Source organism: Micromonospora sp. NPDC049274 (genome assembly GCF_040678875.1).
In the GTDB taxonomy this organism is placed as follows: Bacteria; Actinomycetota; Actinomycetes; order Mycobacteriales; family Micromonosporaceae; genus Micromonospora.
Window position 1 is genome coordinate 56,014 of sequence record NZ_JBFAQS010000003.1, and the last position, 113,982, is coordinate 169,995.

108 protein-coding genes and 1 pseudogene (1 of these 109 only partly in view) are annotated in these 113,982 nt (G+C 71.6%); 71 read left to right on the forward strand and 38 right to left on the reverse strand.

The features are described from left to right. Nucleotides 1-405, forward strand: the 3' portion of a protein-coding gene (locus AB0K10_RS06645; protein WP_363680646.1) for a CDP-alcohol phosphatidyltransferase family protein. It extends 318 nt beyond the left edge of the window; only the last 405 of its 723 coding nucleotides appear in the window; its start codon lies off the left edge, out of view; its stop codon occupies nt 403-405. Between the two features lie 123 nt (nt 406-528). Here the strand turns inward: AB0K10_RS06645 and AB0K10_RS06650 are convergent, their stop codons facing one another. Continuing rightward, entirely contained in the window at nt 529-1,797 is a 1,269-nt protein-coding gene (locus AB0K10_RS06650; protein ID WP_363680648.1) for a glycosyltransferase, read from the reverse strand. 136 nt (nt 1,798-1,933) lie between these two features. Here AB0K10_RS06650 and AB0K10_RS06655 point away from each other — a divergent pair, with 136 nt between their 5' ends. The 5 genes from AB0K10_RS06655 to AB0K10_RS06675 all read left to right on the forward strand — a co-directional run bounded on the left by AB0K10_RS06655 (nt 1,934) and on the right by AB0K10_RS06675 (nt 7,372). After that, a complete protein-coding gene (locus AB0K10_RS06655; RefSeq protein ID WP_363680650.1) occupies nt 1,934-2,794 on the forward strand; it encodes a DNA-formamidopyrimidine glycosylase family protein in 861 nt (286 codons plus the stop codon). Between the two features lie 264 nt (nt 2,795-3,058). Then, nucleotides 3,059-4,630, forward strand: coding sequence for a sugar transferase (locus AB0K10_RS06660; protein WP_363681395.1), 1,572 nt, complete (start codon nt 3,059-3,061; stop codon nt 4,628-4,630). Nucleotides 4,631-4,662: 32 nt separating this feature from the next. Continuing rightward, nucleotides 4,663-5,889, forward strand: coding sequence for a histidine kinase (locus AB0K10_RS06665; RefSeq protein ID WP_363680652.1), 1,227 nt, complete (start codon nt 4,663-4,665; stop codon nt 5,887-5,889). Beyond that, entirely contained in the window at nt 5,883-6,644 is a 762-nt protein-coding gene (locus tag AB0K10_RS06670; protein WP_363681397.1) for a LytTR family DNA-binding domain-containing protein, read from the forward strand. The genes AB0K10_RS06665 and AB0K10_RS06670 overlap by 7 nt, the downstream gene beginning before the upstream one ends. Before the next feature lie 65 nt (nt 6,645-6,709). Then, nucleotides 6,710-7,372 carry a DUF5701 family protein gene (locus AB0K10_RS06675; protein WP_363680654.1) on the forward strand — a complete coding sequence of 221 codons (663 nt, stop codon included), beginning with the start codon at nt 6,710-6,712 and terminating at the stop codon, nt 7,370-7,372. A gap of 320 nt (nt 7,373-7,692) precedes the next feature. Here AB0K10_RS06675 and AB0K10_RS06680 read toward each other — a convergent pair. Next, nucleotides 7,693-8,172: pseudogene (locus tag AB0K10_RS06680) on the reverse strand (Uma2 family endonuclease); the annotation flags it as partial. 177 nt (nt 8,173-8,349) lie between these two features. Between AB0K10_RS06680 and AB0K10_RS06685 the strand changes: the two are divergent. The 5 genes from AB0K10_RS06685 to AB0K10_RS06705 all read left to right on the forward strand — a co-directional run bounded on the left by AB0K10_RS06685 (nt 8,350) and on the right by AB0K10_RS06705 (nt 13,939). Then, nucleotides 8,350-9,027, forward strand: coding sequence for a response regulator transcription factor (locus AB0K10_RS06685; RefSeq protein WP_363680656.1), 678 nt, complete (start codon nt 8,350-8,352; stop codon nt 9,025-9,027). Continuing rightward, nucleotides 9,024-10,100, forward strand: a complete 1,077-nt coding sequence (locus tag AB0K10_RS06690; protein WP_363680658.1) for a HAMP domain-containing sensor histidine kinase — start codon at nt 9,024-9,026, stop codon at nt 10,098-10,100. The genes AB0K10_RS06685 and AB0K10_RS06690 overlap by 4 nt, the downstream gene beginning before the upstream one ends. Beyond that, nucleotides 10,097-11,839: a DUF4173 domain-containing protein gene (locus AB0K10_RS06695; protein WP_363680660.1), complete on the forward strand. Its 1,743-nt coding sequence runs from the start codon at nt 10,097-10,099 to the stop codon at nt 11,837-11,839. The genes AB0K10_RS06690 and AB0K10_RS06695 overlap by 4 nt, the downstream gene beginning before the upstream one ends. 83 nt (nt 11,840-11,922) lie before the next feature. Continuing rightward, nucleotides 11,923-12,297 carry a hypothetical protein gene (locus tag AB0K10_RS06700; RefSeq protein ID WP_363681398.1) on the forward strand — a complete coding sequence of 125 codons (375 nt, stop codon included), beginning with the start codon at nt 11,923-11,925 and terminating at the stop codon, nt 12,295-12,297. 1 nt (nt 12,298) lies between these two features. Next, nucleotides 12,299-13,939: a cation acetate symporter gene (locus AB0K10_RS06705; protein WP_363680662.1), complete on the forward strand. Its 1,641-nt coding sequence runs from the start codon at nt 12,299-12,301 to the stop codon at nt 13,937-13,939. A 46-nt stretch (nt 13,940-13,985) separates the two neighbouring features. Here AB0K10_RS06705 and AB0K10_RS06710 read toward each other — a convergent pair whose 3' ends face one another. Continuing rightward, entirely contained in the window at nt 13,986-14,339 is a 354-nt protein-coding gene (locus tag AB0K10_RS06710; protein WP_363680664.1) for a hypothetical protein, read from the reverse strand. Further along, nucleotides 14,336-14,797 carry a hypothetical protein gene (locus tag AB0K10_RS06715; RefSeq protein ID WP_363681400.1) on the reverse strand — a complete coding sequence of 154 codons (462 nt, stop codon included), beginning with the start codon at nt 14,795-14,797 and terminating at the stop codon, nt 14,336-14,338. The genes AB0K10_RS06710 and AB0K10_RS06715 overlap by 4 nt, the downstream gene beginning before the upstream one ends. A 122-nt stretch (nt 14,798-14,919) precedes the next feature. On the opposite strand from AB0K10_RS06715, the gene AB0K10_RS06720 reads away from it, so the two are divergent. Together AB0K10_RS06720 and AB0K10_RS06725 are read left to right on the forward strand one after the other, a co-directional pair. After that, nucleotides 14,920-15,684 (forward strand): ABC transporter ATP-binding protein, encoded by a 765-nt coding sequence (locus AB0K10_RS06720; RefSeq protein ID WP_363680666.1) that lies wholly within the window; start codon nt 14,920-14,922, stop codon nt 15,682-15,684. Beyond that, entirely contained in the window at nt 15,669-17,369 is a 1,701-nt protein-coding gene (locus AB0K10_RS06725; protein WP_363680668.1) for an ABC transporter permease, read from the forward strand. The genes AB0K10_RS06720 and AB0K10_RS06725 overlap by 16 nt, the downstream gene beginning before the upstream one ends. Here the strand turns inward: AB0K10_RS06725 and AB0K10_RS06730 are convergent. Both AB0K10_RS06730 and AB0K10_RS06735 read right to left on the reverse strand, forming a co-directional pair. Then, nucleotides 17,366-17,575: a DUF397 domain-containing protein gene (locus AB0K10_RS06730; RefSeq protein WP_363680670.1), complete on the reverse strand. Its 210-nt coding sequence runs from the start codon at nt 17,573-17,575 to the stop codon at nt 17,366-17,368. The genes AB0K10_RS06725 and AB0K10_RS06730 overlap by 4 nt on opposite strands. Continuing rightward, on the reverse strand, nt 17,572-18,357 hold the full coding sequence (locus AB0K10_RS06735) for a helix-turn-helix transcriptional regulator (protein WP_363680672.1): 786 nt from the start codon (nt 18,355-18,357) through the stop codon (nt 17,572-17,574). The genes AB0K10_RS06730 and AB0K10_RS06735 overlap by 4 nt, the downstream gene beginning before the upstream one ends. Nucleotides 18,358-19,001: 644 nt before the next feature. Here AB0K10_RS06735 and AB0K10_RS06740 point away from each other — a divergent pair. The 12 genes from AB0K10_RS06740 to AB0K10_RS06795 all read left to right on the forward strand — a co-directional run bounded on the left by AB0K10_RS06740 (nt 19,002) and on the right by AB0K10_RS06795 (nt 31,219). Then, entirely contained in the window at nt 19,002-19,754 is a 753-nt protein-coding gene (locus AB0K10_RS06740) for a flavin reductase family protein (RefSeq protein WP_363681402.1), read from the forward strand. A 192-nt stretch (nt 19,755-19,946) separates the two neighbouring features. Then, the gene (locus AB0K10_RS06745; protein WP_363680674.1) at nt 19,947-20,312 is read left to right on the forward strand and encodes a DUF485 domain-containing protein; all 366 of its coding nucleotides are present in this window, start codon (nt 19,947-19,949) and stop codon (nt 20,310-20,312) included. Beyond that, complete coding sequence (locus AB0K10_RS06750) at nt 20,290-21,963, forward strand: cation acetate symporter (protein WP_363680676.1); 1,674 nt, start codon at nt 20,290-20,292, stop codon at nt 21,961-21,963. Before AB0K10_RS06745 ends, AB0K10_RS06750 begins: the two co-directional genes overlap by 23 nt. 81 nt (nt 21,964-22,044) lie before the next feature. Beyond that, nucleotides 22,045-23,022 carry an NAD-dependent epimerase/dehydratase family protein gene (locus AB0K10_RS06755; protein ID WP_363680678.1) on the forward strand — a complete coding sequence of 326 codons (978 nt, stop codon included), beginning with the start codon at nt 22,045-22,047 and terminating at the stop codon, nt 23,020-23,022. Nucleotides 23,023-23,097: 75 nt separating this feature from the next. Beyond that, on the forward strand, nt 23,098-24,321 hold the full coding sequence (locus tag AB0K10_RS06760) for an LCP family protein (RefSeq protein WP_363680680.1): 1,224 nt from the start codon (nt 23,098-23,100) through the stop codon (nt 24,319-24,321). Nucleotides 24,322-24,516: 195 nt separating this feature from the next. Beyond that, nucleotides 24,517-25,776, forward strand: coding sequence for an LCP family protein (locus AB0K10_RS06765; protein WP_363680682.1), 1,260 nt, complete (start codon nt 24,517-24,519; stop codon nt 25,774-25,776). A 307-nt stretch (nt 25,777-26,083) separates the two neighbouring features. Continuing rightward, a complete protein-coding gene (locus AB0K10_RS06770; protein WP_363680684.1) occupies nt 26,084-26,959 on the forward strand; it encodes an LCP family protein in 876 nt (291 codons plus the stop codon). 58 nt (nt 26,960-27,017) lie between these two features. Then, complete coding sequence (locus AB0K10_RS06775; protein WP_039905019.1) at nt 27,018-27,353, forward strand: rhodanese-like domain-containing protein; 336 nt, start codon at nt 27,018-27,020, stop codon at nt 27,351-27,353. Between the two features lie 10 nt (nt 27,354-27,363). Next, nucleotides 27,364-28,152, forward strand: a complete 789-nt coding sequence (locus AB0K10_RS06780) for a glycerophosphodiester phosphodiesterase family protein (protein WP_363680686.1) — start codon at nt 27,364-27,366, stop codon at nt 28,150-28,152. A 116-nt stretch (nt 28,153-28,268) separates the two neighbouring features. After that, the gene (locus tag AB0K10_RS06785) at nt 28,269-29,723 is read left to right on the forward strand and encodes a PAS domain-containing sensor histidine kinase (RefSeq protein WP_363680688.1); all 1,455 of its coding nucleotides are present in this window, start codon (nt 28,269-28,271) and stop codon (nt 29,721-29,723) included. Nucleotides 29,724-29,784: 61 nt separating this feature from the next. Then, nucleotides 29,785-30,204 carry an ATP-binding protein gene (locus tag AB0K10_RS06790; RefSeq protein ID WP_363681404.1) on the forward strand — a complete coding sequence of 140 codons (420 nt, stop codon included), beginning with the start codon at nt 29,785-29,787 and terminating at the stop codon, nt 30,202-30,204. Between the two features lie 127 nt (nt 30,205-30,331). After that, complete coding sequence (locus tag AB0K10_RS06795) at nt 30,332-31,219, forward strand: DUF5926 family protein (RefSeq protein ID WP_363680690.1); 888 nt, start codon at nt 30,332-30,334, stop codon at nt 31,217-31,219. 15 nt (nt 31,220-31,234) lie between these two features. Here the strand turns inward: AB0K10_RS06795 and AB0K10_RS06800 are convergent, their stop codons facing one another. Next, nucleotides 31,235-32,452 carry an arginine deiminase gene (locus AB0K10_RS06800; protein WP_363680692.1) on the reverse strand — a complete coding sequence of 406 codons (1,218 nt, stop codon included), beginning with the start codon at nt 32,450-32,452 and terminating at the stop codon, nt 31,235-31,237. Nucleotides 32,453-32,619: 167 nt separating this feature from the next. Between AB0K10_RS06800 and AB0K10_RS06805 the strand changes: the two genes are divergently transcribed. The 5 genes from AB0K10_RS06805 (at nt 32,620) to pheA (ending at nt 36,107) form a co-directional block, all read left to right on the forward strand. Continuing rightward, nucleotides 32,620-33,360 carry a hypothetical protein gene (locus AB0K10_RS06805; protein ID WP_363680694.1) on the forward strand — a complete coding sequence of 247 codons (741 nt, stop codon included), beginning with the start codon at nt 32,620-32,622 and terminating at the stop codon, nt 33,358-33,360. A 167-nt stretch (nt 33,361-33,527) separates the two neighbouring features. Then, entirely contained in the window at nt 33,528-33,986 is a 459-nt protein-coding gene (locus AB0K10_RS06810; RefSeq protein ID WP_363680696.1) for a hypothetical protein, read from the forward strand. Nucleotides 33,987-34,061: 75 nt separating this feature from the next. Continuing rightward, on the forward strand, nt 34,062-34,451 hold the full coding sequence (locus AB0K10_RS06815; RefSeq protein WP_363680698.1) for an ACT domain-containing protein: 390 nt from the start codon (nt 34,062-34,064) through the stop codon (nt 34,449-34,451). Nucleotides 34,452-34,597: 146 nt separating this feature from the next. Then, nucleotides 34,598-35,140 carry a hypothetical protein gene (locus AB0K10_RS06820; protein WP_363680700.1) on the forward strand — a complete coding sequence of 181 codons (543 nt, stop codon included), beginning with the start codon at nt 34,598-34,600 and terminating at the stop codon, nt 35,138-35,140. A gap of 10 nt (nt 35,141-35,150) precedes the next feature. Then, a complete protein-coding gene (pheA, locus tag AB0K10_RS06825; protein ID WP_363680702.1) occupies nt 35,151-36,107 on the forward strand; it encodes a prephenate dehydratase in 957 nt (318 codons plus the stop codon). Nucleotides 36,108-36,152: 45 nt separating this feature from the next. On the opposite strand, the gene AB0K10_RS06830 is transcribed toward pheA, so the two are convergent. The 3 genes from AB0K10_RS06830 to AB0K10_RS06840 all read right to left on the reverse strand — a co-directional run bounded on the left by AB0K10_RS06830 (nt 36,153) and on the right by AB0K10_RS06840 (nt 37,939). Beyond that, complete coding sequence (locus tag AB0K10_RS06830) at nt 36,153-36,875, reverse strand: AIM24 family protein (protein WP_234582643.1); 723 nt, start codon at nt 36,873-36,875, stop codon at nt 36,153-36,155. 133 nt (nt 36,876-37,008) lie between these two features. After that, a complete protein-coding gene (locus AB0K10_RS06835) occupies nt 37,009-37,356 on the reverse strand; it encodes a metallopeptidase family protein (protein WP_363681406.1) in 348 nt (115 codons plus the stop codon). A gap of 151 nt (nt 37,357-37,507) precedes the next feature. Beyond that, nucleotides 37,508-37,939, reverse strand: a complete 432-nt coding sequence (locus AB0K10_RS06840) for an OsmC family protein (RefSeq protein WP_007453754.1) — start codon at nt 37,937-37,939, stop codon at nt 37,508-37,510. A gap of 172 nt (nt 37,940-38,111) precedes the next feature. Between AB0K10_RS06840 and AB0K10_RS06845 the strand changes: the two genes are divergently transcribed. From AB0K10_RS06845 to AB0K10_RS06855, 3 genes are all read left to right on the forward strand, one after another. Next, nucleotides 38,112-38,834: a hypothetical protein gene (locus AB0K10_RS06845; RefSeq protein WP_363680704.1), complete on the forward strand. Its 723-nt coding sequence runs from the start codon at nt 38,112-38,114 to the stop codon at nt 38,832-38,834. Nucleotides 38,835-38,964: 130 nt separating this feature from the next. Beyond that, a complete protein-coding gene (locus AB0K10_RS06850) occupies nt 38,965-39,786 on the forward strand; it encodes an HAD family hydrolase (RefSeq protein WP_363680706.1) in 822 nt (273 codons plus the stop codon). Next, nucleotides 39,786-40,598: an HAD family hydrolase gene (locus AB0K10_RS06855; protein WP_363680708.1), complete on the forward strand. Its 813-nt coding sequence runs from the start codon at nt 39,786-39,788 to the stop codon at nt 40,596-40,598. Before AB0K10_RS06850 ends, AB0K10_RS06855 begins: the two co-directional genes overlap by 1 nt. A gap of 9 nt (nt 40,599-40,607) precedes the next feature. Here AB0K10_RS06855 and AB0K10_RS06860 read toward each other — a convergent pair whose 3' ends face one another. Next, nucleotides 40,608-41,210: a bacterial proteasome activator family protein gene (locus AB0K10_RS06860; protein WP_039905022.1), complete on the reverse strand. Its 603-nt coding sequence runs from the start codon at nt 41,208-41,210 to the stop codon at nt 40,608-40,610. A gap of 84 nt (nt 41,211-41,294) precedes the next feature. Here AB0K10_RS06860 and AB0K10_RS06865 point away from each other — a divergent pair, with 84 nt between their 5' ends. Further along, on the forward strand, nt 41,295-42,092 hold the full coding sequence (locus AB0K10_RS06865; RefSeq protein WP_363680710.1) for an alpha/beta hydrolase: 798 nt from the start codon (nt 41,295-41,297) through the stop codon (nt 42,090-42,092). 78 nt (nt 42,093-42,170) lie between these two features. Further along, on the forward strand, nt 42,171-43,358 hold the full coding sequence (locus tag AB0K10_RS06870; protein WP_363680712.1) for an ABC transporter substrate-binding protein: 1,188 nt from the start codon (nt 42,171-42,173) through the stop codon (nt 43,356-43,358). 75 nt (nt 43,359-43,433) lie between these two features. Here the strand turns inward: AB0K10_RS06870 and ddaH are convergent, their stop codons facing one another. Beyond that, entirely contained in the window at nt 43,434-44,267 is an 834-nt protein-coding gene (ddaH, locus tag AB0K10_RS06875; RefSeq protein ID WP_363680714.1) for a dimethylargininase, read from the reverse strand. Between the two features lie 59 nt (nt 44,268-44,326). Here ddaH and AB0K10_RS06880 point away from each other — a divergent pair, with 59 nt between their 5' ends. Together AB0K10_RS06880 and AB0K10_RS06885 are read left to right on the forward strand one after the other, a co-directional pair. Then, complete coding sequence (locus AB0K10_RS06880; protein ID WP_354814963.1) at nt 44,327-44,788, forward strand: Lrp/AsnC family transcriptional regulator; 462 nt, start codon at nt 44,327-44,329, stop codon at nt 44,786-44,788. A 61-nt stretch (nt 44,789-44,849) separates the two neighbouring features. After that, nucleotides 44,850-45,806 (forward strand): zinc-binding dehydrogenase, encoded by a 957-nt coding sequence (locus AB0K10_RS06885; RefSeq protein WP_363681408.1) that lies wholly within the window; start codon nt 44,850-44,852, stop codon nt 45,804-45,806. Between the two features lie 4 nt (nt 45,807-45,810). Here AB0K10_RS06885 and AB0K10_RS06890 read toward each other — a convergent pair whose 3' ends face one another. The 3 genes from AB0K10_RS06890 to AB0K10_RS06900 all read right to left on the reverse strand — a co-directional run bounded on the left by AB0K10_RS06890 (nt 45,811) and on the right by AB0K10_RS06900 (nt 48,080). Next, a complete protein-coding gene (locus tag AB0K10_RS06890; RefSeq protein ID WP_363680716.1) occupies nt 45,811-46,914 on the reverse strand; it encodes a hypothetical protein in 1,104 nt (367 codons plus the stop codon). A gap of 165 nt (nt 46,915-47,079) precedes the next feature. After that, entirely contained in the window at nt 47,080-47,364 is a 285-nt protein-coding gene (locus AB0K10_RS06895; RefSeq protein ID WP_363680718.1) for a DUF6457 domain-containing protein, read from the reverse strand. Beyond that, nucleotides 47,361-48,080 (reverse strand): NTP transferase domain-containing protein, encoded by a 720-nt coding sequence (locus AB0K10_RS06900; protein WP_363680720.1) that lies wholly within the window; start codon nt 48,078-48,080, stop codon nt 47,361-47,363. The genes AB0K10_RS06895 and AB0K10_RS06900 overlap by 4 nt, the downstream gene beginning before the upstream one ends. A gap of 148 nt (nt 48,081-48,228) precedes the next feature. Here AB0K10_RS06900 and fdhD point away from each other — a divergent pair, with 148 nt between their 5' ends. Further along, nucleotides 48,229-49,095, forward strand: coding sequence for a formate dehydrogenase accessory sulfurtransferase FdhD (gene fdhD, locus AB0K10_RS06905; protein WP_363680722.1), 867 nt, complete (start codon nt 48,229-48,231; stop codon nt 49,093-49,095). A gap of 112 nt (nt 49,096-49,207) precedes the next feature. Here fdhD and AB0K10_RS06910 read toward each other — a convergent pair whose 3' ends face one another. Continuing rightward, nucleotides 49,208-50,254 (reverse strand): DUF4192 domain-containing protein, encoded by a 1,047-nt coding sequence (locus tag AB0K10_RS06910; protein WP_363680724.1) that lies wholly within the window; start codon nt 50,252-50,254, stop codon nt 49,208-49,210. 152 nt (nt 50,255-50,406) lie between these two features. Between AB0K10_RS06910 and AB0K10_RS06915 the strand changes: the two genes are divergently transcribed. The 5 genes from AB0K10_RS06915 (at nt 50,407) to AB0K10_RS06935 (ending at nt 57,103) form a co-directional block, all read left to right on the forward strand. Then, nucleotides 50,407-51,321: a fructosamine kinase family protein gene (locus AB0K10_RS06915; protein WP_363680726.1), complete on the forward strand. Its 915-nt coding sequence runs from the start codon at nt 50,407-50,409 to the stop codon at nt 51,319-51,321. After that, entirely contained in the window at nt 51,318-52,331 is a 1,014-nt protein-coding gene (gene moaA, locus AB0K10_RS06920) for a GTP 3',8-cyclase MoaA (protein WP_363680728.1), read from the forward strand. Before AB0K10_RS06915 ends, moaA begins: the two co-directional genes overlap by 4 nt. A gap of 3 nt (nt 52,332-52,334) precedes the next feature. Further along, on the forward strand, nt 52,335-52,589 hold the full coding sequence (locus AB0K10_RS06925; protein ID WP_363680730.1) for a MoaD/ThiS family protein: 255 nt from the start codon (nt 52,335-52,337) through the stop codon (nt 52,587-52,589). A gap of 13 nt (nt 52,590-52,602) precedes the next feature. Next, nucleotides 52,603-53,853 carry a metallophosphoesterase gene (locus AB0K10_RS06930; RefSeq protein ID WP_363680732.1) on the forward strand — a complete coding sequence of 417 codons (1,251 nt, stop codon included), beginning with the start codon at nt 52,603-52,605 and terminating at the stop codon, nt 53,851-53,853. Nucleotides 53,854-53,914: 61 nt separating this feature from the next. Further along, nucleotides 53,915-57,103 (forward strand): UvrD-helicase domain-containing protein, encoded by a 3,189-nt coding sequence (locus AB0K10_RS06935; protein ID WP_363680734.1) that lies wholly within the window; start codon nt 53,915-53,917, stop codon nt 57,101-57,103. Nucleotides 57,104-57,228: 125 nt separating this feature from the next. Here the strand turns inward: AB0K10_RS06935 and AB0K10_RS06940 are convergent, their stop codons facing one another. Both AB0K10_RS06940 and AB0K10_RS06945 read right to left on the reverse strand, forming a co-directional pair. After that, nucleotides 57,229-57,861 (reverse strand): prepilin peptidase, encoded by a 633-nt coding sequence (locus tag AB0K10_RS06940; protein WP_363680736.1) that lies wholly within the window; start codon nt 57,859-57,861, stop codon nt 57,229-57,231. A 10-nt stretch (nt 57,862-57,871) separates the two neighbouring features. Beyond that, a complete protein-coding gene (locus AB0K10_RS06945; RefSeq protein WP_363680738.1) occupies nt 57,872-58,876 on the reverse strand; it encodes an EamA family transporter in 1,005 nt (334 codons plus the stop codon). Between the two features lie 435 nt (nt 58,877-59,311). Between AB0K10_RS06945 and AB0K10_RS06950 the strand changes: the two genes are divergently transcribed. The 3 genes from AB0K10_RS06950 (at nt 59,312) to AB0K10_RS06960 (ending at nt 62,058) form a co-directional block, all read left to right on the forward strand. Further along, a complete protein-coding gene (locus AB0K10_RS06950; protein ID WP_363681410.1) occupies nt 59,312-59,845 on the forward strand; it encodes a hypothetical protein in 534 nt (177 codons plus the stop codon). Nucleotides 59,846-60,226: 381 nt separating this feature from the next. Then, complete coding sequence (locus AB0K10_RS06955) at nt 60,227-60,682, forward strand: hypothetical protein (protein ID WP_363681412.1); 456 nt, start codon at nt 60,227-60,229, stop codon at nt 60,680-60,682. Nucleotides 60,683-60,816: 134 nt separating this feature from the next. After that, nucleotides 60,817-62,058: an ATP-binding protein gene (locus AB0K10_RS06960; RefSeq protein ID WP_363680740.1), complete on the forward strand. Its 1,242-nt coding sequence runs from the start codon at nt 60,817-60,819 to the stop codon at nt 62,056-62,058. Nucleotides 62,059-62,077: 19 nt separating this feature from the next. On the opposite strand, the gene AB0K10_RS06965 is transcribed toward AB0K10_RS06960, so the two are convergent. After that, a complete protein-coding gene (locus AB0K10_RS06965) occupies nt 62,078-62,626 on the reverse strand; it encodes an N-acetyltransferase (RefSeq protein WP_363680742.1) in 549 nt (182 codons plus the stop codon). 134 nt (nt 62,627-62,760) lie between these two features. Between AB0K10_RS06965 and AB0K10_RS06970 the strand changes: the two genes are divergently transcribed. Both AB0K10_RS06970 and AB0K10_RS06975 read left to right on the forward strand, forming a co-directional pair. After that, nucleotides 62,761-63,306: a DoxX family protein gene (locus AB0K10_RS06970; protein ID WP_363680744.1), complete on the forward strand. Its 546-nt coding sequence runs from the start codon at nt 62,761-62,763 to the stop codon at nt 63,304-63,306. A gap of 215 nt (nt 63,307-63,521) precedes the next feature. Further along, complete coding sequence (locus AB0K10_RS06975; protein ID WP_363680746.1) at nt 63,522-64,967, forward strand: glycosyltransferase 87 family protein; 1,446 nt, start codon at nt 63,522-63,524, stop codon at nt 64,965-64,967. A 4-nt stretch (nt 64,968-64,971) separates the two neighbouring features. On the opposite strand, the gene AB0K10_RS06980 is transcribed toward AB0K10_RS06975, so the two are convergent. The 5 genes from AB0K10_RS06980 to AB0K10_RS07000 all read right to left on the reverse strand — a co-directional run bounded on the left by AB0K10_RS06980 (nt 64,972) and on the right by AB0K10_RS07000 (nt 71,104). Then, nucleotides 64,972-65,400: a molybdenum cofactor biosynthesis protein MoaE gene (locus AB0K10_RS06980; protein ID WP_358139013.1), complete on the reverse strand. Its 429-nt coding sequence runs from the start codon at nt 65,398-65,400 to the stop codon at nt 64,972-64,974. Further along, a complete protein-coding gene (locus AB0K10_RS06985) occupies nt 65,397-66,653 on the reverse strand; it encodes a molybdopterin molybdotransferase MoeA (RefSeq protein WP_363680748.1) in 1,257 nt (418 codons plus the stop codon). The genes AB0K10_RS06980 and AB0K10_RS06985 overlap by 4 nt, the downstream gene beginning before the upstream one ends. 121 nt (nt 66,654-66,774) lie before the next feature. Beyond that, nucleotides 66,775-67,245: a MogA/MoaB family molybdenum cofactor biosynthesis protein gene (locus tag AB0K10_RS06990; protein ID WP_363680750.1), complete on the reverse strand. Its 471-nt coding sequence runs from the start codon at nt 67,243-67,245 to the stop codon at nt 66,775-66,777. Then, nucleotides 67,242-67,733 carry a cyclic pyranopterin monophosphate synthase MoaC gene (gene moaC, locus AB0K10_RS06995; protein ID WP_363680752.1) on the reverse strand — a complete coding sequence of 164 codons (492 nt, stop codon included), beginning with the start codon at nt 67,731-67,733 and terminating at the stop codon, nt 67,242-67,244. The genes AB0K10_RS06990 and moaC overlap by 4 nt, the downstream gene beginning before the upstream one ends. A 275-nt stretch (nt 67,734-68,008) precedes the next feature. Next, a complete protein-coding gene (locus tag AB0K10_RS07000; RefSeq protein WP_363680754.1) occupies nt 68,009-71,104 on the reverse strand; it encodes a BTAD domain-containing putative transcriptional regulator in 3,096 nt (1,031 codons plus the stop codon). A 604-nt stretch (nt 71,105-71,708) separates the two neighbouring features. Here AB0K10_RS07000 and AB0K10_RS07005 point away from each other — a divergent pair. The 5 genes from AB0K10_RS07005 (at nt 71,709) to AB0K10_RS07025 (ending at nt 77,648) form a co-directional block, all read left to right on the forward strand. Further along, a complete protein-coding gene (locus AB0K10_RS07005) occupies nt 71,709-74,237 on the forward strand; it encodes a bifunctional diguanylate cyclase/phosphodiesterase (RefSeq protein ID WP_363680756.1) in 2,529 nt (842 codons plus the stop codon). 141 nt (nt 74,238-74,378) lie between these two features. Beyond that, nucleotides 74,379-75,713, forward strand: coding sequence for a glycosyltransferase 87 family protein (locus AB0K10_RS07010; protein ID WP_363680758.1), 1,335 nt, complete (start codon nt 74,379-74,381; stop codon nt 75,711-75,713). Between the two features lie 41 nt (nt 75,714-75,754). After that, complete coding sequence (locus AB0K10_RS07015) at nt 75,755-76,387, forward strand: phosphoribosyltransferase family protein (RefSeq protein ID WP_363680760.1); 633 nt, start codon at nt 75,755-75,757, stop codon at nt 76,385-76,387. Between the two features lie 22 nt (nt 76,388-76,409). After that, the gene (locus AB0K10_RS07020) at nt 76,410-76,814 is read left to right on the forward strand and encodes a zf-TFIIB domain-containing protein (RefSeq protein ID WP_363680762.1); all 405 of its coding nucleotides are present in this window, start codon (nt 76,410-76,412) and stop codon (nt 76,812-76,814) included. Nucleotides 76,815-76,970: 156 nt separating this feature from the next. After that, entirely contained in the window at nt 76,971-77,648 is a 678-nt protein-coding gene (locus tag AB0K10_RS07025; protein WP_363680764.1) for a maleylpyruvate isomerase N-terminal domain-containing protein, read from the forward strand. 16 nt (nt 77,649-77,664) lie between these two features. Here AB0K10_RS07025 and dnaB read toward each other — a convergent pair whose 3' ends face one another. Then, entirely contained in the window at nt 77,665-79,068 is a 1,404-nt protein-coding gene (gene dnaB, locus AB0K10_RS07030) for a replicative DNA helicase (protein WP_363680766.1), read from the reverse strand. Nucleotides 79,069-79,466: 398 nt separating this feature from the next. Here dnaB and AB0K10_RS07035 point away from each other — a divergent pair, with 398 nt between their 5' ends. Beyond that, nucleotides 79,467-81,011, forward strand: a complete 1,545-nt coding sequence (locus AB0K10_RS07035; RefSeq protein ID WP_363680768.1) for a hypothetical protein — start codon at nt 79,467-79,469, stop codon at nt 81,009-81,011. An 84-nt stretch (nt 81,012-81,095) separates the two neighbouring features. Here AB0K10_RS07035 and rplI read toward each other — a convergent pair whose 3' ends face one another. The 4 genes from rplI to rpsF all read right to left on the reverse strand — a co-directional run bounded on the left by rplI (nt 81,096) and on the right by rpsF (nt 82,755). Further along, complete coding sequence (rplI, locus tag AB0K10_RS07040; protein WP_007453817.1) at nt 81,096-81,542, reverse strand: 50S ribosomal protein L9; 447 nt, start codon at nt 81,540-81,542, stop codon at nt 81,096-81,098. Between the two features lie 14 nt (nt 81,543-81,556). After that, complete coding sequence (rpsR, locus tag AB0K10_RS07045; protein WP_007073789.1) at nt 81,557-81,796, reverse strand: 30S ribosomal protein S18; 240 nt, start codon at nt 81,794-81,796, stop codon at nt 81,557-81,559. A 41-nt stretch (nt 81,797-81,837) separates the two neighbouring features. Then, nucleotides 81,838-82,374: a single-stranded DNA-binding protein gene (locus AB0K10_RS07050; RefSeq protein ID WP_266247452.1), complete on the reverse strand. Its 537-nt coding sequence runs from the start codon at nt 82,372-82,374 to the stop codon at nt 81,838-81,840. 90 nt (nt 82,375-82,464) lie between these two features. Continuing rightward, on the reverse strand, nt 82,465-82,755 hold the full coding sequence (gene rpsF, locus AB0K10_RS07055) for a 30S ribosomal protein S6 (RefSeq protein WP_007453836.1): 291 nt from the start codon (nt 82,753-82,755) through the stop codon (nt 82,465-82,467). Nucleotides 82,756-83,395: 640 nt separating this feature from the next. Between rpsF and AB0K10_RS07060 the strand changes: the two genes are divergently transcribed. Together AB0K10_RS07060 and AB0K10_RS07065 are read left to right on the forward strand one after the other, a co-directional pair. Then, nucleotides 83,396-84,187, forward strand: coding sequence for a deoxyribonuclease IV (locus AB0K10_RS07060; RefSeq protein WP_363680770.1), 792 nt, complete (start codon nt 83,396-83,398; stop codon nt 84,185-84,187). Next, on the forward strand, nt 84,184-86,364 hold the full coding sequence (locus tag AB0K10_RS07065; protein WP_363680772.1) for a hypothetical protein: 2,181 nt from the start codon (nt 84,184-84,186) through the stop codon (nt 86,362-86,364). The genes AB0K10_RS07060 and AB0K10_RS07065 overlap by 4 nt, the downstream gene beginning before the upstream one ends. A gap of 9 nt (nt 86,365-86,373) precedes the next feature. On the opposite strand, the gene AB0K10_RS07070 is transcribed toward AB0K10_RS07065, so the two are convergent. The 3 genes from AB0K10_RS07070 to AB0K10_RS07080 form a co-directional block, all read right to left on the reverse strand. Continuing rightward, the gene (locus AB0K10_RS07070; protein ID WP_363680774.1) at nt 86,374-87,885 is read right to left on the reverse strand and encodes a glycosyltransferase 87 family protein; all 1,512 of its coding nucleotides are present in this window, start codon (nt 87,883-87,885) and stop codon (nt 86,374-86,376) included. A 125-nt stretch (nt 87,886-88,010) separates the two neighbouring features. Continuing rightward, a complete protein-coding gene (locus AB0K10_RS07075; protein ID WP_363680776.1) occupies nt 88,011-90,923 on the reverse strand; it encodes a transglycosylase domain-containing protein in 2,913 nt (970 codons plus the stop codon). A 197-nt stretch (nt 90,924-91,120) separates the two neighbouring features. Next, nucleotides 91,121-91,576: a DUF5318 domain-containing protein gene (locus AB0K10_RS07080; RefSeq protein ID WP_363680778.1), complete on the reverse strand. Its 456-nt coding sequence runs from the start codon at nt 91,574-91,576 to the stop codon at nt 91,121-91,123. Between the two features lie 175 nt (nt 91,577-91,751). Here AB0K10_RS07080 and AB0K10_RS07085 point away from each other — a divergent pair, with 175 nt between their 5' ends. Both AB0K10_RS07085 and AB0K10_RS07090 read left to right on the forward strand, forming a co-directional pair. Continuing rightward, on the forward strand, nt 91,752-92,390 hold the full coding sequence (locus tag AB0K10_RS07085) for a PadR family transcriptional regulator (protein WP_007453849.1): 639 nt from the start codon (nt 91,752-91,754) through the stop codon (nt 92,388-92,390). Nucleotides 92,391-92,413: 23 nt separating this feature from the next. Continuing rightward, nucleotides 92,414-93,493 carry an inositol-3-phosphate synthase gene (locus AB0K10_RS07090; protein ID WP_363680780.1) on the forward strand — a complete coding sequence of 360 codons (1,080 nt, stop codon included), beginning with the start codon at nt 92,414-92,416 and terminating at the stop codon, nt 93,491-93,493. A 62-nt stretch (nt 93,494-93,555) separates the two neighbouring features. On the opposite strand, the gene AB0K10_RS07095 is transcribed toward AB0K10_RS07090, so the two are convergent. The 3 genes from AB0K10_RS07095 to AB0K10_RS07105 all read right to left on the reverse strand — a co-directional run bounded on the left by AB0K10_RS07095 (nt 93,556) and on the right by AB0K10_RS07105 (nt 94,802). Continuing rightward, nucleotides 93,556-93,942: a hypothetical protein gene (locus AB0K10_RS07095; RefSeq protein ID WP_363680782.1), complete on the reverse strand. Its 387-nt coding sequence runs from the start codon at nt 93,940-93,942 to the stop codon at nt 93,556-93,558. Further along, a complete protein-coding gene (locus AB0K10_RS07100; protein WP_363680784.1) occupies nt 93,939-94,145 on the reverse strand; it encodes a ribbon-helix-helix protein, CopG family in 207 nt (68 codons plus the stop codon). Before AB0K10_RS07100 ends, AB0K10_RS07095 begins: the two co-directional genes overlap by 4 nt. Nucleotides 94,146-94,322: 177 nt before the next feature. Continuing rightward, nucleotides 94,323-94,802, reverse strand: coding sequence for a methylated-DNA--[protein]-cysteine S-methyltransferase (locus AB0K10_RS07105; protein ID WP_363680786.1), 480 nt, complete (start codon nt 94,800-94,802; stop codon nt 94,323-94,325). 69 nt (nt 94,803-94,871) lie between these two features. Between AB0K10_RS07105 and AB0K10_RS07110 the strand changes: the two genes are divergently transcribed. From AB0K10_RS07110 to AB0K10_RS07125, 4 genes are read left to right on the forward strand one after another with little or no spacing between them, the layout of a single operon-like run. Continuing rightward, the gene (locus AB0K10_RS07110) at nt 94,872-95,390 is read left to right on the forward strand and encodes a SigE family RNA polymerase sigma factor (RefSeq protein WP_363680788.1); all 519 of its coding nucleotides are present in this window, start codon (nt 94,872-94,874) and stop codon (nt 95,388-95,390) included. After that, the gene (locus AB0K10_RS07115; RefSeq protein ID WP_363680790.1) at nt 95,387-96,484 is read left to right on the forward strand and encodes a hypothetical protein; all 1,098 of its coding nucleotides are present in this window, start codon (nt 95,387-95,389) and stop codon (nt 96,482-96,484) included. The genes AB0K10_RS07110 and AB0K10_RS07115 overlap by 4 nt, the downstream gene beginning before the upstream one ends. A 40-nt stretch (nt 96,485-96,524) precedes the next feature. Next, nucleotides 96,525-97,046, forward strand: a complete 522-nt coding sequence (locus AB0K10_RS07120; RefSeq protein ID WP_363680791.1) for a hypothetical protein — start codon at nt 96,525-96,527, stop codon at nt 97,044-97,046. Nucleotides 97,047-97,076: 30 nt separating this feature from the next. Next, the gene (locus AB0K10_RS07125; RefSeq protein ID WP_363680793.1) at nt 97,077-98,612 is read left to right on the forward strand and encodes an SPFH domain-containing protein; all 1,536 of its coding nucleotides are present in this window, start codon (nt 97,077-97,079) and stop codon (nt 98,610-98,612) included. 162 nt (nt 98,613-98,774) lie between these two features. Here the strand turns inward: AB0K10_RS07125 and AB0K10_RS07130 are convergent, their stop codons facing one another. Continuing rightward, nucleotides 98,775-100,235, reverse strand: a complete 1,461-nt coding sequence (locus tag AB0K10_RS07130; RefSeq protein WP_363680795.1) for a CCA tRNA nucleotidyltransferase — start codon at nt 100,233-100,235, stop codon at nt 98,775-98,777. 126 nt (nt 100,236-100,361) lie between these two features. Between AB0K10_RS07130 and murJ the strand changes: the two genes are divergently transcribed. The 7 genes from murJ (at nt 100,362) to AB0K10_RS07165 (ending at nt 108,724) form a co-directional block, all read left to right on the forward strand. Beyond that, complete coding sequence (murJ, locus tag AB0K10_RS07135; protein WP_363680797.1) at nt 100,362-102,119, forward strand: murein biosynthesis integral membrane protein MurJ; 1,758 nt, start codon at nt 100,362-100,364, stop codon at nt 102,117-102,119. 446 nt (nt 102,120-102,565) lie between these two features. After that, entirely contained in the window at nt 102,566-104,173 is a 1,608-nt protein-coding gene (locus tag AB0K10_RS07140) for a protein kinase family protein (RefSeq protein WP_363680799.1), read from the forward strand. A gap of 43 nt (nt 104,174-104,216) precedes the next feature. Then, on the forward strand, nt 104,217-104,921 hold the full coding sequence (gene sigM / locus AB0K10_RS07145; protein WP_363680801.1) for an RNA polymerase sigma factor SigM: 705 nt from the start codon (nt 104,217-104,219) through the stop codon (nt 104,919-104,921). Next, complete coding sequence (locus tag AB0K10_RS07150; RefSeq protein ID WP_363680803.1) at nt 104,918-105,901, forward strand: hypothetical protein; 984 nt, start codon at nt 104,918-104,920, stop codon at nt 105,899-105,901. The genes sigM and AB0K10_RS07150 overlap by 4 nt, the downstream gene beginning before the upstream one ends. A 182-nt stretch (nt 105,902-106,083) precedes the next feature. Next, complete coding sequence (trxB, locus tag AB0K10_RS07155) at nt 106,084-107,034, forward strand: thioredoxin-disulfide reductase (protein ID WP_363680805.1); 951 nt, start codon at nt 106,084-106,086, stop codon at nt 107,032-107,034. Between the two features lie 32 nt (nt 107,035-107,066). Next, a complete protein-coding gene (gene trxA / locus AB0K10_RS07160; protein ID WP_007453873.1) occupies nt 107,067-107,390 on the forward strand; it encodes a thioredoxin in 324 nt (107 codons plus the stop codon). Between the two features lie 170 nt (nt 107,391-107,560). After that, complete coding sequence (locus AB0K10_RS07165; protein WP_363680807.1) at nt 107,561-108,724, forward strand: N-acetylmuramoyl-L-alanine amidase; 1,164 nt, start codon at nt 107,561-107,563, stop codon at nt 108,722-108,724. 4 nt (nt 108,725-108,728) lie between these two features. Here AB0K10_RS07165 and AB0K10_RS07170 read toward each other — a convergent pair whose 3' ends face one another. After that, a complete protein-coding gene (locus AB0K10_RS07170) occupies nt 108,729-109,394 on the reverse strand; it encodes a hypothetical protein (protein WP_007453878.1) in 666 nt (221 codons plus the stop codon). A gap of 283 nt (nt 109,395-109,677) precedes the next feature. Here AB0K10_RS07170 and AB0K10_RS07175 point away from each other — a divergent pair, with 283 nt between their 5' ends. After that, entirely contained in the window at nt 109,678-110,991 is a 1,314-nt protein-coding gene (locus AB0K10_RS07175; protein ID WP_363680809.1) for a PLP-dependent aminotransferase family protein, read from the forward strand. 7 nt (nt 110,992-110,998) lie between these two features. Beyond that, nucleotides 110,999-112,000: a D-alanine--D-alanine ligase gene (locus AB0K10_RS07180; RefSeq protein ID WP_363680811.1), complete on the forward strand. Its 1,002-nt coding sequence runs from the start codon at nt 110,999-111,001 to the stop codon at nt 111,998-112,000. 159 nt (nt 112,001-112,159) lie between these two features. Here AB0K10_RS07180 and AB0K10_RS07185 read toward each other — a convergent pair whose 3' ends face one another. Further along, nucleotides 112,160-113,134 carry a hypothetical protein gene (locus tag AB0K10_RS07185; protein WP_363681414.1) on the reverse strand — a complete coding sequence of 325 codons (975 nt, stop codon included), beginning with the start codon at nt 113,132-113,134 and terminating at the stop codon, nt 112,160-112,162. Nucleotides 113,135-113,982 lie beyond the last annotated feature (848 nt).

Here is a 113,982-nt window from a genome sequence, read left to right on the forward strand (position 1 = left end):
GCCCGGGTGACCGGCCAGGGCAGCGCGGCCGGGGCCCGGATCGACATCCTCTGCGACGTGGCCGCCCAGATCGCCCTGGTGGCCGCCCTGGCCGCCACCGCCGTGGCGCAGGAGCCGTCCACGCCGACCTGGCTGGTGGCGACCTTCGCCGGCACCTGGATGGTCAACCTGGTGACGTCGGTGATGCAGGCCGGCCCGAACGCGGCCAGCATGGTCACCTCGACCTCGCTGCCGGTACGCCTCGTGAAGCTGGTCCGCGACTACGGCGCGGTGGTCTTCGTGGCCGCCCTGGTGCTGGCCGTGGCCCCCGCCCTGGTCCTCTGGGTGCTTGTCGCGTTCACAGTCGTCAACGGCGGCTTCCTGCTGGCGAGCATCGCCTTCTCCGCCCGCGCCTCCCTGCGCTGACGCCACGCGCCCGCGCCGGGCACCGCAAGATCCAGACAACTTCCCCGAAGTTGCTGCCTCCGCGGTGCCGGAGACACCAACATCGCCGATGTTGTGCGGATCTTGCGGGCGCGTCCGGGTGGATCAGGCGTGGTTGGGGGTGTGGGTCATGCCCGCGTAGATGTCGATGAGCTGCTTGGTGACCACGTCCGGGTGGAAGGTCCGCTCGTAGCGGGCGCGGGCGGCCAGGGTCAGCCCGGCCGCGCCGGCGCGGGCCACCGGCAGGGCTGCGGCCAGCGCGGCCGGCTCCGGCGCCACCACCCAGCCGGCCTCGCCGAGGCCGATTCCGGTCGGCATGACGGGCCCGCCACTCCCGGCGACCGCCGAGGCGGTCTCGGCCGGGCCGGTGCCGGCGGGCTCGTGCGGGGCGTCCGCTCCGACGAGGTACGGAATGCCGCCCAGCGCGGTGCCGAGCACCGGCCGGCCGCTGGCCAGCGCCTCGATGATCACCGTCGGCAGCACGTCGTGCCACATCGAGGCCGCGATCACCACGGCGCTCGCCTCGACCGCGGCGCGTACGCCGGCGCGGTCGAGCTGACCGAGGTAGACCACGTCGGGTCGCTCGGCGGCGGCGGCCTCCACCAGCGGGCGCAGCTCGCCGTCACCGGCCACACGCAGCGTGCCCAGGGTGCCCACCGGGTGCCGCCGCCAGGCGTCGAGCAGCAGGTCGACGCCCTTCTCGGGCGACAGCCGGGCCATGTAGAGGAAGCCGTCACCCAGCGGCGCCGGCCGACCCGGATCGGGTACGGCATTCGGCTTCACGACGATCCGATCGTCCGGAATGCCGTAGTCGCGCAGGTGATCGGCGATGGCCGTGGTGAGCGCGATGTAGCGGTCCACCGAGCGCCAGGTGCCGCGGTGCACGGCCAGGGTGGTCGCCATCAGCGCGCTCTGCGCCGCCGAGTCGCGGTAGCAGCGGTGCTTGATCGCCGGCACGCCCAGCGCCCGACCCTTGCAGTCCTGGCAGATCACCCCGTCGCGGAAGTAGATCCCCGACGAGCAGACCTGCCGGTAGTTGTGCACCGTCTGCACCACAGGCACGCCGTGCCGGTGCGCGGTCCGCACCACCCAGGGCGAAATCAGGGGGTACGGGTTGTGCAGGTGCAGGACGTCCGGTCGGTGCTCGGTGAGCAGCCGGCCCAGGTCCTGCTGAGCGCGTGGCGCCCAGATCGGCGAGATCGGCAGCAGCGCCTTGGCCGCCTTCGACATCGACGGGATCTCGTCCGAGCTGCGGATGAAGGGCAGCACGTCGACGCCGGCAGTGGTGAGCTGAGCGATCTCCGAGTCGACGATCGTGTTCTCGCCGGAGGGCTGAGCTTCCCGGTACCGATTGTGCGCCACCACGATTCTCAACGAGCTCGCCTTTCGTTCGCGGCTGTGCCGACTGTTGCTCGCGACTGCGGGGCTCGCAAGCTCACTCCTCGCGCTCGCGGCAGGGACTCGCAAGCTCATTCCTCGCGCTCACCGGAAAGAAGGCTACCGTTGACTGGTGCCCGAACTACCGGAGGTTGAGGCGCTCGCGGGTTACCTGCGGCAGCGCGCGGTGGGGCGGCGTGTCGACCGGCTGGAGATCGCCGCGATCAGCGCCCTGAAGACGTACGACCCGGCACCCGCCGCGGTCGCCGGCCGGGCGGTGGTCGACGCCCGGCGGCACGGGAAGTTCCTCGACGTGGTCGTCGAGGGTGATCTGCATCTCGTGGTGCACCTGGCCCGGGCGGGCTGGCTGCACTACCGGGAGGCGTTTGGATCCACGACGCCGCTGCGGCCCGGCAAGGGTCCGATCGCGGTACGCGTCCGCCTCGACGACGGCTCGGGCTTCGACCTCACCGAGGCCGGCACCCAGAAGAAGCTGGCCGCGTACCTGGTCGCCGACCCGGCGACGGTCCCCGGGGTGGCCAAGCTGGGCCCGGACGCATTCGCCGCCGACCTGCCCACCTTCGTCGAGCGTCTGCGCAGTCGGCGCGGGCAGGTCAAGGGGGTGTTGACCGACCAGTCGGTGCTGTCCGGGGTGGGCAACGCGTACTCCGACGAGATCCTGCACGCCGCGAAGCTGTCCCCGTTCGCGATCACCGATCGGCTCACGGACGCCCAGCTCGCCACCCTGCACGCGGCGACGCGGCAGGTGCTCGGTGACGCGGTCGAGCGGTCCCTCGGCCAGCGTGCCGCCGAGCTGAAGGGTGAGAAGCGGTCCGGGTTGAAGGTGCACGCCCGCACCGGGCTGCCCTGCCCGGTCTGCGGGGACACCGTGCGCGAGGTGTCGTTCGCCGATTCGAGCCTTCAGTACTGCGCGACGTGCCAGACGGGCGGCAAGCCGCTCGCTGACCGACGGTTGTCACGACTTGTACGGTGAGTAATTGCACTCGGCGACTACGGAGCGGAATCAGCCAGAGTAAGCCGAAGCTCCCGTCCACCGTTCTCGCCACACGCGCATCCATCGGTATAGTGGCCCGGTCCCCGGCTTCTGAAATGGTGCGGAGCCGGCCAGATCCCTCCGGCACCATCGGTCGCCAATCTCCTTCGGGGCGACGACCGGTCGGAGCCCGCGTGGGAGACTGGGACGGTGGGCGACCCGGGCCCTCACTCCGAGTGAGCGGCCCGTGTCATGCGGGAGGACATGGGTGAGGTGACGGCAAGCCTCCAGCGCCCGGTATCCAACGAAGGCCGGAGCAGACTCGTGCGGCACGTCGACAGCTTCGAGATCCAGCCGCCGACGCCGCCGTCGCACAACGGCGTCCCTCGGTCGGCGTGGGCCAGGGCGCGACGCCGTGTCTCCCGCTGGCACCGCCCCTATACGGCGATCCTGCTCGTGCTCGACTTCGGCGCGGCGGCGTTCGCCAGTTGGATCGCGATCCAACTGTTCGACCAGGCCACCTCGGGCTTCTCCGGCTCGCACACCGATCTCACCTGGTTCCACACGATCTCCTACCTGCTCCTCCCACTCGGCTGGGTGGTCATCCTCTGGAGCAACCGGGCGTACGACCGGCGCTACCTGGGGCTGGGGCCGGACGAGTTCAAGCGGGTGATCCGGGGCGCGGTGACAGTCACCGCCAGTGTCTCGTTCCTGGCCTTCTCCACCAAGACGGCGCCGTCGCGTTGGACTGTCGGCACGGCGCTGCTCGGGGGGCTGCTGCTGATCCTCTGGGGTCGGTTCGTGGCCCGTTGGGCGCTGCACTACATCCGCCGACGCGCCGGCCAGGCCGCGCACCGGATGGTGCTGGTGGGCACCCTGCCGGAGTGCCTGGAGGTCTACGCGGCGGTCACCCGCAGCCCGAATGCCGGGTTGATACCTGTCGCGATCCACATCACCGACGGGTACGCGGCGGCCCGTGGAGTGCCGACCCCGGTACCGGTGCACGCCGGCCGCGACGTCCTGGCGCTGGTCCGCGAGGTCGGTGGGGACACCATCGCGGTCTGCGGGTCGGCCAGCGCGGAGCCGGGCGAGTTGCGCCGGCTGGCCTGGCAGCTCGAAGGCTCCGGCGTCGACCTGGTGGTCGCCCCGCAGTTGACCGACATCGCCGGCCCCCGGGTGCACATCCGGCCGATCGAGGGCCTGCCGCTGCTGTACGTCGAGGAGCCCACCCTCTCCGGGCCGGCGCTGCTCGCCAAGAACCTGATGGACCGGGTCGCCGCCGGCCTCGGCCTCCTGCTGCTGGTCCCGCTCTTCCTCGCCATCGCTGTGGCGATCCGGATCTCCGACCCCGGGCCGGTCTTCTTCCGTCAGCCCCGGGTGGGCCACGAGGGGCGCACCTTCCGGGTGTGGAAGTTCCGGACCATGTACGTCGACGCCGAGGACCGGCTGGCCAGCCTCACCGACCAGAACGAGACCGACGGCATGCTGTTCAAGATGAAGGAGGACCCTCGGGTCTTCCCGGTGGGTCGCTTCCTGCGGGCCTCCTCGCTGGACGAGCTGCCACAGTTGATCAACGTGCTCTGGGGTGAGATGTCGCTGGTCGGGCCGCGCCCGCTGCCCGCCGACGACGGTGACTTCCTCGGTGACGTGCGCCGCCGACTGCTGGTCCGTCCCGGCATGACCGGTCTCTGGCAGGTCTCCGGCCGCTCCGACCTGTCCTGGGACGAGGCGGTCCGACTGGACCTCTACTACGTCGACAACTGGTCGCTGGCGTACGACCTGAGCATCCTCTGGCGCACCGTCGGGGTCGTGCTCGCCCGCAAGGGCGCGTACTAGCGCGGAGGGCCACGAGCCGTCAGGATCGCTGCGTGAGTGGCAACCTCTCCGCCGTCGTCGGCGTCGTCTCGCTGGTCACCGCGCTGACCGCGGCCCTGCTGGCGGTGCTGCGGCTGCGCGCCCGGCGCGGCATCGCCACCGCCACCCAACGGGCCACCTACGAGGTGCTGCACACCGCCGGGCTTGCCGCCGAGCCGCTGCGGGCGGGGCTGAGCGCGGCGGGCGCGGCGAAGGCCGTACGCCATCTGCGAGCCCTGGTGGGTGCGGCCGGACTGGCGCTCACCGACGCCGACCAGGTGCTCGCCCTGGACGGGCGTGGCACGCACCACGGCGAGCAACTGCTCGCGGCGGCCCAGCGGTCGGTGGCGACCGGGCGTTCGACTGTGCTCGGCGAGTCCGAGCTGCACTGCGACCGCGTCGACTGCCCGGTCCGGGGTGCGGTGGTCGCGCCACTGCACGGCGCGGACGCCCGGGTGGTCGGGGCACTGGTGGCGATCGCCGACAGCGCGCCGGCGCCCGGGCTGGTGCAGGCCACCCTGGAGACGGCGCACTGGGCGGGCAACCAGCTCGCCCTGGCCGAGCTGGACTCGTCGCGGGAGCGGCTGGCGCGGGCGGAGATCCGGGCGTTGCGGGCGCAGATCAGCCCGCACTTCATCTACAACGCGTTGACCGCGATCGGTTCGTTCGTCCGCACCGACCCGGAGCGGGCCCGGGAGTTGATCCTGGAGTTCGCGGAGTTCACCAGGTACTCCTTCCGGGCGCACGGGGAGTTCACCACGCTGGCCGAGGAGCTGCGGTCGATCGACAGGTACCTGACGATCGAGCGGGCCCGGTTCGGCGACCGGTTGCAGGTACGGCTGCAGATCGCCCCGGAGGTGCTGCCGGTGACGCTTCCCTTCCTCTGCCTTCAGCCGCTGGTGGAGAACGCGGTCCGCCACGGGTTGTCCCGCAAGCCGGGCACGGGCATGGTGAGCATCGAGGCCCGGGACGCGGGTGCCGAATGCCACATCACGGTGGAGGACGACGGGGTGGGAATGGATCCGACCACGCTGACCGCCGGCATCGCCGAGCTGGCCCGCAGCACCGGTGACCCGGGGGACGACCAGGGCCAGCACGTCGGCCTCTCCAACGTCGACGAGCGGCTGCGGTCGGTCTTCGGGGATCGCTTCGGCCTGGTCGTCGAGACCGGGCTCGGCTCGGGCACCAGGGTGAGCGTGCGGGTGCCGAAGTTCCACCCGGGCGTACGGGCCGGATCGTGACCACCGGTTTCCTCCGCGTACTGGCGGTGGACGACGAGCCGCCCGCGCTCGACGAGTTGGCGTACCACCTGCGGGCCGACCCCCGGGTGGCCCGCCTGCACACCGCCGGGGACGCCACCGAGGCGCTGCGGTTGCTGCGCGACGGCGACGTGGACGTCGTCTTCCTGGACATCCGGATGCCCGGCCTGGACGGCATGGAGCTGGCCCGGGTGCTGCGCCGGTTCGCCCGGCCGCCCGCGATCGTGTTCGTCACCGCGTACGACGACGGCGCGGTGGACGCGTTCGACCTGGGCGCCACGGACTACGTGCGCAAACCGGTACGTGCCGAACGGCTGGCCGAGTCGCTGCGGCGGGTGATCGGCTCGCGGGTGGTGCCGTCGCATCCGGCGGCGGTGGCCCGGGCGGAGGAGGACCCGACCATCCCGATCGAGTTGGCCGGTACGACGCGGATGCTGCCCCGCTCGGCGGTGCGCTGGGTGGAGGCGCAGGGGGACTACGCCCGGTTGCACACCGCCGAGGGGTCGCACCTGGTGCGGGTCTCGCTGGCCACGCTCGCCGAGCGGTGGGCGGATGCCGGTTTCGTGCGGGTGCACCGGTCGTACCTGGTGCAGTTGAAGTTGATCGCGGAGCTGCGCCTGGTGAACTCCGGGTACGTGGTGGTGGTCGACTCCACCGAGCTGCCGGTGAGCCGGCGGCACACCCGGGAGTTGAAGGACAAGCTGGTCCGGGCCGCGAAACAGGATTGGAGTCGCTGAGGCGGGAATGCCCTTCACCCTCCCGTACGTTGTACGATAGTCCATACGACTATCGGGAGGCTGCCGTGCACGAGACTCCGTTCGACGCCGGGACCGAGTTCGACCGCCAACTCGACCACCTGGTCCGACTGGGCTATCCGGCCCTGGCCGGGATGCCCGAGAGCACCTTCCGCGACCTGGTCGCCCCGCTGCGGGCCCGCGCGGTCGACGGCGCCGCCGGCCTGGCCGCACCCACCGACGCCCGCGTGCCGTTCCTGCTGGTCATCACGCGGGACCTCATCGGGGTGGAGCCCCGGCTCACACTCACCACCCTGGCCGGCAAGCGCAAGCCCGGCTTCCTCGACCGGCACTACGCCGAGGACGACCTGCCGCGCTTCGACCCGATCAAGGAACTGGAGGTGCCCGCCGGTCCGGCGTACCTCCTCTTCGACGTCGACCGCGGCGAGGAGTTCCGCAACCTCGCCCCCGCCGCGGCGATGGAGGGCATGACCGCCCAGGATCGGCTGCCGCTCACCATCGACGAGGGGCTCGCCCTCATCACGCTCCACCCGGCCGCGCTGGCCAGCAACAGGTGTTTCTCCCTGGTCGGCTCCCGCTGCGGTGACAAGCGGGTGCCGGCCCTGTGGATCAGCCAGGGCGCGCCGAAGTTGGGCTGGTGCTGGTACGGCAATCCGCACACCTGGCTCGGCTCCGCCTCGGCCCATCCGGTACGCGTGGGCCTGGACTGACCACTGCCGGTCCATCGGGGACAGTCGTCCGGTCAGGCAGTTCCACAGCCATCGTTGCTGAGTCGACGTCTCGGTGCTGACCGGTCACCCAGGCGTCGGAGTTCAGGGCGCCAGCACCGACGAGCACGGCGTCTACACCCTTGAGCGGCTCGGCCCGTACACCGTGCCGACCAGCTGACGGGTCGACGTAGCGGGGCCGGTGGCGCTGCCACCGGCCCCGTGCCACGCCCGCCGGTACCGGTCAGAAGATGTCGGCCAGCGGCAGGACCAGGGGGAACGGCTCGTCGGCGCGGTAGATCTCGCCGACCGGGAGGAGCGCCTGTTCGCGGTAGCCGCCCTGGGGTGTTCGCGAGCACCGTCAACGTCTGTTTTCGGGGCTCCACCAGCCAGTAGAGGCCGATGCCTGCGGCCGCGTACTCGTGGCGTTTGAGCACCAGGTCACGGCCGGCGTTGCTCGGCGAGATCACCTCGACGACGAGGAGCACATCGCGCGGGTCGAGCGCGGCGCCGCCGCTGGCCAGCGCCCTCTCCCGAGCGACGAAGAGATCCGGCACGAAGTACGAGGAGCGCTTGGCGCTCACCCCGATGTCCTGACCGACGAGCAGGCCGGCGGGGGCCTGCCGATCGAGGATCCGACGGAGGCGGTTCGCGACCGCGCCGTGGAAGACGTCCGCATGGGGGGACACGAGCAGGCTCCCGTCGAAGATCTCGTAAACCTGGTCGTCCTCGGGAAGATCCTGGAGGTCGTCCACCGTCCAGGCGTCGCCCCAGCCGGGCCGGGCAGGGTTGGTCACCGTCACACCTCCTCTCTACCGGACCACCCTGACAGCTTGCTCGGTCGTCCACAACGAGGCTCGGAGGTTCACCGAGGCCAGCAGCCGTGGCCGTCGGGTTATCCACAGGGGTGAACCGTTCTCCACAGGTTATTCACAATGCCACCCACTGATCTCCACGGTGGCTCCCTACAGTCAGACCCCATGAAGGAACGCCGGGTCCTGGTCGTCGAGGACGAACGCACCATCGCCGAGTCGGTCGCCGCCCGACTCCGCGCCGAAGGTTTCGCCGTGGAGATCGCCACGGACGGCCCCAGCGCGGTCGAGCGATTCCGGACCGGACAACCGGACCTCGTCGTCCTCGATGTGATGCTGCCCGGCTTCGACGGCCTGGAGGTGTGCCGGCGGATCCAGGCGGTCCGGCCGGTGCCGGTGCTGATGCTCACGGCCCGTGACGACGAGACCGATCTGCTGGTCGGGCTCGCCGTCGGCGCGGACGACTACCTCACCAAGCCCTTCTCGATGCGGGAGCTGGCCGCCCGCGTACACGTGCTGCTGCGCCGGATGGAACGGGCCCCGACCCCCGCGCCACCCGCCATCCGCCTCGGCGACATCGAGATCAACGAGGCCGAGCGGCGGGTTCGGCGCTCCGGCGCCGACGTGCACCTCACTCCTACCGAGTTCGACCTCCTGATCCACCTCGCCGGACGGCCCCGCACGGTGCTGCCCCGGGAGCGGCTGCTCGCCGACGTCTGGGGCTGGCCCGAGGGCACCGGCACCCGCACCGTGGACAGCCACGTCAAGGCCCTGCGACGCAAGCTCGGCGCCGATCTCATTCGGACCGTGCACGGCGTCGGGTACGCCCTGGAGGTATCCGCGTGACCACCCACCGACTGGTGGACTGGCTGGACCGGGTGCTGCCCCGCCCGCTGGACCCCGTTCGCTCGATCAAGATGAAGCTCGGCGTCCTGCTGGTCGCCTCCTGGGCCGTGGCCATCGGCTACTTCTGGTACGGCATCGGTTGGCTCCCGCCAGGCACGGCGATCACCGTCATCTGCATCGCGCTTGTCACCTCGCAGGTGCTCGCCCACGGGATGACCTCACCGCTGCGCGAGATGACGGCGGCCGCCGGGGCGATGGCCCGCGGCGACTACACCCGTCGGGTACGCGCCACCTCCCGCGACGAGGTGGGTGAGCTGGCCCAGGCGTTCAACAAGATGGCCGAGGATCTGCACGCGGCGGACCAGCGCCGACGCGAACTGATCGCCAACGTCTCCCACGAACTGCGGACGCCGATCACCGCGTTGCAGGGCGTACTGGAGAACATGGTGGACGGGGTGGCCGAGCCGGAGCCCGCGGCCCTGCGCGCGGCGCTGTCCCAGACCGAACGGCTCGGGCATCTCGTCGCCGACCTGCTCGACCTGTCCCGTCTCGACGCCGGGGTGGTGCCGCTGCGTCGGGTCCGCATCGACGTCGCGGACTTCCTGGACGAGGTGGTCGAGCATGCCACCGCCAGCGCCGCCGGGGCGGGGCTGGACGTGGACTTCCAGCTCCGTGACCTGGCGGCACCGCTGACCGTACGCGCGGACCCGTGGCGGCTGCACCAGGTGTTCGCGAACCTGCTGGACAACGCGGCGCGGCACAGTCCACCAGGCGGCACGGTCCGGCTGAGCGCCGAGGAACACGGCGGCGAACTCCGCTTCGAGGTGAGCGACGAGGGTCAGGGCATCCCGACTGCCGAGCGTTCCCGGGTGTTCGAGCGGTTCACCCGCGGCGAGCGGGCGGCCGGTGGTGGTACCGGCCTGGGCCTGGCCATCGCCCGCTGGGTCGTCGAACTCCACGGCGGTCGGATCGGGGTCCTCGACCCGGTCGCAGCTGCGAGGAACTCCCAGCCCGGTTGCCGTATCCGGGTCACCATCCCGAGTAACGGGCCACACCGAGAAGAGGCCGCATGACCAGCCCTGGCAGCATGTCCGCACCGGCGACGGGACCGGCCGGACCGCAGCCCACCCTGTCCGGCCAGGTCGGTCAGCCCCGGCCCGGTCCCGGCCCGACGCTCCCGCCGACGGCCGGCCAGCCGCACCCGTGGCCGTCCCAGTCCGTACCACCTCGGCCCCCGTCGCTACTTGCGCAGCGCTGGCCGGGGCCCACCGGCAGCCCTCATCCGCTGCTCCTGGGCGTGCTGAGCGCGGCGGCGGTCGTCGGCGCCTCGGCGCTGTCGGTGGTCCGTCCCGGACTGGGCTGGCTGGTCGCCGCGCTGGCGGCCACCGCAGCGCTCGCCACCGCCGGTGTCGTCCGGTCCGGCACGTCGTCCCCCGCGACTGACCTGACCGAACGCACCGCACCCGCCGCGCCGACCCCGACCGCTGCGCCGGCTCCGCCAGAGGCCGCGACCACCGTTCGTCCCGGTGCCACGGGGGCACCGGGGCGAGCGGCCCAGGTCGTCTGGGCTGCCGCTACCGTCGCGCTGGTCGCCGTCGGCACGGTCCGGGCCGCAGGGTGGCTCTTCGTCCTCTGCCTGCTCGCCGCCGCGGTCACCGCGACGCTCGCGGTGACCGGTGGGCGGACCCCGCTCGGGATGCTGCTGGCCGCGACGCTGCCGCCGGCCGCGACGGTCCGAGCGCTCCCCTGGGCGGTACGCGGGCTGCACCGCACCCGCTCGTCCGGTCCCCGGATCGGGCGGATCGTGACCAGCCTCGCGATCTCGGTCGGTCTGCTGACGCTGTTCGGCCTGCTGTTTGCCTCCGCCGACGCGGTCTTCGCCGACCTCCTGGCGGGTCTCCTGCCGGACATCTCGCCGAACGGTGTGGTCGGCTGGTCGACACGCCTGGGACTGATCGGTCTGGGCCTGCTCGGCGGCGCGTACCTGATCACCCGGCCGCCCGATCTGGACAGCCTGCGGGCGAAGCCGGGCCGACCGGTGCACCGGTTGGAGTGGGCCCTGCCGCTGGTGCTGCTCGACGCCCTGTTCGCCGCCTTCGTGCTGGTGCAGTTGACCGTGTTCTTCGGCGGCGCGGGGCACGTGTTGCGCACGGCCGGGCTCACCTACGCCGAGTACGCCCGGGGCGGGTTCTGGCAATTGCTCGCCGTCACCGCGCTCACTCTGCTGGTGATCGCGGTGGCGGCCCGCCGGGCGCCGAAGGCCACCCGGGCCGACCGGTTGCTGGTCCGGGCGCTGCTCGGTGTGCTCACGGCACTCAGCCTGGTCGTCGTCGCCTCCTCGCTGTACCGCATGCAGGTCTACGCCGACGCGTACGGGGCGACGCGCCTGCGGCTCTTCGTGGCGACCGTCGAGCTGTCGCTCGGAGTGCTCTTCGTCCTGGTCGGCGTGGCCGTGGCGCGGCTCCGGGCCGACTGGCTGCCCCGACTGGTGATCGGCACCGCGGTGCTGGCGCTGCTGGGGTTGGCAGTGGTCAACCCGGACCGGCTGATCGCGGACCGGAACGTCGACAGGTACCTCGACAGCGGCCGCCTCGACATCACCTACCTTTCCGGGCTGTCGGCCGACGCCGTACCGGCCCTGGCCCGGCTGCCCGAGCCCATGCGGACGTGCGCGCTACGGGAGATCGCCTTCGAGCTGCCCGAGGACGGCTTCTGGGCGATGAACCTGGGCCGGGAACGCGCCTGGTCGGTCCTGCGCGAGACCCGGGTGACCAGCAGCACGACGGACTGCGTCGCGCAGGTGCGCTGGTGAGCGGGAACGCTTGACAATCGCGCTGGGCGGGCAAGACTGCCGGGGTGGCCGAGCAACTGTCTGACGTGGGGTCGGGCGCTGCGGTGCCGCCGCCCCGGCGGGCCCGGATCGTGTTGGCCGACATCACCCGGCGGGACACCCGCTCCGAGCGGACCCGCGCCGAGCTGGCCCAGCAGACCCAGGTCGGCGAGGCGCTGGTCCGCGGCCTGGTCCGGGCGCAGCTCGCGTTGGCGTTGCGGCTGTCGCTGGTGGTCGTCATCGGGCTGGGCGGGCTGCCCTGGTTGTTCGCCATCGCACCGTCGCTCGGTCGGACCACAGTGGCCGGCGTCAACCTGCCCTGGCTGCTGCTCGGACTGGTCTCGTTCCCGTTCCTGATCGCGGTGGGCTGGGCGTACGTGCGGCTGGCCGAGCGCAACGAGCAGGACTTCACCGACCTGGTGCAGCGGCCGGAGCGCTGACGTGGGCAACGACTGGGTGGTTCCGGCCATCGTCGCGGTCACCCTGGTCACCGTCGGGATCGGCTTCTACGGACTGCGACTCGCCCGGACCACGTCCGACTTCCTGGTGGCGTCCCGGGCGATCAGTCCGACCTGGAACGCCGCGGCCATCGGCGGGGAGTACCTGTCGGCCGCGAGCTTCCTCGGCATCGCCGGCCTGGTCCTCAAGTACGGCGTGGACGTCCTCTGGTATCCGGTCGGATTCGCCGCCGGCTACCTGGCCCTGCTGCTGTTCGTGGCCGCGCCGCTGCGCCGGTCCGGCGCGTTCACGCTGCCCGACTTCTGCGAGCTGCGGCTGGGGTCCCGCCGCCTGCGCATCCTCGCCACGGCTTTTGTGATCTTCATCGGCTGGCTCTATCTGGTGCCGCAGTTGCAGGGCGCCGGGCTCACGCTGGCCACGGTGGCCGGCTCCCCGTACCCCGTGGGTGCCCTTCTGGTGGCGGCGGTGGTCACCGCGAACGTGGCGCTCGGCGGGATGCGGGCGATCACCTTCGTCCAGGCGTTCCAGTACTGGCTCAAGTTGACGGCTCTCGCCGTACCGGTGATCTTCCTGGCGTTGCAGTGGCAGGCCGACGGCCGCCCGGCGGTGACGCCGCCCGACGGGCCGACGTTCCGGGCCGCGACCACAGTCGTGGTCGAGCACCGCGCGACACTCACCCTGCCCGACGGCGACATCCGAGAGGTACGCCCCGGCGACGAGCTGTCCTTCGCGGCCGGTGACCCGGTGCCGGAAGTGTCCGGGGTGGCGACCGACGCGGGGGACTGGTTGCTGCCCAGCGCGGCCGGCGACGACGATCGGGGGCTGTTCGGGACGTACTCGCTGATCCTGGCCACGTTCCTCGGCACGATGGGCCTGCCGCACGTGCTGGTCCGCTTCTACACCAATCCCGACGGCGCGGCGGCGCGCCGGACGACACTTGTGGTGCTGGCCCTTGTCGGTGTCTTCTACCTGCTGCCCACCCTGTACGGGGTGTTGGGCCGGATCTACACACCGCAACTGCTCGTCAGCGGGCAGACCGACGCGGTGGTGGTGCTGCTGCCCGGTGCGGCCCTGGGTGACGGGCTGGTCGGGCGGCTGCTCGCCGCGCTTGTCGCGGCGGGAGCGTTCGCGGCCTTCCTCTCCACCTCGTCGGGGCTGCTGACCAGCGTCGCCGGGGTCATCTCGACGGATGTGCTCGGCCGGGGCTCGGTACGCGGCTTCCGGCTGGCCACCCTCATCGCCGGGGGTGTGCCGACGGTGCTGGCCCTGCACGTCTCCGGGTTGGACGTCTCACAGGTGGTCGGGTTGGCCTTCGCGGTCGCCGCGTCGAGCTTCTGCCCGCTGCTGGTGCTCGGCATCTGGTGGCGCGGGCTGACCGACCTGGGTGCCGCCGCCGGTGTGCTGGCCGGCGGCGGGGCGGCGATCGGCGCGGTGCTGGTGACGGTGCTCGGCCCTCCGCTGTCCGGCTGGCCGGCCACGCTCATCGCGCAGCCTGCCGCCTGGACGGTGCCCCTTGCCTTCACGGTGATGGTCGCCGTGTCCATGGCCACCCGTCGCCGGGCGCCGGCCGACGTCGCCGCCATCATGCTGCGCCTGCACACCCCCGAAGCGCTACGCCTCTGAGCCAGCGCCGTCCGGCACCCCTACCAGGGCTCTGACTGCTTGTGGATCAGTCGGTCGCCCGGGGGTGACCCGTGCCGGCGTGTTTGATCCAGCAGGTGCGGGTGTCGTGGTCGGGGAGATACCAGACGCGACCGCCTGCAGTGACCTCGTACTGCCACTGCGGCAGCGTCTTGCCGTTGTGCGCGGCGTTGGCGAGGGAACCTTTGAGGGGGTGTTGCCTGCTGGTCGGTGGGGAGGGGCAGGGGTCGGATTCGATGGCTTCGAACGCGGCGCGGGTGTTGGCCGCGGCCTGCCGGCACAGTTCCTCCCAGCCTTTGGCCGCATCGTTCGTCGCGAATCGGAGGATGTAGTTACCAGGGCGGGGTGGCGGCGCTGCCCGGTCGCCGCGCTTGGCGCTCACTCGGCGGTCGGGCGGGGCACCGCCCCGAAGTCGTCGGAACTGGGTGCGGCCAGGACCCGGTGCAGGTCGGGGTCGGCATGGATCTCGGCGGTGTGCCGCCACTCGGTGAGCAACTGCGACACCGCAGCGGTATTTCCGACCGCCGCAGCCGCCTCTGCCGTCGAAACGAATTCGTTGGCCATCTGCTCGCGGTCTTCGGGTGGCAGGAACCGCACCCACGGCAGCACGGTCGGTAGCGCCTCGCGCACCAGGGTCGGATCCCGGCGAACGACGCTGGCCAGCAGCCGTGCCGTCAGGTCCACCACCTCACCCTCGGCGGCCGCCCGGTCGGCAGACATCAGCACGAGATCAGCGGCGTCGCGGCGTCGTAGTCGCACCGCGCGAGCGCGGGAGAGCCGCTCGGCCGTCTCGGCGGGCTGACGCAGCAGCTCCGAGAACGGCACGGATTCCAGGGGCATCGACACGACATCAACACTACTTCAGAAGTCGCGGTAGTGCGACGAAGTACGACTTCAGGATGATCGCGCGTCCGTCCGTTGCCGGAGGGCGGAACTGGCGGGCGGCGGATAACGTTCGGTCCATGACTGGTGAGCACCCCGCGCTCGCGCTGCGTGGCCTCGCGAAGCGGTTCGACGGCACGATCGCGGTGGCCGGCGTCGATCTGGACGTACCTGCCGGCTCCTTCTACGGTCTGCTCGGCCCGAACGGCGCCGGCAAGACCACCACCCTGTCGATGGCGGTCGGGCTGTTGCGACCGGATGCCGGCTCGGCGTGGGTGCTCGGCCAGGACGTCTGGCGCGATCCGGTGGCGGCCAAACGGCTGCTCGGCGTGATGCCCGACGGGGTACGCCTGTTCGACCGGTTGACCGGCGCGGAGCTGCTGGCGTACCACGGGTTGTTGCGGGGCATGGACCCGGCGGTGGTCGACCAGCGGGCCGCGGAGCTGCTTGACGTGTTGGCGCTCGGCGACGCCGGCCGGACGCTCGTGGTGGACTACTCGGCGGGCATGAAGAAGAAGATCGGCCTGGCCTGCGCGTTGCTGCACGGCCCAAGGGTGCTGGTGCTGGACGAGCCGTTCGAGGCGGTCGACCCGGTGTCGGCGGCACTGATCCGCGACATCCTGACCCGGTACGCGGCCGGCGGCGGCACGGTGGTCTTCTCCAGTCACGTGATGGAGGTCGTGGAGCGCCTGTGCTCGCACGTGGCGATCCTCGCCCAGGGCGCCATCAAGCGGGTCGGCACGATCGCCGACGTCCGGGGCGGCCGTTCTCTGGAGCAGGTCTTCGTCGAGGTGGTCGGCGGGCGCACCGCGACCGGGGACGAGCTGTCATGGCTGTCCCGGTGAACGTCGCCGCCGCGCCCGCAGGCCCGGCGCGGACGGTCTCCGCCCGGCACTTCGTGCGGCTCAAGCTGCGGGTGATGGGCAACAACTTCCGGGGCCAGGGCTGGCGGATCGCGCTGTTCATCGGCGGCGCGCTGGTCGGCCTCTGGTTCGCGGCCAGCGGCTTCTTCCTCTTCGCCGCGCCCGGCATGTCGGGCAACGGCCGGTACGCGGTGCTGGTCGCGGCCGCCGGCGGTGGCCTGCTGGTGCTCGGCTGGCTGCTGCTGCCCCTGGTCTTCTTCGGCGTGGACGAGACACTGGACCCGGCCCGGTTCGCGCTGTTGCCGCTGCCGCGCCGCACGCTTGTCGTCGGCCTGTTCGCCGCCGCGCTGGTAAGCGTGCCGGTGCTCGCGGCGTCGCTCGCCGTGCTGGGCTTGGTGGTGACCGCCTGGTCGTTGGGCGGTTGGTCCGCCGGCCTGGTGGCAGTGGTCGGCGTACTCGCCGGGTTGTTGCTCTGCGTGGCCGCCAGCCGGGCCGTTACCAGCGCGTTCGCCAGCATGCTGCGGTCCCGCCGAGTGCGGGACCTGGCGGCCGTGCTGCTGGCGGTGGCCGCCGCGCTGCTCGGGCCGTTGCAGGTCTTCGGCCTGGCGGCGCTGCGCGAGACGGACTGGACCCGGCTGACCGGGGTCGCGACGGTGATCGGGTGGACGCCGTTCGGGGCACCGTGGACGGCAGGCATCGACGTGGCGCAGGGACGGGTGTGGGCCGCCCCGGTGAAGCTGCTGATCACGGTGGTGGCGGTCGTCGCCCTGCTGGCCTGGTGGTCCCGGTCGCTGGAATCGGCGATGGTGGGCACGGCCAGCAGGGGCAAGGCCCCCGCGCAGCGCGGCGTCACCGGCGGGGCCGTTGCCCAACTGTTTCCCCGGGCGGCCAACTGGGCCCGGCGGGACCGGTTCGGCGCGCTTGTCGCCCTGCAGGCCCGCTACTGGTGGCGGGACGCCCGCCGCCGCGCCAACCTGATCACGATCGCGGTGGTGGGCATCTTCATTCCGGTGCTGTTCAACGGCGGCTTGAGCTTCACATCGGGGGACGAGCAGGGCTTCAACATGGGTGCCGGCGACAGCTCACCGACGCTTGTCACCCTCTCCATGATCTTCGTCGGCGTGCTCGCCTCGGTCACGCTGGCCAACCAGTTCGGCTTCGACGGCAGCGCCTACGCCGCGAACGTCGTGGCCGGTGTTCCCGGGCGGGTCGAGCTGCGCGCACGGATGACAGCATTTTCGCTGTACGTCCTACCGATGCTTGCCTTCGTCGCGGTGCTGCTGTCGGTGCTGCTCGGTCGGCCGGGCTGGATCGGGTTGACCGCCGGCAGCCTGGCTGCCACCTACGGCGCCGGGCTGGCGGTGAACAGCTTCGTCTCGGTGCTCGCGGCGTACGCGCTGCCGGAGACGAGCAACCCGTTCGCCATGAACGGCGGCGCGGGCGTGGCGAAGGGCCTGCTCACCGTGCTGTCCATGGGCACCACGGCAGTCGCCGCGGTGCCGATGGTGCTGGCCGCCGCGCTGCTCGGTGACGCCTGGCTGTGGCTGGCGCTGCCGGTCGGTGTCGCGTACGGGCTGGGCGCGGCGTTGCTCGGCGCGTACCTGGCCGGCGACGTGCTCGACCGTCGTCAGCCGGAACTGCTGGCCACGGTCACCCCGCGTCGCTAACCGGCGTTTCGGCCCTGGGCGGTCTGGGCGGCCTCTGCGACGAAGTCACGCCAGGCGGCCGGAGCAAAGGTGAGCGTCGGACCGGAGCGATCCTTGCTGTCCCGCACCAGCACGACGCCGGGCAGATTGTCAGCCACCTCGACGCAGTTGCCGCCGGAGTCGGTCGACCGGGTGGACGTGCGCCAGCCTGGCTCGCTCATCGTCATTGCGTCACCTTCAGCTTCCGGATCAGATCCAGCGAGGCGCTGGTGGAGAGTGCTTCGCCGAGCAGGCTATCCCACTTGCGATCGATCAAGGCGATCATCTCGGGGTCGTCCATGACGTGTCCCCGAACGGCATTCTCCAGGTAAAGCGCCCTGTCCCTGTCCGGCAGATCGGCGAGCACGAAGCCACCGCCGAGGCCGACGTGCTCACCCACCGCAAGCGGAATGACGTGCAGCCGGACGAACGGCAGGGCCGCTACCTCCTGCAGTCGACCGAGTTGGGAATCGAGCACGGCGGGACCGCCCACGGGTCGACGAAGGCCCGTCTCGTCCAGCAGGAAGACGCAGTGCGGCGGGACCTCGCGGGCCAGCAGCTTCTGACGCTCCAGCCGGACCGCGACAAGCTCGTCGACCATGTTCGGCGCGTGCAGCCCTCCCGCCGAGATGACGGCACTGGCATACGCCTCGGTCTGGAGCAGCCCGGGGACCAGACACGCCTCGAAGGCGCGCAAGCGCAGGGCTCGCTGCTCGTATTCGCGCCACTGCGCGAACCAGGACGGGCCGTGTTCCTGGTCAGCCGCCCTGAGGAGTTCGGTGAGGAGGCCGCCGGTGGCGAGGGCTTCGTCCGCGGCGACGGCGAACTCCATGGTCGGCCGGCGTCGTCCGGTCTCGATGGCTGCCACCGTGGACGGACTCCACTTGATCACAGTCGCCAGTGCTTCCTGGGAGACCTCGGCACCGGCGCGGGCGGCCTTCAACGCCCGTACCCACATCTCGATGTTCATCCTTACCTTCCCGGTAAGTACGCGACTGCGCTGCGTAGTAAGCCCTGGAATCCTCCCCTGCCCAGGGCCGGGAGTCCAGGGTGGAGGACGCGCGGCCCGGCCGGTGGAGGCGACGTCCCGGCGGTCGGTCCTGCGTCGGGCCGCCCCGGTCATCCCCCGAGCGGGGCGGCCCTCGTCGACTGGGAGGGATCGCTCATGGTCGGGTTCGTCCGCGCCGGGATCGGGGCGCGGTGGTCGTACCGCAGGAGGAAGGCCGCGGTGCCGACGACCGTGCCGGGCGGGCCACCGACGTGGGCGAAGCGGCCCGCGGTGGCCGTGCCGCGACCAGGCCGGGCCGGTTCGACCCCCGGTGACGACCGGGCGTGCGGCGACCGGGCGGGCGCGCGGCGACCGGTGATGAGCGCGAGGCCGACGGACGGCGGCCGGACCCGCGCGGGCCGAGTCGCGGCGTGTCGCTCGCGAGAGCCGGACACCACAGCGAGCGGTATGACTCAGAGGTATAAATATGACTGGGAGTCATACCCCTCATCAGCGCATTGCCAGCCGGCCGAACCGCGCGAGGGCCAGCCGGCCGAACCGCGCGAGGGCCAGCCAGCCAGACCTGCGGCCGCCGGGGAGCGCTGGTGAGCCGGCCGCACGTGCCGATGCGGCCACTGTGGCGGTGTCGGGGCTGCGGCGCGCTCTGGCCGTGCCAACCGGCGCGGCTGGCGCTGCTCGCCGACTACCGGCACGACCGCACCGCGCTGCTGTTCTACCTGGGCACTCTGATGGCGGAGGCGGGCGACCAGCTTGCCCGGCTCAACGGGCGACCCGCCGACCTGCACGAGCGCTTCCTGGGTTGGGCGCGGGGTCGGGGCGGCACAATGTTTCACGTGAATCATGAGCCGGGTGCCGAGATCCACCACACCGATCCGTTCGCGGTGCCGACCGGGCAGCGGTCGCCGGTCCGCCGGCTGCGGGGTCGGCTCGCCGCGCCGGTGACCCTCTGGACGGCGCCCGGCCCGGCGGGCCTGACCGTGTCGTCCACCCTGATCGCCGAGGGCGAGCCGGACCGGCTGCTCGGGCTGATCGACGCGGAGTCCGATCTGTGGGGCGCCGTCGAGGAGGCGGGCCGGTTCGCGGTCGCGCCGCTCGGCCCGCCGCACCGCCAGCTCGCCGACCGGTTCGCCGGCCTCTTTCCCGCGCCGGGTGGGCTGTTCGCCAGCGGCACGTGGACCGAAACCCCCTACGGTCCGGTGCCGACCGATGCCGGCGGCTGGGTGGGCTGCCGGCTGGACACCGCCCGGGAGTACGGCTGGGGTCTGCTCGTGGAGGCCACCATCGAGGCGGTCGACCTGGCCGAGGAGGCCACGCCGCTGCTGCACTACCGGGGGCGTTACCACGAGCTGCCGGGCTGACGGGGCTGGCGGGCTGCGAAGCGGACTGACCGGCCCGACCGGTCACCGGGGTGACCTGGGTCACTCGGCGCAGCCAGTCAACCGCTCGGCGCACTCGACGACCGGCGTCGATCTCGGCCTTCCCCGTCGGGGAGCGTGCTCTCTACGGTGCGCGGAACTACCCCCGACGCCTGTGAAGGTGGTGATCCACAGATGTCCACGGACACACCCACGCCTACCGCTTCCCAGCCGGACAAGTACCTGGCCGTGCAACGGTCGGACGAGTTCGCCGGGCTACGGCGCGCGCTACGCGGCTTCGTCTTCCCGATGACCGTCGCGTTCTTCCTGTGGTACGCGCTCTACGTCATCCTCTGCGCCTACGCCCGGGACTTCATGGGCACGAAGCTGTTCGACAGCAACATCAATGTCGCGCTGGTCTTCGGCCTGCTCCAGTTCGTCTCCACGTTCCTGATCGCGTGGCTCTACGCCCGGTACGCGGACCGGAAGATCGACCCGGTCGCTGACCGGATCCGCGCCGAGATCGGGGAGGTGACCCATGAACACGGTCCTCGCGGCTGAAGCAGGCAACCACACCGCCCGCAACCTGACCATCACGCTGTTCCTGGTCTTCGTGGCGGTGACCCTGGCCATCACCATCTGGGCCAGCCGGCAGACCAAGACGGCCACCGACTTCTACGCGGGCGGTCGGTCCTTCTCCGGATTCCAGAACGGCATGGCGATCGGCGGCGACTACATGTCGGCCGCCTCGTTCCTCGGCATCGCCGGCATCATCGCCCTCTACGGCTACGACGGCTTCCTCTACTCGATCGGCTTCCTGGTCGCCTGGCTGGTGGCGCTGCTGCTCGTCGCGGAACTGCTGCGCAACTCCGGCCGGTACACGATGGCCGACGTGCTGGCCTTCCGGATGCGTCAGCGGCCGGTGCGGACGGCGGCGGCGGTCTCCACCATCACAGTGTCGATCTTCTACCTGCTGGCACAGATGGTGGGCGCCGGCGCGCTTGTCGCGCTGCTGCTCGGCATCAAGCCGGGGACGACCTTCCTCGGCATGGACGCGGGCACCGCCAAGGTGGCGACCATCATCATGGTCGGCGCCCTGATGATCATCTACGTGACCGTGGGTGGCATGAAGGGCACCACCTACGTGCAGATCGTCAAGGCGTTCCTGCTGATGACCGGCGCGCTGCTGATGACCATCCTGGTGCTGGCGAAGTTCCACTTCAACCTGTCGGAGCTGCTCGGCGCCGCTGCCGCCCGCTCCGGCAAGGGAGACGCCGTCCTGAGTCCGGGTCTGCGCTACGGCGTGGAGGTCGCCGGGAACGCCACGCAGACGTTCTACAACAAGATGGACCTGCTCTCGCTCGGCATCGCCCTGGTGCTCGGCACGGCGGGCCTGCCGCACATCCTGATCCGCTTCTACACGGTGCCGACCGCCAAGGCGGCCCGCAAGAGCGTGCTCTGGGCGATCGGCATCATCGGCACCTTCTACCTGCTCACCCTGGCCCTCGGCTTCGGTGCGGCGGCGCTGGTGGGCAGCGAGGCGATCACCGCGCAGGACAAGGCCGGCAACACCGCAGCACCACAGCTGGCCGAGGCGCTCGGCATCAGCTTCTTCGGCGGTGACCTCGGAGGCGCGGCCCTGCTGGCGGTCATCGCGGCGGTCGCCTTCGCCACCATCCTGGCGGTGGTCGCCGGGTTGACCCTGGCCTCCTCGTCCAGCCTGGCGCACGACTTCTACGCGAACGTCCTGAAGAGGGGGGAGACGTCGGAGCGCCAGGAGGTGCGGGTCGCCCGGATCTCCGCCCTGGTGATCGGCGCGATCTCGATCCTGTTGTCGATCTACGCGCAGAACCTCAACGTGGCGTTCCTCGTGGCGTTGGCCTTCGCGGTCGCCGCCTCGGGCAACCTGCCGGCGATCCTCTACAGCCTGTTCTGGCGGCGGTTCAACACCTCCGGCGCGGTGTGGGCGATCTACGGCGGTCTGCTCTCGGCCGTACTGCTGGTGTTCTTCTCGCCGGTGGTCTCGGGCGCGGCGACCTCGATGTTCCCGAAGCACGACTGGCAGTGGTTCCCGCTGTCCAACCCGGGCATCCTCTCCATCCCGTTCGGCTTCCTCTGCGGATGGATCGGAACGCTCATCTCCAAGGAGAACGACGAGGCGAAGTACGCCGAGCTGGAGGTGCGCGCCCTCACCGGTTCCGGCGCCCACTGACCCGCGGCACGGGCCCCCTGTCGACGCCACGCGCCGGCAGGGGGCCTCTTGCCGCAAACGGCTGTCGGTAGGCTGACCGCCATGAAGGTTGCTGAGCGCTTCGGTTCCGGTCACCGCGTACTTGTCACCGGCGGCGCCGGTTTCGTCCCCTCGCACCTGGTCGACTCCCTGGTCGCCCGGGGCTGCACGGTGGTGGCGCTAGACAACTTCGTCACCGGTTCCAAGGAGAACGTCGCCCACCTCCTGGACCGGCCGACCTTCACGCTTGTCGAGGCGGACATCTCCGACGGCCTGCCGACCCACCACCCGGCGCTGGCCGAGCGGTTCGACGCGATCCTGCACATGGCCTCGCCGGCCAGCCCCACCGACTTCGCGCAACTCCCGGTGGAGATCCTCCGGGTCGGCTCGGTGGGCACCCTGCACCTGCTGGAGCGCGCGGTCGCCGACGGCGCCCGGTTCCTGATGGCCTCGACCTCCGAGGCGTACGGGGACCCGAAGGAGCACCCGCAGCGCGAGACCTACTGGGGCAACGTCAACCCCATCGGCGTCCGCAGCGTCTACGACGAGGCGAAGCGCTTCTCCGAGGCCGCCACGATGGCGTACCACCGCTACCGCGGGCTGGACGCGGCGATCGTCCGGATCTTCAACACGTACGGCCCGCGGATGCGCCCGGACGACGGTCGGGCCATTCCCACCTTCATCTCCCAGGCGCTGCGCGGCGAGCCGATCACCGTGCACGGCACCGGCAACCAGACCCGGTCGATCTGCTTCGTCGAGGATCTGGTGCGCGGCATTCTGCTGCTGCTCGACTCGACCGAGACCGGCCCGATCAACTGCGGCACCGAGCACGAGCTGTCCATGCGTCAACTCGCCGAGTTGATCGTGTCACTCTCCGAGAGCAGCTCACAGGTGACGTACATCACCCGCAGCTCCGACGACCCGGAGATGCGCCGCCCCGATCTGACCCTCGCCCGTGAACTGCTCGGCTACGAGCCGACCGTGGCGCCCGAAGACGGCCTGCGACGCACGATCGAGTACTTCCGGGCGCGGCTAGGGTAACCGCTCGCGGCGGACCTCCGATCGCTGAGTGTCGCCTGAGGGCGGTAGTGGCTCCCGCTACGTACCCTGAGCTACATGTCAGCGACCTCTGCCGGCGTTCCTCACCCGCACCTGCACCGCAGCGCCGGGCGCGCCTCGGTGCCCGGCCCCGACCGGGGCGCCTCCGGACGCGCGCGTCCCGCCGAGGCGCGCTGGTACCCGTCGTACGACCAGCAGCAGCCCGGCCCGGGCGGCCCGGTGGGGCCGACGGGACCGGGCGGGCCGGGTGGCGCCGGTGGGCCGGGACGTCGTGGCCCCCGGCCGCGCTGGGGGCGGATCGGCCTGGTCGCCGGGGTCGCGGTGCTGGTGTTGGCGCTGCTCGGCGGCCTGGGCGCCTGGCTGTACGCGCGCAACCTCAACAACGACCTGGCCCGCACCGACCCGTTCGCGGAGATCACCGGCGGCCGGCCGGCGAAGACCGTCGACGGCGCGCTGAACATCCTGCTGGTCGGCAGCGACTCCCGGGACCCGGACGCGCCTGTCGACAGCAAGAGCCAGTGGCGGGCCGACACGATCATCGTGATGCACATCCCGGCCGACCACCAGTCCGCTTACCTGGTCTCCATCCCGCGTGACCTGTACGTGCCGATCCCACAGAGCGCCGGTGCGGACTGCGGCTCCGGCCAGCGCGCGAAGATCAACGCGGCGTTCGCGTTCGGTGGCCTGCCGCTTGCCGTCCGCACCGTGGAGTGCTTCACCGACGTCCGGATCGACCACGTGATGGCGATCGACTTCGGCGGTTTCAAGGAGGTCACCGACGCCCTCGGCGGGGTGGACCTGAAGGTGGAGCGGACGATCACCTCGATCCACAAGCCGTACCGGACGTTCACCAAGGGCACCAACCACATGGACGGCTCGGAGGCGCTGGACTGGATCCGGCAGCGCAAGCAGTTCCCCGAGGGCGACTTCGCCCGGATGCGGCACCAGCAGGAGTTCCTCCGCGCGCTGATGGACAAGGCGGCGAGCACCGGCACCCTCGCGAACCCGAAGAAACTCAACGACTTCCTCAAGTCGGTGACCGCGGCCGTCACCGTCGACCAGGGTTTCTCGGTAACCGATATGGCGGTGCAGTTCCGCAACCTGCGGGGGCAGAACCTCACGTTCCTGACCAGCCCGAACTCGGGTAGCGACACCATCAACGGTGAGTCGGTGGTGGTGTCGAACCGGGAGAAGGCGCTGGCGATGTACCAGGCCATGTCGGCCGACACCATGGCGGACTGGGTCAAGGCCAACCCGCCGAAGAACACCGACGGAGGCTGAGCGCAGGGGTGGGCCGCGTCGGCGGCGACGCGGCCCACCCGGAGCCGAGACGACCTCGTCTTTACGGTCACCACGCGGGGACGATCGCCCGGTTGACGACGCCTGGTGACCGAGTCGAGCCCGGATGAACTCGCAAAGTTGAATTGATGTACGTACAGTGGGGCCGCCCCCTCCTGATCACGAGCTGGAGCACGCATGCCGGTTCAGGCCAGCCGTCGCCCTTCGTCCAACGGATCCGCCGCCCCGAGCGGCCGGATCGCCGCGTCCATCCCCGTGCAGCCAGGCCCCTCAGGTGGGGGGCCGGGCGGTCGCCCGCCTGGCCGCGGCGACGGCCGGACGGGCGGTAAGGGGCCGGCGAAGAAGCGGCCCAAGCGCAAGGATCCGCTCTGGGCCCGCCTGACCGTGATCTTCGGTGCGGTGCTGATGCTCAGCAGCGGGGCGGCCATCGTCGGCGCCAAGGCGCTGATCGGCCAGGCGACCGGAGACATCGCCCAGCGCAACCTGCTCGGTGACGCCAGCAAGTCCGACGCCGAGGGTGGCGCGAGCCTGGACGGGCCCATCGACATGCTGCTGCTCGGCGTGGACGCGCGGGAGCGCTGGGCCGCCGACAACGTCCGGTCGGACAGCATCATCATCCTGCACATCCCGGCCTCGCACGACCAGGCGTACCTGATCTCGATCCCCCGCGACACCGAGGCGCAGATCCCGGCCTTCAAGAAGAGCGGCTTCACCGGCGGCACCGACAAGATCAATGCCGCGTTCCAGGCCGGCGCCAAAAACGGCGGCAACTGGGAGGGCGGTGCCCAGCTCATGGCCCAGACGATCAAGCGCCTCACCGGGGTCAGCTTCGACGGCGCGGCGATCATCAACTTCGGTGGGTTCAAGAACGTCATCGACACGCTGGGCACGGTGAAGATCTGCGTGAGCCACCAGGTCGAGTCGCACCACATGTCGTTCGTCGACGGCAAGCCGATGTGGAACGCCGACGCCAAGAAGACCGGCAAGAAGATGACCCCGGTGGTGCACAAGAAGGGCTGCCAGGAGATGGAGGGCTGGGCCGCCCTCGACTACGCGCGGCAGCGCTACGGGCTCCCCGGCGGCGACTACGACCGGCAGCAGAACCAGCAGCAACTGATCAAGGCGATGGCGCGCAAGGCCACCGACGGCGGCATGCTGACCAACCCGGCCAAGCTGAACCAGCTCATCAAGGCTGCCGGCAAGGCGTTCGTGCTGGACACCGGCGGCGCGCGGATCGAGGACTTCATCTTCACCATGCGTGGGGTCACCGCGAACGAGCTGACGATGTTGAAGACCAACAACGGCAGCTTCAACGGCAACGACAACAACCGTGAGGCGTTGAACGAGGAAACGATGCAGATGTTCGAGGCGGTCAAGAAGGACAAGCTCGCCGAGTTCGTCTTCAACCACCCCGAGGTGATCTCCGGCCGCAAGTGACGGCCGTCGCGTCGCGGCGTTGCCCGGGGCCGCGTCGCCTCAGCAGGTCGCGGCGCAGGAAGTCGGGGAAAGCCCGGCGACCGGTCCGTTGCCGCCCGTAACCTGACGTGAGCAGGTTTCACGTATTGGCTGCGGGGAGGCCGTCACGTCCAGGTGGGGCCGGAACGCAGCGGACCGGGCACGCCCGGCCGCGCCACGCCGCGCCCGCTGGTCACGCCTCCTGGTCGGCGTCGGCCTGGCCCTCGCCGTACTGGCCGGGCTCGCCCTGGTCGGGCTCAAGACGCTGAGCCACCGGTACGACCGTACGGTGACCAAGGAGCAACTGCTCGACGCGGACGCCCGCACCGACCGAACCGACCTGGACGGGCCGCTCAACTACCTGCTGGTCGGCACCGACCGACGCGCCGGCAGCAGCGAGCCGGACCAGCGCTCGGACACCATCCTCATCGTGCACGTACCCGCCGGGCGGCGGGAGGCGTACCTCGTCTCCATCCCGCGTGACCTGCTGGTCGCCATCCCACCCGCGAACGGATTCGGGGGCGGTCCGGACAAGATCAATGCGGCGTACGAGCACGGCGGCGGCGGCCAGGCCGGCACCCGACTGCTCTCCGTCACCCTGAACCGGCTCACCGGCATCCGCTTCGACGGCGCCGCGCTCATCGACTTCTCCGGCTTCCGGAAGGTGATCGACCTCCTCGGCGGGGTGCGGATGTGCGTGGACACCCCCGTCCGTTCGATCCACACCAACCGGGTCTTCCCCACCGGCTGCCAGCAAATGGACGGCGCGCAGGCGCTGGACTACGTACGGCAGCGCTACGACCTGCCGAACGGCGACTTCGACAGGCAGCACCACCAGCAGCAGCTCCTGCGGGCGATGCTGGACAGCGCCGGCCACGCCGACCTGCGCAGCAACCCCGTCAAACTGGACCAGGTGCTCCGCGCGGTCGGCGGCTCGTTGACCGTCGACACCAACGGCGTACCCCTGGAGGACCTGCTCCTCGCGCTCCGCGCGCTGCCGCCCGACGGTATGCACGGCGTCCAGGTGCCCTCGTCGCCGCAGACCATCGACCAGGTCTCGTACGTGGTGCTCGACAACGGCGGTAACGGGCTCTTCGAGGCCGTCCGAGGGACCCGCGTACCGGCCTGGGCGCAGGCCAATCCGCGCTGGGTGACCCGGTTGTGACCGTACCGACTGTCGAGTCGGTGCCGATCCGGCCCGCGAGGATCTAATGTTGCTTCCTGTGTTCGGACCCCAGGTTCCCACCGTGCCCGTGACCGAGATCGCCGACGACACCTACCTGCTCGACGTGCGGGAGGCCGACGAATGGGCGGCCGGCCACGCGCCCACCGCCCACCACCTGCCGATGATGGAGCTGCCGGCGCGGCTGGCCGAGGTGCCCACCGACCGGGACGTGGCAGTCATCTGCCGCTCCGGTGGCCGTTCCGCCCAGGTCGTCGCCTACCTGGTCAACAACGGCTGGGAGCAGGTGCGCAACGCCGACGGCGGGATGCGCCAGTGGGCAGCGGTCGGCCGTCCGGTGGTCGACGCGAACGGGCAGCCCGGCCAGGTCATCTGAGGCGGCCGGGATGGGCGGGCCTCTGGTCTTCGCGCACCGCGGCGCCTCGTACGACCTTCCGGAGCACACCCTCGCCGCGTACCTACGCGCCCTCGACGAGGGTGCCGACGGGCTGGAGTGCGACGTCCGGCTGACCCGGGACGGGCATCTGGTCTGCGTACACGACCGACGGCTGGACCGCACCAGCAACGGCCGCGGTCTGGTCAGCGCGCGTACGCTCGCCGAGCTGGACGCGCTGGACTTCGGGTCCTGGCATCCGGGCAGCGCGCCGAGCGGTGATTTGCCGCCGGACGAGTCGCACACCCGGCTGTTGACGCTGGCCCGGCTGCTCGACGCGGTGCTCGCCGCCGGGCGGCCGGTCCGGCTGCTGGTCGAGACGAAACACCCGTCCCGCTACGGCTCGACCGTGGAGCGGCGGCTGGTCGAGCTGCTGCGACGGTACGGGCTGGCCGACCCGGCGCCGGACGATCAGGTCCAGGTCACCGTCATGTCGTTCTCCCCGCTGGCGATACGACGGGTTCGCGAGCTGGCCCCCGCGCTGCCCACTGTGCTGCTGCTGGAGGTTCTCCCGCCCTGGCTGCGGCTGGGCCGGCTGCCGTTCGGCACCCGCATCGCCGGGCCGGGCATCGGCCTGGTCCGGGCCCGACCGCGCCTGCTGCCCGCGCTGCGCGCCGCCGGCAACCAGGTGTACGTCTGGACGGTCAACGAACCGGCCGACCTGGAGCTGGTGCTGGCCGAGGAGGTGGACGGGATCATCACCGACCGGCCCGCGCACGTCCTGGCTCACCGGGACCGCTGAACGGGCCTCGACGCCGAGCCGGCCGTCCAGCGTGCCGACCGCCGGCAGCGGCTGCACCTACGCCTGGGCGACAACCGGGGGTGCCGAAAGCCGGACCGGCGGGGCAGACTCGGCACATGCCGGAGCGAATCGATTTCCCCGCTCTCCTCGCCGGCCAGGCCGTCGTGATCGAGATGATCAATTCCGGGGACGCGGGTCTGCCGGTCCTCACCCAGCTCCTCCGGGTCACCCAACCGACGCTCGGCGCGACCGGGATGGCGTTCGTCGAGTTCGGCCCGACCGGCGGCCGGGTGATCGCTGCCACCGGCGCGGCGGAGTGGGCGCTCGGCCGACCGCTCGCGGTGGACGACCCGGACACCGTCTGCCTGCTCTCCGGGCCTCGCGTGAGCCAGGTCCGGGTGGCCGACCTCAGCGGCAAGCTCGCCGCCGAGCTGGCCGGCAGCGGGTTGCGCCGGATGGTGGTGTCCCGGGCCGAGATCGGCGGTCACACCGTCGGCAGCCTGCACGCCCTCTACCCGGGCGACGACGAGCCGGGCGCCGAGCAGCAGGGGGTGATCGCCTACCTCGCCTCGTGCATCGGGCACATGTACGGCGACCAGAGCGGATTGCCGGTGCACGGCGACGGGCCGGTGGTGGCGGCACTCGCCGACGGGCTGGCGGTGGTCGACCGGGACGGCCACGTCCGGCTGTGGAACCCGGCCGCCGCCCAGGTCACCGGCCGGACGGCCGAGCAGGCGTTGAACGGCGCACTGCCGTTCCCGTTGCCACCCTCCGGTCAGGTCCGCGACCACCGGCTGCCGGACGGGCGCTGGCTGCGCATCACCTCCGGCGACCTGCCCGGCCCGGGCGCCCTGCGGGTGGTCACCTTCCGCGACATCACCGACCAGCAGCGCCGCGATCACGACCGGGAGCTGTTCGTCGCCGTGACCAGCCACGAGCTGCGCACGCCGGTCACCGTCATCAAGGGGTACGCGGACACCCTCACCGACCACTGGGAGTCGCTGACCGAGGTCGACAGGCGACAGGCAGCACGGGTGATCGGGCAGCGCGCCAACGAGTTGGCCCGGCTTGTCGACCGGCTGCTCTCCTCGGCGGCCGAGGCGGGACCGGGGGACGACCCACCGACCCCTTTCGACCTCGGTGCGGCGCTGCGCGCCGCCATCGTGGACCTGCCGGCGGAGCTACGGCACCGGCTGACGCTGCGTCTCCCGGCCGACCTGCCCAAGGCGCTCGGCCACCGGCCCAGCCTCGCCACCGTGCTGACCGAACTGGCCACCAACGCCGGCAAGTACTCGCCGCCGGGCTCCCCCATCGAAATCACCGCCGGAGTGGACGGCCAGTTGGTCGCGTTCCGGGTCAGTGACCGGGGCATCGGCATCCGGCCGGAGCACGTCGAGCGGGCGTTCGACAGGTTCTGGCAGGGCGAGTCCGGCGACCGGCGCGGCTACCCGGGAGCGGGGCTCGGCCTCTATCTCGTCCGCCGGATCGTTGAACAGCAGAATGGATGGGTATCCCTACGTCCAAGGACCGACGGCGGTACGGTCGCAGAGGTGCGGCTACCGCGCGGTTGACCGGCGGTGGCGCGACGTGGAGGCGACAGTGGCAGCGGCAGCGAGGGACCGGGCGTGGTGCGTGGTGGTGCCCCACCATCCCGCCGGCGCACGACTGGCGCGACACCGGCTCGCCGACGACCTGGCTGACGTCGTGACGCCGACGCTCCTCGCGGATCTGATCGCGGTGCTCGCCGAGCTGGTGGGCAACTCGGTCCGGCACGCCCGGCCGCTGCCCGGCGGCGTGGTCCGGGTGGCGTGGCAACTGCGGTCCTCCGCCGACGGCCCGCGGATCCAGTTGCGGGTGACCGACGGCGGTGCCAACACCAGCCCGCGGATCCGCACGGCCAGCCCGGACGCGGCGGACGGGCGAGGTCTGCACATCGTGTCCGGCCTGGCGACCTGTTGGGGTGTCGAACGCGACGGCATGGGCCAGCGCGTCTGGGCGGATTTCGATCCGACCTCCCACCCCTCCCACCCCGGCCTGGTCCCGACCGGCTGACATCGTCGGTCATGAAGTTGTTGCCGCGACACACCGGACGCGGTGACAACAACTTCGTGATCGGCAAGCGATGGGGTGGGTGGGTCCGGCCCACGGGTCGCCGGTTGGGGCTCTAGGCTGTGACGCCGTGAGCAAGCGTCGAAAGAGCCAGCGAGCCGCCGCCGACACCGCGCCCCGGAAGGACAAGGTGCGCGACGTCTTCGTGCCGCGGCCGTTCGAGGGGCTGGCCGACGAGTCGGAGTGGATCGCCCTGCGCGAGCTGGTGCCCGCCGCGTCCGCGCCGCTGCGGCTGGCCCCCGCCCTCGTCGAGGAATTCGGGGACCGGTCGGTCACGCTGGCCACGGTGCTGCCGATGGCCGCTCCGGCGATCAGCAAGGCGGACGGGCGCGTGCTCATCGGCCTGCAACGCCACCAGCAGTCCGGCGACGTCTCCCGCGACCTGGCCGAGGCGCTGCTCTGCGCGCTGCGGGCCGAGCCGGGCGGCCAGGTGTCCGTACCGCCGCTGCCCGGTCCCGGGCCGCGACTGCAGGACATCCTGGTGGACGGCCCGCTGGACATCACCATGCACGACGGGTTCGAGTTCTGGCTCGACCCCGGCGCGGCCGACGACCCGAGTGTCCAGGCGTCGCTGGAGCGGGCGAACGCCGCCATCTACCCGACCGTGCGGATGACCGCTGCGACGGCCGCGTACTGGTGCCGGGTCCCGGAGAAGGCGCACGTGCGCTGGGTGCTGCCCGACGACGAGGACGCCGCCCTGGACGCGCTGGCCCGCCTGGGCGCGGCCGGAACGCTGACGCTCGGCGAGCAGACCAAGTTCGCCGGGATGTTCCGCGCGCACGGTCGGCTGGTGCCGGTGTGGGACCTGCCGGAGGAGACTCCGGCCGCCGACTGGGAGGACCCGGTCGCGCAGTTCGCCAAGCGGTACGCGGAGGCGCTTGCCACCGCCGAGCCGCTGGACGCCGCCGGCCGGCGGGCCCGGCAGGGGTTGCTCGGTCGCCAGCTCACCCTGCGCTGACGCCGGCCGCGATCTTCACCCGGCGACGGGCAGCGGGTCGCGGACGATCGGGCAGGACATGCAGCGCGGGCCTCCCCGGCCGGAGCCCAGTTCCGAGCCGGCGATCGGGATGACCTCGATGCCGGCCCGCTCCAACTGGGCGTTCGTCTCGGTGTTGCGCTCGTAGCCGACGCAGAGCCGGGGCGCCAGGGCGAGGGTGTTGTTGCCGTCGTCCCACTGCTCGCGTTCCGCGGTGACCGGGTCCAGGCCGGTGTCGATGACCCGGAGCTGGTCCAGGTCCATCGCGTCGGCGGCGGCCCGCAGGAAGGGCGCCGGGCCGTCCACGCGCGGGTCCTCGCCGTCCGCGCCGGCGATCACGGTGTACGCCGAGAGCGTGCTGGCGATGTTCGGGTACATCAGCACGGCGTCGACGTCGACCATCGTGCACACGGTGTCCAGGTGCATGGTGGCGCGCTTCTGGGCGATCGGCACCACCAGGATGGTGTGGGCCAGCCCGGCGGCGAAGACCTGCCGCCCGAGACGTTCCGCGCCGGCCGGGGTGGTCCGCTCGCCCACCCCGACCGCCAGGACGCCGGGTGCGAGCAGCAGGACGTCCCCGCCCTCCAGGTGCTCCAGGTGGGGGCGGTAGACGAACTCGGTGCCGGCGAAGCGTGGATGGTGGCGGTAGATGGCGTCGGTCAGGGTGGTCTCGCGGCGGCGGGCCGGCATGGCCAGGCTGGTGACGCCGACCCGGTCGCCGATCCACAGCGACGAGTCCCGGGTGAACAGCAGGTTCGGCAGCGGGTCGATGACGAAGTCGTGGCGGTCCATCAGGGTGTAGACCAGGCCGCCCGGCCGTTCCGAGCTGATCCGCAGCTCCTCGTGGGCGAGACCGGCGGTGAGTACGTCGGCCAGCGCGACCGGGTCCAGGTAGGCCAGGTGGTCGGCGACCCGGGCGCGGAGCGTGTCGCCGAGTCGACGGGACCGCAGCACCTCCTCGGTCAGCTCGGCGCGGGCGTCCTCGACGGCAAGCGTCTCGGCCAGCAGGGTGGCCAGGTAGAGCACCTCGACCCCGCGCTCGCGCAGCGCGGCGGCGAACGCGTCGTGCTCCTCCTGGGCGCGGCCGACCCAGGGGATCGCGTCGAACAGGAGTGAATCATTGTTGCGAGGGGTGAGCCGGGCCAGTTCCGGGCCGGGCCGGTGCAGCAGCACGGTGCCGAGCCGACCGACTTCACTGTCGACGTAGTGGGTCACCCCCGCAGCGTAGGGCAGGGTTTGGCGGCATCCGAGAAAAGAACAGCGGATGAATATGGCATTCATCCACAGTCACTCCGGCGCTCCGGCTTGCCGAACACCGGGAGTGGCAACGTAGGGTAGTGAGGACATAACTTCGAGGGACCTTTTGCCGGAGGTCGACGACGATGACTGTCTTTCCCGCACGACGAGCCGCACCGACCGCACGGGCACTGCCGCCCATCGCGGTGCCCCACCCCCGCGTCGAGGCGCCCGGGGCTCTCGAGCCGGTCCGTCCGACACCGCTCGAATGGGCCCGCCGCCGCCGTGCCGAGCGGGGTGCCCGTCGGCTGGAGGCTGCCGGAGCGCGGGCGCTCGGCCAGCTCGACCATCTCGGGCCGGCCTGGCACGTCATCGAGTGGCCCCGCACCGACGTCGCGGACGTCCTGCTCGACCGCACCCAGGACGACCGCGCCGGGTTCCTCGCCATCGGGCCGAGCGGCCTGTTCGCGGTGACCATCGCCGACCACGGCCGGGCCCGGGTGCTCGTCGCCGGGGACGTCGTGCAGATCAACGGCAAGCGGCCTCCGTACGTCACCGAGGCCCGCCGGGACGCCAGGCGGGCCAGCAAGGCCCTCTCCGACGCGGTGGGGCTGACCATCCCCGTCACGCCGGTGCTGACCTTCGTGGGGTCCGGCGTGATCAGCGTCTACGGGCTTCCGAAGGACTGTCTGATGGCCACTCACCGGGAACTGGATCGGCTCCTCGTGGCCGGTGGCAGCCGGATCAGCCCGGCCACGGCCGAGAAGCTGTCCCGGGTGGCACAGCACCCCAGCACCTGGCTGAACGGCACGTACCGTCCATCAGCCGACTACCGGTGGTACGAGGAGGGCCGAACGGCCGCTGACAAGCCGGCCCACCGCCGGTAACGTCACCAGCGACGCCACGCGGCCCCGGTCCCCCACCTACCCACCGGCTCCCGCGCCGTCGCCGGCCGCCCCGGTTCGTGCTGTGCGGCCCGGTGACCTGGTGCGCTCGGTGATTCCGTCGGCGACCGGCTAGCGTGGACAGTCCGTCGGTGGACATAGGAGGCGCGGTGGCCCACGTCGAACTCTCGCTCTCGGAAGTGTTCGTGCCGTCGGCGCGGGCCTCGACAGAGCTGGAGTCCGACAACGTCGGTCAGTGGTCGTCGACCGTCGACCGGGCCGATGAGCCCTGCCTGCTGATCGACGCCGACACCCGGGTGGTGGCCATCTCCACCGCCGGCTGTGAGCTGCTCTGCCTGGGCGAGCCGGCCGGCCTGATCGGGCGACCGCTCCTCGACGGCGGGCTGCGCCTACTGGACTTCACCGCCAACCGGGGTGTGCTGACCGAGGCCGAGATCGACAAGATCCCGCCTCTGCTGGCGCTCTCCTCCGGTCGACTCGCCCGTGGGCTGCTGCGGGTGCAGGCCGCCTCCGCGGACAGCTCCGACGCGACTGTCGACGCGATCTCCACCCCGGTGCTCACCGACGGTGCCGTGGCCGGCTCGCTCACCTTCTTCTCCGAGGTCTGACCTGCGGCGCAATGTGTCGTTCGCCGCACGCGGCAATGACGGGGTGGGCCCACACCCACGCCGTAAGGTGCCCTCATGCTCGATATCGCTCTGCTCCCGGGGGAGTACGCCGTGTGCCGGTTGCGAACCGACACCGCCCTGCCGGACGCACTGTCGAGTGGGCTGGGCCGCGCCGACGTGGTCACGGTCAGCTGGAGCGCCGACGGGATCTCGGTGATCTGCCCGACCGACCGGGTCCCCGCCCAGGCCGTGGTCGAGACCACGTGGCGCTGCCTGCGCGTCGTCGGACTGACGGGCGTGGACGGCACGGGGACGCTTGCGGCGCTCGTCGACCCGCTCGCCGCGGCCCGGGTCAGCGCTGTCACGTTCTCCACCTTCGACACCGACTACGTGCTGGTGCCGACCGTCCGTCTGACGGAGGGCACAGCCGCCCTGGAGCGCGCCGGACACCGCGTCCTCGGCTGAGCTTCACCCCGCCGACCGCTCGCCCTACGATGAGCTCGGCCACCCCGGCCGCGACGACGTTCCCATGTCCCGAGGATCGGCCCGTGCCGTTCACCACACCCCGCCCCCCGGGCCCCCCGCCCCGGGCGACAACCGCCATCCGACCCGTGGCGGTCCGTGCGCTGCCCGTGGTCGGTGCCCTGCTGGCGTTCCTCACCATCGGGGCGCTGGCCGGCTGCGACGCTCCTCCCGAGCTGCGCGACCCGCCCGCGGCGCCCAGCGGCACGACCACGCCGACGGCATCCGGCCCGACCGGCGTACCGACGGGCACGCCGTCCGGCACGCCCAGCGCCCCACCGGTCGCCACTCCGTCGGCCACCGGGGACCCGGGTCTGGTCGCGACGGCCTGCCGGAACGGCCCGACCGGGCAGCGCGTGGTGCAGTTGCTGCGCGGCCGGGCTTCGGTGCTCCCGGACAACGTCCGGGTCCGCGTCCGCACCGGGCCGCTGTGCGCCGGCGACTGGCAGTACACCGTGCTGGAGGTGACCGGGCACGAGGAGCTTCAGGTCGTCACCCGGGGTCGGCCCGCCACCCCGCAACTGGTCACCGCCGGCACCGACGTGTGCACGATCGAGGTCCGGGCCACCGGGCCCGCCGGGATCCGTACGCTCGCCTGCGATGCCTCTCCGGCCGTCGGGCCGGGTGCGTAGTCTGGTCGACATGCCCGGAACACCGCCTGCGCGCTTCGTCTACCTCGGCCCGGAGGGCACCTTCGCCGAGCAGGCCCTGCGCACCATTCCCGCCGCCGAGCACGGCACCCGGACGCCGGCCCGCAGTGTCGGGGAGGCTCTGGACAGCGTCCGGGCCGGGGATGCCGACGCGGCGCTGGTGCCACTGGAGAACTCGATCGGCGGGGCGGTGGGCGTCACCCTCGACGAGATGGCCGAGGGCGAGCCGCTGGTGATCACCCGAGAGGTGATCCTGCCTGTCGACTTCGTGCTCGCGGCGCGCACGGGCACCGGGCTGCCCGCGGTCCGCACGATCGCGGCGCATCCGCAGGCGTCCACCCAGTGCCGGGGCTGGCTGCGTGACCACGTTCCCGACGCGGTGGTTGTCGACGTGCTCTCCAACGGCGCGGCAGCCGCCGGCGCCGGGTCCGGTGAGTACGACGCGGCGATCTGCGCGCCGATCGGTGCTGCCCGACACCGACTCGCCCTGCTCGCCGACAAGATCGCCGACCATCCCGACGCGGTGACCCGTTTCGTCCTGGTCTCCCGCCCCGGGCCACCCCCACCGTCGACAGGCGACGACCTCACCTCGCTGGCCGTCTACATCGCCCACGACCGGGTCGGCGCGCTGCTGTCGGTGCTTATGGAACTGGCCGTGCGTGGCGTCAACCTGACCCGGATCGAATCCCGTCCGACCGGCGAGGCGCTGGGCCGGTACGTCTTCTTCCTCGACTGCACCGGGCACGTGGCCGACGTACGCCTGGGTGAGGCGTTGCAGGGGCTGCGCCGGGTGTGCGCCGACGTCCGCTTCCTGGGGTCGTACCCCCGACACCGCTGGGTCGAGGCGGCGGGCGAGCGGCCCGTGCCCGCGCCGGCCGGCCTCTCCGACGTCGACTACACCGACGCGGCGGCCTGGCTGGCGCGGCTACGCACCGGCGAGTTGAGCTGACCGGGCGGGGCTCTCCCGGATCAGGGAGCGCCCCGCCCGGCATGGTCAGCTCAGCAGACCGCCGAGCAGACCACCCTCCTGCTGCTGCTGACCGCTGCCCATGACCGGCGGCTCCTCGGACGGCTGCACCACCACGAAGCCCTGACCGGCGAAGCTCATCGTGAACGACTCGCCGGTGCGCCGGCCCAGCAGCGTGCCGAGGCCGAGCTGCTCGGCCCTGTGGTAGCCGGTCTGGAGGTTGGCCGACCAGCAGACGGCGGCCTGCGGGTCGACGTACGTCGGGGCGTCCACGTTGAGCACCACAGGGGTGCCCTTGGTCGTGATGGCGATCCGCCCGTAGCCGCTGAACACGCAGTTGAACAGGCCGGACGAGGAGGCCATCCCGGCGCCGCCGACCATCCTGATGTCGTACTGGAGGGTCGAGTCGAAGGCGAGCACGCTGGAACCGTTGATGGAGAGCGCGTCGCCCGGCTCCAGGTCGATGATGTGCACGTCCTTGGCCAGCTCGGCGAGGAAGACGTCACCCTGGCCGGTGACCTTCATCAGCGGGACGCCCTCGCCGGTGAGCTTCTGCTTGAGGAACTTGCCGAGCCCACCCGAGCCCAGCGCCTGGAACTGCACGTTGCCCTGGTAGGCGACCATCGACCCGACCCGGGCCATCGCCTCGCCGTTGAGCTCGATCTTCAACATCTTGGAGTTCTGTAGCCGCATGCCGGCCTGCGCGGACTCCTTCTCCAGATTTTCCGCCGAGAACAGCTCGCTGCGCATGAAAGGTGCCTCCTGAAACGGTCGCGGTCGCTGCACCGACGGTAGGCGACCACGGCAACCAGTGGCCATCGGCCAAGCGGCGAGCCGCGCGGGCATCGCGGTGAGAGCCGGGCATCGCGGTGAGCGGCCGGGATCAGCCCCAGCCCAGCGCGTGCAGCCGTGCGTCGTCGATGCCGAAGTGATGGGCGATCTCGTGCACCACTGTCACCGCGACCTCGTCGACGACGTCCTCGTCACTGTCGCAGATCCGCAGGATCGGACGGCGGTAGATGAAGATCCGGTCCGGCAGTACGCCGGAGTAGTCCCAACCACGACTGGTGAGCGCGTGCCCCTCGTACAGGCCGAGCAGGTCGGGTTCGGTGTGCGGTGGGTCGTCCTCGACCAGGATCACCACGTTGTTCATCAGACCGAGGAGTTCCTCGGGCACCTCGTCGAGGGCGTCGGCGACCAACTCCTCGAAGCGCTCGCGAGTCATGTCCACCGGCACGGCGTCCATTCTGCCCGACGCCGGACCGATCGGCCGGCTCACGCTCGGCCATTGGGCCGCTGTCCGCGCGTTCACGAAAGGGAGCGGCCACCCGGAACCGGGCGGAGGCTCCCTTTCGTGAACGTGCGGCGTGCGGGTCGCTGGGTCAGGAAGCCAGACGAGCGGTGAGGGTGATCTCGGCGCCCGGCGAGAGCAGGCGGGAGATCGGGCAGTTGGCCTTGGCGGCCTCGGCGAGCTTCTGGAACTCGGCCTCGTCGACCCCCGGCACCTGGCCGACGGTCTCCAGGTCGATGCGGGTGACGCTCATCCCGGCGTCGGTCTTGTCCAGGTGGACCTTGGCGGTGGTCTCGACCGAGGTGGGCGTCGAGCCGGCGTCGGCGAGGGCCTTCGAGAACGCCATCGAGAAGCAGCCGGCGTGCGCGGCGGCGATCAGCTCCTCGGGGTTGGTGCCCTCACCCTCCTCGAAGCGCGACTTGAAGGAGTAGTTGCCGGACAGGCCACCCTTACCGGTGCGGACGGTGCCGGACCCCTCGGTGAGATTGCCCTGCCATTGTGCGGAAGCGGTACGGATAGGCATGAGGAGAACGCTAGCGGAAAGGCGACTTCCGAGCGACCGACCGGCACCGACGCCTGCCGTGCGATTCCCGTCACCCCGGCGGAGGCGCGACGCGGCGGCTTCGGCGGCGACACCAGCGCGACGCTCTGTGCCATGATTCGACGCAGGCCCGTGACCGGCGGAAGGATGGCCGATGTCCGAGGAGCTGCCCATCCCACGGCAGGGCGACCCGTCCGACGGGCCGGCCGTGATCGAGTGGGGTACCGACGAGCCCGCCGCCGGCCGCCGCCGCCTCGGCTGGTCCCTGGCCGGCATCACCCGGGATCCCCGGCTGCCCGTGCTGGTCGCCGGTCTCGGTGCGGTGGCGGGGATGGCCTCGCTGCTCGGCGAGTGGCTGGTGATGACCCTGCCGAACGGTGGCCCGACCGGTTCCACCTCGACCGACGTGCCCGCCGGCGTGTCCGAGATCGGTGGCTTCGGCATCGGCTGGCTGGTCGGTCTGCTCGGCCTGGTCTGCATCGTGGCCCTGGCGCTGCGGGGCACGGCTGCCGTCCGGCCGAACGCCCGGCTGGTGGGGTTCACCCTGAGCGGGGCACTGCTGGCCCTGCTGGTGGCGGCGGCGGCGACACTCGACGACGCCGGTCAGCGCAACTACTTCTACGGGTCGGAGGACCGCCTCCAGGTCGAGTACGGTCGCGGCCTGGTGATGGCGTTCGTGGCCTGCGTGCTGTTCGCCGCGGCCCTGCGGCTGTCGTCGAACGCGCCGGTGGAGGACGACAGTTCCGAAGCCGCGACGGGTCAGGGCTGGCGCCGCCGGCACGCCGATCCGGTCGAGCAGGAGGGCGGCCCCTCGGCGCCGGCCGACCTGACCGTGACGGCTGCGGCCCCGTTCGCCCGCCCCGAACACCCCGCCTGAGCCCCCGCGAGTTGGTGTTCGGTTCGGCTGGAAGCCATGGTTGAGGGCTGTTTCCCGAGGTACGGTTGCTGCCCGCCGTCACGCCGGGACCGCACGGCTGGGTGCGACGGCGGCGGGCGAAGGAGGAACGATGACCCGCCCGGGCCTGCCCAAGCTGATCGCGACCGACCTCGACGGGACGCTCGTCCGCAGCGATGACACCGTCTCCGCGTACACCCATGGGGTGCTCGACCGGGTGCGCGCCGCCGGGATTCCGGTGGTCGGCGCGACCGGACGCGGCCCCCGACTGACCGAGCTGACCCGCAACGACATCCGGGCCGCCGACTTCCTGGTGATGGCGGGCGGTGGGCGCGTGGTCGACCAGAGCGACCCGAGCGGCCCGGTGGTCCTCCGCGACGAGCGGCTGCCCGCCGAGGTGCTGGCCCGGCTGCTCGCCGACCTGGAGGCCGAGGTCGGCCCGCTGACGGTGATGGTCGAGGCGTCCGACGAGCACGACGCCCCGCTCTGGGGTGACTACCACGAGAGCTGGCCCTACCACGACCGGTTCGAGGCGCGCAGCCGCGCCGAGTGCCTCTCCTGCGACGTGATCAAGGCGTTCGCCCGCACGGCCGACCACCACGTCGACGAACTGCTCGCGGTGGCCCGGCGGATCGTCCCGCCGCACGTCGCCACGCTCACCCAGGCCGGGCTCGGCTTCATCGAGATCTGCCCGCCGGGCGTGGACAAGGCGACCGGGCTGACGGTGGTGGCGCAGAGCCTCGGGGTCGACCCCGCCGACGTCCTGGTCTTCGGCGACATGCCCAACGACCTGCCGATGTTCGAGTGGGCCGGCTGGTCCCGGGTCGCGGTGGCCAACGCGCACCCCGAGCTGCGGGCCGCCGCCGACGAGGTGACCCTGCGCAACGACGACGACGGGGTGGCGGTGTACCTGGACCGGCTACTGTCCCGGTAATGGGAGACACCCCCGCGCTTGTCGCCACCGACATCGACGGCACGCTGATCCGCGACGACCGCACGCTCAGCCCGCGCACGGCCGACGTGCTCGCGCGGATAACCGCGCGCGGCACGCCTGTCGTCCTGGTCACCGGCCGTCCGGTCCGCTGGCTGAAGATGGTGTACGACCAGCTGGCCGAGCCGCTGCCGGCGGTCTGCGCGAACGGGGCCGTCGTCTACGACCCGGTGCGGGACGAGGTGCTGCGAGCCGACCCGCTCGCGCCGCAGCACCTGGCCGAGGTGGCCCGCAGGCTTCGCGCCGAGGTGCCCGACATCAGCTTCGCGGTGGAGGTCCTGGACAGCCGGGAGATGCGGCACGAGGCGCACTACCCGCTGCGGTGGGACGCCGACCACGACCGGATCCGCCCGGTCGAGACGCCTGAGGAACTGCTGTCGGTTCCGGCGGTGAAGCTGCTCGCCCGGGCCGGTGAGCAGGACCCGGACACGTTCGTCGAGCTGATCGGCGCGGCGGTGGCGGGGTTGGCCGAGGCCACGCACTCGTCGTACTCGGGTCTGGTGGAGATCTCCGCGGCCGGGGTGACCAAGGCGGCCGGGCTCGACTGGTACTGCGATCGGCTCGGGGTGGCCGCCGCGGACGTGCTGGCCTTCGGCGACATGCCCAACGACGTGCCGATGCTGAGTTGGGCCGGGCGCGGCGTGGCGGTGGCCAACGCGCACCCCGCCGTCCTCGCGGTCGCCGACGAGGTGACCGGGGCGAACTCCGAGGACGGCGTGGCGGCGTACCTGGAGAAGATCTTCGGGGTGGACTGACCGACCAGGTCAGAGGTACTGGCCGGTGTTGTGGCCCTCGCCACCGCCCGGTTGGCCCACACCCGGCATTCCGGGCACGACCCCGCCGGGGCCGCTGGGCAGCGCCTGCCGGCCGCCGCGCATCTGCTCCAGCTGCACCCGCGCGGCCATCTGCTGGGCGACCAGGGCCGCCTGGATGCCGTGGAACAGGCCCTCCAGCCAGCCGACGAGCTGGGCGTGCGCGATCCGCAGCTCGCCCTCGCTCGGGGCCTTGTCCTCCGTGAAGGGCAGCGAGATGCGCTCCAGCTCGTCGCGCAGCTCGGGGGCGAGGCCCTCCTTGAGCTCGACGATCGAGCGCTCGTGGATCTCCCGCATCCGGTTGCGGCTGGCGTCGTCCAGCGGGGCGGCCTTGACCTCCTCCAGCAACTGCTTGATCATGCTGCCGATCCGCATCACCTTGGCCGGCTGCTCGACCAGGCGGGTCGGGTCCTCACCCTGCCCCTCATCGGTCTGCATGGTGCCGATCGGCCGGCCGTCCGGACCGACCACCACCACAGTGCCGGAGTGGCCGGAGTCGTCGGGGCCGGGCTGATCGTTCTGCTCAGCGGAGCGCGCTTCGGTCATGGGGTCCATCTTTACCCAGTCGACCCGACCCATGCCGCCCGGGACCGACTCCCTGGGCCGAACCACCCGGGCGGGGCGCGCTACCGTCGCGCCATGCCTGCCGATCCCCGCGCCGTACTGACCCGGCCCGCGCCGGAGCCGGACGTGACGGTGGCCTACGGCGACCACCCGGACCAGGTCGCCGACCTGCGCCGCCCGACCGGTGCCGGCCCGGCCCGGCCGCTTGTCGTCGTGGTGCACGGTGGTTTCTGGCGGGCGGAGTACGACCGCCGGCACACCGGGCCGCTGGCCGCCGCGCTCGCGGCCGACGGCTATCCGGTGGCGCAGTTGGAGTACCGGCGTACCGGGCAGCCGGGCGGTGGCTGGCCAGGCACGTTCACCGACGCGCTGGCCGGGATCGCGGCGCTGCCGGAGCTGGCCGCCGAGGCGCTGCCCGGCCGGGTGCGCCGGACCGCGCCGATCCTCATCGGTCACTCCGCCGGCGGCCACCTGGCGTTGTACGCGGCGGCCACCGCGCCGTCGACGGTGGGTGGGGTGCTGGCGCTGGCCCCGGTGGCCGATCTTGCCGAGGCGTACCGACTCGATCTGGACTCCGGTGCGGTGGCCGCGCTGCTCGGCGGCGGCCCGGCGGACTTCCCGGACCGGTACGCGGCAACCGATCCACGATCATTGGTACCGATACGGACACGGACAGTAGTCGTGCACGGCTCGAGGGATCAACAGGTGCCGGTGGCGATGAGCCGGGACTTCGTCGTGGCAGGTCGTGCCACAGGATCCGATATCGCCCTTCTTGAGCTGCCCGGATGTGAGCATTTCGGGCTGATCGACCCCGAGTCTTCGGCATGGCCGCGGGTGCTCGATGTGTTGCGGTCCTTGCACGATGATCACTAGCCATTGACGCAGCGTCGCGGAGCAGGTAGAACGCCGGAGGGGCGTGTCCTGCCCTGCAACGCTCCTGGAAGGAACTCGGTGTCGCAGATGAATCGCAGGCGGGCGCTCCAACTGATGGCCGCGCTCGGTACGACCGGGTTCGCCGCCGCGTGCGGCTCCGACACCGAGGACAAGCCGACCGCCCCCAAGAGCTCGATCAAGATCGGTCTGATCGCGCCGAAGGCCGGCGGCTTCAAGTCCATCGGTGACGACATCACCAACGGCTTCCAGCTCTTCCTCGACCTGCACGGCCAGCAACTGGGCGGGCATCCCGTCGAGCTGCTGACCGCCGACGAGGGCGACAACGCCATCACCGGCAAGGCCGCCGTCGACAAGCTGCTCAAGCAGAACGTGCTGGCGCTGACCGGCGTGGTCAACTCGGCGGTCATGGTCAACATCCGCGACACCGTGGAGGAGGCCCGGGTCCCGCTCATCGGCTCGAACGCCTCGCCGAGCACCCTGCAGAGCGTCGTCTACATCTGGCGTACGTCGTACGTGCTGGACGAGGCCGGTCGGGCGCTGGGCCGGTACCTGCGCGACCAGCTACCGGCGAACGCCCGGGTCGCGATCATCGTGCCGGAGAACGTGGGCAGCCCGGACGTCGTGCGGGGCTTCAAGCAGGAGTTCCCCGTCGGCGACCCGCGCATCGCCAACCCGGTGACCACCACCAGCCCGACGCCGAACCCGGGCAAGGCCACCTACCAGGCGGACATCGAGAAGGCGCTGCGCAAGGACCCGACCGCCGTCTTCTGCTTCTTCGCGGGCGCGGCGGCCGTGGAGTTCATCAAGCAACTGCGCGACCAGTTCGACGGGCCCATCTACGCGCCGGGCTTCCTCACCGAGGGCAGCGTGCTGGAGAGCCTGGGCCGGGACGCGCTGGGCATCCAGACCGCGCTCAACTACTCGGCCGACCTCAACAGCACGTCGAACCGGGTCTTCGCCTCCGCCTACCGCAAGAAGCACCAGTCCACGCCGACGACGTATGCGATGGCGTCGTACGACGCGGCACAGGTCCTCGACCAGGCGATCCAGCTGACCGGTGGTTCGCCAACCCCACAGCAGGTCAACCTGGCGCTGGGCCGGATCGGCCAGATCGACAGTCCGCGCGGCATCTGGCAGTTCAACCAGCCGCGTACGCCGCAGCAGAAGTGGTACCTGCGGGAGGTCCAGCGCGACGGTCAGGTCATGTCGAACGTGCTGATCAACGAGCTGGCCACGCTGGGCTGAGCGCCCGCCGAGCAGCAACAGGGGCCGACCTCCCGCTTGGGAGGTCGGCCCCTGCCGTTCGCGGCAGTGTTCGGGTCAGTGCCGCAGTTCGGCGATGCAGCACTTCACGCTGCCGCCGCCCTTCTTCAGCTCGGCCAGCTCGACCGGCACCGGGGTGTAGCCGGCGGCCTTGAGCTTGCCGGCCAGCCGGGTGGCCTCGCTGTTGAGCACCACGTTCGCGCCGTCGCTGACCAGGTTCAGCCCGAAGGCCATCGCGTCCTCGTCGTCGGCGATCACCGCGTCCGGAAAGAGCTGGGTGAGCACCCGCTGGCTGGCCGCCGAGAACGCGCCCGGGAAGTAGACGACGTTCGCGTCGTCGAGCGCGGCGAGCGCCACGTCCAGGTGGTAGAAGCGGGGGTCGATCAGCCGCAGCGACACCACCGGCCGACCCAGCACCTCCTGCGCCTCGGCGTGCGCCGCGATCTCGGTACGGAAGCCGTGCCCGGCCAGGATGAGCCCGCCGTGCGCCTCCGGCACGTACGCGAAGTCACCCTCGCCCTCGTTGGTCTCGCTCGGCGCGACGAACCGCCAGCCCTGCTCCGCGTAGAACGCGTGGTGCGCGGCGGCCTCACCGGCCCGCTGCTCGTGCTTGAACCGGGCGCCGTAGACGCTGCCGTCGACCACGAAGGCACCGTTGGCGGCGTACACCATGTCGGGCAGTCCGGGCTCCGGCGTGAGCAGGTGCACCTCGTGGCCAAGGCCGACGAGCGTCTCGCGCAGGCGGTCCCACTGCTTGACGGCCAGTTCCCGGTCCACCGGGGTGGTGACGTCCATCCACGGATTGATCGCGTACTCGACCGCGAATTGCTCGGGCGAGCACATGAGATATGTCCGCTTTCGCGAGACTCGCTGCTGGTTCACGGTCACCAAGAGTAGGTACCGTTGAACTTTGGTAACAGCCACAACCATTGCTTCCCAGAGGCGGAACGTTGCAGATAGACGCCGTTGACCAGCGGATCATTGCGTTGCTCGTCGCCGACGCCCGCGCGTCGTACGCCGACATCGGCACCCGGGTGTCACTCTCCGCCCCGGCGGTCAAGCGCCGGGTGGACCGACTACGCGCCACCGGCGTGATCAGGGGATTCACCGCTGTCGTGGACCCGGCCGCCGTGGGCTGGACCACCGAGGCGTTCGTCGAGCTGTTCTGCGCCGGCCGGACCACCCCGGCGCAGATCGGCGTGGCCGCCCGCCGGCACCCGGAGGTGGTCGGCGCGTACACCGTCTCCGGCGAGGCGGACGCGCTTGTGCACCTGCGGGCCGCCGACATCGCCCACCTGGAGGCGGCGCTGGAACGGCTGCGCGCCGAGTCGTTCGTGACGTCCACCCGCAGCACCATCGTGCTGTCCCGGCTGGTCGAGTCCCCCGGCGTCGGGCCGTCCACCGGAGCTTGACCTCAAGCGCAGTTGAGGTGTTGGACTCGTGGCGGTCTGGTACGAGACGAGGGGGGACTTCATGCGGGCGATCTGGTTACGCGAGTTCGGCGGCCCCGAGGCGCTGGTGCCCGGACCGGCGCCCGACCCGGCGCCCGGCCCCGGCCAGGTGCTCATCGACGTCGCCCATGCCAACATCACCTTCGTCGAGACTCAGCAGCGCTCGGGACGTCCCGGACCGTTCCGGGTCACCCCACCGCTGATCCCCGGCAACGGCGTCGGCGGGGTCATCGCCGCCGTCGGGCCGGACGTCGACCCGGCCCGCATCGGGCAACGGGTGGTAAGCGCCACCGGTGGCTCCGGCGGGTACGCCGAACGGGTCGTGGTGGACGCGGCCGCGCCGATCGAGGTGCCGGCCGGGCTGGCCCTGGACGCCGCCGTGGCGCTGCTGGCCGACGGGCGTACCGCCGCGATGCTCGTCGACGCGGTAGGCGTCCGCCCCGGTGACCGCGTGCTGGTCGAGGCAGCCGCGGGCGGTGTGGGTAGCCTGCTCGTCCAACTCGCGGCGCGGGCTGGCGCACGGGTGATCGGCGCGGCCGGCGGGCCACGCAAGGTGGACCTGTTGCCCGACCTGGGCGCCGAGATGGCGGTCGACTACCTGCTGCCTGGCTGGGCCGACGGGATCCGGGACAGGCTGGGTGGGGTCGACGTCGTCCTCGACGGCGTCGGTGGGTCGATCGCCCGGACGGCGTTCGAGCTGCTCGACCCGGGCGGCCGCATGGTCAGCTTCGGGTTGGCCAGCGGCGAGTGGTCCCCGGTGCCACCGGAGGCAGCCGCCGAACGCCAGGTCACGCTGGTACGGCCGGACGTGCCGCCCGCGCGGCTGCGGGCGTACACCCTCCAGGCGCTGGCGGACGCGGCGGCCGGCCAGCTCCGGCCGCTGATCGGCCAGCGCTTCCCGCTGGAACGCGCCGCCGACGCGCACGCCGCCATCGAGGCGCGCGCGACGGTCGGCAAGACCCTGCTGGACGTGGCCTAGAGCCCTACAGGTACATGCCGGTCCGGGGCTCCGACTCGTCGCGCCGGACCGGCTTGTCACCCTCACCGAAGAACCGCTTGCCACCGAACTCGCCGTGCAGGCGGTCGTCCAGCTCGTCGGCGAGGCCGGTCATCACCTGCACCGCCAGCATGAGGTGGGTGGCCTGGAAGTTGCGGCCGAAGACCGGGATGGAGGCCCACACCGTGTCGTCCGCGCAGTAGAGGCGACCGATCGGCATCCGGTTGGTCAGCTCCGACAGCTTGACGTAGAGCCGTTCGGTCGGCTCCACCTCGGTGAGCACGGGCGAGAAGACGTCCACCAGGGGCGGATTGTCGCGCACCCGCACGAAGACCATCGCCGAGCCGGCCCGGATGGTGATGTCACCGTCCGAGTCGATCTGCAACCGCTCGGCGTCGGACTTCAGCATCGTGGACACCACCGTGCGGACGCGGTCCGCCAGATCGAGCACGTCGTCCCGCTCCGTCTGCGCGGCGGCCGCCTCGGCCAGCGCCTCCTCCAGGTCACCCTCGACGTCGGAGTCCGGCCCGAACTCGCTGCGCGCGGTGCCCAGCGGCTCCACCGTCAACGGCTCACCCTCGGCGTCGTTGACCACGTACACGAGGAAGGCCGGGTGCGGGGCGCCGTACACGTCGCGCAACGTGCGGGAGAGCAGCGGGGCGATCCGGGCGGCCTCCGCCGTCGTACCGTCCAGCCCGAACGAGCCGCCGGAGCCGGCCACCACACCGGGCGGTGACCAGCCCAGCGCCACCATGTCCGCCACCGCGGCACGGTCCAGCCGGTAGCCCTGCGGCAGGGCGGCGTTGCCGACGGCCCGGGCGGAGAGCCCGCCGTCGCCGTTCACCTCGACACTTATCGAGTAGACGGCATCCCCCGTGCCCGAGGCGGTGGGGTCGAGGGTCAGTTCGAGGTGCGCGCCGGCGGGCAGCTCCCGCAGCCGCAGGGCGAGCATCCGGGCGAACTCCCGCCACGCCTCCGTCACCTTGGCGCGCAGGTCGGTGGTGCTGGGCTCGTCGAGCAGGATCGACTCCGCCGGCTCGGATGCGCCGTCGGGCTCACCGTCCGGCGCCGAGGGGTGGTCAGCCGTCATGATCGCCTCCGTCCGTCACGATCACCCTACCCACGCCGTCCGGGCGTCGAATCAGCCCGGACCGGCATCGGACACCGGCCGGCCGGCAGCCGTCCGTCCGCTCGCCATTCCGACGGCCTGGTCGTGGGACTACCGCCGGGCCGGTCAGGTGGTGGGATTCTCGGGTCAGGTGGTGGGATCGTCGGACGGGGCGGTGGGATCGTCGGGGTCGGCGCCCAGCCGGACCGGCCAGTCGGCCGCGAGGGCGCTGAGCCGGGCCGCAGCGGCCGCCGGGTCGGCACCCCTGCCGACGGCCAGCCCGAGCAGGTACGCGGTGACCGGCGCCCCGGGCCGCAGCACCTGGTGGGCGACATCGCGGGCCAGGTCCAGCACGGCCGACACCGGCACCTCGGTCGGGTCCAGACCCACCTCGGCGCAGGCTGCCGTGACCCAGTCGTCAAGCACCGTCATCGCACCCACTCCTCAGCCCGGCGTACGTCCTCGTCAGTGTCGCAGTCGAACCAGGGCGGCGGACCGTCACCGGCCCACGGCACCTCCCGGACGACGAGACCGGCCAACAGCCCTCGTACCGGAGCACCGGCCAGGCTGCCGCCCCGCTCGGTGGCCAGCCGGGCCAGCCCGGCCCGCAGCGCGGCGACTCGCCACACTCCACACAGCGACTGCCGCCGACCGTCCGCGTCGACGAAGCACACCCCGTCGATTCGTCGCTCCGGGTCGGCGCAACCGGTGCCGGCCCGCGAGGGGCCGTTGCCCGGCGCCACGGGCGACGAACCGTCGGCGGCCAGCGCCGGGCTGCCGGCCGGGGTGATCAGCGCCGCGCTGTCAGCCGGAGCGAGGTGGGTGAGCAGGTCGCCGATCGCGGCGCGGGTGAGCAGTGGGAGGTCGGCGGCGAGCAACGCGACGAGCGTCGTGTCGGGGTCGAGCAGTGCAAGCCCTGCTGCCGTCGCGGCGACCGGCCCGCCGCCGGGAGGATCCTCGCGGGTGACCCGTACACCGTCCGGAACGTCGTCACCCGGCCCGACCAGCACACGTGGCGCGGCATCGCCCACGGCGGCCAGCACCCGGTCACGCATCGACAGGCCACCGACCGGAAGCGCGGGCTTGTCCACCCCGCCCATCCGTCGGGCGGCCCCACCCGCGAGCACCACGGCGGCGTACGTCCCCACCCGGTCACGGTAGCTGTAGCGACGGCCATGCGGCGCGCGCCGCCGGGGTGCCCCGAGCTACCTGATGACCCGGCGCCGGCTTGCGCCGGCGGGTGCCTGGTGACCGGCGGCCGTGCGAGCGTGCCGGGGTGGGGTGCAGGATGGCGGGATGGGACGGGCGACTGACCGACGGGGCGTACTGCGGATCGACCTGAACGCGACGGCCGACGGACGCGCAGCCGTCCGACGGCCGGACACCCTTGCGGTGGAGGAGCCGCTGGAGATCCGGGTCGGCGCGGCCGGTCCCGGCCGCCGGAAGCCCCTCGCGGTGACGATGCGTACCCCCGGTGACGATCTGGACCTTGCGATCGGGTTCCTGCTGACCGAGGGGCTGATCCGGTCGACCGACGATGTGCTGACCGCCCAGCTCTGCGCCGGCGCGGAGACTCCGAACACGTACAACGTGGTGGACGTGGTGCTCGCCCCCGGCGTGCCGGAACCGACCACGGACCCGTCCCGGAACTTCTACACCACCAGTTCCTGTGGGGTGTGCGGCAAGGCGAGCATCGACGCGATCCGGACGCGGTCGCTGTTCGACGTCACGGCTGACCCGCTCACCGTGCCGGCCGCCCTCCTCGCCGAACTGCCCGACCGGTTGCGCGCCGCCCAGCGCGCCTTCGACCGCACCGGCGGGCTGCACGCGGCGGGCCTGTTCAGCCCGGCCGGAGAGCTGGTGGTGCTGCGGGAGGACGTGGGCCGGCACAACGCCGTGGACAAGGTGATCGGCTGGGCGGTGCGGGAACGCCGGCTGCCGCTGACCGGGCACCTGCTGCTGGTGTCCGGCCGGGCCAGCTTCGAGCTGACCCAGAAGGCGTGGATGGCCGGCCTGCCGCTGCTGGCGGCGGTGTCCGCGCCGAGCACCCTCGCCGTCGAGCTGGCCGAGGAGGCGGGCATGACGCTTGTCGGCTTCCTGCGCGGCCCGACCATGAACGTCTACGCCGGCCCGCAGAGGATCACTGTCGACCAGCCGGCCTGATCGACTCGGGTTCGCTGAAATCGTGGTGTCCTGGTTGCGGGGATACCCCGAGTCCCATGAAGTGGAGTCGACCGCAGGGGTTGGCAGGCGGCGACGACCGGTGGCGGGCCCGTCAGCGCCGGCCACGTCGCCGCCGCTTCCGTGGCCGCACGACGCCGGGCATCCCGACCGACGGCCAGCCGTCCAGCTCGGACGGCGGTACACCGCGCCGGAGCAGGTCGTCCAGGAGCAGGGCCAGCGAGTAGTCGGGGTGCAGGCCCAGCGTGCGCTCCAGCGCGACCGCCGCCAGTGCCCCCTGCCCCGCGCGCCAAGCCGCGAACGCCAACAACGAGCCCGGGGCGGCGGTCAGCTCCGGCTCGGCCCGGCGCAGCACGTCGGTCCAGAGGGCGATGTCCCGGTCACGACCGTCGGTGCGCTCCCAGGCGTGGTCCCGCACCGGCAGGTGACTCAGCAGCAGGCTCAACCAGGCCACCTCGTCGTCGTCGAGCCGCTCACCGCGCCGCTGCCGGCGTTGCGCCTCGCGGACCGCCGCGACACCGGCGGAGCGCAGTGCCCGCCCGCCGAGCAGGTCGCTCGCGGGCGCCTGCTCGACCAGCTCGACCAGTCGCCGTTCGGCACGCACGGTGGCCGCGCGCAGCGCATCGCGGGCCGGGCCGTCCACCGGCGACACCTGCGCCGCGAGGGACGCCCGGTCGGGCAGCGCGACCTGACCGGCGAACACGGCAGACGCGGTCACCGGGTTGGCCGTCGGGTCGTAGCGCCGGCCCTCGGGTGGGCAGCAGTCCGCCTCGGTGCACAGGTAGGACCACCACCGGCCGTCGGTCACCCGCAGCGCGTCGAGCACCTCCAGGCCGAGGCCGGTCAGGGCGGCCCGCACCGCGTCCACGCTCGGAGTGACCCGGCCGGGCGGCCCGTAACCCACGACGGTGGCGGCCTCCGCGCCCTGTCGATGGATCACCCCGGCCAGGTGCCGGGCGCGGTCGGCCGGGTCCGTGGCAGGATCGGGCAGGTCGGCACGGGCGGCGAAGATGATCTGCCGGCCGCGCAGGGCCACCGCGACCACGCTGTCGGCGGGATGGAAGCCGAGCAGGTACGGCACGGCGGCGAGCAGGTCGGCGGGTGAGCGGACGGAGAGCTTCGCACGTTCGGTCGAGGTCATGCCGGCAGCCTGCGGCGGGCCCACCCGGCCGCGCGGCCCCTGTGGATGACACGCGGCTTATCCACAATTACTGAGCGTATTCATGCAGGTGGACGCGTTTCGATGTGCTCACACGGCGTCGCGGTGTCGTCGGCAGCGGCTACCGTGCGCTGATGGACCTGGCGTACCTGCGCGCGCACCCGGCACACCTGCCGACGTTCCGCACCCATCAGCGACTCCGCGAGACGCCTGTCGCCGGGGGAAACATCTGCGCCGCCGCCCGGCTCACCCTGGACGACGGTCACTCGGTCTTCGCCAAGTCCTGGCCGGAGCGGGCCGAGCGTCCGGTGCCCGAGGGCTTCTTCGCCGCCGAGGCCGCCGGGCTGCGCTGGCTGCGGGAGGCTGACGCGATCGGCGTACCCGAGGTGATCGTGGCGTTGCCCGACCTGCTGGCGCTCGACTGGGTGGAGCCCGGCGAGCCGACGCCGGAGGCGGCCGAACGCTTCGGTCGGGAGCTCGCCGGCCTGCACCGGGCCGGTGCACCGGCCTTCGGTGCGGCCTGGGCCGGCTTCATCGGCGCGATCGAGCAGGACAACACCGCTGACGACGGCCCCTGGTCGACGTGGTTCGCCAGGCGTCGACTCGCCCCCTACCTGCGGCTGTCTGTCGACGACGGCGCGCTCGGCAGCGCCGATGCCGCGCTTGTCGAGCAGGTCATCGATCGGGTCGGCGAGTTCGGCGGAGACGAGCCACCGGCGCGGGTCCACGGCGACCTGTGGCCGGGCAACGTGCTGTGGGGCGTCGACGAGCGGGCCTGGCTGGTCGACCCGGCGGCGCACGGCGGCCACCGCGAGACCGACCTCGCCCAACTGGCGCTCTTCGGCGGCGTCGCGCACCTGGATCGGGTGCTGGCCTCCTACCGGGAGAGTTGGCCGCTGTCCGACGGTTGGCGCGATCGGGTGCCGCTGCACCAGCTGCATCTGCTGCTCGTGCACACCGTGCTGTTCGGGGCGGGGTACCGCGATGCGGTCGTCGAACTCGCCCGAGCCGCCCTGGGCAACGTCGAGCGCGCTACGGTCGACCGGTGACTGTCGCCCCGCGGACCGACGGCGTCCTCGTCGACCGGTACGGCCGTGTCGCGCGGGACCTGCGCGTGTCCCTCACCGACAAGTGCAACCTGCGCTGCACGTACTGCATGCCGGCCGAGGGGCTGCCCTGGTTGGCCGGCCCCGAGCTGCTCACCGACGAGGAGATCGTCCGGCTGGTCCGGGTGGCCGTCGAACGGCTCGGCGTGACCGAGGTGCGGTTCACCGGCGGGGAGCCGCTGATCCGGCCCGGGCTGCTGGGCATCGTGACCGCGGTGGCCGCGCTCGACCCCCGCCCACGGATCTCGCTCACCACGAACGGCATCGGTCTGGACCGGCTGGCGCCCGCGCTGCGTACGGCCGGCCTGGACCGGGTGAACGTCTCGCTGGACACGCTGGACACGGCCCGGTTCACCCAACTCACCCGCCGTCCCCGCCTCGACGCGGTGCTGGCGGGGCTCGCCGGGGCGGCCGCCGCCGGGCTCCACCCCGTGAAGATCAACTCGGTGTTGATGCGCGGCGTCAACGAGGACGAGGCACCCGCGCTGCTCCGCTTCGCGCTCGACCACGGCTACCAACTGCGGATCATCGAGCAGATGCCGCTGGACGCGCAGCACGGCTGGGACCGGAGCACGATGGTCACCGCCGAGGAGATCTTGGCCTCCCTGCGTACCCAATTCGATCTCGGTCCCGATCCGACCGAGCGCGGCGCGGCGCCCGCCGAGACCTGGTTGGTCGACGGCGGCCCGGCCCGGGTCGGCGTGATCGCCAGCGTGACCAGGCCCTTCTGCGGCGACTGCGACCGCACACGGCTGACCGCCGACGGCCAGATCCGCGCCTGCCTGTTCGCCACCGAGGAGTCGGACCTGCGGGCGGCGCTGCGTGGCGGCGCGACCGACGACGAGGTGGCGCAGCGGTGGCGCACCGCGATGTGGGGCAAGCGCGCGGGGCACGGCATCGACGACCCCACCTTCCTTCAGCCGACCCGCCCGATGTCCGCGATCGGGGGTTGACCCGTGGAGCCGACACCGCTTACCGTCCGCTACTTCGCCGGTGCGCGCGCCGCCGCCGGCCGCGCCGAGGAGGTCACTCCCGCCGGCCGGTCGCTCGACGACCTCACCACCGAGTTGGCCCAGCGGCACGGCGACCGGCTCGCCGCCGTGCTGCGGGTGGCCAGTTTCCTCGTGGACGGCGTCGCCTGTCATGATCGTCGGGCACCCCTGCCGGGCGGGGCCACGATCGATGTCCTGCCCCCGTTCGCGGGCGGCTGAGGGGGGCACACACATGTTGGCGGTTCTGGGGTTCATGGGCGTCCTGGCGCTGGTCACCGGTCTCATCCACCTCTACCTGTGGAAGCGCCTCATCCGGGACACCACCACGCCGGGTCGCTGGCGACGGGCCGGCGGGATCGTCGCCCTGGTGCTGGCGGTGCTCGTACCGGCCACCCTCGTCGGCACGCAGGCCGGCCTCTACTGGCTCGCCTGGCCCGGCTACCTGTGGCTCGCGGTGATGTTCTACCTGCTGGTCACGCTCGTCGTGCTGGAAGTGCCGATGCTCGTCGCCCGGCTGGTGCTGCGCCGACGGGTGACCGCCGCCGAGCCGACCACCGCCGCACCCGAGCCGGCGTTGGTCGGGGCCGCCGGTCCCGCCGATCCGCCGGCCATCGGCGCCGTCACGGCGCCGGACCACGACCCGGCCCGCCGGCTGCTGCTGGCCCGCGGCGCCGCCATCTTCGCCGGCCTCACCGCGACCGGCATCACGGGGTACGGCGTCCGCACGGCACTCGGCCCGCCCCAACTCGACCGGGTGCAGATCCCGCTGAGCAAGCTCCCGCGCAGCATGGACGGCCTCCGCATCGCCACCGTCTCGGACATCCACCTCGGCCCCCTGCGCGGGCGTGCGCACACCGAGCGGATCGTCGCCGCGATCAACCGTCTCGACGCAGACCTGGTCGCGGTCGTCGGTGACCTCGTCGACGGCTCGGTCGCCGAGCTGGGCCCGGCCGCCGCGCCGCTGCGCGACCTGCGCTCCCGGTACGGCAACTTCTTCGTCACAGGCAACCACGAGTACTACTCCGGGGTGGAGGAGTGGGTCCAGGAGGTGGACCGTCTCGGCCTGCGGGTGCTGCAGAACCGTCGGCAGGAGATCCAGGCCCGGGGCGGTGTGCTCGACCTGGCCGGCGTGAACGACCTGGACGCGGACCCGGCGGGCACCGGCCTCGCCGCCGGGCCGGACTTCGCCGCCGCCCTCGGTGACCGCGACCCGAGCCGCCCGGTCGTCCTGCTCGCGCACCAGCCCCTCGCCGCGAAGCAGGCGGCCCGCTACGGCGTGGACCTGCAACTCTCCGGGCACACCCACGGTGGGCAGGTGGTGCCGTTCAACCTGGTCGTCGGCCTGGCACAGCCGGTGGTCAGCGGCCTTGGCGAGGTCGACGGCACGAAGGTCTACGTGACCAACGGCGCCGGTTTCTGGGGCCCGCCCGTGCGGGTGGGCGCCAAGCCGCAGATCAGCCTCGTCGAGTTGCGCTCGGCATAGCGGACGTCACGTCCGCGCGTGGCGGAAGGCGGCCCGCGCGGCGGGCGTGACAGGATGCGGCGTGCCCCCGTTCAGCGCCGTACCCCCCGGTGGCCTCCCGCCCTTCGTCGCGGACCTGCACATCCACTCGAAGTACTCGCGCGCGTGCAGCCGTGACCTGACGTTGCCGACCCTCGGGTGGTGGGCGCGACGCAAGGGCATCGCCCTGCTCGGCACCGGCGACTTCACCCACCCCGCCTGGTACGACCATCTCGCCGAGACGCTGCGGCCGGCCGAGCCGGGCCTCTACCGGCTCGACCCGGAGGCGGAGCGCGACATCGCCCGGCGACTGCCGCCGCGACTCGCCGGCACGACCGACGCGGACGCGGTCCGATTCATGCTGAGCGTGGAGATCTCCACCATCTACAAGCGGGACGACCGGACCCGCAAGGTCCACCACCTGATCTACCTGCCCGACCTGGAGTCGGTGGCCCGGTTCAACACCGCGCTCGGTCGGATCGGCAACCTCGGCTCCGACGGCCGTCCGATCCTCGGCCTGGACTCGCGGGACCTGCTGGAGATCACCCTGGAGGCGAGCCCGGACGGCTATCTCGTCCCGGCCCACATCTGGACGCCGTGGTTCTCCGCGCTGGGCTCGAAGTCCGGCTTCGACGCGATCGCCGACTGCTACGCCGACCTGGCCGAGCACATCTTCGCTGTGGAGACCGGCCTCTCGTCCGACCCGGCCATGAACTGGCGCGTCGGCAGCCTGGACGGCTACCAGCTCGTCTCGAACTCGGACGCGCACTCGCCACCGGCGCTGGGCCGGGAGGCGACAGTGCTGACCGCCGAGCGGAACTACTTCGCCGTCCGGGAGGCGCTGCGTACCGGCGACGGACTGGCCGGCACCATCGAGTTCTTCCCGGAGGAGGGCAAGTACCACGCGGACGGGCACCGGCTCTGCGGGGTCAACTGGACTCCGGAGCGCACCCGGGCGACCGGCGGGCGCTGCCCCGAGTGCGGCAAGCCCCTCACCGTGGGCGTTCTCAGCAGGATCGAGGAGCTGGCCGACCGCCCCGAGGGGCACCGGCCGGCGCACGCCCGGGACGTCACCCACCTGGTGCCGCTCGCCGAGATCCTTGGCGAGATCAACAAGGTGGGCGCCCGCTCGAAGAAGGTCGAGGGCCGACTCAACGAGCTGCTCGCCGCCCTCGGCCCCGAGTTGGAGATCCTGACCACGACGCCGTTGTCGGACATCGCGCAGGTCGGCGGCGAGCTGCTCGCGGAAGGCATCGGGCGGTTGCGCCGCGGCGACGTACGCCGGGTGCCGGGTTACGACGGCGAGTACGGGGTGATCACCCTGTTCGACACGGCGGAGCTGGGCACGGGCGCGGGCACGGCACAGGAGACGCTCTTCGACGTACCCGTGCCGGCGCAGCGGCGGCCCGCGGAGCCGGCGGCGAAGGCCACGGTCAAGCGCCCGGCGGCGGCCAAGGCGGAGCCGAAGCGCAAGCCGGCGCCCGCGCCGCCGATCGCGTCGCCGCCGTCACCGCACGAGCCGTTCGAGCCGATGCTCTCCGGGATGGAGGAGGTCGGCACCGGCCTGCTGGACCGCCTGGACGCCATGCAGCGGGTGGCGGCGTCGGCGCCCGGTGGGCCCCTGCTCATCGTGGCCGGTCCGGGCACCGGCAAGACCCGGACGCTCACCCACCGGATCGCGTACCTGTGCGCGGAGCTGAACGTCTTTCCCGAGCACTGCCTCGCGATCACCTTCACCCGGCGGGCGGCCGAGGAGCTGCGCCACCGCCTCGACGGTCTGCTCGGCCCGGTCGCCGAGGACGTCACGGTGGGCACGTTCCACGCGCTGGGGTTGACCATCCTTCGGGAGAACGCGGACGCGGCGGGCCTGCCGGCCGGGTTCCGGATCGCCGACGACGCCGAGCGGGCGGCGGCTCGCTCGGAGGCGGGCGACGATCTCGCCGCCTACACGGCGCTGCTGCGCAAGCAGGACCTGGTCGACCTGGACGAGCTGGTGAGCCTTCCGGTGGAGCTGCTGCGGGCCGACCGCAAGCTGGTCGAGCGGTACCGGGATCGTTGGCGGTGGATCTTCGTCGACGAGTACCAGGACGTCGACGCGGTGCAGTACGAGCTGCTGCGCCTGCTCAGCCCCGCCGACGGCAACCTCTGCGCGATCGGTGACCCGGACCAGGCGATCTACTCGTTCCGGGGCGCCGACGTCGGCTACTTCCTGCGTTTCTCGCAGGACTTCACGGACGCCCGGCTGGTCCGACTCAACCGCAACTACCGCTCGTCCGCCCCTATCCTGGCCGCCGCCGTGCAGGCCATCGCGCCGTCCTCGCTGGTCCGGGGCCGGCGGCTGGACCCGGCGCGACTCGATCCGGAAGCCCCGCTCGTCGGGCGGTACCCGGCGGCGTCCGTCGCCGAGGAGGCCGACTTCGTCGTCCGTACCGTCGACGAGCTGGTCGGCGGCCTGTCCCACCGTTCGCTGGACTCGGGCCGGATCGACGGCCGGTCCACCTCGCTGTCGTTCTCCGACATCGCCGTGCTGTACCGCACCGACGCGCAGGCCGCCCCGATCGTGGACACCCTGACCAGGGCCAACATCCCGGTGCAGAAGCGCTCGCACGACCGCCTGCGGGACCGGCCCGGCGTGGCGGCCATCGCCCGCGAGCTGCGGCACGCCGACGGGCTGGCCGGCTCGCTTGCCGCCCGGGTGCGCCTGGCCGGACAGGTGGTCGCCGAGCGGTTCGCGGTGCCCACCCTGGACGGCGCGGGCAGCACCGTCCGGCCCGACGACGTCCGCTCGGCGGTGGACCTGCTGACCCCGCTGGCCCGCCGCTGCGGCGACGACCTGGAGACCTTCCTGTCGCAGCTGGCCACCGGCGCGGAGGTGGACGCGCTCGACCCGCGCGCCGAGGCGGTCACCCTGCTCACCCTGCACGCCGCGAAGGGCCTCGAGTTCCCGGTGGTCTTCCTGGTCGGCGTCGAGGACGGGCTGCTGCCGCTGCGCTGGCCGGGCTCGACGCCCGACGAGGACGCGGTAGCCGAGGAACGCCGACTCTTCTTCGTCGGCCTGACCCGGGCCCAGGACCGGCTGTACGTCAGCCACGCCGCCCGCCGGACCCGGCACGGCGTGGAACGCGACTGCGCGCCGTCGCCGTTCCTCGCCACGATCGACCCGGGCCTGTTCGAACGGTTCGGCGAAACCGAACCGCGCCGCCCCAAGGACCGCCAACTCCGCCTGATCTAACCCCCACCCCCTCTCTGTTGATCATGAAGTTATTGCCGACCACATCGGCGTGTCGTGGCAATAACTTCATGATCGACGCGGTGGTCCGACGCCCACGCCCGGCGGTTTGGGGCGGCGAGGGGGGGTCAGGGCAGGAGGGTGGCTAGCCACGCTCCCGCCAGCAGGGCCGGGCCGACGGGCAGCAACGTGTCGCGGCGGACCTTTCGGGCTGCGAGCAGGCCGAGGACCAGGGCACCGTGCAGCAGATGCGGCAGGAGTAGCCCGGCCAGCAGGGCGTCGCGCCCCAGCCAGCCGAGGGGCAGCCCGAGGGCTGCGGCGAGTTTCACGTCCCCGAAGCCCAGCCGGGACCCCGGCAGCAGGGCCAGCAGCACGTGCGCCGCGCCGGAGACAGCCGCGCCCACAAGCGTGCCGACCAACCGCCCGGGGGTGCCGGACAGCAGCGCCGCACCGGTCAGGCCGCCGAGGGCCAGCAGGCCGGCGACCGCGACCAGCGGGTCGGGCAACCGCAGGCACGCCAGGTCGACCACGGCCAGCACCAGCCCCACCGCCGCCACCGCGAGGAGGACCGGCAACGCCGGGTCGTCACCGCGGGCGCCGACGAGCCCGGCGAACACCACGGCCGCGACCACCGGGCCGAGCCACCCGCCGCGTGGCACCGGCCGGCTCGGCGCACTGCCGAAGCGCCGGGCAATCCGGGGTACGGCGATTCCGACCACCGCCCCCAGCAGCGCGGCCGGCACCAGCGCAGCGGCCGACATGGGCCGGACGTTACCGCCGGTCCGCCGTCGACGCGGTCCCCGATCGTGGTCCCGCGCCTTTCCGGCGCGGGCGTTCCGTGCTCACCACCAGGGCCACCCCGGCGACGATGACCGCCCCGCCGAGCAGCACCTGCGGGGTGATCGGCTCGGACACCAGCAGCGCCCCGAGCGCCACCGCGACCGCCGGGTTCACGTACGCGTACGTCGAGACCAGCGAGATCGGCGCGTTCTGCAGCAGCCAGACGTACGCGGTGAAGGCCACCAGTGAGCCGGCCACCATGAGGTAGCCCAACGCCAGCCAGGACCGGGTGCTGACCGTCGTCGGGTGGAACTCCCGCAGCTCACCCCGGCCGGCGGCGACGACGGCCAGCGCGACCGCGCCGGCCACCATCTCGTACACCGTCGCGACGAACGGGTCGGCGGGCATCCCGATCCGTCCGGACAGGAACGACCCGACCGACCACGCGACGGCCCCCGCCACCACCGTCAGCGCGCCGACCAGCGGCACCGCGTCCGCGCTGCCGGCGGGCAGCACCAGCAGGACCAGCCCGACAAAGCCGAGCGTGACCCCGGCGAACGTCCAGACCCCGGGCCGGTCCCCGGTGGCGGAGCGCAGCAGGACCACGAGCAGCGGCACGGTCGCCACCAGCAGTGCCGCGATTCCGGACGGCAACGCCACCCCGGGCGGCCCGGATTCGGCGAGCACCACCAGGCCGTTGCCACCGGCGAGCAGGAGCACCCCGACCAGCGCGGCGGCGCCGAGCTGCCGACGCCGCACGCGGAGCGCGCCCGGCCCGCGGCGCAACCGCAGGACCACCGCCAGCACCAGACCGGCGACGGCGAACCGCAGGGCGGCCGACAGCAACGACGGCAGCGTCTCCACCGCGACCCGGATCGCCAGATAGGTGGAGCCCCACAGCAGGTAGACCACGATCAGCGCGGTCCAGACCAGAGTTGGGGCGGCGGCAGCGCGGCGGCCCGACAGGGCGGCGGCGCTCGGTGGGGATGAGCTCATCGGTTGACCACGCTACGGTGACCTCGGAGTCCGCGTCGCGCATTGGTGGCCGGCCTCTCACCACTTGTGCAGGAGGGCGGCATGACGAATTACGGACCACCCGGTGAGGGCTCCCGAGGCCCGTGGCGTGGGCAGCGGCCCGACGAGACGCCCGGCCGGCCGCCACAGCAGCCCTATCCGCCGGCCCCCGAGCCCTACCCGCCGACGGTGCACTCCTACCCGCCCGCACCCCAGGAGCGCCCCGGGTCCTACGGCGACTCTCCAGCGAGACCCTACGGCGGAGGGCCCTCGTACGACGGTGAGCGCGGGACACCCTATGGCGCTGGTCAGGCCGGTGCGCCCTATGGCGCTGAGCCCGTCGGTGCGCCCTACGGGGGCGGACGGTACGGCGGGGAGGCCGGAGCACCCTACGGTGGCGCGTACCGGCCGGCCGAGGTGAACCCGCCGTACGGCGGGGAGCCGTACCGACCCGACGGCGGCCCGTACGGCGGTGACCAGTCCCCGGCACCGAGCAGGCGCGGACGGGGTCCGCTGATCGCGGTGGTGGCCGTCGTGGTGCTGCTGGCGGTGGCGGGCGGCGCGTACTGGTTCCTCGCCCGCTCGGACGATCCGGCGACCCCGGTGGCCGCGCCGACCGGTTCGGCCGGTGTCGGGGAGCCCAGCGCGGACGTGACCGAGCCGGCCGGGCCGGCGCCGAGCGCCGCCGCGCCGGAGTCGTCGGCCGATCCACGGTTCGTCAAGGTCGGCCAGTGTGTGCGCAACGACGGGACGGCCGGCGGCAAGCCCAAGCTGCTGATCAGCGGCTGCGCACCGAAGTCGTACGAGGTGCTGCGCAGGATCGACGGCGCGACAAGCGGTGAACGCGACGCCGAGGCGAAATGCGCCAAGGTCGAGGGCTACACCAACTGGTACTTCTTCGACAGCGAGCTGGACACCCTCGACTTCGTCCTCTGCCTGAAGCAGCGCTGATGCCTGACGCAGCGCTGACCACCCACCCCTGGGGATGAGATGACGACCTACGGCCCATCGGGTTCCGGGCAGCCGGACGACCCGTACCAACGCCCGCCGACCGGCCCGGACGGCCCGTCACCTGTCGATGAGACGGCCCCCCAGTGGGGGCCGCCGCCTCCGCAGCCACCGCAGTGGGGTCCCCCGGCGCAGCCGGCGCAGTGGGGTCCCCCGGCGCAGCCCGAGCAGTGGGGTCCCCCGGCGCAGCCCGCGCAGTGGGATGCGCCGCCCGGGCCTTTCCCACCCGCCGGGCCCGCCCCCGGCCAGCCGGCGCCGTGGGCCCCGCCGCCCACCGGCGGGTACGGGATGCCACCCGCCCCACCGTCGCCCGGCGGGTACGGGATGCCACCGGCCCCGCCGGCGAAGAGGAGCGGCGGGAAGGTCGCCCTCATCGTCGTGCTGGTGGTCCTGCTCCTGGTCTGCCCCTGTCTCGGCCTCGCCGGCTGGGCGTTGTGGAGGGCCGCCGACAGCGACAGTGACTCCGCCGCACCCGCCCCGTCGGTGAGCGCACCCGTCGTCCCCCCGGTCCTGCCCAGCGACCTTCCGAGCCCCAACCTGCCGTCCCCGGACGAGGAGGAGTTCGCCAAGGGGGACTGCGTGGTCAACGACGGCAGCGAGGACAACGCGGCCCTGCGCAAGGTGCCGTGCGGCCCGAACACCTACCAGGTGCTGCTGCGCATCCCGGCGACCGCCGACGGGAACCGGTGCAAGACGCTCGCGCCGCAGGCGACAGCGAACTACGTGCACGACAACACGGTCGACGTGCTCGACTACGTGCTGTGCCTGAAGAAGCGGTAATCGCTTCCGCAAACTAGGGCTGTCTAGCGTGGACGCTAGACAGCCCTAGTTTTGTCTCGACGGCCTCGACACGCCGGTAGCCTCATCTATCCATGTCTAGCTTCGCAGCTAGAGGGCCCGATATTGTGCGATGCGTGGATCCGGTCCGCAATCCGTACGCCCCGGGCGCCGGCCAGCGCCCGCCCGAACTCGCGGGACGGGGGCGGGAGCTGGACGTCTTCGACATCGTGCTGGAGCGCATCGCCCGGGGGCGGCCCGAGCGCAGCCTGATGCTCACCGGCCTGCGCGGCGTCGGCAAGACCGTCCTGCTCAACACCCTGCGTTCCCAGGCCATCAATCGACTCTGGGGCAGCGGCAAGATCGAGGCCCGCCCGGACCAGTCACTGCGCCGCCCGGTCGCCGCCGCGTTGCACATGGCGGTCCGCGAACTCGCACCCCGGCACCGCGCCCCGGATCGGATCGACGCCTTCCTCGGGGTGCTCAAGGCGTTCGCCCAGCGATCCGCGCCGACCGGCCGCGCCGGGGGCCCGTCGAAGCTGCGCGACCGCTGGCAACCCGGCATCGACGTGCCCGCCGCCACCGGCCGCGCGGACTCCGGCGACATCGAGATCGACCTGGTCGAGCTGTTCAGCGATGCCGCCGCTGTGGCCAGCGACGTGGGCACCGGCATCGCGGTCTTCATCGACGAGATGCAGGACGTGGGGCCGGAGGACGTCTCGGCTCTCTGCGCCGCCTGCCACGAGCTGTCCCAGATCGGTGCGCCGCTGATCGTCGTCGGCGCCGGGCTGCCGCACCTACCGGCGGTGCTCAGCGCCGCCAAGTCGTACTCGGAGCGGCTCTTCCGTTACCAGCGCATCGACCGGCTGGACCGGATCGCCGCCGACCAGGCGCTCTGCGCGCCGGCCGAGCGCGAGGAGGTGGAGTACGAGCAGAAGGCACTCGACCTGCTCTACGAGAAGTCCGGAGGCTACCCCTACTTCGTCCAGGCGTACGGCAAGGCGACCTGGGATCACGCGCCACGGTCACCGATCACCGCCGCCGACGTCCGGGTCGCCGCCCCCGAGGCCGAGGCGGAGCTGGCGGTCGGCTTCTTCGGCTCCCGGTTCGAACGGGCCACCCCGGCCGAGCGCGAGTACATGCGGGTGATGGCCACGCTGTCGCTCGTGGAGGGCGACTCCGGCGCTGCGGTCCGCGACGACATGGATGCTGCGGTGCCCACCGCCGAGATCGCCCGCGCCCTTGGCCGGAAGCCGGCCAGCCTCTCCCCGGCCCGCGACGCGCTGATCAAAAAGGGGCTCATCTACTCGGGCGAGCGGGGCACGGTGGCCTTCACCGTTCCGCACTTCGGCAGGTACCTGCGTACCCAGCCAACCTGAGCGCCGCGCCCGCCGACGGTCAGACCCTGGACCAGGGTGCCGGGAAGACCACCTCGCCACGCGGCGGTGGCCCCTCCTCGCTGGTGGACGGCGGCAGCACCAGCCCCTGCCAGGGCTCCCCGAGCCCGGCCCACGGGCTGGTGAGACCCAGCTCGACGGCCGGCCCGAAGCCGAAGCGGCGATAGAAGGCCGGGTCACCGAGGACCACGACCAGCCGTTCGCCCAGCTCGGTGGCGGCGTCCAGAGCGGCCTGCACCACCGCGCTGCCGTGTCCGACCCGCTGTCGGTGCGGCGCGACAGCCACCGGCCCGAGCGCCAGGGCCGGCGCGACAGCACCGCGATCGGGTCGGACCCGCACCCGGGTGAGCAGCGCGTATCCGACGACCTCGCCGCCGTACTCGGCGACCATGGCCAGCTCGGGCAGCCAGGCGTCGGTGCCGCGCAGGTCGTCGACCAGCCCGACCTCCGGCGGCGTCTGCACGTCCGGGCGAGCGAACGCCGAGGCCATGACCCGACGCACCGACCCGGTGTCGGCCGGGCCTTCGGGGCGGAGCCGCAGCGTCGTCATCCGCGCGACGTTACCCGTGACGGCCCGTCCATCAGCGATGGTCGCTCGAATCGGCGTGGCGAACGTGCACACCGACCGATACGGATCCGACGGTTGCCGGGGTAGCAAACGCCGCGACGGGGTATGACTGATCCATGACGCCCGTACGCTCCCTTGCCCGCGCCATGCTGAGCGGCATCTTCGTGGTCAGCGGGTACCGCAACCTCCGCAACCCGCACCGTCTGGCCGAGGCCGCCAAACCGGTGACCGACAAGGTCGCGCCGATGCTCAAGAAGGCGCACCCGAGCTTTCCCACCGAGACCGAGACGTTGATCCGGCTCAACGCGGCGGTGCAGGTCGGCGCCGGGCTGCTGCTGGCCACCGGACGGTTCAGCCGGCCCGCCGCGCTGGTCCTCGCCGGCACGCTGGTGCCGGTGACCGTCGCCGGGCATCCGTTCTGGAAGAACGACGACCCCATCGCCAAGAACAACAACGAGATCCACACCCTGAAGAATCTCGGGCTCTTCGGTGGCCTCCTGCTCGCCGCCGCCGACACCGGCGGCAAGCCGGGCATCCGCTGGCGTACGGGTCACCGCATCGGCCACTCTCGACGTTCCATGCAGCGCGCCGTCCGCACCGCCCGCCGCGAGGCCCGGATCGCCGTTCGCTCGGCGGCCACCGCGCGTCGACTCCCCGGCTGACCTGCCTCGATACGCTTCGGTGTCACCCCCACCCCCCGCTAAGGCCGCGAATTACCTGAACCACCCGGTAGGCGTTAACGCGGTGGAAATGTCAAAAACATGTGTGGGATCGGACACGGTCGCATAACGCGGGAGGCACTGACGTGAGGCGCCGTTCTAGGCTCCGTGCAGGACCTGGACGGGTAGGACGACCTTGGTACGGGGGTGGCCACGCCATGCCGACGGCTGTCGGTAGACGGGCGGACCGCCTCGCCCCAGTTCAACGCATGACGCGGGGGATCGATCGCAGGAACGTCGTACGGGGCGCCATCGTGGCCGCCGTCGCCTATGCCGCATGGCTCGCCATCGGTGAGTTCGGGCGACCGTACAACTTCTTCGATATGAAGATCTACCATGGTGCGGTGGTGTGGTGGGCGAGCGGTCACGAGCTCTATGAGTTCATCGCGCCCGGCACCACCCTTGGCTTCACCTACCCGCCGTTCGCCGGGCTCATGATGCTGCCCATGGCGCAACTGCCGATCGACGTGGCGGGAATCATCAACGCCCTCGCCAGCATCGCGGCGTTGGCGCTGGTGCTGGCCGGCCTGCTCCGCCCCATCGTGGACCGGTTGGGCTGGCCACTGTGGTTCACCGTGGCCCTGGCGGTGCCACTCGCGCTCGCCATCGAGCCCAGCCGGGAAACGTTGGGCTACGGCCAGGTCAACCTCCTGCTGTTCGCGCTGATCATGGCGGATCTGATCGGGCTGCGGTGGCGCTCGCGCAGGGGCACCCACTACGCCGCGACCGACGGCCCGCTGCTGCGTTTCGTCTACGGTGGCGCATGGGCGGGCGCCGGCATCGGCCTGGCCACGGCGGTCAAGCTCACTCCGGCGTTGTTCATCGCCTACCTGCTGATCACCCGTCAGTGGCGGGTGGCGGCCACCGCGATCGGCACCGCGATCGGCGTGACAATCGGGACCTTCGCGATCGTCGGCGACGAGTCGCGCACGTACTTCGGCAGCGTGCTCTGGCAGACCGAACGGGTTGGCGCGGCCGACATGACGCCGAACCAGTCGCTCGCCGGCCTGCTGGCGCGGCTGTACGACTCGATCGAGACTCCCGGGTTGCTCTGGCTCGCCTTCTCGGTGCTCATCCTGGCGGTGGGCCTGTCCCGGGCGGCCAGTTCACGCGCCGACGGTGACGAGCTGACCGCGTTCACCCTGATCGGTCTGACCGCCAACGTGATCAGCCCGATCTCCTGGACGCACCACCTCGTGTGGGTGATCCCGGCGATCATCGTGCTGGCCGACGCCGCCGTCCGTCGACGGGAGGCGAGCAGGGGTCTGGCGCAGCGCACCGGTCAGGGCGCCGCATTCGGTGGCCTGATCGGGCTCACCGGCCTTCGCCCGCCGATCTGGTATCCCACACTTACCGGGTTCCGGCACGGCGTCGCCGCGATCGGCCTCTACCTGCTCTTCCTGATCTCCCCCATCTGGCCGTACGAGCACCAACTGCCGGAGGTGTCGCACTATCAGGACGGTCTGTTCGGGGCGCTCATGGAGAACTCGCTGGCCCTCGCCCTGATCGTGCTGGTCGCGGCGCTGCCCTGGCGCCCCGGCGCCGAGCCGGCGTTCTACGGCGAACGGCTCGCCCGGGCCGTGGTGGTCAACGGCCGCCGCTGAGCGGTCAGGGGCAGTTGACCCATTCCTCGCCGCCATCGGCGAAGACCTGGCGCTTCCAGATCGGCAACCGGGCCTTGGCCTCGTCGACCAGCCGGGCACATGCCGCGAAGGCCGCGGCGCGGTGGGCCGTGCTCACCGCGGCGACCAGCGCCACATCCCCGATGGCCAGCGGCCCGACCCGGTGCGAGACCGCCACCGCGTAGACGTCGGGATCGGCGGCGATCTCGGCGGCCACCTCGCGCAGCACCTGTGCGGCGCTCGGGTGCCCCTCGTACTCCAGGCTCACCACCGGACGCCCGTGGTCGTGGTCGCGTACGACGCCCTGAAAGGAGACGACGGCGCCGGCCCGCCGGTCGGCGACGGCCGCCTCGTGCGCGGCGAGGTCGAGAGGCTGGTCGGTGACCTCGACCACGGTGATCGTCGGCGCGGTCATGAGGCCCGCTCCCCGGACAGCAGCGGCAACGGCACGATCGGCACCCGGTCACCCTGTGCTCCGTTGGTGCCCGGTCGGATGACGGCGAACCCGTCGGCGCCCGCGAGGCCGCGCAGCATCGCCGAACCGACGTGCCGCACCGGGTACGCCGTGCCGGCGGCCCGGTCCAGACGGACAAGCGCCAGATGGGTGTGATCGCCGCGCCCCGGCACCGCCTCGGCAAGCGTGGCGTGGGGCAACACCGGCATCGAGCGACCCTGGAGGCCGGCGAGCAGCGGCGCGACGAGTGACACCAGCGCGACGATGGCGGACTGCGGGTTGCCCGGCAGGCCTGCGACGAAGCGGACCCGACCGTCGTGACCAGCCAGCCGGGCGAGCAGCATCGGGAAGCCCGGTCGGACCGCCACCGTGTTGACCACATAGTCCGCGCCCAACGCCTCCAGGGTCGGGTGCAGGTGGTCGACCGGCCCGTGCATCGTGCCGCCGGTGGTGCAGACCAGGTCGGCGTTTGTCAGCGCCGCGCGCACCGCCGCCACGTGCGCGGGCAGCGTGTCGGCCACCGGGCCCACCACGTCCGACGGGCGGACGTGGCAGCCGTACCGGCGCAGCCACGCGGGTACCGCCGGACCCAGCGCGTCGCGCACACGGCCCGCCCCGGGCGGGCCGGCCGTGAGCAACTCGTCGCCGAAGATCAGCAGCGCGGCGCGCGGCGCCCGCCGGACCCGTAGCGTGTCGTGCCCGCAGGAGGCGGCCAGGCCGATCACCGCCGGGTCGACAGGCGTGCCGACCGGCAGAAGCTCCTCATCGGCGTACGCCTCCTCGCCCGGCTGCCGCCACTCCGGCGTCGGCCGGGGAGTGCCGCTGACCAGGCCATCGGCGACGGTGGACTCCTCGATGCGCAGCACGGCGGTGGTGCCCGCGGGCACCATGGCCCCGGTCGCGATCTCGACTGTCGTGCCGTCCTCGGTGAGTGGCGTAGGGGTGTTGCCGGCCAGCACCCGCCCGACGACGCGCCACGGCCCGGTGCCGCGCACCGCCCAGCCGTCCACGCTGGAGGTGGGGAAGGCGGGCAGGTCGGTGCGGGTCGTCAGCGGCTCGGCCAGGGTCAGCCCGTCGGTGTCGACAAGCGGACGGGCGACGGCGGGCAGCGCGGCGGCCAGACCCACCGCGTACACCCGGGACCGCGCCTCCTCCCAGCCTGCTGGCGGGGGCGCGACGACCCGGTCCGCGGTTGGTGCGGTTTCCGTGCTCACCGACCGAGCCTATCGGGACGGACCGACGTCCGCCGGGCCTGGGCGCGGACCGGCCGGTGGTCGCCGGCGCCGCCCGGTGGTCGCCGGCGCGGACCGCCCGGTGGTCGCCGGCGCGGACCGGTCAGTGGTCGCCGCCGCGAAGCTGGTCGACGGTGTGCCCGAGAATCGGCCCCAGCACAGCCAACCCGTCCCGGGCGCCACCTGTCGAGCCGGGCAGGTTGACCACCAGCATCCGGCCGGCCACCCCGGCCAGCCCTCGGGACAGGACCGAGGTGGGCACCCGCTCGCGACTGTGTGACCGGATCGCCTCGGCGATGCCGGGGATCTCGTAGTCCAGCAGAGCCCGGGTCACGTCCGGCGTCCGGTCGGACGGGGTGACCCCGGTGCCGCCGCTGGTCAGCACCACGTCGACGCCGTCGCTGAGGGCGGCGCGCAGGGCGGCGCCGACCGGCTCGCCGTCGGGCACCACCACCGGCTCGTCGACCTGACAGCCCCACTCGCGCAGGCCGGCGACGAGCAGCGGGCCGCTGGTGTCGGCGTAGACACCGGCCGCGGCCCGGTTGGACGCGACGATCACCCGGGCCCGGATCACGGCCGATCCTCCGGCCGGACCCACTCGCCGGTCTTGCCGCCCTCCTTGCGCAGCACCCGGACCGCCTCCACCGAGGCCGCCGGATCAACCGCCTTGACCATGTCGATCAGGGCCAGGCCGGCGACCGCGACCGCGGTGAGTGCCTCCATCTCGACCCCCGTCCGGTCCGCCGTGCGGGCGGTGGCGGTGATCTCCACGGTGTCCTCGGTGAGCCGCAGGTCGACGGTGACACCGTGCAGGGCGATCGGGTGGCAGAGCGGGATCAGCTCCGGAGTGCGCTTGGCCCCCATGATGCCGGCGAGCCGGCCGACGGCCAGCGCGTCACCCTTGGGCAACCCGTCGCGATGCAGCAGGTCGACGACCTCGGGCGTGGTGCGCAGACGGCCCGACGCGACGGCCAGTCGCCCGGTCACCGGCTTGGCGGAGACATCGACCATGCGGGCCGCGCCGGCACGGTCGACGTGGCTGAGCTGCGCGGGTTCGGTCACGGCCGTGAGCCTATCGGTGCGGTACGACGAAGAGCGCTCGGCGTCGGCGCTCGGAAGGAGCGGCGGCTCAGCATCTCGCCGGGTGCGACAGCGCACTCGCCGGGCCGCCACTCCTTCCTTGCCGAACCCGCCGCCGAAGTCGCTGGGGGGACCTGGCGGCGGGCGCGCGTCGACGACCCGGTTCTGCACACGGGCAGAACCTCCCCCGTTCGCCGATACGCCGAAGAAGCTACCGGCCTCGGCGATAAGAAATCGATAAGCGCCGTTCGCGCAGGTCAACGCCCCGCGGCAACGGTAGCGTCGCCCAACTCGGCAAGGCGGCGCTCAGCGTCGAGGCGTTCCGGCACGCCCATCCGACGGAAGATGGCCAGCGCCCGCTCCCAGTGCCGCCGCGCCTCAACCGGGTCGATGGCAGCGAAGTGCTCCGCGAGACCAGCCAGCGCACGCCCCTGCTCGTGCGGGTGTGCGATCCGGGTCGCCAGTCGGAGCGCCTCCTCGTGCATCTCGGCCGCCTCACCGTCGCGTCCCAGCGCCCGCAGTGTGTGGCCGAGTTCGTTCAACGCCGCCGCCTCCACGTGTCGCTCTCCCGAGCCGACCGCCAGGTTCCGCGCCATCTCATGCTCCTGCTGAGCCTCGGCGAGGCGGCCGAGCCCGCGATAGGCGATCCCGAGGTCGTTGCGCACCTCCGCCTCGGCGTAGCGGTGCCCGGTGCGGTCACGCAACGCCAATGAGGCCCGGAGTATCCGGATCGCCGGATGAAGATCGCCCATGCGAACGCGCACGGCACCGATGTGGCTCAGGGCGTTGAGCACGTGGAAGTCGTTGGAGTTCGTCCGGGCCCACGCCAGGTGGCGACGATGTATCCGCAACGCCTCCTCGTAGCGGCCCAGTGCCGTCAGCGCTATGCCCAGGTTTGGTAGCGCCATCGGCACGCCCACATTGCCGTACCCCTTGTAGTCACGCAGACGCTCCCTCCCGAGAGCCACCGCCTCGGTCAGGTTGCCGCTCCACCAGTGAACCGGAGCGAGATTGGCCTGGTAGCGCGCTGTGTTCAGCACGTCGCGTGAGTCTTTGGAGAGGGTGACCGCACGGGTCAGGTGGTTGAGCGCTTCTCTGTTGTCACCGGTTCGAACATAGGCGGAGGCCAGGTAGTTGTTCATCAGCGCTGTCGCATCGGTGTTACCGGTGGCCTCCGCCGCTGCCAGCCCATGCCGGTGAGTCACGATGATGTCCTCGAAGTATCCGCGGATGTAACAGAATCGCCAGAGGGAGCGCGCCAGCCGCCAGGCGTGTTCGTAAAAGCCCGACTCGTAGGCCGACAAGACCATCGTCACCAGGTCCGAACGCTCCGCTTCCAACCACTCGGCGCTCGGTTCCCCCATGGCTTCGAGCAGTTCGGGCCGGCCGAACGGGAGATGAGTGACCTGCGATCCGATGACGACGGGCTCAATGGTCTCGGCGACCCGCAGTGCCGCCTCCAGCGTGAAGTCGAACAGTTGTGCCAACCCCCGTCTACGGTCGCTCGGGGAATCGATGCGATTACACAGCTCGACGGAGTACTGCCGCATGAGATCGTGCAGCCTGTATTGCGTGGAGTCCAGGTCCTCCACCAGATTCCGGTCGACGAGGTCATCGATCGCCGCATGAGCATCCCCCACCGTCACTCCGGTCAGGGCGGAGACGGCCAGTGCACTGAACCGGCTACCGGGATAGAGACCCAGGAACCGAAAGACTCGCCTGGTCGAGTCCGAAAGGGGCTGGTAGGACGCGGCGAAGGCCCCGGTGACCGTGCTCGTCTCCCCGGCCAGATGCAGCGGTGCAGATGTGGCGCTGGCCATCTGGTCGGCCAGATCGGCCAGCCGCCAACCCCGCCGATGAGCCAGCCTCGCGCCGGCCAGCCGAATCGCCAGGGGCAGATGACCGCACATCCGGACCACCTCGGCGGCAGCGTCCGGCTCGGCGTCGATCCGAGCCCGGCCGACGCTGAGCGCGAGGAGGCCCACACCCTCTTCGGGGCTCATGACCGGCAGCGTCTGCGAGGGCACGATGTCCGGATGGGAGAGTCGTCGCCGCGACGTAACCAGCACGACGGCGGTCGGCTCCGTCGGCAGGAGGGGCAGTATCTGTTCGCTGTTCGCGGCGTTGTCGAGGACGACCACCGACCTCCGGCGACCCAGCTCCCGTCGCCACAATTCCGCCCTCGCGTCGAACTCGACCGGAATCCGCCCCGCCGGCACGTCGAGCTGACGCAGCAGGGTGACCAGGGCGCTCGCCGGCTCGACCCTGTTCTTCTCGCCATGGCCGCAGAGGTCGATGAACAACGTGGCATCTGAGTACCGGCTGGACAGCTGGCGGGCCAGTTGCACGGCGAGCGCCGTCTTTCCGCTGCCCGCCATGCCGTCGATGATGTGCACGGCCGGCGCCCGATCCTCGACCCGCCGCGTCTCGGCCAGTATTCGCGACAGCAGATCTTCCCGCCCGACGAAGTCGGCGACCGCCCGGGGAAGGTGATCCACCTGGTCGATGCGAGCAACTCTCTCGTCACCTGCCACGCCGGGGGCGACCGCCGTAGAACCCACGGAGTTGGCTTCACCCTGGAACACGTCGGCGCGCACCGGGCTCGGGGACCGCACCGCCGCAGCAATCGTCCGACGCAGATCTTGAACGGTGATTCCGGGGCCGACTCCCATCTCGGCGATGAGCCGCGCACGGATCTCGTCGTACGCGGCGAGCGCCTCCGCGCTGTCCCCTCGCTCATGCAGAGCCCGCATGAGAAGGACGTACGCCGACTCGCGGAGCGGATGGCGGGTCACCACTTCCCGCAGTAGAGGAATCGCCAGGTCGTCGCGGCCCGATCGCAGCTGGACGTCGGCGAGGAGTTCCATCGCCAGCAGTCGCTCTTCTTCGGCAGCTACGGTCCGGGCTGTCAACACCGGTCCGAGAGGAATGCCGGCAAGCATCGGGCCTTGCCACCGGGCCACCGCGCGACGCAGTAGTTTCGCCGCGCGGTCCAGATCTCCGGCTGTCACGGCATCCCGAGCCGCACAACGCTCCATCTCGAAGAGGAAGACGTCGATCAGATCGGGCCGCAACAGCAGCCGGTAACCGTTTCCTTGCCGGGCGATAGACCCTTGACCGCACGGCAGAGTTTCGAAACCTCGGCGCAGATTGGCGGCGTAGGTCCGCACATTGGCCACAGCGGATCGCGGAGGGCTTTCGGGCCACAACTCGTCAACGAGCTCATCCAACGTCACCAGTTGACCGGGCTGAACCGCAAGCATCGCGAAGATCGCCTGCTGCTTTGGCGTACCCAGGTGCAAGGTGCGCTTGGGCAGTTGCACCGAGAGGCCGCCGAGAACTCGAATCTCCACGTTTCCTCCCTGCTTCAGCCGCGATGGCGTATCCAGCCGATCACGCAACGAAGCTTACGGCCCGAGCCGCGCCTCAGCCTGAGTCGCCAGCGTCATCGTCAGCTGGAATGATGCGTGGGGCGCCGCCGATGAACGACCCATTCGCCTCCCAAGGGGGCCCGAAGTGCGGATGAAGCCCCATCCGAGCCTCGACACACTGAATGCAGGCTGCAACTCGCGGGTCAATGGCCGTGCTGTCCCCGGCCAACCGCCGAAGGGTTGAGCGCTCTGCTCAGGCGCGCGGACAGAAAGTGACATATCCGCTTCAGCTTGGCTAATGTTGCGCATACCGACATTAAATGTTCCCTTCTCCGCATCAGCTCTCCTACTCTCAGCCCACGAAACGAAGAGGCCCATGAGAGGTGCCTCTGAGCGGGCAAAGGGGGTCGAACGATGCGGAACAGCACCGAGTGGAACTAGTCCAGCTTCAACCCGACCAGATGACTCAGTCGAAGGGGTGTCCAATGCGTAGCACCGAATGGAACTGACTCCTCTTACCACCGTCCCAACACCGGAGTACGCTGCCTGTCAGCGGACACCGACGGTGGGTAACGGGTGAGGTTGAGTGGACCTGACGACGCGTCGTCACAGGGAGCTCGATCTCCGTCTGCTGACTCTCGTCGCAGCGCTGGTGGTGCTGGCAAGCGCCGTCGCCACGATCGCGGCGATCTCGACAAGCCGCAACCCGCCAGACAGCGCACGGGACGTCTCGACAATTGCGGCCCTCATCCTGATGATCGCCTCCGGGGCAGTCGTCAGAGCACGTCTTCGGATCAGGTCGACGACCTTCTCGTTCGCCTGGGTGGAGACCGCCATCGTTCTCGGGCTGGCGCTGGCCCCGCAGCCCTGGGTGATCCTGTCCACCGGCGTCGGTATCGCCTGCGCCTCTATCCTCACCCGGCTGAGCGTCATCAAGACGGCGTTCGGCATCGCGAAGCACACCCTCGTGGCCGGCGGCACGACGCTGATTGTCGTTCTCCTTGGCGAGCGCTGGCCACCGGACGGCTTATGGGGCCTCTTCCTCCTCCTCGGTGCGGTCTACCTCACCGCCGCAGTACTCGACGATCTGTTGGCAATTCCGGTCATCGCCCTGGCATCGGGCACCCGGATCTTCCGGCAGTTCCGTAACCACTTCGACCTCCGGCTGGCAGGCTTCGCCGTCCGGTTCGTGGTGGCCGCCTTCACCCTGCTCATCCTCCGGGAGGATCCCCGGCTGCTGTTGGCCGTCCCGCCCCTGGTCCTGAGCCTGCACCTGGCCTACTCCGCGCGCATCCGGGGCCGCACCGAGCAGCAGGCGTGGCAGCGGCTCGCCCGCACCACCGACGCGCTCAACGTGGTCGACCTGGACGACGTGCTGACCACGGCCGTCACCCAGGCCGCCGAGCTGTTCTCCGCCGACGAGGTCGAGATCGAGCTGCGCGACGGCGGCCGCACCGTTCGGGGCGGGACCGGCGGCATCACCTTCGACGGACCGACCGGCACCTCCACCGACGTGGACGGCACCATCGTGCCCACCCCGCTGGAAGGCCACGACCGCTCCGTCGACATCGGCATCCTGCGACTGCGCTTCCGCGGGGCGGTGCAGCTCTCCGAGCGGGAGCAGTACACGCTGCGCACCTTCGCCTCGGCGCTCTGCACGGCCGTTCGCAACGCCCAGGCGTACGCGGAACTTGCCCGCGTGGCCGACGAGCACGCGTACGCCGCCACGCACGACGCGCTCACCGACCTCGCGAACCGACGGCACCTGCTCGACCAGGGCACCGAGCAGCTGAGTGCCCGGCACGCGGACGGGGTGACCGCACTGGTGCTGATCGACCTCAACCACTTCAAGGAGGTCAACGACACCCTCGGCCACGCCGCCGGCGACCAGGTGCTGGTCCAGGTCGCCGATCGGCTGCGACACGCCGCCCAGTCCAGCGATCTGGTGGCACGCCTCGGCGGCGACGAGTTCGCCGTACTCCTGCGCGGTCTGCCGGCCCCCGCAGTGGCCGCGCACCGGGCCGAGACGCTGCTCGCCGCCCTGCACGAGCCGTTCGAGCTGGACGGCATGCGTATCAGCGTCGAGGCCAGCGGCGGGATCTCCGTCGCGCCGGCGAGCGGCGGCATGGCCGAGCTGCTGCGTCGCGCGGACGTGGCGATGTACCAGGCGAAGCGGGCCGGGCAGCGAATCTCCACGTACGCCCGGACCCGGGACACCGCCGACCTGGGTCGTCTCACCCTCGGCGGTGACCTACCCCGTGCAGTGGCCGACCACGAGTTCATCGTCAACTTCCAACCGATCGTCGACCTGGGCACCGGCGAGGTGACAAGCGCGGAAGCACTGGCCCGTTGGCACCACCCCACGCACGGGCTGATCGATCCGCTGCGCTTCCTGGAGGCGGTGGAGCGTTCGGGAATGCTGCCGGCCTTCGCCGAGGCGATCCTCGATCAGGCGCTGATCGCCGCGGTCAACTGGCGCGAGGCCGGCTTCGACGTGCCGGTCGCGGTCAACGTGTCGCCACGCAGCCTGCTCGACGCACGCTTCCCGGGCTCGGTGCTGGCCCGGCTGCGCGCCCACGACCTACCGCCGGACCGGCTGGTGCTGGAGCTGACCGAGACGTTGACGCTCAGCCAACTCGACGTGGTCGACCGGGTGCTCAGCCGGCTACGCGACGAGGGCGTCCGGTTGGCGCTGGACGACTTCGGCACCGGCTACTCATCCCTCTCCCTGCTCTCCCGGATCCCCGTGCACGAACTGAAGATCGACCGCAGCTTCGTGACGACCATGGGAAGCTCCGCCGAGGCCGCGGCCGTCATCCGCTCCACCCTCGACCTGGGCCGCAGCCTCAACCTGACGGTGGTCGCCGAGGGCGTGGAGAGCGAGCCACAGCGACGCGCCCTCTGGGAGCTGGGCTGCGTTGCCGGCCAGGGCCACCTGTTCGCCCGGCCGATGCCCGCCGGCACCCTGCTCGCCGCGTTGCAGCGCGGGTCGGGCGGCCAACCCGGCACCCTGGCACCGCCGCTGCACGACACCGCCGCGGTGATCCGGCTGAGCCAGACCCGTCGCCAGGCCGGCCGCTCCCGCACCGATCGCCTTCCCCACCTTCCCGCCTGATCACGCTCGCCGCCCGGGCCGGCACCACCGCCGCTCACGCGAACACCGACACGGAAAGCAGAGTCGCCGCCGGTGTGACCGAGGCCGACCGGAGCCCTGCGGACAACCGGGTGAGCAGCGACGTCTGCCAGACTGACGCCCGTGATCGCCGACGCCCCGACCGCCCGCCGCCGCTGGCGGACGCTCGACACCGCTGCCGGCGGCCTCACCCTCGACCTGGGCCTCTACGCCGTCTCGACCCTCTTCGCGGCGATCACCGCGATCACGTCGACCCTGCTGCCGCACCGCGCCTGGGGAACGGTCGCGGCCGCCGGTTACCTGGCCGCCACGCTCGCGGTGATCGTCCAACTCCTCCTACGTCGGCGCAGCCCGGCGTCCCGACTGGTCGGCCTGCCGGCACGCTGGGCGGTGACCGGTTTCGCGTGGGCGAGCACCGCGCTGCTCCCAGTGCTCTGGCAGAGCGTCGAGCGGGCCACCGGACGCACCGACCGCGCACAGGAGGAGGTACTGGTCGTCGAGCAGGCCGGCATCCGCCTGCTGGAGCACGGCACGCCGTACCTCGGCCGAGACGCGATCGCCGCCCTGCCCGCCGGGGAACAACTGCTCGGATACACGCCGTACCAACCGGGCATGGCGCTGTTCGGCCTGCCCCGGGCACTCGCCGACACCTGGTGGACCGACGCACGGGTGTGGTTCGCGGTGGGCACCGCGCTGGCGCTCGCCCTGGCCGTGGCCGCCCTGCGCACGCCCGGCACCAGCGGCGGGGCTCCTCTGGCGGCGCACCGGTCCGACGCCGCGCTACTGCGGGGCGTGCAGGCCGCCACCGTCCTGCCGATCTGCGCCCTCACCCTCGCCACCGGCGGCGACGACATGCCCGTACTCGCGCTCTGCCTGCTGGCCCTCGCACTCGCCGCCGCAGGCCGGCCCGGCCGGGCCGGCCTCGCGGTCGGGCTGGCCGGCGCGCTGAAGCTGTTCGCCTGGCCGGTCGCCCTGGTCCTGATCGTCTGGGGTCTGACCCGGCGAGCCGGCGCCCGGGTCGCGGCCGGCGCTGTCGGGTTGCCCGTCGCCGCCCTGCTCCCGGCACTGCTTGTCGACCGCGACGCGCTGACCGAGAACGTACTGCGCTTCCCGCTCGGCCACGGCCTGGTCACCAGCCCCGCACAGTCCCCGTTCCCCGGTCACCTGATCGCCACCATGCTGCCCGGTGGCCGGCTGATCGCCGCCACCCTCCTGGTCGCGGCCGGAGCGGCAATCGCCGTCCGACTCGCGCTCCGCCCGCCGGGCACCGCCGCCGCCACCGCGCTGATCAGCGGGTACGGGCTACTCGCGGCGATCGCCCTGATGCCCTCCACCCGATTCGGGTACCTGCTGTACCCGCTGGCCCTGCTCGCCTGGGCACCCGCCCTGCACCGCCCGGACACCGCACCGACCACCCCGACACCCGACCATCTGCCCGGTCGGGCCACATCGGTCTAACCGACGGGCGGAACGCCGCCGCACGGCGTACACCTGAAAGCATGACCACGTACCGCGATCGCGCCGAGGCGGGCCGGGTGCTCGCCGAGCGGCTTACTGCCCTCGTCGGCGAACCGGATGCCGTCGTCCTCGGCCTCGTCCGCGGCGGCGTACCGGTGGCCCGGGTCGTCGCCGAACGGCTCGGCGCCCCACTCGACGTGCTGGTCGTCCGCAAGCTCGGCATGCCCTGGGCCCGGGAGGTCGCCTTCGGCGCGCTCGGCCCGGGCGGTGTGCAGGTGCTCAACGACGCGATCGCCAGCCGCCTCAGCAGCGACGACATCGCCGAGGTCAGCCATCGCGAACAGGTCGAGTTGGAGCGGCGCGAGCGGCTCTACCGGGGCGGTCGCCCACCGTTGGACCTCACCGGGCGCGTGGCCGTGATCGTCGACGACGGTCTGGCCACCGGCGCCACCGCCCGCGCCGCCGTCGAGGTCGTCCGCCGGCTCGGCGCCCGCCGGGTGGTGGTGGCCGTGCCGGTCGGCGCACAGGAGGCGTACGAGCTGCTGGCGGCCGAGGCCGACCAGGTCGTCTGCGCCCAGCGCCCACCCGATTTCGGCGCGGTGAGCGTCTACTACGACGACTTCCACGAGGTCTCCGACGACGAGGTCGTCGACGCGCTCACAGCAACCGCTTAGCTCGACCAGGTACCGTCAGGTGATGAATAGCCTCACCTGTCCCAAGTGTCACGGCGAAATGCGTCAATACGAGCGCAGCGGCGTCGTCATCGACCAGTGCGGGGAGTGCCGGGGCATCTTCCTCGACCGCGGCGAGCTGGAGAAGCTGTTCGAGGCAGAGGCCAACTGGAGTCGCCAGCAGGCCGGCGGCCCGCCGCAGCAGGCGGGTGGCTACCCGCCGCAGCCCGTCCAGCAGCCGGGTGGCTACCCGCCGCCGCACGCCCCGGCGCAGCACCAGCCCGGCTACGGCGCGGTCCCCCCGCCGCCGCCCCCGCCGCCCGTCCACGGCTACCCGCCGGCGCCTGCCTACGGTCAGCAGCACCAGGGCTACCACGGGCACTACCGGCACAAGAAGCGCAAGGGTTTCCTCGACGAGATGTTCGGCTGAGCCCTCGCAGCGGAGTCATCCCCAGGCGGCATGCCTCTGAGTCAGGGCTGTGACTCAGAGGCGTGTCCCCGCGGCAGTCCGGCATCCCGATCCGCGGCACGCACCCATCCGGGTCGATGGTTGGCGGCCGAGGCGCGTCATGCGAGGCTGCATCGCATGACCGAGATCCAGCAGGACCAGGCTCTCGCCGAGGCGTACGACGGCATCACCGCCGTGGTCGACGACCTGGACGACGCGCACCTGCAACGAGCCACCCGCTGCCAGGGCTGGCTCGTCGCGGACCTGCTGCTGCATGTGCTCGGCGACGCCCAGCGGGCACTCGTGGCCCTGGCCAGCCCCGTTGGCGGTCCCGCCGATTCCGACGACGTGTCCTACTGGCGCGGCTTCCCGGGCGGCGATGACGGGGCCGCCCGGCATGCCTGGTGGGTCCGCCGGTCGGCGTCCGCGTTCGACCGGCCGACGGGCATCGTCCGGGTCTGGAAAGAGACCGCCCCGGCGGCGGTCCGTGCCGCCGCGGCGACAGACCCCGAGGGGTACGTCACCACGCAGGGACACGTGCTCCGCGTACCGGATCTCCTGGCCACCCTGACCACCGAGGCCGTGGTGCACCACCTGGACCTGACGCCCGAGCTGCCGGACGCGCCGCCACCCGGCCCACTGGCGGTACGGGTCGCGGTTTCCACTATGGACGGCCTGCTGAGCGACGACACGGTCCGCCCCGCCGGATGGAACGACACCGAATTCCTCTTGAAGGCCACCGGCAGGATCCCGCTCACCGACCGGGACCGACTGGAGTTGGGCGAGGCGGCGGGTTGGTTTCCTCTATTGGGGTGACCCGATCGGGTACGCCTCAGCCGATGGCCATGTCGACGAAGCGGGACAGGTGCAACTGGGCCGCAACAGTCACCGTGTCCGTCGGCCCATTCCGATGCTTGGCGACGATAAAATCCGCCTCGCCCGCCCGCGGCGACTCCTTGTCGTAGTAGTCGTCACGATGCAGCAGGATGACCACGTCGGCATCTTGCTCAATTGACCCAGACTCCCGCAAATCGGACAACTGGGGGCGCTTGTCGGTGCGCTGCTCGGGGCCACGGTTCAGCTGGCTGACCGCGATGACCGGGCACTCGACCTCCTTGGCGAGCAGCTTCAGACCACGGGAGAGGTCCGCGACCTCCTGCTGCCGGCTCTCGGTGCGCTTCGGCGAGGTCATCAGCTGGAGATAGTCGACCACGATCATCTTGAGGTCGTGTCGCTGCTTGAGCCGGCGGGCCTTCGCCCGGATCTCCATCAGGTTCATGCTCGGGGTGTCGTCGACGAACAGCGGCGCCTCGCTGATCTCACCCATACACCGAGCCAGCTTGGTCCAGTCGTCGTCGGAGAGTTGCCCACTGCGCAGCACGTGCAGCGGCACCCGCGCCTCGGCCGAGAGCAGTCGCATGACGATCTCGACCTTGCTCATTTCCAGCGAGAAGATGGCGGCAGCCTGATTGGCGCGAATGGCGGCATTTCGGGCAAAATCCATACTAGCGGTCGATTTGCCCAAACCAGGCCTGCCTGCCACGATGATCAGCTGCCCGGCGTGCAGGCCGTTGAGCAGCCGGTCCAGGTCGGTGAAGCCGGTCGGCACACCTGTCATCATGCCGCCCTGCGCACCCACCGCCTCGATCTCGTCGAGCGTCGGCTGGAGCATGTCGGCCAGGACCGCGAAGTCCTCGCTGACCCGCCGTTCGGTGACGTCGTAGACGGCCTGCTGCGCGAGGTCCACGATGTCGTCGACGTCGCGGCTGCCGCCGTTGGCGGTGCCGTAGCCCAGTTGCACGATCTTGGTGCCGGCCTCGACCAGCCGCCGCAGCACCGCGCGCTCGCTGACGATCCGCGCGTAGTACGCGGCGTTCGCGGCGGTGGGCACGCTGGCGATGAGGGTGTGCAGGTAGGGAGCGCCACCGATGCGGGCCAGATCGCCCGAGTCGGTGAGGGCGGCGGCCACGGTGATCGGGTCGGCCGGCTCACCCCGGCCGTAGATGTCCAGGATGACGTCGAAGATGGTGGCGTGCACCGGCCGGTAGAAGTCGTTGGTCTTGAGGATCTCGACGACGTCGGCGATGGCGTCCTTGGAGAGCAGCATGCCGCCGAGGACGCACTGCTCGGCCGCGACATCCTGGGGTGGGGTCTTGTCGAACTGGCCGTCGCGCTGCACGGGCGGCTGGCCGCCGCCGGGCCGTGACTCCGCCCGCCTGTCGTCGGTGACCGACACCGGTCCCCCCTCCACTGCGTCGGATCCGGTCTCAGCTCTACCGCCGAGGTACGACAGTTCTCCTCGACCAGGCCGGTCGATCGGGGGCCATCGCGCCGGCGGTCGAGGGCCAACCATACGGACCCCGAGGTCAGCGACTCAACAAGGCCGGTGGACGAGCCTCGGGACAACCTGTGGACACCGGTGGACGAGCATGTGCGCAGGGTGTGCACAGGCTGTGGACAACGGTTGGGGAATTCTCGACCACAAGCCTCTGAGCTGCGGAACCGTGATCCCCAGCCTGTGGAGGAGAATATTTCGGTCGGTTCTGTGACACGATCTTCCCGTACTATCTCCAGCGAACGGCTACACCTGGACAGCGGATTACGCTTTCGGTTCAGAAGGGTCACACTCCGGCCGTGAGTTACCGGGACTGGGGACGCGGGGAGGGCAGCCCGCGCGAGCGCCCGCCGACCGCCTCGTGGGGTGAGCCCATGCTGCCCTCGCCGGTCGGCCCGTACGACGAGGACGCGCGCTTTCGCACCTCCAGCCGGCGGCGCGCACTCGACCGTGGGCAGGACGAACCGGTCGACGCCTACCTGCCGCGGTGGGCGCTGGAATCGGGGGTTCGGCACGCCGACGGCGGTGGCCGACACGCCGCGCCCGACGAGGACGAGGTCGAGGTGGAGGTCGAACCGGAGCGTCCGAGTTCCGGGGGCGGCTGGCGGAGCAGCGAGACGACGGGTTCCCGACGGCGTGCCATCGAGACGGGTTGGCGCGAGCAGCCGGCGATCGGCGCAGGCCCCGATTCGGACCACACCCGGGAGTGGACGCTCGACCGACCGCAGGAGCAGGGGTACGCGGGTCGTCGGCGCGCCGACGCGACGGAGGAGGAGCCGGTCTCCGGCGCGGCCCCGGACCGTCGTCCCCGCCGCGCGCCGGCCGGTCGTCCGCAGGTGATCTGGTCCGGTGGGGACCTGGAAGCCGCCCCGGCCGAAGGGGTGGCTCGTCCGGAGCCGAGCCGAGCGACGCGGCGTAGCCGGCGGGCGGCAGAGGAATCCTGGACGCGTCCGGCGGTGGATCCGTGGGAACGTGGGTCGGAGCGGGCCGCGGAGCCGGAGTCGTCGTACGCGCCGGCGGTGGATCCGTGGGACGCCTCGGGTGTGCACGCGTGGCCGCCGGCCGGCCCGGACGGCACCGACCTGAGCGAGCAGTGGTCGCAGGCGGAGAGTTTCGGTGGCTGGGAGCGGTCCGACCGCACCGGCCAGTGGGAGCGCTCGGCCGTGGAGGACGACCGGTGGGACCGGACGCTCCCACCCCGTTCCGACCGGTTCACGGCGGCCGAGGGGTGGCCCAGTCGGGACAATGGTTTCTGGTCCGGTACGCGGTTGTCGGGTGACGATCCGCGCTGGATGGATACGACGACGTCGGCACCTCGGTCGCCAGTGGTGGGTTACACGGCCCCGCGGCCGCGCAGCGCTCCCGTACCCCTGGATGGCGCTCGGCGTCGGGCGGACCGTTCGCCGGTCGGCACGGCGTCGGTGCGGCGTCGCGTCGAGTCGGTGGCGACGGGCGCGTGGGCGCGTCGTCTGGAGGACGACCTGCTCGACCCGGATCCCGGTGGGTCGATCCGGCCGCTGCTCTACACCGCCGCCTGCTACCTGGTGCCGTCGGTGTTGATTTTCCTGTGGTTGCTGACGTTGGACGGGCAGGCGCCGGCCGGTTGTGTCACCGATATCAGCGGGGGTGGCTGCGACTCGGCCCGGTCGCGCGCGTTGGAGTCGCTGTTGGCTGGCTCGCCGCGCTTCGGTTTGGCGTTGGTGAGCAGTCTGGTGGTGGCGGCGCTGCTGCGGCGGGTCGGTACGACGTGGCGGTCGGCGACCATCGCGCTGGCCGCCGCGGTGGTCGGCGGCGGCCTCTCCACGGTGCTGATCAGCGCGGTGACCGGTCAACCGATCGGCTGACGGCGACCCGGTCGGCGCGGGGCGTACGCGCGAGGGCCCGCACCGATCGCTCGGTGCGGGCCCTCGTCGTGGTGCGGCTGGTCGTCAGCCCTGAACGACGTTCAGGTTGAACGACGCCGTGACCTCGGGGTGCAGCTTGATCTTCACCGGGTAGGTGCCTGTCGACTTGATGTGACCGGGCACCTCCAGCCGGCGACGGTCGAGGACCGGACCGCCGGCGCCCTTGACGGCATCCACGATCTCGGCCGAGGTGACCGAGCCGAAGAGCCGACCGCCGTCGCCGGCGCGGGCCTTCAGGTTGACCTTGAGACCCTCGAGCTGACCCTTGACCTCGTTCGCGTGGTCGAGGTCGCGGATCTCGCGGGCCGAACGGGCCCGCTTGATGACCGTGACCTGCTTTTCCGCGCCCTTGGTCCAGGCGATCGCGAAGCCCTGCGGCAGCAGGTAGTTACGGCCGAAGCCGTCCTTGACCTCGACGATGTCGCCCGGGGCACCGAGGCCGGAAACTTCCTGAGTCAGGATGATCTTCATATCGGTGCCTCCTCTCAGCGGGCCGTGGCGGTGTACGGCAGGAGCGCCATCTCGCGGGCGTTCTTGACCGCGCGGGCGATCTGCCGCTGCTGCTGCGAGGTCACGCCGGTGACCCGCCGGGCGCGGATCTTGCCGCGGTCGGAGATGAACTTGCGCAGCAGCGCCGTGTCCTTGTAATCGATATAGGTGATCCCGTCCTTGTCGAGCGGGTTCACCTTCTTCTTAGGCTTGCGAAGTGCCGCAGCCTTGGCCATTGACCTTGCTCCTGGTTTGCGATCGCGGGCGCTCGGCGCCATTAGAACGGAGGCTCCTCGTCGAAGTTGCCGCCCGAACCGGCACGCGCGGGAGAGGGTGCGGCCGAAGCCCAGGGGTCGTCGAAGTTGCCTCCGCCGCCACCCTGGCCACCACCACCGCCGCCACCACCGAAGCCGCCGCCACCGCCGCCGGAGCGGGACATCTTCTGCACCTTCGCCGTGGCGTAGCGCAGCGACGGGCCGATCTCGTCGACCTCAAGCTCAATGACGGTGCGCTTCTCACCCTCGCGGGTCTCGTACGACCGCTGACGCAGCCGACCCGAGACGATCACGCGGGCGCCCCGCTGCAGCGACTCGGCGACGTGCTCCGCCGCCTGACGCCACACGGTGCAAGCCAGGAAGAGCGGCTCGCCGTCCTTCCACTCATTGGTGGTCTTGTCCATGAAACGGGGCGTCGAAGCGACCCGGAACTTGGCGACCGCCGCACCGGACGGGGTGAATCGCAACTCGGGATCATCGGTCAGATTGCCGATGACCGTGATGGTGGTGTCTCCTGCCATGACCATCTCCTCGCGCACTCAGCGTCTCGTCGTACAGGCTCGCAGAGCCGTACGACAGAGTCGCGGAGGCTGATCCGGGCGAACCGGGTTGAATGCCGGACTGAATGCTTAGCGCATCTCCGGCCGGATGACCTTGGTGCGCAGCACGGACTCGTTCAGCCGGAGCTGACGGTCCAGCTCGGCCACGGCAGCAGGCGTGGCCTGCAGGTCGACGACGGCGTAGATGCCCTCGGCCTTTTTGTTGATCTCGAACGCGAGGCGCCTGCGGCCCCACACGTCCGTCTTCTCAACCGAGCCACCCGCGGTCCGAATCACGTTCAGGTACGTGTCGAGCGACGGGGCGACGGTGCGTTCCTCGAGGCTGGGATCGAGGATCACCATGATCTCGTAATGACGCAAGACGTGCTCACCTCCTGTGGGCTAAGCGGCCACGGTCCTTCCGTGGCAGGAGGTCGTGCGTCGCTGCCCGCACGTGCCGGGGGAACCCGGCCGGACGCGGACAACCTGACCAGGATACCCGGTCCGGACGATCATGCCCGGGGCGGTCGGGCCGACGCGCCGCGCATGGCGACGGGGGCCCGCCACCCGACCGTTAGTGGTCGGTGGCGAGCCCCCGTCAACGAGGCCGCGGAGCGTCCCGTCCGCATTCCTTGGGTGGGACCTGGGGAGGAACGACCACACCGATGAGGTTGGACCGGAGACGCCCCGCGGAGCTTTATCGTGTTGTTATCTGACGATACAACGGCTCTCGTGCCTTCTTGGGGCAAAAGGCGGAATTTTCCGAGATTCTGCAACGGCGAAGATCTGCTGCGTCGAGGGGTCGCCCCCGCGGCGCCGGGCCGCGCTGCGGGGGTGACCTCGTCGGTGGGCCGACGAGCGCCGACTGCCATGCGCGGCATGCCCGCCACGCGCAGCCCCGGGTTCTGCTCGCCGGGTTCCATCCCATCAACGATCGTCGAGCAGCCGTGGTGACGCGACGGTGACGACACCGCGCCAGCCGTCACCGCAGCCGCCGGGGTCGCGACGTAGGCTCGCTGCCATGCGTATCGGAGCCCACGTCGATTCGACCGACCCGCTGGCGGAGGCGGCCGCCCGGTCCGCCGACACCGTGCAGTTCTTCCTCTCCGACCCGCAGGGGTGGAAGGCTCCCAAGCCGCGGGAGGACGCCGAACAGCTGCGGGCGGCCGAGGTCGACCTCTACGTGCACGCGCCGTACGTCATCAACGTGGCGACCCTCAACAACCGCATCCGGATCCCCAGCCGCAAGCTGCTGCTGGGCCACGCAACCGCGGCGGCCGCGATCGGCGCCCGGGGCCTGATCGTCCACGGCGGGCACGTCAACGCCGGCGACGACCTGGCGGTCGGCTTCGACAACTGGCGCAAGACCTTCGCGTACGCGGCCGACTCCGGCGGCTTCGGCGTCCCGGTCCTCATCGAGAACACCGCCGGCGGCGACAATGCCTGCGCCCGCCGGCTGGACGCGCTGGCCCGTCTCTGGGACGCCATTGGCGACCACGAGGTCGGATTCTGCCTCGACACGTGTCACGCGTACGCCGGTGGCGAGGAGCTGCTCGGCCTGGTCGACCGGGTGAAGGCGATCACCGGTCGGATCGATCTGGTGCACGCCAACAACTCCAAGGGCGCGTTCAACTCCGGCCAGGACCGGCACGACAACCTGGACGGCGGAACGATCGACCCGGAGCTGGTGGTGGCCGTGATCCGGGCCGCCGGGGCACCGGTGGTCGTCGAGACTCCAGGCGGCGTCTCCGGCCAGGCGGCCGACATCGACTTCCTCCGCCAGCAGCTCGGGACGGAGCGCCCGGCCGCATGACCACCGGACAGCCCGGGAACGCCCGGCCCACGCCGACCGACGACGCCCCGAGCCGACCGGCGCCGACGCGCGCCGGGGACGACATCGCCAAGGCCAGCGGCCCGAGGGACGGCACGAAAGCCGACGCCGCGAAAGCCGACGGCACGAAAGCCGACGCCGCGAAGACCGACGGCCCGAAGGACGGCGCGAAAGCCGACGCCGCGAAGACCGACGGCCCGAAGGACGGCGCGAAAGCCGACGCCGCGAAGACCGACGGCACGAAGACCGACACCGCGAAGACCGACGGCACGAAGGACGTTGCCAAGGCCGACGGCGCGGTCACGGACGCCGACGAGGCCGAGGGTACGAAGGTAGAGGACGCCGACGGTCCGCAGAAGGCCGACGGCGACCCGAAGCCGGTCGAGGCCGAACGCTGGGAGGCGTTCGTGTCGGCGCCGGAGCCGCGACCCAGCCGACTCAGCCGAGCTGTCCGCGCCGTCGGCCGGTTCCTCGCCCACGAGTGGACCCTGGCCACCCTCGCCGCGCTGGCGCTGGCCGTGCTGATGACCTGGCCGACGCTGCGCTACCCGCGGTACACGCTTCCCCAGGACTACTGGGACCCGAGCCTGCAGTCCTGGCAGATGGCGTGGTCCGGGCACATCCTGCTGGCCGATCCGGCGCGACTGTGGCAGTCCAACACGTTCTTCCCGGAGCTGTGGAGCTTCGCGTTCTCCGACACGCTGCTCGGCTACGCCCCCGCCGGGATGCTCGGCAGCGGCCCCCAGGACGCGGTGCTGCGCTACAACATCATGTTCGTGCTGGCGCACGCGCTCGCCACCCTCGGGGCGTACGCGCTGGCCCGACAGCTCGGCGCGGGTCGGATCGGCGCCGCCGTGGCCGGCGTCGGCTACACCTACGCGCCGTGGCTGCTGGCCCAGGCCGGGCACCTGCACGTGCTCTCCAACGGTGGCATCCCGCTGGCTCTCGCGATGCTCGCGCGGGGGCACGGCTGGTCGCTGCGTTACGGCTACCGGCCGGAGCGGCGGCACGACGGCTGGGTGTACGCCGGCTGGCTGGTGGCGGCCTGGCAGGTCAGCCTCGGCTTCGGCATCGGCCTGCCGTTCGCGTACTTCCTGGCCGGCGTGGTGCTCGTCGTAGCGGTGCTGTTCGGAGTTCGCCGGCTGAGGTCCGGCCGGGCGCTGCCGTTCGGTCGCCGGCTCCTCGTGGCCGATGTGCTCGGCGGGGTGCTCTTCGCCGGGGTGGGCCTGCTGATGGCGTTCCCGTACTTCAAGGTGACCGAGCTGCACCCGTACGCCGAGCGGACGATCCGCGACGTCAGCATCTTCTCGCCGCCGGCGTCCGGCTTCGTGACCGCGCCCGCCGAATCCCGCATCTGGGGCGGGTTGCACGAGGGCGCCCGCGCGGCGCTGCCGGGGCATTCGGAGATGACGCTGCTGCCGGGCTTCGTGCTCTACGCGCTGGCCGCCGGTGGGTTGTTCTTCTCGGTCTGGCGGCTGCGGCACCGGTTGCTGCTGCTCGTCGGGGTGCTGGTGACGATGGCCTTCGCGATGGGCACCCGCTTCTTCGACGGCACGTTCACCTACGTGCCGCTCTTCGAGCACGCGCCGGGGTGGAACGCGCTGCGTACCCCGGGCCGGTTGATGCTCTGGACGACGTTGCTGCTCGCGTTGCTCGCGGCGGGCGCGATCACCGCCCTCACCGATCGGGTCCGTGAGCTGGCCGCCCAGCGGATCCCGTCCTGGCCGGGGCCGTGGCTGCGGATGGCCACCCTGCTGCCACTGCTGCTGGTCACCCTCGAGGGCCTGAACGCCACCCCGCATCCGGTGGTCCCGGCCCAGCCGGCGGCGATGCGCTCGGCGGAGGGACCGCTGCTGGTGCTGCCCAGCAACCAGAGCATCGACCAGCACGTGATGCTCTGGTCGACCAGTGGTTTCCCGGACGTGGTGAACGGCGGCAGTGGCTTCACGCCTCGGCAGCTCGACGACGTCCGCCGGGTCAGCCAGTCGTTCCCCGACCAGACGAGCGTCGACTACCTGCGGACGCTCGGCGTCCGCACGGTGGTGCTGCTGCGCGGCCAGGTGCCCGGTACGCCATGGGAGATCACCATCGACGCACCGGTCGAGTCGCTCGGCATCACACGTCAGGACGTCGGCGACGCCGTCGTCTACCGACTCTGACGCCCTGTCTCACGTTGTGGTGATCGCGGGCTCGGGTTCGGGCTCGCTGGTCACTGCTCGGCGGCGCCAGCGATCCAGCCAGGACGCGTCTGGTGCGCCGTCGAGCACGCCGCCGTCCGGGTCGTCGGCGTAGGTGGCCCGTACGGCGTCCTGCTCGGGGTGCAGGATCTCCTTGACGACGAACACGCAGAGCACCACCACCGTGCCCAGCCGCAACGTCGAGGCCAGCACGAACACCCCCTCCGGGAAGACCGGCTTGCTGGTCGCCGCGCCGAGCAGTTCCCCGTAGAAGGCGACGAAGTAGCAGACCTCGGCGAGCTGCCAGGCCAGGAAGGCACCCCATTTGGGGCGGGCCAGCACCACAAGCGGCAGCATCCAGAGCACGAACTGCTGGGACCAGACCTTGCTGAAGATGAGGAACGCCGCGACGACCAGGAAGGCGAGCTGGGCGAGCCGAGGCCGGCGCGGCGCCCGCAGCGCCAGCACGGCCACGCCGAGGCAGGCCAGCCCGAACAGGGCGTACGAGATGGTGTTGAGGGCCGGGATGTTGGCGTTCAACCAGTCGAACGGGCCCTGCTGGCCGGGGTCGTTGCCGACCTTGCCGTCGAGGTAGCGCCCGATGTACCAGAGCGTGCCCCAGTCGATCGGCCGGGTGGTGTTCAGCTCGAAGAACCGGCCCCAGTTGTCCGGGTTGGCGCGGTAAGCCGGCAGGTTCACCAGGACCACTGCCACCGCCGCCGCGCCGAGGGCGGTGAGCGCGGCGCGGAGCCGGTTGGCTCGCAGCGCCAGGACGAGGATCGGCCCCAGCAGGAACAGCGGCCAGAGTTTCGCCGCGCCGGCCAGGCCGAGCAGCACACCGGCCACCGCTGGTCGTCGTCGGGCCCAAGCCAGCAGACCGAACGCCGCCAACCCGATGGCGAGCAGGTCCCAGTTGACGGTGGCGGTGAGCACCAGCGCCGGGGCGAGCGCGAACAACGCGGCGTCCCAGGGTCGTCGGCGGCGCAACGCCAGGATCACCGCCACGGTCGCCACGGCGAGGGCACCCAGCACGAGCGCGTTGAGGTTGTAGAACCACTGGCCCTGGTTGATGCTCGGGTCGCCGTCGCCGATGGCGTGCACCGGCAGACCCAGCGCCCCCATGAAGTAGCCGGTCAGCACCGGGTATTCCACCGGGTGGTCCCGGTAGGGCACCTTGCCCTCGTTGAGGCCCTCGGCGTAGTAGAGGGCGAGCACATCGGTGTAGCAGAACCGGGTGTACTGGACGTTCTTCTGCCAGGCGCCGTCCTGGCACGGGGATTTCTGCACCCAGTGCAGTGCGAGCGTGAGGCAGGCAAGCGCCAGGACGATCCGGACGACTGTCCAGAATCGGCGCTCGTGGCCGGCCGGCCGGTCCAGTGCGGTGGCGTGGTCGCCCAGCGGCCCGCCGATGGCACCGGACAGGCCGCGGACGAACCCGTCGGAGCGGGACGGGTGGTCGGTGGTGCCGGCGTCGTCGATGCCGGGCGTCGACTGGGTGCTCATGAAAAGGCATCCTGCCGTACGACGGGGGTTCTCGTCCTGTCCCGACGCCGAGATCGGGGGTACGGAAACGCCGCCGCCGGCCGGACAGGTCGTCCAGCCGACGGCGGCGTACGGGGCGGTGCGGGTCAGTCCCGAGTGGCCGGTGGCAGGCTGGGCAGCAGCCCACCACCGTTTCCGCCGTTTCCTGGGCCGCCGGGGCCACCCGGACCGCCGGGGTTGTTGCCGCCGGGGTTGTTGCCACCGGGGTTGCCGTCGGTACGCGGGCAGAACGGGTTGGTGAGCGGGTCACAGGGCTGTCCGCCCGGCCCACCCGGCCCACCCGGCTGACCGGGCGGCGGCGGAGGCGGGGGTGCGGCCTCACCGTTACCGGCGGTCGGGTCGCCGATGTTCGCCGCGGGCGGGAAGTCGAGCTTGTCCTTGCCCTTCAGCGCCTCGTTCATGAACCGTTCCCAGATGTCACCGGGGAGGTTGCCACCACTGACCTTGCGCTTGTCCTTCAGGATGAGTGGCTTCCGGGGGCCGACGTTGCCCACCCAGACCGCGGTGGCCAACTGTGGCGTGTAGCCGATCATCCAGGCGTCACCGTTGTCGGAGCTGTCGCCCTTGAGCTCCCAGGTGCCGGTCTTGGAGGCCGCCTTGCGGCCGTCGTCGAGCTGGTGGTGGACCGCGGCCGGGTAGTCCTTCAGCACCGACGTCACGTCGGCGACCACGTCCTTGTCGATCTTCTTCTTCGAGTCCAGCTTCTCGCTGTAGACCTTGTCCCACTTGCCGGTGTTGGGGTTCTGCTTCTCCACGGAGTAGAGGAAGTGCGCCTTGTTGTAGACGCCCCCGTTGGCGAAGGTGGCCACACCGTTGGCGTGGTCCAGCACCGTGATCGGGTACTGGCCGTAGCCGACCACGTTGAAGAACGGCTCCGGCGTGATGTCCTTCGGGTCCGTCTTGGTCAGGTCGTACGCCTTCGCCGGGTTGGTGTCGGTGCGCCACATGGTGGTGACGCCGGCCTGCTTGGCCATGTCGATGACCTTGTCCGCGCCGATGTCCTGGGTGACGTAGTAGAACGGCACGTTCAGCGACTTGAGCGTGGACACCCGCAGCGTGCAGGAGTTGTGGCAGGACGGGTCGTCATCGCCGGCGTTGCTGACCTTGAACCCGGTGCCCTCCGGCTTGAAGGCCTTGCCCTTCCACCGGGACTCGAGCGCCTTCTTGGCATTGAGGGCGGCGGCCAGGGTGTAGATCTTGAAGCTCGAGCCGGGTGAGTGGCCACCGCTGATCGCCCCGCTGGAGTCGGTGTTCTTGCCGGCGTAGTCGGTGCCGGTGCCGTTGTCACCTCCGTAGTAGGCGACCACCCGGCCGTGCTCGGGGTCGATCGAGACCACCGCGGCCATGAGGTTCTTCGGCTGGTCGGCCAGCTCGGAGCCCTTGCTCTTGCGCTGGGCCGTTGCAACCGCTGCGGCCTGCATCTTGGTGTCGATAGTGGTGCGGATGCGGTAACCGCCGGCCATCAACGCCTGGGAACACAGGGGCTTGGTGTCCGTCACCTGCTCGTCCTTGTCGACGCAGATGCCCTTGTCCCGCATCTCCTCGCGGACGTAGTTGATGACGTTGCCGTACGGCGTGTCGATACCGTAGTCGAGCCCGACGCCGCCCTTCTTCGGGCTCTTGAGGGACTTCGTCGGGTATACGGTGGGCCGCTCGGCCGCAGGCAGCCAGCCCTCCTTGACCATGCCGTCGATCACGTAGTTCCAGCGGTCCTGGGCATCGGTCGGGTTGATCGCCGGGTCGAACCCCTTGTGGGTCGAGCTGGGCTCGGGCTGCTTGATAAGAGCGGCGAGCACCGCGCCCTCGGCCGGCGTCAGCTCCGACACCGACTTGCCGAAGTAGGTGTCGGCCGCCGCCTGGATGCCGTAGGCACCCCGCCCGAAGTAGATGACGTTCAGGTAGTGCTGCATGATCTGCGGCTTGGTGTACTCGTCGTTCAGCTTGGAGGCGAAGATCGCCTCCTTGACCTTTCGGCCGTAGCTGTCGTCCTTGAGGTTCTCGATGGCGTTGCGGGCGTACTGCTGGGTGATCGTCGAGGCGCCCTGCTTGTCACCGCCGGAGACGTTGTTCCACGCGGCCCGGACGATGCCCTTGTAGTCCACACCGGAGTGCCGGTAGAAGTTGCGGTCCTCGGCGGCCGCCACCGCGTGCTGCACGTACTCCGGGATCTGGTCGATGGTGACAAGCGTGCGGTTCTGCGAGCCGACCTTGGCGATGATCGTCTTGTTGTCGAACGCGTACAGGGTGGTCGCCTGCGGCGGGGTGATCTCGTCCGGCATGACGACGTTCGTCGAGTAGTAGGTGAACCCGACCACGCCAAGACCGGCGAGCATGATGAAGACGGCGAACCCGGCGATCACCAGGTTCATCCGTTTGCGCTTCTTGGCCCGGGCCGCGCCGGCCGGGTCACCCGCGCCGCGGCCACCTCGGCCACCTCGACCCGGCCCGTTCGGCCCACCCGGACCCCCCGGGCCACCAGGCCCGCCGGAGACCGGGGAGACGCTCGCCCGCGCGACCGCGGCACGGCCTCCCACCGACGCGGAGCCGACGCTGGCCCGGCCGGCCGAGGCCGCGCCGACGGCAGCGGCGCCGACACGTGCCCGGCCGGCGGGCGCGCCCGGCGCCGGCGACACCGGGACGGATGCCCGGCCCGCACCGGCGCGCCCCGCGGCCGCACCGGGCGCCGGCGACACGGGCACCGAGGCCCGGCCGCTCCGGCCCGGGGTGGCCGAGCCCACCGACGCGGAACCGGCGGCGGCACCGCCGCGCGGCGGCACGGATGCCGAACCACCCACCGACGCACGACCGCCGGCGGCCGGCGGTGTCACCGAGGCGCGGCCGGGGGGCGCCGCTGGCTGCTCGGCGGCGGACCAGCCGCCGGCACGAGAGTCACCACCTGGTCGGCGGTACGCGTCGTCCGCACCCGGTCCGGGGTCGCCGTTCGGGCCCGGGTACTGGGCCCGCCCGCGCGCAGAACTGGGATCGCCGTACGAGTTCATTCCTCACACCCTGCCGGTCGCGGTGGGGCGCGACTGCGCCGCCACCGGGTTGCCGTGAGTTGCTTCACCCGGGACGCCGGCACGAGGGTGCCGGATCGCCAAGGTCATTGCCGTATCAATCGGGCCAATCGGACCAACGAGTGGTCGGCCGTCCCGGGTCATGTGCACGGCCCCGGAGCCGGTCGAACCACCTGAGATCACCGTTGCGCCTCTCGCCTCCGCCGACCTGCGCCCTCGGCGCCCGCCGCGTCCTGCTCGCTACCGGCGACACCGTCGCCATCGCCCGTGAGACCTTCCCGGCCGAGCAGGTACTGCTCGACGAGATGGTTCCAGTCACAGCCGAGGCACACCTCCACCACGAAGACCTGGAACTCACGTAGCGTCATCGCCAGCACGGGCAGCTCGGCCAGTGTCCGGGCCTGTCCGGCGGACTGCTTGAGTTCGTCCCCGTAAATGTAGTGGACGAGAGTCAGATTCTCGCTCCGACAGATGGGGCAGCGGCGGTCGGTCGGTTCGCCGTGGAACCGGGCAGCGTTCTTCAGGTACGGCGACGCGTCGCACACGTCGTACGTGCCGACCCGGCCGGCCAGGAGCTCACGCAGCACTGCTCGCTTCTGAAGCGAGTAGTCGACGACCTGGCGCTGCGTACGCATGCGGAGAAGGGTACGCGGTCCGGCTCGACGAGGCGACCACGGTCACGATCCGTGACGACAGCACCTCGGAACGGGGGTTTGCCCTGGCCCACGCGACCCGCTAACGTGCGATGTATCGGTCCGATACATCGCGGCGGTTACCGCTCCGCGCCGGAGGGTAAAGAGAGGGTGGCTCGTGCTCGAATTCGCCATCCTCGGCCTCCTGCAGGAGTCTCCGATGCACGGCTATGAGCTGCGCAAGGAGCTGACCGCCAAACTCGGCGCGATCCGGGCGGCGATCAGCTACGGCTCGCTCTACCCGACCCTGCGCAGGTTGCAGGCGGCGGGATGGATCACCGAAGCCGCCGAGACGCCCGCCACCGCCGAGGAGGTTCCCGCGCTGACCAGCCGACGAGGTCGGGTGGTCTACAAAATCACCGCGGACGGCAAGGAACGCTTCGCCCAGCTGATCGCTCAGGCCGGGCCCGAGACCTACGACGACACGGGTTTCGGTGTGCACTTCGCGTTCTTCGCCCGGACCGACCAGGCGACCCGCCTGCGCATTCTGGAGGGTCGCCGCCGCAAGATCGAGGAACGTCGCGAAGGGCTTCGTGACGTGCTGGGCCGCGCGGCCGAGCGCCTCGACGCTTACACCCTGGAACTGCAGCGCCACGGCCTGGACGCCTGTGAGCGTGAGGTCCGCTGGCTGGAGGAGCTCATCGCCAACGAGCGCTCCGGCCGAGCCCCGACGGTCCCGCACGTGGGGACGGCCGGTGGCCGACGAGAAGACAACAGCCCGCCTCCACCTGGAGAGACCAGGAAAGAGCGGCCGTGACAGAAAAGAAGGAGGCAGACGCTATGGGCTCCGTCCGCGTCGCCATCGTCGGTGTGGGTAACTGCGCCTCGTCCCTGGTTCAGGGCGTCGAGTACTACCGCAACGCCGACCCGAACGACCGCGTCCCGGGTCTCATGCACGTCACCTTCGGCGACTACCACGTCTCTGACGTTCAGTTCGTCGCGGCGTTCGACGTCGACGCCAAGAAGGTGGGCATGGACCTCGCGGAGGCGATCGTCGCCAGCGAGAACAACACCATCAAGCTCTGCGACGTGCCGCCGACCGGCGTGTCCGTGCAGCGCGGCCCGACCTTCGATGGTCTGGGCCAGTACTACCGCGAGATCATCGAGGAGTCCGACGCCGCCCCCGTCGACGTGACGCAGGCGCTTCGCGACGCGCAGGTCGACGTCGTCGTCTGCTACCTGCCGGTCGGCTCCGAGCAGGCGGCCAAGTTCTACGCCCAGGCCGCGATCGACGCCGGCTGCGCGTTCGTCAACGCCCTGCCGGTCTTCATCGCCTCCGACCCGGAGTGGGCCCAGAAGTTCACCGACGCGGGCCTGCCGATCGTCGGTGACGACATCAAGAGCCAGGTCGGCGCCACGATCGTGCACCGCGCCCTCGCGAAGCTCTTCGAGGACCGCGGTGTCGAGCTGCTGCGCACGTACCAGCTCAACTTCGGCGGCAACATGGACTTCATGAACATGCTGGAGCGCACCCGCCTGGTCTCGAAGAAGATCTCGAAGACCCAGTCGGTGACCTCGCAGATCCCGCACGAGATGAGCAAGAGCGACGTGCACATCGGCCCGTCGGACCACGTGCCGTGGCTGGACGACCGCAAGTGGGCGTACATCCGCCTGGAGGGTCGCTCGTTCGGCGACACCCCGCTCAACGCCGAGCTCAAGCTCGAGGTGTGGGACTCGCCGAACTCGGCAGGCGTCATCATCGACGCGGTCCGCGCCGCGAAGATCGCGCTGGACCGGAAGATCGGCGGCCCGATCCTGTCGGCCTCGTCGTACTTCATGAAGTCCCCGCCGGTGCAGTACGCCGACCACGACGCCCACCAGGCCGTGGAGGAGTTCATCGCCGGCGAGGTCGAGCGCTGACCCGCTGAACACCAGCAGTAACGCCGAGGGCCGGGTCCGAAAGGACCCGGCCCTCGCCGCGTTCAGCCCGCCATCTCCAGGTACGGCGACAGCCGCAGCGCCAACTCGTCGACCGAGTCGACCTCGCCGCTGGCCAGCGCGTCCGTCAACGCCATCCGCTCCTTGGCCGGCATGTTGAGCGTCACCCCCGAGCGGACCAGGAAGATCCGCATCGCCGCCCAGGCGAGCCCCGCATTCCACATGTCGAGCGGGCGCCACACCATCAACCCGTGCAGCAGCGCCGCCGACCTGTCCAGCACGGTGGGGTAGACGGCACGCCCCAGGACCCGGGCGTGTGGACGAGTCGCCGCAGCGACGAGGATGCCGCCGTCCCGCACGCGACTCTGCGGGCCGGTGTGCTCGGACAGGAGGATCAACAGGTCTTCCGGCTCGGGCCAGGGCTGGATCATCGGTCCCCCAACATCTCAAAGAACTCCGCGTCCTCCTCGAAGACCCGCCGGGCGGCCTGCCGGGTCCACTCGTTGCGCTCCTGACGCTCGAGGTACTCCTGGATCGCCACCTCGACGGTCTTGTGCATCGAGCGGTGCTCGGCCTCGGCCAACTCCTTGAGGCGCTGTTCGACTTCGGGCTTGAGCGTCAGGGTGAAGGCCATACCACTTTTGTATAGCTCCTCCGGTGGCACGTCAACCACGCTTGGCACTGCCACTACCTCCTCATTCGTTGATCTCGGCCGTCGCTGGCAAGCCGCGCACCGATCAACGGCAGGACGTGAAAGTGAGATGCGGAGGACGGAGTATCGAAATCTGTAACAACCGTCACGTGCCTAGGCTCAGGACCAGGCGTGTCGCAGCGCGACCCCGGCCTCCAGCTCCAGCAGCTTGACCTTGCGGGGCAGACCCCCGCCGAACCCGACCAGCTTGCCGCCCGCGCCGACGATCCGGTGACACGGCACGAGCACCGGAATCGGGTTGCGGTTGCAGGCCACACCCACCGCCCGTGCCGCACCGGGATCACCGACCAGGCGCGCCACCTCGCCGTACGTCAGCGTCTCGCCGTACGGAATGCGTGTCATCTCCCGCCACACCGCCCGTTCGAACTCCGAGCCACCCGGAGCCGACACCGGCACGGTGAACGCGGTCAGCTCACCGGCGAAGTACGCCCGCAGCTCGGCGACGGTCTGCCGGGCGGCGTCGTCACCGGGCTCGTCGGTCGCCGACTCCACCCGGCCGAAGTGCGCCGCCCGGACGCCCTCCGCCCCGGTGCCGACAGAGAACTCTCCGATCGGCGAGTCGAGAACAGTCCACCTCATCCCGACATTGTCCCGCGCCACGAGGCAAAGTTTCCCTTCCGCCGAGCGTCTGAGCTACGGAGGTGGACGGTGGCGGAGGTCGACGGGGAGTTCACCACGTTCGTGCAGGAACGGGGGGCCGCTCTGCTGCGCGTCGCGTACGCGCTGGCCGGAAATCAGCACGCGGCGGAGGACCTGCTGCAGAACGCGCTGGCCAAGGCGTACGCCCGCTGGCCACGGATCAGGGGAGACGCCGAGCCGTACGTGAAACGCATCCTCTACCACGATCAGGTCTCCGGCTGGCGTCGACGGGCGCGGCGCGCGGAGGTGTCCGTGGCCGAGTTGCCGGAGCGGCCGGCGGACCGCGACGGCGGTCAGGAGGCCGACCTGCGGTTGCTGCTGCTGGAGGCACTGCGGGCGCTGCCGCCCCGGCAGCGCGCCGTGCTGACCCTGCGCTACCTGGAGGACCTGAGCGTCGAGCAGACCGCCAGGCTGCTCGGCTGCCGCGCCGGCACGGTCGCCAGCCAGAGCGCCCGGGCACTGGCACGGCTCCGGCACCTGGTGCCGGATCTGGACGAGCTGACCGACCGCCCGGAGGTGACGCGATGACCACGCACCTGGACGAGACGCTGCGCCGGGCGGTACGCGACCTCGCCGACGGTGCCGCGCCCGCTCCGGGCCTCGCCGTCCGGGCGATCGGCCAGGGTCGCCGGCTGCGCCGCCGGCGGCGGATGACCGCGGGCGCGGCCGCTCTGGTCGCGATCGTCGCGACGGCCGTGCCGTTCGTGCTGCTCCGGCCCCGGTCGGCCCCGCTCCCCGCGACGCCACCCGTGACCGCCAGCCCATCGCCGTCGCTCCGGCCCGCCCCCGGTGCGAACTGGACCGCAGCACCGCTGGTGCTGCCCGGCGACTGGGTGGTGACCCGTGCACAGGGCAGCGGCGGGTCGGGCAACGGCTTTCTGCTGGACCGGAGCCGAGGCCGCTACGTCCCCACCGACCGCTACGACGGGATCTACCCCGCGCCGACCGGCTCGCTGGTCGCCGTCGTCGACGAGAACCGTCCACGCGAGGTCGGACTGGTCGACATGTTGACCGGCAAGACCCGCTGGCACCAGGTCGGCCGCGCCCTGACCCGCCCGGCGTGGTCACCGGACGGTCGGCGCCTGCTGTTCACCACCGACCAGGTGGATCACTTCGGCTTCATCGTGGTGGACACGGACGGCGCGAAGCACACCTACCCGGTGTCCCGGCAGCGCTTCTTCTGCACCGACCACTGCTTCTTCGTCTGGACGCGGGACGGCCGAGAGGTGGCACTGCAGCAGACCGCAGACGGCAAACCCCGGTCCGAGTCGGTCCGCCACCCCCGCAGGGGCGTGCAGATGTTCTCCGCCGACGACGGTAGACCGACCCGGTTCGAGCCGATCCCCGGTGACCCGGCCGGGCCGTGGGCCTGGTCGCCGGACGGCAACCTGGTGGTCGTCCAGGGCCAGCAGGAGCCGCTGCTGGTGGATACGGCCACCGGACGGGTCGTCAACCCGCTGCCCACCGCCGACGTCACCTGGGTCGGCGACGACCGGCTGCTCTACCGGCGGCCGTACGGGTCCGGTGATTTCGTGCTCACCGACACGACGGGTCGCGAGCTGGTCCGCCAGCAACTGCCCAAACAGTTGGTCGAGTTGGAGGTGAGCGTGGCACCACGCTGAGCCGTTCGGCCGGTCGTCGCCTTTGCACGACGTCGATACCGTGCGGGTCGTGGCCACGGGGACGCTCATCTTTCTGATCATCGGCGGGGCGGGTGTCGTGGTGCTGGCACTCGCCCTGCTCGGCAGCGAGCTGCTGCACTTCGGGCACGCCGATGTGGACGGGCCGATCTCCACCGAGACGGTCGCGGGGTTCGCCGGTGCGTTCGGCTTCGGCGGGGCGATCGTCAACGAGCTGCTCGGTGCGCGTACACCGGGCATGATCGCCGGTGCGGCGGCCGGGGGCCTGCTCGCGGCCGTGCCCACGGCGTGGTTGGCGTCGCGGCTCAGTCGGGCGGCGCGCAACATGCGGACGGACCCCACCCCCACGCGGGACGACCTGGTCGGCGCGCTCGGCCTGGTGGTGACCCCGGTGCCGGTGAACGGGTACGGCGAGGTGCGCGTACGTGTGGCCGGCCAGCCGGTCAAGCTCAATGCCCGCGCCGACCAGCCGATCCCGGTCGGCGCCCAGATCTTCGTCGTGCAGGCGCTCAGCGAGACCAGCGTGCACGTCGAAACCTACTGAATTACCTCCTCGTAGACGGGACTCCCCTCCATGCCCCTGTTGATAGCTGTCGGCGGCGCGGTTCTCCTCGCGCTCGTCCTGGTGCTCTTCGTCCTCTCCCGGATCAAGGTGGCCGGGCCGAACGAGGCGTTCATCGTCACCGGCCGAAAGGGCCGCACCACGCACACCGCCGACGGTGGCAGGTCGACCGACAACTCGGGCCAGAAGGTGGTGCTGGGCGCCTCGGTCTTCGTGCTCCCGGTGGTGCAGAAGCTCCAGTCGCTCGACCTGTCCAGCCGGCGGATCGACGTCGGCATCCGGGGCGCGGTCAGCAAGCAGGGCATCCGCGCCGACCTGCACGGCGTGGCGATCGTCAAGGTCGGCGGGACCGAGGACGCGATCCGGGCGGCGGCCCAGCGGTTCCTGCACCAGCAGGACGAGATCGACAACTTCACCCGGGAGGTGCTGGCCGGTGCCCTGCGCTCGATCGTCGGCCGGCTCACCGTCGAGGAGGTCATCCGGGACCGGGCGGCGTTCGCCAACGCGGTCGCCGAGGAGGCCGAGCACTCGATGACCAACCAGGGTCTGGTGCTGGACACCTTCCAGCTCCAGGACATCCTCGCCGAGGGCTCGTACCTGCAGGACCTGGGTCGACCCGAGGCGGCCCGGGTGCTCAAGGACGCGGCCATCGCCGAGGCGCGGGCGCGGCAGCAGGCCGAGCAGGAGCGGCTGCTCGCCGAGGAGGCCATCGCGGAGGCGAACCGGAATCTGGCCCTCAAGCAGGCCGGCATCCAGGCGGAGATCGACGCGGCCAAGGCCAAGTCGGCCGCGGCCGGGCCGCTCGCCCAGGCGGAGCGGGACCAGGCGATCCTCTCCGAGCAGCAGAAGGTGGCCGAGCGCAACGCCGAGCTCAAGCAGCGGCAGCTCGACACCGAGGTGCGCAAGCCTGCGGACGCGGCTCGGTACAAGGTGGAGCAGGAGGCCGAGGCGGCCCGCAACGCGGCGGTGCTGAACGCCGACGCGCGGCGGCAGGCCACCATCGCCGCCGCCCAGGCCGAAGCCGAGCAGGCACGGCTCACCGGTGAGGGCGAGCGGGCCCGGCGGGCGGCGCTCGCCGAGGCGAACGCGATCGAGGGCGCCAAGGAGGGTGAGGCCGAGCAGCGGCGGCGCTCCGCGATCGCCGAGGCGGTCGAGCGCGAGGGTGCGGCCGAGGCGGCGGCGATCCTGGCCAAGGGCGAGGCGGAGGCCGACGCGATGGCCCGCAAGGCCGAGGCGTTCGCGGCGTACGGGGAGGCGGCGGTCCTGGACCTGCTGGTCAAGGTCCTGCCGCAGGTGGTCGAGGCGGCCAGCGCCCCGATCGGGGCGATCGACAAGATGACTGTCATCTCCACCGACGGCGCGTCGTCGCTGACGAAGTCGGTGGCCGGCAACGTGGCTCAGGGGCTCCAGCTGGGCAGCGACCTGACCGGCATCGACCTGGCCGGCCTGCTGGCGCGGCTGGGCTCGGCGTCCACGCCGGGCGGCAACGGCGCGTCCGCCGGCAAGGGCGCCGTCTCCGTCGACGGGACGGCCGTCGAGACCCGCTGACGACGAATGCCGGCGGCGCCGCTCCTGGTTCGGGAGGGGCGCCGTCGGCGTACGCCGTGGTGATCCACTCGGTCTCGTGGAAGTCGGGGCATCCGCAGTGCCGGGACGCCGCGACTTCACCGAAACCGAGTCGATCATCGCCCGGCTCGCGGCAGGGCGGGGTTAGGTGATCAGGCCCTCGGCGCGGGCCCAGCGCAGCAGCTCGGCCTCGGCGGCGTCGCGGTCCAGCGGGCCGTGCTCCAGGCGCTGTTCCTTGAGGTGCTTCCAGGCCCGCCCCACCACCGGTCCCGGCGGTACGCCGAGCAGCTCCATGATCGCGTTGCCGTCCAGGTCGGGGCGGACCCGGGCCAGGTCCTCCTCGGCCTCGATCCGGGCGATCCGGTCCTCCAGCGCGTCGTAGTCCGCGGCGAGCTGGGCGGCCTTGCGACGGTTGCGGGTGGTGCAGTCCGAGCGGGTCAGCTTGTGCAGCCGCGGCAGCAGATCACCGGCGTCCGCGACGTAGCGGCGCACCGCCGAGTCGGTCCACTCGCCCCGCCCGTACCCGTAGAAGCGCAGGTGCAGGGCGACCAGGGCGGTCACCTTCGCGGTGATCTCCTTGGGGTAGCGCATGGCCTTCATCCGGGCCTTGGTCAGCCGAGCACCGACCACCTCGTGGTGGTGGAAGCTGACCCGGCCGTCGGACCCGACCGCCTTCGTCCCGGGCTTGCCCACGTCGTGCATGAGGGCGGCCATCCGCAGGATGAAGTCGCAGCCATCCTCCTCGAACGAGACCGCGTTCTCGACGACCGTCAGCGTGTGCTCGTAGACGTCCTTGTGCTGGGCGTGCTCGTCGATCTCCAGCTTCAGGCCGGTCAGCTCCGGCAGGAACCGCTCGGCCAGCCCGGAGTCGACAAGCAGCCGCAGACCGGTGATCGGGTCGGCGCCGCAGAGCAGCTTGGTGAACTCGTCCCGGATCCGCTCGGCGGTGATCCGGTCCAGGTCGGCAGCCATGTCGGTCATCGCGGTGTGCACGTCCGGGTGCACGGCGAAGCGGAGCTGGGCCGCGAACCGGGCGGCCCGCAGCATCCGCAGCGGATCGTCGCCGAACGACTCGCGCGGGGTGCTCGGCGTACGGATGACCTTGGAGGAGAGGTCGTCCAGCCCACCGTGCGGATCGGTGAAGCGGTGCTCCGGCAGGCTGACGGCCATCGCGTTGATGGTGAAGTCCCGCCGCTTCAGGTCCTCGTCGAGGCTGGTGCCGTACACCACCACCGGGTTGCGGCTGACCTGGTCGTACGACTCGGCGCGGAAGGTGGTGATCTCCAGCCGGAGCCCGTCGCGCTGGAGGCCGATGGTGCCGAACTCCCGGCCGGTCTCCCAGATCGACTCGGCCCAGCCCTTGACGATCCGCAGGGTCTCGTCAGGGTGGGCGTCGGTGCAGAAGTCCAGGTCGTCGCCAAGTCGGCCGAGCAGAGCGTCGCGCACCGAACCGCCCACCAGGTGCAGCTCGTGACCAGCGCGGACGAAGCGGCGGCCCAACTCGTCGGCGACCGGGGAGACCCGGAGCAGTTCGGCGACGGCGTTGCGCTGCGCGGCGGTGAGTTCGCGGCGGTCGGAGGCGTGAGGAGCGGAGGCTTCGGACATGGGATCGCCAGCTTATCGGGCCGGGGTGTGATCCGATCCGCCGGGCGTGGGTAACGGGCAGGGGTTGACTATGGTCTGTGACGTGCGGGTCGGCGCCCGGCTCGACGTACCCCTGGGAGGCTGGAGATGAGCGGCGGGCTCTACCGCAGCGCGAACGCCGCGCGGGACGGCGGTGCGGGAGCCAACGTCCGCCCCTCCGACGGCGCCACGTTCATTTCCGCCGAGCCGCTGAACCAGCCGGCCATGGAGTCGACCGCCCCGCCGCAGGAGCAGGTGGGCGAGGCGAGCGCCGCGGCCAACAGCGCGGTGATGGCGGTCGGCAGCCTGGTCAGCCGCGGTACGGGCTTCCTGCGCAACCTGGTCATCGCGGCGGCGCTCGGCGGCGCGCTGGTCGGTGACGCGTATACCACCGCACAGATCCTGCCCGGGATGGTCTACGAGTTCCTGCTCGGCGGCGTGCTCACCAGCGTGCTGATTCCGGTGCTGGTGCGCCGCCGCAAGGTCGACGTCGACGGTGGCCAGGCGTACGCCCAACGGCTGCTTACTCTGGCGGTGCTCGCCCTGGGAGTCGCGGCGCTGCTCGCGGTCGCCTTCGCCTCGACGCTTACCTGGCTCTACGGCAGCGGCCCGTCGAGTGGCGACTACTCGCAGCTGGTCACGGGGCTGGCCCGCCTCATGCTGCCGATGATCTTCTTCTCCGGGTTGAGCGCGCTGATCAGCGCGGTGCTGAACACCCGGGGGCACTTCGCGGCCCCGATGTGGGCGCCGATCCTGAACAACCTCGTGGTGATCGCCACGGCGGGCCTGTACATCGCGATCTTCGGCGCGACGATCGTCAAGCCGGAGGCGATGACCACCGGCCGGATCCTGCTGATCGGCGGCGGCACGCTGCTCGGTGTCGCCATCCAGGCGGCCGGGCTGCTGCCGGCACTGCGCAAGGTCGGCTTCCGCTGGAAGCTGCGCTTCGACTTCCGCGCGCTCGGCCTGCGCGAGCTGGGCCGGCTCGGTGCGTGGATGATCTGCTACGTCGCCGTGAGCCAGGTCGGCCTCATCGTGCTGTTCAACCTGCTGAACAGGGCCGGCAAGGAGAACGCCGCCGGCCCGCTCATCTACAACAACGTCTTCCTGCTGCTGATGACCGCACACGGGATCATCGCCGTCTCGATCATCACCGCGCTGATGCCTCGGATGAGCGCCGCCGCCGCCGACGGCCGGTACGCCGACGTCGCCGCCGACCTGTCGCGCGGCACCCGCACGGTCACGGCGGTCCTCGCCCCGATCGCGGTCTGCTACGCCGTCCTGGCGACCCCGATCGCGTTCACGCTGTTCCGGTTCGGCGCGTTCAACGCGGACAACGCCACCGCCACCTCCGTCGTGCTGCTCGCCGCGGCTCTGGCGCTGGTCCCGTTCGCGGTGAGCCAGCTCTTCACCTTCGCCTTCTACGCCCTGCCGGACACCCGTACCCCCGCGCTGATCAACATTCCTGTGGTGGCGCTGCGGATCGGCGTGCAGGTCGTGCTCTTCGTGGCCTTCTCCGCCAGCTTCGCCGGCGCGGGGATGATGATTGGCAATGCGGTCTCCTACGTGGCCGCGGCGGTCGGCTCGGCCTGGCTGCTGCGCCCGCGGGTCGGGCGTATCGGCCTCGGGGAGATCATGCGTACCGCCGGTCGGGTCGTGGTCGCGGCGCTCGGCGCGGCGCTTGTCGGCCTGCTCGTGGTCAAGCTGCTGCCCGGCGGCGACACGCCGACCCGACTGCAGGCCATCGTCCAGCTCGTGATCGGTGGAGCGGTGATCGTCGGGACGTACCTGGGTCTCGCCATGCTGCTGCGGATCGGGGAGATCACCGAGGTGGTCGGCATGGTCCGCCGCCGCCTCGGTCGCTGAGGGCGAGCACCCCGGCACCAGAAGTTATCGCCACACGGAACGTGACCGCGGATCACCAGGCTGGGGATGCATCTGTGGATAACTCCGCGATTCGCCGGTCAGCCACCGGATCAGCCTGTGGATAACCAGCCGTACGGATGAGCGTGCCTGTCCGATCGGGGGGAACGCGGCCGGTGGCGGTGGGCGGCACGCGGGCTCGGCCCCGACGTCGGTCACTTGCGGTGAAGCCGTAGATTGAGCTAGTACATGTGCCAGCAACGTGGCCGACAACGGTCGTAACCGGACGACTTCCCCGACTCCCGGCACCCCGCCGGGTACGGCAAGAAGATGACATGTCGGGGAGACGGGCAAGCCGGGTAAGGTCGCTCTCGACGGGTACGGCAGGCGCCGACGCTGCGCGTCGACACCGGTTGGCCGGTTCCTTCGACGGCAGAGCGGGAAGCCACATGCCCAGCAGTGCGGGTCCATCGATCGACACGATCACCGAGGGAGGACGGGTGACCCAGGTCGGCGAGGGTCAGGAGGCGGACGAGAGTGCTCCGCCGGTCATGACCTTCGGTGCTCCCACGGCCGGTGAAATCCTCGCCGAGCGTTACGAGCTGGTCGAGCACATCAACAACGACAGCGCGGGTCGGCTGGTCTGGCGCGGGGTCGACGTCATCCTGCGCCGCCCCGTCGCGGTGGTGCTGCGCTACCCGGGTGGCGACTCCGCCACCGAGATGCTTCAGGCCGCCGTCGCGGCCAGCCGGGTCATCCATCCCAACCTGGTCGGCGTCTACGACGCTATCGACGAGGCCGAGCGGGCGTACGTGGTCCGTGAGTGGGTGGACGGGCAGTCGTTGCGTGACCTGGCCGCCGAGGGTCCGCTGGATCCCGCCCGGGCCACCGCGATCGGCAACGCCGTCGCCAGCGCACTCGCCGCGGTGCACGCGACCGGAATGGTGCACGGCAACGTCCACCCCGGCACCGTCATGATCAGTGACGAGGGTCGCGTGGTCCTGGCCGACGCGCGCACCGATGGCGACGACAGCCAGGAGAACGACATCCGGGCGGTCGGCGGCGTTCTCTACTTCGCGCTGACCGGTCACTGGCCGCACACCGAGGCGCCCCTGCGCGGCGCCACCGCCGGCCATGGTCGGGCGGCCATCCCGGACGCGGTCCGCGACGCCGGGGGCACCCTCGCGGCGCCCCGCCAGGTTCGAGCCGGGGTTCCGGCGTACCTGGACGACCTCACCATGGACCTGCTCGACGCCGAGATCGCACCACCGTCGTCAGATGTGCTGGCAGCCGAGTTGGCCCGGCTTGACGTGCCGGCCGAGGAGGAGCACTACCTCGACAACGGCGGGCCGCTGCGATTCGCCGCCGACACCGAGGACGAGCCGTCGCCGCTGGCCGCGGCCGGTGGTCGCAAGGTCGCCATCGGCATCGCCGGCCTACTCGCGGTCGCCCTGGTCGGTCTGCTCATCGGGATCAGCGCGCTCGGCGGCGACGACAAGGACCCGCAGGACACCGCCGGGGCCACGCCCTCCGCCAGCGCTCCGGCCGGCGAGGCCACCCAGGCCGCCACCCAGGTGCGCAAGTTGACCGTGAAGGGCGTCCGGATCATCGACCCGGACAGCAAGGAGCGCAACGAGCTCAAGGACGCCGCCAATATCATCGATGGCGACATCGACAAGGGTTGGGAAACCGACACCTACGACAAGCGCCCGAACTTCGGCAACATCAAGAAGGGCATGGGCGTCTGGCTCGACCTCGGCGGCCCGCACTCCGTCAAGTCGGTACAGGTGGTGCTCTCCGCCTCCGGGGCGACCGCGCAACTCCTCGGCGGCACCACCAACCCGCCGTCGACGTCCGACGGCGACAAGCAGTTGGTGGAGAACTACAAGGACCCCATCGGGCGGCCCTACGAGGATTACGAAGCCACCACAATGGTCTTCAACGGATTCGACGCAGACAAGAAATACCAGTACCTGCTGTTCTGGATCACCGAACTGCCCCCGTCCGAGGATGGCTTCAAGCTGGGGGTACAGGAGATTACGGTCCAGGGGTCGTGAGCCGGGCACCGCGAAGTAGGCGCCGCATCCGCTGGCCGTGGTGATGGACGGGCGCGACGCGGCAACGGACCTCGAGTTGCTGCGCGCCCACGTCGCCGGCGATCGGGACGCCTTCGCGGTTCTGTTCCACCGACACCGCGACCGACTCTGGGCGGTGGCCCTGCGGACGCTCGGCGACCGCGAGGAGGCCGCCGACGCCCTGCAGGACGCCCTGCTGTCGGCGCATCGGGCGGCCGGTCGGTTTCGTGGCGACTCCGCTGTCACCACCTGGCTGCACCGCATCGTGGTGAACGCGTGCCTGGACCGGATCCGGCGTCGGCAGGCGCACCCCACCGTGCCGCTGCCCGACGGCAACCGGTCCGGCGACGGATCGGGCACCGGCGGTGTCGAGCCGGCCGCGCCCATCCAGGACCACGACACCGCGCTTGTCGTCCGCGCGGCCCTCGCCGCGTTGCCGCTCGAGCAGCGGGCCGCCCTGGTGCTGGTGGATGTGCAGGGCTACCCGGTGGCAGAGGTGGCCCGCATCCTCGGTGTCGCCGAGGGGACGGTGAAGAGTCGGTGCGCCCGGGGTCGGGCCCGGATGGCGGTGCTGCTCGGGCACCTGCGGCCGGTGTCGTCGTCGCATCCGGCCCCGGCCGGCCGGCACGCGGACGTGCCCGACGTCACGCCGGGGAACCCGCGCCCGGCCGAGGGCGTCGGATCGGGGTCGGTTCGGTACCGGCAGGACGCCAACCAGGAGGACACGTGACGACCGAGGGGTTCAGGGAGGTCGACACCGACCTGCTCGCTGACTACCTCGGCGGCGCGTTGGACGGCACGCCACAGCAGGCGGAGGTCGCCCGGCTGGTCGACACGGACCCGGGCTGGGCCGAGGCGTACGCGCTGCTGGCTCCCGCGGTGACGCAGGTCCGCGCCGACCTGGCCCGCTGGGCCGAGCCCTCCCCGGAGCTGCCCTCGGCCGTCGCCGAACGGATCGCCGCCGCGCTGGCCACGGCCGACGCCCAGCCGAATGACACGGCCACCGGTCCACCCGAGCCGGCCGCTCCCGCGAGACCGGTCGGCGTCCCGGCACAGGGCGGCCGTCACCCCGGCAGCCCGTCACCGACCGAGTCGGGGCGCGGCAGAGCCACCGGCCCGGGTCGCCGGCAGCGCCGCTGGGCCCGTAACGCCGCTCCGGTGGCTGCCGCTGCGGTCGCCGTCGTCGCGGTTGGTCTGGGCCTGCGCCAACTGTCGACGAACACCGCGGACAGCGGCGCCATGGAGCGTCCGGCCAGCGCACCCGGAGATGTGGCAGCGGTGGGGCCGGCCCGCACCTCCGGGCCCGCGCTGCACAGCGGAACCGACTACACCCGGCAGACCCTCGGTCAGGCGGGCAGCGCCACGAGCAGTAGGCCGTCTCCGCTGCGGGGAGCCACCAGCAGCGCCCCCCGCGAGCAGCCCGGGGTGGACGCCGAGGGGGGCCGGCGGCCTGCCCCCGACGGTTCGGACCAGCTGGCCCGGCTGAGCAGCGAGGTGGCGTTGACCGGCTGCCTGACGGCCGTGGCGGCAGAACACGGCTCGGCCCCGCTGATCGTCGAAGTGATCGACTACGCGCAGTTCCAGGGCGAGCAGGCGCTGGTCATCCGGTTCACCGACGCGACCGGGGCACACTGGGCCTGGGTGAGTGGCCCCGAGTGTGGCGTACCCGGGTCCGGCTCGGACAGCCGGTATTCGGCGCGGGTAGGGTGAATCCGCGGTCATCGGTGCGATGAGCGTCCACGTGACCTGACCCACCGGATGCCCGGCTCGGGAATCCCCGCTTCGTACGATGACGTTCTGGAAGTCAGCTGCCGGCACCCCCCAGGCGTCGGCACTCGGATCAGCATCGGTGCGCGCGCCGACGCCGAACACACACAACTCGGGAGACGGCAGTGGACGAGGTCCGCAACCTGATCATCATCGGCTCCGGCCCGGCCGGTTACACGGCGGCGGTCTATGCGGCGCGCGCCAACCTGAAGCCGCTGATCATTGAGGGCGTGCAGTCCGGTGGTGCGCTGATGACCACGACCGAGGTGGAGAACTTCCCCGGCTTCGCCGACGGCATCCTCGGCCCCGAGCTGATGGACAACATGCGCAAGCAGGCCGAGCGGTTCGGCGCCGAGTTCCTCACCGACGACGTGACCCGGGTCGAGCTTGTCGACACCGGCGACTCCGGCGCCGGCGCGGTGAGCACCGTGTGGGTCGGCGAGACCGCCTACCGGGCCCGCTCCGTCATCCTCTCCACCGGTTCGGCCTGGCGTCCGCTGGGTGTGCCGGGCGAGCAGGAATACCTGGGCCACGGCGTCTCCTCGTGTGCCACCTGTGACGGCTTCTTCTTCCGCAACCAGCACATCGTGGTCGTCGGCGGCGGTGACTCGGCGATGGAGGAGGCCAGCTTCCTCACCCGCTTCGCCGACTCGGTGACCATCATCCACCGGCGCGACTCGTTCCGGGCCAGCAAGATCATGGCCGACCGGGCGCTGAGCAACGAGAAGATCAAGGTCGAGTGGAACAGCACCGTCGAAGAGGTCCTGGGCGCCGACGGCAAGGTCACCGGCGTACGGGTCCGCAACGTGCACACCGGCGACACCAAGGTGCTGGACGTGACAGGCGTGTTCGTGGCCATCGGTCACGACCCCCGCAGTGAGCTCTTCCAGGGCCAGGTCGAGCTGGACGACGAGGGGTACGTGAAGGTCCAGGCCCCCGGCACCCGGACGAACGTGCCCGGTGTCTTCGCCGCCGGCGATGTGGTCGACCACACCTACCGCCAGGCGATCACCGCGGCCGGCACCGGCTGTGCCGCCGCGCTCGACGCCGAGCGGTTCATCGCGACGCTCAGCTGAAACAGGAAACACATCCCGGAGGAGGGGCAATAGTGGGAAATACCAAGGCGGTCACGGACGCGAGTTTCGTCGCTGACGTGCTGCAGGCCGACAAGCCGGTGCTGGTGGACTTCTGGGCCGAGTGGTGCGGGCCGTGCCGCAAGGTGTCGCCGCTGCTCGAGGAGATCGCCGGCGAGATGGGCGACCAGGTCACCATCGTCAAGCTCAACATCGACGAGAACCCGGAGACCGCCCGGGCCTACCGGGTGATGTCGGTGCCGACCCTCACCGTCTTCAAGAACGGCCAGCCCGTGCAGTCGATCGCCGGCGCCAAGCCGAAGGGCGAGCTGGTCCGGCTCATCGAGTCGGCCCTCTGATCCGCAGAAACACCACCGAACCCCGTACCCGCTCGTCGGGTGCGGGGTTCGCTGTCTCCCCGGCCGACGCGAGCAGAGTTTTTCCAGGCCGGGCCACCTGGCCGCCCCGGAGCGCATAACCTCAAGCCGGGGCCGCCCGGCCAGCCAGACTCGTGCAGAGGGGGTCGTGCGTGCGTCCGATCCGAGCCGGAGACCGGGGACCCGCAGTCACCGAGATCCGCACCATCCTCACCGGCCTCGACCTGCTCGCCGCCGCCGGTTCGCACGCCGACGAGTTCGACAGGGACACCGAACGCGCGGTCCGGGCGTTCCAGCAGTCCCGTGGGCTCAGCGTGGACGGCCGGGTCGGCTCCGAGACCTGGGGCGCGTTGGACGCCGCCCGCTGGCGGCTCGGCGCCCGCACCCTCTACCACGCGATCCCCGAGCCGCTCACCGGCGAGGACGTCCGGTCGCTGCAGGAACGCCTGCTGGAGATGGGGTACGACGTCGGCCGCGCCGACGCCATCTACGGCATCCGGACATCCCGTGCGGTGGCCCAGTTCCAGCGCGAGGTCGGGCTCACCCCCGACGGCTCCTGTGGGCCGCACACGATGGACGCGCTGCGCCGGATCGGTCGCAAGGTCGTCGGCGGTCGCCCCCAGTGGCTTCGTGAGTCCGACGCGATCCGCCAGTCCGGGCCGGCGCTGGTCGGCAAGACGGTGGTCATCGACCCCGGGCACGGCGGCACCGACCCGGGGATGGTGGTGCCGGACGGGCCGCTGCGCTGGACGGAGGCGGACCTCGTCCACGACCTGGCGAGCCGGCTGGAGGGGAGGCTCGCCGCGTCCGGGGTGCGGGTTCAGCTCACCCGCGGTCCGGCACCCGACAAGTGCCTGCCGGACACCGACCGGGCGCTGCTGGCGAACTCACTCGGCGCCGACGTGTTCATCTCGCTGCACCTGGACGGGCACGCCAACCCGGACGCGGAAGGGGTGGCGACCTACCACTACGGCACCGACAACGGGGTCACCTCGGCCACCGGTGAGCGACTGGCCGGGCTGGTGCAGCGGGAGATCGTGGCGCGCACTGGACTGCGGGACTGCCGTACGCACGCCAAGGCGTGGGACCTGCTGCGGCTGACGCGGATGCCGGCGGTCCGCGTCGAGGTCGGCTACCTCACCTCGCCCGTGGACCGCGCCCGGCTCGTCGACCCCCGGTTCCGGGACCGGGTGGTGGAGGCGATCGTGGCCGCGGTGCAGCGGATGTACTACCCGATCGAGCGGGACGTGCCGACCGGCTCGCTCGACGTCAGCGCACTGCGGGCGGTGGTAACCGCCGGCACGGTGGTCGACTGACGACTCAGCCGCCGGTGGAGCGGGTGGCCGGGGCGGGACGGACGGGCCGCAGCAGGGTTTCCGGGCTCATCGACCCGAGCAGCTTCTCCAGCGCGTACTCGACGTCGGACTTCCAGCTCAGCGCGGTGCGCAGCTCCAGGCGCAGCCGGGGGAACCGAGGGTGCGGACGTACCGTTTTGAAGCCGACGGAGAGGAAGAAGTCGGCCGGTGCCACACACCCACCGGCGGGGTCGTCCGCGTCACCGAACTTGGCGTCGCCGAACGCCTCGATCGCCTTGATCCCCCGCTTCGTCAGGTCCCGGGCAACGCCCTGCACCAACATCCGGCCCAACCCGCCGCCGGAGAACGCCGCGACCACGTTCGCGGTCATCAACAGGGCGGCGTCCGCGGAGACCGGCGACGTCGGAAAGGCCATCGAGCGGGGAACGTAGGCGGGTGGCGCGTACATCACGAAGCCCGCCGGCATGCCGTCGACGTACGCGAGCTTGCCGCAGGAACCCCACTCCAGCAGGGTCTGGGAGACCCACGCCTCCTTCTCCAGGCCGGGGTCACCGGCGGCGCAGGCCCGGTCGGCGGAGACCGGGTCCAGCTCCCAGTAGACGCACTGGCGGCAGGGGCGCGGAAGGTCTTCGAGCGTGTCGAGGGTCAGGCTGACCAGACGTCGCGACATATGGCGCATCCCCACAATAGGCTCGGTCGTGAGGCCGGCATGGAACGACAGTGCCGCCTTCCTGCCCCCGACGAGCGATCGTACGCCGCCGATCGGCCGTACGGGAGGGGACGCGCAGATGCCCACCAAACCGGCGACGGTCCGGCATGTGGTCGATCCGTTCCGGTACGGCGGCCGGCTGCCCTTGGGCAGCTAGGATCGACAATCGGTGTGCCGCCGCCATGGTCACGAGCGTGCGGGGTACCCGGGGCGGAGCCACCCGAGCAGCGATCGAGGTGAGGTCATGACCGGCACGACACTCGACGACTACACCGACCGGTACGCCCGGCGGGTACGCGGAATGACCGCCTCCGAGATCCGAGCACTCTTCGCGGTGGCCAGTCGACCCGAGGTCGTCTCCCTCGCCGGTGGCGCTCCGTACATCGCCGCGCTGCCGCTCGACGCGGTCGGCGAGATGCTCGGTCGGCTCGGCTCCGAGCACGGTGTGACCACTCTGCAGTACGGCATCGGGCAGGGCACCCTGGAGCTGCGCGAGCGGATCTGCGAGGTGATGTCGCTCTCCGGGATCGACGCCGCATGCGGTGCCTCACCCGAGGACGTGGTCGTCACGGTGGGCGGGCAGCAGGCGCTCGACCTGGTGGCCCGGCTCTTCCTCGACCCCGGCGACGTGGTGCTCGCCGAGGGCCCGACCTATGTCGGCGCGCTCGGAGTGTTCCAGGCCGCTCAGGCGCAGGTGGTGCACGTCCCGATGGACGCCGACGGGCTGATCCCCGAGGCGTTGGAGACGGCCATCGCCGACCTCGCCCGAGCCGGCCGACGGGTCAAGTTCCTCTACACCATTCCCACGTACCAGAACCCCGCCGGCGTGACGCTCAGCGAGGAGCGCCGGGAACGCGTCCTCGACATCTGCGAACGCGCCGGCCTGCTCGTGATCGAGGACGACCCGTACGGCCAGCTGGGTTTCGAGGGTGAAGCCCCAGCCCCGCTGCGGGCCCGGCGGCGCGAAGGCGTCTTCTACCTCAGCACCTTCTCCAAGACGTTCGCCCCGGGCCTGCGGGTCGGCTGGATCCTGGCGCCCCACGCGGTCCGCGACAAGCTGGTCATCGCCAGCGAGGCGCAGATCCTCTGCCCCAGCGGTTTCGCGCAGGCCGCCGTCGCCACCTACCTCGGCACCATGCCGTGGCGGCAACAGCTCAAGGTCTACCGCGAGGTATACCGCGAGCGTCGCGACGCGCTGCTCGACGCGCTGGCCGATCTGATGCCCGAGGGCACCACCTGGACCAAGCCTGCCGGCGGCCTCTTCGTCTGGGCCACCCTGCCGGACGGCCTCGACTCGAAGGCCATGATGCCGCGGGCCATCGCCGCCCGGGTCGCCTACGTGCCGGGTACCGGCTTCTACGCCGACGGCACGGGCACCGGCGCCATGCGCCTGAACTTCAGCTTCCCGCCCCCGGAACGGATCCGCGAAGGCGTCCGTCGACTGGCCGGCGTCATGGAGCAGGAGATCGCGACGCGCCGCGTCTTCGGCGCCGTGGGCGGTGCCGCCGGGCGACGGGGCCGGCCCGGCTCCGACGTGCCGGGTCCCGACTTGGCATGATGCCGGCATGGGTACGACCGCTGCCGAGCGCTTCTCCGTGACCGATTCCGCCGTCGCGGCCGATCTGCGTGTGCTGGTGCTCGCCGGCGGGCTCTCCTACGAACGGGACGTGTCGCTGCGCTCCGGTCGCCGGGTGCTCGACGCTCTGCGTGCCGTCGGCGTCGAGGCCGAGCTGCGGGATGCCGACGTGGCACTCCTGCCCGCCCTCGCGGCCGACCCGCCGGACGCGGTAGTCATCGCCCTGCACGGTGCCACCGGCGAGGACGGCTCGCTGCGGGGCGTGCTGGACCTGTGCGGCATCCCGTACGTCGGCTGTGACGCCCGAGCCTCCCGCCTCGCCTGGGACAAGCCCTCCGCGAAGGCGGTGCTCCGCGAGGCGGGCATTCCCACTCCGGACTGGGTGGCCCTGCCGCACGACCGCTTCTCCGAACTGGGCGCGGTCGCCGTGCTGGACCGGATCGCCGACCGGCTCGGCCTTCCGCTCATGGTCAAGCCGGCGCAGGGCGGCTCGGGTCTGGGCGCCGCGGTGGTCCGGGACGCCGCGTCACTTCCGGCCGCGATGGTCGGCTGCTTCGCGTACGACTCGACAGCCCTGGTGGAACGGTACGTGCCCGGCATCGACGTGGCGGTCTCCGTGATCGACCTCGGAGACGGCCCGCAGGCTCTGCCGCCGGTGGAGATCGTGCCGCGTAACGGCGTGTACGACTACGCCGCCCGCTACACCGCCGGTCGGACCACGTGGCACGCTCCGGCCCGGCTGGAGCCGGGTGTGGCCGCCTCGGTGGCCGACGTGGCACTCGCGGCACACACCGCGCTCGGCCTGCGGGACCTGTCCCGGGTCGACGTGATCGTGGACGCCGCCGGCCAGCCGCACGTGCTGGAGGTCAACGTCTCGCCCGGAATGACGGAGACGTCGCTGCTGCCGCTGGCCGTCCAGGCCGCCGGCCTGGACTTCGGCCGCCTCCTCGGCTCGTTGGTCACCCGGGCCGCCGCCCGCCTCACGGCCTGACCCTCACCGCCCATCCAGGGCCGTCGGCCGTTGGCCGGCCTGGACTCGGCCGCGGCTGGCCACCTCGACGCCGTGTCGCCCCCTCCAACGGCCGGCTCGCCGCACATACGGCGATGCCGTACGTGCGGGCCTCTCGCGAACCGGCGACAGGGCCGACGGTCAGCGCGGCGCGCGTGCGTCGGGTGGGGTGCGCCCCTCGTCGGTGACGATGGTGGGGGCGCTGCGGGGAGACGGGATGACCGGGCCGGGTCTGTCGTCTGCCGGGTCGCGGGTGTCTCCCGATGCGGATGTGGCCACGGGTTCTGTTGCCGGAGCGTCGGAGGGCGTTGACGCAGTGGAGGCCGACGTGGCGTCGGTTGCCGGCTCACCTAGGCCGCCGGAGGACGTCGCTACTCGATCGGTGTCCCCTGCCGCGTCCCTGGGGCGGCCGTCGGCGTCCCCGTCCGGGGCGTCGGGGTCTGCGCCGTCCAGGTCGGCGGCGTCGGGGTCAGCAGCGTCCAGGTCGGCGGCGTTGCGGCCAGCAGCGTCCGAGTCGGTCGCGTCGGGGCCGGTCGCGTCCCGGCCGGTCGCGTCGGGGCCGGTCGCGTCGACGGCGGCGGCATTCGAGTCGTCGGCGTCCAGGCCAGCGTCGTCGGCAGCGGGGTCGGTGCCGACGATGCCCTCGACTGCTGGCTCCGGGATCTCCTCGGCCGCCTCGATGACCGACACGGCCTCCTCCTGGGCAGCTGCCGCAGCGTGCGCCGCCGCCGCGGCGGACTGGGCCAGCAGGCTCGACGGCGCCTGCCACTGGATCCGGGGCGGCTCGGCCAGCGGCCGGCCACCGAACTCGGCGAGCCAGGCAGCGACGAGTGCGAGATTTTCCCGCCACTGCTCCTCGGAGATCGGCGGCAGGATCGAGTCCCACAGGGACAGGAACGTCCCTCGCAACTGAAGCCTGCCGTACGGTCGAGCGAGGAACCACATGTGCAGGTGGGCGGAGCCGTCGCCCCAGCGGTTGACGTGCACCCGCGCCACACCGTCCAGCGACCTGATGGCCCGCTCCAGACGTACCGTCATCACGCCCAGCTCGGCGGCGAGCAGGTTCGGCAGGTCACCCAGGTCGAGGTGGGTCCGCGATTCCAGGATGAGCACCATCGGCAGGCCGGTCGGCCGGTCCATGGCGCGAACCCGCCACCGCTCTCCCACCCAGATGTAGGCGTCGTCGGGCGCGTTGCAGGCGGTGCATTCCCGGAGGCCTTCGCCCTTGCGTGGCGGTTCGACCGGGACCGGGTCGTCGAGCTGCTTCACGCGGAGGTCACCCTCGAAGGGAAACGAGGGCCATTGGGTGAAGTCCGGGACTGAGGGAGGGGTGTCGTGCACGAGGCTGACCCTAACCGAGTCTGGCACCGCTGTCCCTACCTGTTCGATCGGTCTCAGCCATCCAGATCAGCGTCGGTCGTCGATCGCGGATCTCGTCACCGCTGCCCCCCAGAGCGATATCCACAGGCTGCCGAGAACCCGAACACAGGCCGTCATCCACAGGCTGGCACCCGCTTTCACGCGGGGTTTCACGTGAAACTGGGGGTGCCTGTGGACAACGGGTGTGGATAACTTTTCGACCCCTCAGTCGTTGCCGCCGATCCCCTTGGTCGAGGTGTTGGGCCGAGGGCCCCGAGGGCCTCGCGACCGAAGGGCGACCCTGGCTGGTGTGCCGGCGGCCGTTAACGCGAGGTCGCCGTTTCACGTGAAACGGTGCCGAATCAGGTTCCGCGACGGATCGCCCTTGCGGCTGAGGAGCAGGCATCCCCCGTACGACCCCTCAGCGGGCCGCTACCGGCTCGGAGACGAAGAAGGGTGCCTCGGGTCGACCTGACGCCCTGCGAGCGCTATCGGCGCTCAGGTAGGTCATCCGCCCTGCCGTCCGTCTCGCTGGCCGATGCCGCGCTCCGCAGGGCCTTGTCTAGTCCCTGCGGCGAGCCGGCCCCGGTTCCGCACGGCCGGCC

Coding starts and splice junctions, on each gene's coding strand:
- AB0K10_RS07100 (WP_363680784.1), bottom strand. CDS start 94,145: ATGGCCTTCACCCTGACGCTCAAGCCCGAAGTCGAACAGCGCCTCAAG.
- AB0K10_RS06760 (WP_363680680.1), top strand. CDS start 23,098: ATGTCAGCGACCTCTGCCGGCGTTCCTCACCCGCACCTGCACCGCAGC.
- AB0K10_RS06685 (WP_363680656.1), top strand. CDS start 8,350: ATGAAGGAACGCCGGGTCCTGGTCGTCGAGGACGAACGCACCATCGCC.
- AB0K10_RS06980 (WP_358139013.1), bottom strand. CDS start 65,400: ATGACCGCGCCGACGATCACCGTGGTCGAGGTCACCGACCAGCCTCTC.
- AB0K10_RS07070 (WP_363680774.1), bottom strand. CDS start 87,885: ATGAGCACCCAGTCGACGCCCGGCATCGACGACGCCGGCACCACCGAC.
- AB0K10_RS07185 (WP_363681414.1), bottom strand. CDS start 113,134: ATGGTGCTCATCCTGGAATCGCGGACCCACCTCGACCTGGGTGACCTG.
- AB0K10_RS07015 (WP_363680760.1), top strand. CDS start 75,755: ATGACCACGTACCGCGATCGCGCCGAGGCGGGCCGGGTGCTCGCCGAG.
- AB0K10_RS07180 (WP_363680811.1), top strand. CDS start 110,999: ATGGGTACGACCGCTGCCGAGCGCTTCTCCGTGACCGATTCCGCCGTC.
- AB0K10_RS06930 (WP_363680732.1), top strand. CDS start 52,603: ATGTTGGCGGTTCTGGGGTTCATGGGCGTCCTGGCGCTGGTCACCGGT.
- AB0K10_RS07060 (WP_363680770.1), top strand. CDS start 83,396: ATGCGTATCGGAGCCCACGTCGATTCGACCGACCCGCTGGCGGAGGCG.
- AB0K10_RS06830 (WP_234582643.1), bottom strand. CDS start 36,875: ATGCGCAGCGAGCTGTTCTCGGCGGAAAATCTGGAGAAGGAGTCCGCG.
- AB0K10_RS07080 (WP_363680778.1), bottom strand. CDS start 91,576: ATGCGTACGCAGCGCCAGGTCGTCGACTACTCGCTTCAGAAGCGAGCA.
- AB0K10_RS06945 (WP_363680738.1), bottom strand. CDS start 58,876: ATGAGCTCATCCCCACCGAGCGCCGCCGCCCTGTCGGGCCGCCGCGCT.
- AB0K10_RS06860 (WP_039905022.1), bottom strand. CDS start 41,210: ATGGACCCCATGACCGAAGCGCGCTCCGCTGAGCAGAACGATCAGCCC.
- AB0K10_RS07025 (WP_363680764.1), top strand. CDS start 76,971: ATGACCGAGATCCAGCAGGACCAGGCTCTCGCCGAGGCGTACGACGGC.
- AB0K10_RS06840 (WP_007453754.1), bottom strand. CDS start 37,939: ATGCCTATCCGTACCGCTTCCGCACAATGGCAGGGCAATCTCACCGAG.
- AB0K10_RS06780 (WP_363680686.1), top strand. CDS start 27,364: ATGGGCGGGCCTCTGGTCTTCGCGCACCGCGGCGCCTCGTACGACCTT.
- AB0K10_RS07175 (WP_363680809.1), top strand. CDS start 109,678: ATGACCGGCACGACACTCGACGACTACACCGACCGGTACGCCCGGCGG.
- AB0K10_RS06955 (WP_363681412.1), top strand. CDS start 60,227: ATGCCACCGGCCCCGCCGGCGAAGAGGAGCGGCGGGAAGGTCGCCCTC.
- AB0K10_RS07170 (WP_007453878.1), bottom strand. CDS start 109,394: ATGTCGCGACGTCTGGTCAGCCTGACCCTCGACACGCTCGAAGACCTT.
- murJ (WP_363680797.1), top strand. CDS start 100,362: ATGAGCGGCGGGCTCTACCGCAGCGCGAACGCCGCGCGGGACGGCGGT.
- rplI (WP_007453817.1), bottom strand. CDS start 81,542: ATGAAGATCATCCTGACTCAGGAAGTTTCCGGCCTCGGTGCCCCGGGC.
- AB0K10_RS06965 (WP_363680742.1), bottom strand. CDS start 62,626: ATGACGACGCTGCGGCTCCGCCCCGAAGGCCCGGCCGACACCGGGTCG.
- AB0K10_RS06805 (WP_363680694.1), top strand. CDS start 32,620: ATGACTGTCTTTCCCGCACGACGAGCCGCACCGACCGCACGGGCACTG.
- AB0K10_RS06890 (WP_363680716.1), bottom strand. CDS start 46,914: ATGACGGCTGACCACCCCTCGGCGCCGGACGGTGAGCCCGACGGCGCA.
- AB0K10_RS06940 (WP_363680736.1), bottom strand. CDS start 57,861: ATGTCGGCCGCTGCGCTGGTGCCGGCCGCGCTGCTGGGGGCGGTGGTC.
- fdhD (WP_363680722.1), top strand. CDS start 48,229: ATGGGACGGGCGACTGACCGACGGGGCGTACTGCGGATCGACCTGAAC.
- AB0K10_RS06845 (WP_363680704.1), top strand. CDS start 38,112: ATGTCCGAGGAGCTGCCCATCCCACGGCAGGGCGACCCGTCCGACGGG.
- AB0K10_RS07130 (WP_363680795.1), bottom strand. CDS start 100,235: ATGTCCGAAGCCTCCGCTCCTCACGCCTCCGACCGCCGCGAACTCACC.
- AB0K10_RS07140 (WP_363680799.1), top strand. CDS start 102,566: ATGCCCAGCAGTGCGGGTCCATCGATCGACACGATCACCGAGGGAGGA.
- AB0K10_RS06745 (WP_363680674.1), top strand. CDS start 19,947: ATGTCCACGGACACACCCACGCCTACCGCTTCCCAGCCGGACAAGTAC.
- pheA (WP_363680702.1), top strand. CDS start 35,151: ATGCCCGGAACACCGCCTGCGCGCTTCGTCTACCTCGGCCCGGAGGGC.
- AB0K10_RS06895 (WP_363680718.1), bottom strand. CDS start 47,364: ATGACGGTGCTTGACGACTGGGTCACGGCAGCCTGCGCCGAGGTGGGT.
- AB0K10_RS07095 (WP_363680782.1), bottom strand. CDS start 93,942: ATGATCCAGCCCTGGCCCGAGCCGGAAGACCTGTTGATCCTCCTGTCC.
- AB0K10_RS07090 (WP_363680780.1), top strand. CDS start 92,414: ATGGGCTCCGTCCGCGTCGCCATCGTCGGTGTGGGTAACTGCGCCTCG.
- AB0K10_RS07115 (WP_363680790.1), top strand. CDS start 95,387: ATGACCACGCACCTGGACGAGACGCTGCGCCGGGCGGTACGCGACCTC.
- AB0K10_RS07020 (WP_363680762.1), top strand. CDS start 76,410: ATGAATAGCCTCACCTGTCCCAAGTGTCACGGCGAAATGCGTCAATAC.
- AB0K10_RS07125 (WP_363680793.1), top strand. CDS start 97,077: ATGCCCCTGTTGATAGCTGTCGGCGGCGCGGTTCTCCTCGCGCTCGTC.
- AB0K10_RS06850 (WP_363680706.1), top strand. CDS start 38,965: ATGACCCGCCCGGGCCTGCCCAAGCTGATCGCGACCGACCTCGACGGG.
- AB0K10_RS06815 (WP_363680698.1), top strand. CDS start 34,062: ATGCTCGATATCGCTCTGCTCCCGGGGGAGTACGCCGTGTGCCGGTTG.
- rpsR (WP_007073789.1), bottom strand. CDS start 81,796: ATGGCCAAGGCTGCGGCACTTCGCAAGCCTAAGAAGAAGGTGAACCCG.
- AB0K10_RS06785 (WP_363680688.1), top strand. CDS start 28,269: ATGCCGGAGCGAATCGATTTCCCCGCTCTCCTCGCCGGCCAGGCCGTC.
- AB0K10_RS06660 (WP_363681395.1), top strand. CDS start 3,059: ATGGGTGAGGTGACGGCAAGCCTCCAGCGCCCGGTATCCAACGAAGGC.
- sigM (WP_363680801.1), top strand. CDS start 104,217: ATGGACGGGCGCGACGCGGCAACGGACCTCGAGTTGCTGCGCGCCCAC.
- AB0K10_RS07065 (WP_363680772.1), top strand. CDS start 84,184: ATGACCACCGGACAGCCCGGGAACGCCCGGCCCACGCCGACCGACGAC.
- AB0K10_RS06855 (WP_363680708.1), top strand. CDS start 39,786: ATGGGAGACACCCCCGCGCTTGTCGCCACCGACATCGACGGCACGCTG.
- AB0K10_RS06910 (WP_363680724.1), bottom strand. CDS start 50,254: ATGACCTCGACCGAACGTGCGAAGCTCTCCGTCCGCTCACCCGCCGAC.
- AB0K10_RS06865 (WP_363680710.1), top strand. CDS start 41,295: ATGCCTGCCGATCCCCGCGCCGTACTGACCCGGCCCGCGCCGGAGCCG.
- AB0K10_RS06765 (WP_363680682.1), top strand. CDS start 24,517: ATGCCGGTTCAGGCCAGCCGTCGCCCTTCGTCCAACGGATCCGCCGCC.
- AB0K10_RS06975 (WP_363680746.1), top strand. CDS start 63,522: ATGCCGACGGCTGTCGGTAGACGGGCGGACCGCCTCGCCCCAGTTCAA.
- AB0K10_RS06720 (WP_363680666.1), top strand. CDS start 14,920: ATGACTGGTGAGCACCCCGCGCTCGCGCTGCGTGGCCTCGCGAAGCGG.
- AB0K10_RS07075 (WP_363680776.1), bottom strand. CDS start 90,923: ATGAACTCGTACGGCGATCCCAGTTCTGCGCGCGGGCGGGCCCAGTAC.
- AB0K10_RS06740 (WP_363681402.1), top strand. CDS start 19,002: ATGCGGCCACTGTGGCGGTGTCGGGGCTGCGGCGCGCTCTGGCCGTGC.
- AB0K10_RS06970 (WP_363680744.1), top strand. CDS start 62,761: ATGACGCCCGTACGCTCCCTTGCCCGCGCCATGCTGAGCGGCATCTTC.
- AB0K10_RS06730 (WP_363680670.1), bottom strand. CDS start 17,575: ATGACGATGAGCGAGCCAGGCTGGCGCACGTCCACCCGGTCGACCGAC.
- AB0K10_RS06750 (WP_363680676.1), top strand. CDS start 20,290: ATGAACACGGTCCTCGCGGCTGAAGCAGGCAACCACACCGCCCGCAAC.
- AB0K10_RS06715 (WP_363681400.1), bottom strand. CDS start 14,797: ATGCCCCTGGAATCCGTGCCGTTCTCGGAGCTGCTGCGTCAGCCCGCC.
- AB0K10_RS06915 (WP_363680726.1), top strand. CDS start 50,407: ATGGACCTGGCGTACCTGCGCGCGCACCCGGCACACCTGCCGACGTTC.
- AB0K10_RS07105 (WP_363680786.1), bottom strand. CDS start 94,802: ATGAGGTGGACTGTTCTCGACTCGCCGATCGGAGAGTTCTCTGTCGGC.
- AB0K10_RS06735 (WP_363680672.1), bottom strand. CDS start 18,357: ATGAACATCGAGATGTGGGTACGGGCGTTGAAGGCCGCCCGCGCCGGT.
- AB0K10_RS06885 (WP_363681408.1), top strand. CDS start 44,850: ATGCGGGCGATCTGGTTACGCGAGTTCGGCGGCCCCGAGGCGCTGGTG.
- AB0K10_RS06755 (WP_363680678.1), top strand. CDS start 22,045: ATGAAGGTTGCTGAGCGCTTCGGTTCCGGTCACCGCGTACTTGTCACC.
- AB0K10_RS06695 (WP_363680660.1), top strand. CDS start 10,097: ATGACCAGCCCTGGCAGCATGTCCGCACCGGCGACGGGACCGGCCGGA.
- AB0K10_RS06725 (WP_363680668.1), top strand. CDS start 15,669: ATGGCTGTCCCGGTGAACGTCGCCGCCGCGCCCGCAGGCCCGGCGCGG.